At 63.1% G+C, this 86,629-nt stretch carries 91 protein-coding genes and 2 tRNA genes; 43 read left to right on the top strand and 50 right to left on the bottom strand.

Annotated elements, in window-relative coordinates:
- The first annotated feature begins 147 nt into the window (after positions 1–147).
- Both AN189_RS15945 and AN189_RS15950 read left to right on the top strand, forming a co-directional pair.
- Positions 148–1,020, top strand: coding sequence for a DMT family transporter (locus AN189_RS15945; RefSeq protein ID WP_056038414.1), 873 nt, complete (start codon positions 148–150; stop codon positions 1,018–1,020).
- Between the two features lie 49 nt (positions 1,021–1,069).
- On the top strand, positions 1,070–1,483 hold the full coding sequence (locus AN189_RS15950; protein ID WP_253279655.1) for a cupin domain-containing protein: 414 nt from the start codon (positions 1,070–1,072) through the stop codon (positions 1,481–1,483).
- Here AN189_RS15950 and AN189_RS15955 read toward each other — a convergent pair.
- The 11 genes from AN189_RS15955 to AN189_RS16005 form a co-directional block, all read right to left on the bottom strand.
- Positions 1,480–2,424 (bottom strand): phosphatidate cytidylyltransferase, encoded by a 945-nt coding sequence (locus AN189_RS15955; protein WP_056038183.1) that lies wholly within the window; start codon positions 2,422–2,424, stop codon positions 1,480–1,482. The genes AN189_RS15950 and AN189_RS15955 overlap by 4 nt on opposite strands.
- Entirely contained in the window at positions 2,421–3,074 is a 654-nt protein-coding gene (locus tag AN189_RS15960; protein ID WP_253279656.1) for a 1-acyl-sn-glycerol-3-phosphate acyltransferase, read from the bottom strand. The genes AN189_RS15955 and AN189_RS15960 overlap by 4 nt, the downstream gene beginning before the upstream one ends.
- 83 nt (positions 3,075–3,157) lie before the next feature.
- A complete protein-coding gene (locus AN189_RS15965; protein ID WP_056038186.1) occupies positions 3,158–3,436 on the bottom strand; it encodes a hypothetical protein in 279 nt (92 codons plus the stop codon).
- A 24-nt stretch (positions 3,437–3,460) separates the two neighbouring features.
- Positions 3,461–4,138 (bottom strand): PspA/IM30 family protein, encoded by a 678-nt coding sequence (locus tag AN189_RS15970; RefSeq protein WP_056038188.1) that lies wholly within the window; start codon positions 4,136–4,138, stop codon positions 3,461–3,463.
- 83 nt (positions 4,139–4,221) lie between these two features.
- A complete protein-coding gene (locus tag AN189_RS15975) occupies positions 4,222–4,818 on the bottom strand; it encodes a TetR/AcrR family transcriptional regulator (RefSeq protein ID WP_056038191.1) in 597 nt (198 codons plus the stop codon).
- Positions 4,819–4,884: 66 nt separating this feature from the next.
- Positions 4,885–6,111 (bottom strand): mandelate racemase/muconate lactonizing enzyme family protein, encoded by a 1,227-nt coding sequence (locus AN189_RS15980; RefSeq protein ID WP_056038421.1) that lies wholly within the window; start codon positions 6,109–6,111, stop codon positions 4,885–4,887.
- Between the two features lie 44 nt (positions 6,112–6,155).
- A complete protein-coding gene (locus AN189_RS15985) occupies positions 6,156–7,238 on the bottom strand; it encodes an alcohol dehydrogenase catalytic domain-containing protein (RefSeq protein ID WP_056038194.1) in 1,083 nt (360 codons plus the stop codon).
- Positions 7,239–7,258: 20 nt separating this feature from the next.
- Positions 7,259–8,461: a TCR/Tet family MFS transporter gene (locus AN189_RS15990; RefSeq protein ID WP_056038196.1), complete on the bottom strand. Its 1,203-nt coding sequence runs from the start codon at positions 8,459–8,461 to the stop codon at positions 7,259–7,261.
- A complete protein-coding gene (gene pcaD, locus AN189_RS15995; protein ID WP_056038199.1) occupies positions 8,462–9,253 on the bottom strand; it encodes a 3-oxoadipate enol-lactonase in 792 nt (263 codons plus the stop codon).
- Positions 9,250–10,212: a threonine/serine dehydratase gene (locus tag AN189_RS16000; protein WP_056038202.1), complete on the bottom strand. Its 963-nt coding sequence runs from the start codon at positions 10,210–10,212 to the stop codon at positions 9,250–9,252. The genes pcaD and AN189_RS16000 overlap by 4 nt, the downstream gene beginning before the upstream one ends.
- Positions 10,209–11,021: an alpha/beta fold hydrolase gene (locus tag AN189_RS16005; protein ID WP_056038205.1), complete on the bottom strand. Its 813-nt coding sequence runs from the start codon at positions 11,019–11,021 to the stop codon at positions 10,209–10,211. Before AN189_RS16005 ends, AN189_RS16000 begins: the two co-directional genes overlap by 4 nt.
- Before the next feature lie 126 nt (positions 11,022–11,147).
- Here AN189_RS16005 and AN189_RS16010 point away from each other — a divergent pair, with 126 nt between their 5' ends.
- Entirely contained in the window at positions 11,148–11,582 is a 435-nt protein-coding gene (locus tag AN189_RS16010) for a peptidylprolyl isomerase (RefSeq protein WP_056038207.1), read from the top strand.
- A 38-nt stretch (positions 11,583–11,620) separates the two neighbouring features.
- Here the strand turns inward: AN189_RS16010 and AN189_RS16015 are convergent, their stop codons facing one another.
- The 5 genes from AN189_RS16015 to fabA form a co-directional block, all read right to left on the bottom strand.
- Positions 11,621–12,406, bottom strand: a complete 786-nt coding sequence (locus tag AN189_RS16015; RefSeq protein WP_056038211.1) for an enoyl-ACP reductase — start codon at positions 12,404–12,406, stop codon at positions 11,621–11,623.
- Positions 12,407–12,410: 4 nt separating this feature from the next.
- Positions 12,411–13,640 carry a beta-ketoacyl-ACP synthase I gene (gene fabB / locus AN189_RS16020; protein ID WP_056038214.1) on the bottom strand — a complete coding sequence of 410 codons (1,230 nt, stop codon included), beginning with the start codon at positions 13,638–13,640 and terminating at the stop codon, positions 12,411–12,413.
- A 74-nt stretch (positions 13,641–13,714) separates the two neighbouring features.
- Complete coding sequence (gene ubiG, locus AN189_RS16025) at positions 13,715–14,416, bottom strand: bifunctional 2-polyprenyl-6-hydroxyphenol methylase/3-demethylubiquinol 3-O-methyltransferase UbiG (protein ID WP_056038217.1); 702 nt, start codon at positions 14,414–14,416, stop codon at positions 13,715–13,717.
- Positions 14,403–15,152, bottom strand: coding sequence for an isoprenylcysteine carboxylmethyltransferase family protein (locus AN189_RS16030; protein ID WP_056038220.1), 750 nt, complete (start codon positions 15,150–15,152; stop codon positions 14,403–14,405). The genes ubiG and AN189_RS16030 overlap by 14 nt, the downstream gene beginning before the upstream one ends.
- 42 nt (positions 15,153–15,194) lie before the next feature.
- A complete protein-coding gene (gene fabA / locus AN189_RS16035) occupies positions 15,195–15,704 on the bottom strand; it encodes a bifunctional 3-hydroxydecanoyl-ACP dehydratase/trans-2-decenoyl-ACP isomerase (RefSeq protein WP_056038223.1) in 510 nt (169 codons plus the stop codon).
- 142 nt (positions 15,705–15,846) lie between these two features.
- Between fabA and irrA the strand changes: the two genes are divergently transcribed.
- On the top strand, positions 15,847–16,281 hold the full coding sequence (irrA, locus tag AN189_RS16040; protein ID WP_056038227.1) for an iron response transcriptional regulator IrrA: 435 nt from the start codon (positions 15,847–15,849) through the stop codon (positions 16,279–16,281).
- A 33-nt stretch (positions 16,282–16,314) separates the two neighbouring features.
- Here the strand turns inward: irrA and AN189_RS16045 are convergent, their stop codons facing one another.
- The 3 genes from AN189_RS16045 to metG all read right to left on the bottom strand — a co-directional run bounded on the left by AN189_RS16045 (position 16,315) and on the right by metG (position 19,917).
- Positions 16,315–17,229: an FkbM family methyltransferase gene (locus AN189_RS16045; protein ID WP_090158978.1), complete on the bottom strand. Its 915-nt coding sequence runs from the start codon at positions 17,227–17,229 to the stop codon at positions 16,315–16,317.
- A 116-nt stretch (positions 17,230–17,345) separates the two neighbouring features.
- The gene (locus AN189_RS16050) at positions 17,346–18,137 is read right to left on the bottom strand and encodes a lytic transglycosylase domain-containing protein (protein WP_056038232.1); all 792 of its coding nucleotides are present in this window, start codon (positions 18,135–18,137) and stop codon (positions 17,346–17,348) included.
- A gap of 64 nt (positions 18,138–18,201) precedes the next feature.
- Positions 18,202–19,917, bottom strand: coding sequence for a methionine--tRNA ligase (gene metG, locus AN189_RS16055; protein WP_056038234.1), 1,716 nt, complete (start codon positions 19,915–19,917; stop codon positions 18,202–18,204).
- 144 nt (positions 19,918–20,061) lie between these two features.
- Between metG and AN189_RS16060 the strand changes: the two genes are divergently transcribed.
- The 4 genes from AN189_RS16060 to AN189_RS16075 all read left to right on the top strand — a co-directional run bounded on the left by AN189_RS16060 (position 20,062) and on the right by AN189_RS16075 (position 23,332).
- On the top strand, positions 20,062–21,105 hold the full coding sequence (locus AN189_RS16060; protein ID WP_056038236.1) for an aldo/keto reductase: 1,044 nt from the start codon (positions 20,062–20,064) through the stop codon (positions 21,103–21,105).
- Positions 21,106–21,283: 178 nt separating this feature from the next.
- Complete coding sequence (locus AN189_RS16065; RefSeq protein ID WP_056038238.1) at positions 21,284–21,829, top strand: lipocalin family protein; 546 nt, start codon at positions 21,284–21,286, stop codon at positions 21,827–21,829.
- Positions 21,826–22,134: a hypothetical protein gene (locus tag AN189_RS16070; RefSeq protein WP_172794930.1), complete on the top strand. Its 309-nt coding sequence runs from the start codon at positions 21,826–21,828 to the stop codon at positions 22,132–22,134. Before AN189_RS16065 ends, AN189_RS16070 begins: the two co-directional genes overlap by 4 nt.
- A gap of 1 nt (position 22,135) precedes the next feature.
- A complete protein-coding gene (locus tag AN189_RS16075; RefSeq protein ID WP_056038245.1) occupies positions 22,136–23,332 on the top strand; it encodes a thioesterase family protein in 1,197 nt (398 codons plus the stop codon).
- A 181-nt stretch (positions 23,333–23,513) separates the two neighbouring features.
- On the opposite strand, the gene thrS is transcribed toward AN189_RS16075, so the two are convergent.
- Entirely contained in the window at positions 23,514–25,460 is a 1,947-nt protein-coding gene (thrS, locus tag AN189_RS16080; protein ID WP_056038248.1) for a threonine--tRNA ligase, read from the bottom strand.
- A gap of 89 nt (positions 25,461–25,549) precedes the next feature.
- On the opposite strand from thrS, the gene AN189_RS16085 reads away from it, so the two are divergent.
- From AN189_RS16085 to AN189_RS16100, 4 genes are read left to right on the top strand one after another with little or no spacing between them, the layout of a single operon-like run.
- A complete protein-coding gene (locus AN189_RS16085) occupies positions 25,550–26,878 on the top strand; it encodes an MFS transporter (protein WP_253279657.1) in 1,329 nt (442 codons plus the stop codon).
- The gene (locus AN189_RS16090; RefSeq protein ID WP_056038251.1) at positions 26,868–27,617 is read left to right on the top strand and encodes an alpha/beta fold hydrolase; all 750 of its coding nucleotides are present in this window, start codon (positions 26,868–26,870) and stop codon (positions 27,615–27,617) included. Before AN189_RS16085 ends, AN189_RS16090 begins: the two co-directional genes overlap by 11 nt.
- 51 nt (positions 27,618–27,668) lie before the next feature.
- Entirely contained in the window at positions 27,669–29,015 is a 1,347-nt protein-coding gene (locus AN189_RS16095) for an MFS transporter (RefSeq protein ID WP_056038254.1), read from the top strand.
- A gap of 57 nt (positions 29,016–29,072) precedes the next feature.
- Entirely contained in the window at positions 29,073–29,783 is a 711-nt protein-coding gene (locus AN189_RS16100; RefSeq protein ID WP_056038257.1) for an alpha/beta fold hydrolase, read from the top strand.
- Between the two features lie 33 nt (positions 29,784–29,816).
- Here AN189_RS16100 and phaZ read toward each other — a convergent pair whose 3' ends face one another.
- Positions 29,817–31,103, bottom strand: a complete 1,287-nt coding sequence (phaZ, locus tag AN189_RS16105) for a polyhydroxyalkanoate depolymerase (protein WP_056038259.1) — start codon at positions 31,101–31,103, stop codon at positions 29,817–29,819.
- A gap of 62 nt (positions 31,104–31,165) precedes the next feature.
- On the opposite strand from phaZ, the gene AN189_RS16110 reads away from it, so the two are divergent.
- The 3 genes from AN189_RS16110 to phaR all read left to right on the top strand — a co-directional run bounded on the left by AN189_RS16110 (position 31,166) and on the right by phaR (position 34,270).
- Positions 31,166–32,989, top strand: coding sequence for an alpha/beta hydrolase (locus tag AN189_RS16110; RefSeq protein ID WP_056038262.1), 1,824 nt, complete (start codon positions 31,166–31,168; stop codon positions 32,987–32,989).
- A 140-nt stretch (positions 32,990–33,129) separates the two neighbouring features.
- Positions 33,130–33,579, top strand: coding sequence for a hypothetical protein (locus tag AN189_RS16115; RefSeq protein ID WP_056038265.1), 450 nt, complete (start codon positions 33,130–33,132; stop codon positions 33,577–33,579).
- Between the two features lie 136 nt (positions 33,580–33,715).
- Complete coding sequence (phaR, locus tag AN189_RS16120) at positions 33,716–34,270, top strand: polyhydroxyalkanoate synthesis repressor PhaR (protein WP_056038268.1); 555 nt, start codon at positions 33,716–33,718, stop codon at positions 34,268–34,270.
- A 3-nt stretch (positions 34,271–34,273) separates the two neighbouring features.
- Here the strand turns inward: phaR and AN189_RS16125 are convergent, their stop codons facing one another.
- The 11 genes from AN189_RS16125 to rlmJ all read right to left on the bottom strand — a co-directional run bounded on the left by AN189_RS16125 (position 34,274) and on the right by rlmJ (position 44,150).
- Positions 34,274–34,546, bottom strand: coding sequence for a DksA/TraR family C4-type zinc finger protein (locus AN189_RS16125; RefSeq protein WP_056038272.1), 273 nt, complete (start codon positions 34,544–34,546; stop codon positions 34,274–34,276).
- A gap of 44 nt (positions 34,547–34,590) precedes the next feature.
- Complete coding sequence (locus AN189_RS16130; protein WP_056038274.1) at positions 34,591–35,892, bottom strand: FAD-binding oxidoreductase; 1,302 nt, start codon at positions 35,890–35,892, stop codon at positions 34,591–34,593.
- Positions 35,893–35,977: 85 nt separating this feature from the next.
- Positions 35,978–37,330, bottom strand: coding sequence for a glutamine synthetase family protein (locus tag AN189_RS16135; protein ID WP_056038276.1), 1,353 nt, complete (start codon positions 37,328–37,330; stop codon positions 35,978–35,980).
- Entirely contained in the window at positions 37,327–38,007 is a 681-nt protein-coding gene (locus AN189_RS16140) for a type 1 glutamine amidotransferase (protein WP_056038279.1), read from the bottom strand. The genes AN189_RS16135 and AN189_RS16140 overlap by 4 nt, the downstream gene beginning before the upstream one ends.
- 50 nt (positions 38,008–38,057) lie before the next feature.
- A complete protein-coding gene (locus AN189_RS16145) occupies positions 38,058–39,389 on the bottom strand; it encodes a glutamine synthetase family protein (protein WP_056038282.1) in 1,332 nt (443 codons plus the stop codon).
- Between the two features lie 63 nt (positions 39,390–39,452).
- Positions 39,453–40,259: an ABC transporter permease gene (locus AN189_RS16150; RefSeq protein ID WP_056038285.1), complete on the bottom strand. Its 807-nt coding sequence runs from the start codon at positions 40,257–40,259 to the stop codon at positions 39,453–39,455.
- Positions 40,256–41,137 (bottom strand): ABC transporter permease, encoded by an 882-nt coding sequence (locus AN189_RS16155; protein ID WP_056038288.1) that lies wholly within the window; start codon positions 41,135–41,137, stop codon positions 40,256–40,258. The genes AN189_RS16150 and AN189_RS16155 overlap by 4 nt, the downstream gene beginning before the upstream one ends.
- 93 nt (positions 41,138–41,230) lie before the next feature.
- Positions 41,231–41,959 (bottom strand): transporter substrate-binding domain-containing protein, encoded by a 729-nt coding sequence (locus AN189_RS16160; RefSeq protein ID WP_056038290.1) that lies wholly within the window; start codon positions 41,957–41,959, stop codon positions 41,231–41,233.
- Positions 41,960–42,046: 87 nt separating this feature from the next.
- Positions 42,047–42,826, bottom strand: coding sequence for an ABC transporter ATP-binding protein (locus tag AN189_RS16165; RefSeq protein WP_056038428.1), 780 nt, complete (start codon positions 42,824–42,826; stop codon positions 42,047–42,049).
- Positions 42,827–42,896: 70 nt separating this feature from the next.
- Positions 42,897–43,331, bottom strand: a complete 435-nt coding sequence (locus AN189_RS16170) for a TerB family tellurite resistance protein (RefSeq protein WP_056038292.1) — start codon at positions 43,329–43,331, stop codon at positions 42,897–42,899.
- Positions 43,332–43,367: 36 nt separating this feature from the next.
- Positions 43,368–44,150 carry a 23S rRNA (adenine(2030)-N(6))-methyltransferase RlmJ gene (gene rlmJ / locus AN189_RS16175; protein ID WP_056038295.1) on the bottom strand — a complete coding sequence of 261 codons (783 nt, stop codon included), beginning with the start codon at positions 44,148–44,150 and terminating at the stop codon, positions 43,368–43,370.
- Between the two features lie 109 nt (positions 44,151–44,259).
- Between rlmJ and AN189_RS16180 the strand changes: the two genes are divergently transcribed.
- From AN189_RS16180 to AN189_RS16190, 3 genes are all read left to right on the top strand, one after another.
- Positions 44,260–45,024, top strand: coding sequence for a MipA/OmpV family protein (locus AN189_RS16180; RefSeq protein WP_056038298.1), 765 nt, complete (start codon positions 44,260–44,262; stop codon positions 45,022–45,024).
- 51 nt (positions 45,025–45,075) lie between these two features.
- The gene (locus tag AN189_RS16185) at positions 45,076–45,930 is read left to right on the top strand and encodes a polysaccharide pyruvyl transferase family protein (protein WP_056038301.1); all 855 of its coding nucleotides are present in this window, start codon (positions 45,076–45,078) and stop codon (positions 45,928–45,930) included.
- A 117-nt stretch (positions 45,931–46,047) separates the two neighbouring features.
- Positions 46,048–46,965 (top strand): calcium/sodium antiporter, encoded by a 918-nt coding sequence (locus AN189_RS16190; protein ID WP_056038304.1) that lies wholly within the window; start codon positions 46,048–46,050, stop codon positions 46,963–46,965.
- Positions 46,966–47,012: 47 nt separating this feature from the next.
- Here AN189_RS16190 and AN189_RS16195 read toward each other — a convergent pair whose 3' ends face one another.
- Both AN189_RS16195 and secG read right to left on the bottom strand, forming a co-directional pair.
- Complete coding sequence (locus AN189_RS16195) at positions 47,013–48,656, bottom strand: CTP synthase (protein WP_056038308.1); 1,644 nt, start codon at positions 48,654–48,656, stop codon at positions 47,013–47,015.
- Positions 48,657–48,816: 160 nt separating this feature from the next.
- On the bottom strand, positions 48,817–49,176 hold the full coding sequence (gene secG / locus AN189_RS16200; protein WP_056038310.1) for a preprotein translocase subunit SecG: 360 nt from the start codon (positions 49,174–49,176) through the stop codon (positions 48,817–48,819).
- 288 nt (positions 49,177–49,464) lie between these two features.
- Here secG and AN189_RS16205 point away from each other — a divergent pair, with 288 nt between their 5' ends.
- Both AN189_RS16205 and AN189_RS16210 read left to right on the top strand, forming a co-directional pair.
- A complete protein-coding gene (locus AN189_RS16205; RefSeq protein WP_056038312.1) occupies positions 49,465–50,760 on the top strand; it encodes an adenylosuccinate synthase in 1,296 nt (431 codons plus the stop codon).
- A complete protein-coding gene (locus AN189_RS16210; protein ID WP_056038315.1) occupies positions 50,757–50,987 on the top strand; it encodes a DUF2842 domain-containing protein in 231 nt (76 codons plus the stop codon). Before AN189_RS16205 ends, AN189_RS16210 begins: the two co-directional genes overlap by 4 nt.
- Before the next feature lie 118 nt (positions 50,988–51,105).
- Here AN189_RS16210 and AN189_RS16215 read toward each other — a convergent pair whose 3' ends face one another.
- A complete protein-coding gene (locus AN189_RS16215; RefSeq protein WP_172794931.1) occupies positions 51,106–53,304 on the bottom strand; it encodes a hypothetical protein in 2,199 nt (732 codons plus the stop codon).
- A 207-nt stretch (positions 53,305–53,511) separates the two neighbouring features.
- On the opposite strand from AN189_RS16215, the gene AN189_RS16220 reads away from it, so the two are divergent.
- Complete coding sequence (locus AN189_RS16220; RefSeq protein ID WP_056038320.1) at positions 53,512–54,189, top strand: thiamine diphosphokinase; 678 nt, start codon at positions 53,512–53,514, stop codon at positions 54,187–54,189.
- Here the strand turns inward: AN189_RS16220 and AN189_RS16225 are convergent.
- Both AN189_RS16225 and AN189_RS16230 read right to left on the bottom strand, forming a co-directional pair.
- On the bottom strand, positions 54,134–55,039 hold the full coding sequence (locus AN189_RS16225) for a DMT family transporter (protein ID WP_056038323.1): 906 nt from the start codon (positions 55,037–55,039) through the stop codon (positions 54,134–54,136). The two genes, AN189_RS16220 and AN189_RS16225, sit on opposite strands and share 56 nt — an antisense overlap.
- A gap of 36 nt (positions 55,040–55,075) precedes the next feature.
- A complete protein-coding gene (locus AN189_RS16230; RefSeq protein ID WP_056038326.1) occupies positions 55,076–55,750 on the bottom strand; it encodes a glutathione S-transferase family protein in 675 nt (224 codons plus the stop codon).
- A gap of 135 nt (positions 55,751–55,885) precedes the next feature.
- On the opposite strand from AN189_RS16230, the gene rpiA reads away from it, so the two are divergent.
- The 5 genes from rpiA (at position 55,886) to AN189_RS16255 (ending at position 62,128) form a co-directional block, all read left to right on the top strand.
- Positions 55,886–56,674 (top strand): ribose-5-phosphate isomerase RpiA, encoded by a 789-nt coding sequence (gene rpiA, locus AN189_RS16235; protein WP_056038329.1) that lies wholly within the window; start codon positions 55,886–55,888, stop codon positions 56,672–56,674.
- 106 nt (positions 56,675–56,780) lie between these two features.
- The gene (locus AN189_RS16240) at positions 56,781–58,253 is read left to right on the top strand and encodes an FAD-dependent oxidoreductase (protein ID WP_056038333.1); all 1,473 of its coding nucleotides are present in this window, start codon (positions 56,781–56,783) and stop codon (positions 58,251–58,253) included.
- Positions 58,254–58,327: 74 nt separating this feature from the next.
- A complete protein-coding gene (gene hflK / locus AN189_RS16245; protein WP_056038336.1) occupies positions 58,328–59,491 on the top strand; it encodes an FtsH protease activity modulator HflK in 1,164 nt (387 codons plus the stop codon).
- On the top strand, positions 59,491–60,396 hold the full coding sequence (gene hflC / locus AN189_RS16250; RefSeq protein ID WP_056038338.1) for a protease modulator HflC: 906 nt from the start codon (positions 59,491–59,493) through the stop codon (positions 60,394–60,396). The genes hflK and hflC overlap by 1 nt, the downstream gene beginning before the upstream one ends.
- 307 nt (positions 60,397–60,703) lie before the next feature.
- Positions 60,704–62,128, top strand: coding sequence for a Do family serine endopeptidase (locus AN189_RS16255; protein WP_253279659.1), 1,425 nt, complete (start codon positions 60,704–60,706; stop codon positions 62,126–62,128).
- Between the two features lie 54 nt (positions 62,129–62,182).
- Here the strand turns inward: AN189_RS16255 and AN189_RS16260 are convergent, their stop codons facing one another.
- The gene (locus tag AN189_RS16260; RefSeq protein ID WP_172794932.1) at positions 62,183–62,611 is read right to left on the bottom strand and encodes a peptidoglycan-binding protein; all 429 of its coding nucleotides are present in this window, start codon (positions 62,609–62,611) and stop codon (positions 62,183–62,185) included.
- Between the two features lie 188 nt (positions 62,612–62,799).
- Here AN189_RS16260 and AN189_RS16265 point away from each other — a divergent pair, with 188 nt between their 5' ends.
- Positions 62,800–63,123 (top strand): 2Fe-2S iron-sulfur cluster-binding protein, encoded by a 324-nt coding sequence (locus tag AN189_RS16265; protein WP_056038349.1) that lies wholly within the window; start codon positions 62,800–62,802, stop codon positions 63,121–63,123.
- On the top strand, positions 63,123–63,815 hold the full coding sequence (locus AN189_RS16270; RefSeq protein ID WP_056038351.1) for a VCBS repeat-containing protein: 693 nt from the start codon (positions 63,123–63,125) through the stop codon (positions 63,813–63,815). The genes AN189_RS16265 and AN189_RS16270 overlap by 1 nt, the downstream gene beginning before the upstream one ends.
- On the opposite strand, the gene AN189_RS16275 is transcribed toward AN189_RS16270, so the two are convergent.
- Positions 63,812–64,588, bottom strand: a complete 777-nt coding sequence (locus tag AN189_RS16275; protein ID WP_253279658.1) for an adenosylcobinamide-GDP ribazoletransferase — start codon at positions 64,586–64,588, stop codon at positions 63,812–63,814. The two genes, AN189_RS16270 and AN189_RS16275, sit on opposite strands and share 4 nt — an antisense overlap.
- Positions 64,589–64,658: 70 nt before the next feature.
- On the opposite strand from AN189_RS16275, the gene cobT reads away from it, so the two are divergent.
- Positions 64,659–65,681, top strand: a complete 1,023-nt coding sequence (gene cobT / locus AN189_RS16280) for a nicotinate-nucleotide--dimethylbenzimidazole phosphoribosyltransferase (RefSeq protein ID WP_056038355.1) — start codon at positions 64,659–64,661, stop codon at positions 65,679–65,681.
- An 81-nt stretch (positions 65,682–65,762) separates the two neighbouring features.
- On the opposite strand, the gene AN189_RS16285 is transcribed toward cobT, so the two are convergent.
- Complete coding sequence (locus tag AN189_RS16285) at positions 65,763–67,682, bottom strand: cation:proton antiporter (protein ID WP_056038358.1); 1,920 nt, start codon at positions 67,680–67,682, stop codon at positions 65,763–65,765.
- Between the two features lie 84 nt (positions 67,683–67,766).
- Positions 67,767–70,448: a hypothetical protein gene (locus AN189_RS16290; RefSeq protein WP_056038362.1), complete on the bottom strand. Its 2,682-nt coding sequence runs from the start codon at positions 70,446–70,448 to the stop codon at positions 67,767–67,769.
- 120 nt (positions 70,449–70,568) lie between these two features.
- Here AN189_RS16290 and AN189_RS16295 point away from each other — a divergent pair, with 120 nt between their 5' ends.
- A complete protein-coding gene (locus tag AN189_RS16295) occupies positions 70,569–71,228 on the top strand; it encodes an SIMPL domain-containing protein (RefSeq protein WP_056038364.1) in 660 nt (219 codons plus the stop codon).
- A 19-nt stretch (positions 71,229–71,247) separates the two neighbouring features.
- Here the strand turns inward: AN189_RS16295 and AN189_RS16300 are convergent, their stop codons facing one another.
- Positions 71,248–72,549, bottom strand: coding sequence for an O-acetylhomoserine aminocarboxypropyltransferase/cysteine synthase family protein (locus AN189_RS16300; RefSeq protein WP_056038368.1), 1,302 nt, complete (start codon positions 72,547–72,549; stop codon positions 71,248–71,250).
- Between the two features lie 83 nt (positions 72,550–72,632).
- Between AN189_RS16300 and AN189_RS16305 the strand changes: the two genes are divergently transcribed.
- Positions 72,633–73,046, top strand: coding sequence for a VOC family protein (locus AN189_RS16305; protein WP_056038372.1), 414 nt, complete (start codon positions 72,633–72,635; stop codon positions 73,044–73,046).
- Positions 73,047–73,126: 80 nt separating this feature from the next.
- Here AN189_RS16305 and AN189_RS16310 read toward each other — a convergent pair whose 3' ends face one another.
- From AN189_RS16310 to AN189_RS16325, 4 genes are all read right to left on the bottom strand, one after another.
- Positions 73,127–74,116 (bottom strand): hypothetical protein, encoded by a 990-nt coding sequence (locus tag AN189_RS16310; RefSeq protein ID WP_056038375.1) that lies wholly within the window; start codon positions 74,114–74,116, stop codon positions 73,127–73,129.
- A 36-nt stretch (positions 74,117–74,152) separates the two neighbouring features.
- Positions 74,153–74,746: a YjbF family lipoprotein gene (locus AN189_RS16315; protein WP_056038378.1), complete on the bottom strand. Its 594-nt coding sequence runs from the start codon at positions 74,744–74,746 to the stop codon at positions 74,153–74,155.
- The gene (locus tag AN189_RS16320; RefSeq protein ID WP_172794933.1) at positions 74,743–76,869 is read right to left on the bottom strand and encodes a YjbH domain-containing protein; all 2,127 of its coding nucleotides are present in this window, start codon (positions 76,867–76,869) and stop codon (positions 74,743–74,745) included. Before AN189_RS16320 ends, AN189_RS16315 begins: the two co-directional genes overlap by 4 nt.
- 241 nt (positions 76,870–77,110) lie before the next feature.
- Positions 77,111–77,185: transfer RNA gene (locus tag AN189_RS16325), tRNA-Thr, on the bottom strand.
- Positions 77,186–77,270: 85 nt separating this feature from the next.
- Between AN189_RS16325 and AN189_RS19400 the strand changes: the two genes are divergently transcribed.
- The 12 genes from AN189_RS19400 to AN189_RS16380 all read left to right on the top strand — a co-directional run bounded on the left by AN189_RS19400 (position 77,271) and on the right by AN189_RS16380 (position 84,704).
- Positions 77,271–77,429: a hypothetical protein gene (locus tag AN189_RS19400; RefSeq protein ID WP_172794934.1), complete on the top strand. Its 159-nt coding sequence runs from the start codon at positions 77,271–77,273 to the stop codon at positions 77,427–77,429.
- A gap of 75 nt (positions 77,430–77,504) precedes the next feature.
- Positions 77,505–78,773 carry a UDP-N-acetylglucosamine 1-carboxyvinyltransferase gene (gene murA, locus AN189_RS16330; protein ID WP_056038385.1) on the top strand — a complete coding sequence of 423 codons (1,269 nt, stop codon included), beginning with the start codon at positions 77,505–77,507 and terminating at the stop codon, positions 78,771–78,773.
- The gene (locus AN189_RS16335) at positions 78,770–79,243 is read left to right on the top strand and encodes a DUF2948 family protein (RefSeq protein ID WP_056038388.1); all 474 of its coding nucleotides are present in this window, start codon (positions 78,770–78,772) and stop codon (positions 79,241–79,243) included. Before murA ends, AN189_RS16335 begins: the two co-directional genes overlap by 4 nt.
- Positions 79,244–79,326: 83 nt before the next feature.
- The gene (hisD, locus tag AN189_RS16340; protein ID WP_056038431.1) at positions 79,327–80,631 is read left to right on the top strand and encodes a histidinol dehydrogenase; all 1,305 of its coding nucleotides are present in this window, start codon (positions 79,327–79,329) and stop codon (positions 80,629–80,631) included.
- The gene (locus AN189_RS16345) at positions 80,628–81,107 is read left to right on the top strand and encodes a UPF0262 family protein (protein WP_056038391.1); all 480 of its coding nucleotides are present in this window, start codon (positions 80,628–80,630) and stop codon (positions 81,105–81,107) included. Before hisD ends, AN189_RS16345 begins: the two co-directional genes overlap by 4 nt.
- Positions 81,108–81,129: 22 nt before the next feature.
- Positions 81,130–81,576, top strand: a complete 447-nt coding sequence (locus AN189_RS16350) for a low molecular weight phosphatase family protein (protein ID WP_264195000.1) — start codon at positions 81,130–81,132, stop codon at positions 81,574–81,576.
- 14 nt (positions 81,577–81,590) lie between these two features.
- Positions 81,591–82,361: a glycosyltransferase family 2 protein gene (locus AN189_RS16355; protein ID WP_056038437.1), complete on the top strand. Its 771-nt coding sequence runs from the start codon at positions 81,591–81,593 to the stop codon at positions 82,359–82,361.
- Between the two features lie 103 nt (positions 82,362–82,464).
- Positions 82,465–82,683, top strand: coding sequence for a translation initiation factor IF-1 (gene infA / locus AN189_RS16360; RefSeq protein WP_056038395.1), 219 nt, complete (start codon positions 82,465–82,467; stop codon positions 82,681–82,683).
- 86 nt (positions 82,684–82,769) lie between these two features.
- On the top strand, positions 82,770–83,363 hold the full coding sequence (locus tag AN189_RS16365) for a nucleoside triphosphate pyrophosphatase (RefSeq protein ID WP_056038398.1): 594 nt from the start codon (positions 82,770–82,772) through the stop codon (positions 83,361–83,363).
- Complete coding sequence (locus AN189_RS16370) at positions 83,360–84,379, top strand: ribonuclease E/G (RefSeq protein ID WP_056038401.1); 1,020 nt, start codon at positions 83,360–83,362, stop codon at positions 84,377–84,379. The genes AN189_RS16365 and AN189_RS16370 overlap by 4 nt, the downstream gene beginning before the upstream one ends.
- The gene (locus AN189_RS16375) at positions 84,379–84,552 is read left to right on the top strand and encodes a DNA gyrase inhibitor YacG (protein WP_056038402.1); all 174 of its coding nucleotides are present in this window, start codon (positions 84,379–84,381) and stop codon (positions 84,550–84,552) included. Before AN189_RS16370 ends, AN189_RS16375 begins: the two co-directional genes overlap by 1 nt.
- A 77-nt stretch (positions 84,553–84,629) precedes the next feature.
- Positions 84,630–84,704, top strand: a tRNA-Phe gene (locus tag AN189_RS16380).
- Between the two features lie 94 nt (positions 84,705–84,798).
- Here AN189_RS16380 and AN189_RS16385 read toward each other — a convergent pair.
- The 4 genes from AN189_RS16385 to AN189_RS16400 form a co-directional block, all read right to left on the bottom strand.
- A complete protein-coding gene (locus AN189_RS16385; RefSeq protein WP_056038405.1) occupies positions 84,799–85,509 on the bottom strand; it encodes a DUF4145 domain-containing protein in 711 nt (236 codons plus the stop codon).
- A 261-nt stretch (positions 85,510–85,770) separates the two neighbouring features.
- The gene (locus AN189_RS16390; RefSeq protein ID WP_056038408.1) at positions 85,771–86,211 is read right to left on the bottom strand and encodes a hypothetical protein; all 441 of its coding nucleotides are present in this window, start codon (positions 86,209–86,211) and stop codon (positions 85,771–85,773) included.
- Positions 86,208–86,417 carry a hypothetical protein gene (locus AN189_RS16395; RefSeq protein ID WP_157057529.1) on the bottom strand — a complete coding sequence of 70 codons (210 nt, stop codon included), beginning with the start codon at positions 86,415–86,417 and terminating at the stop codon, positions 86,208–86,210. The genes AN189_RS16390 and AN189_RS16395 overlap by 4 nt, the downstream gene beginning before the upstream one ends.
- Positions 86,414–86,629 (bottom strand): DUF1353 domain-containing protein (locus tag AN189_RS16400; RefSeq protein ID WP_157057530.1); only part of this gene is annotated, 216 nt, incomplete at its 5' end. The genes AN189_RS16400 and AN189_RS16395, both read right to left, overlap by 4 nt.

Here is an 86,629-nt window from a genome sequence, read left to right on the forward strand (position 1 = left end):
GGTCCTCCCGGGATCGCCAAGTTGCGCGGGGCTTGGCGAGGTGATCACTAGGTTTGCACTGCGAACCTGACCGACTTCTCCCACTGGCTGCAGAAGGCACGATGGATTGCATTGATGCTGCGTGAGGCATATCCGGCCGGAATGTTCATGTCTGGTCACATTGCGCGGGCTACCGCCATCGTCGTTCTGTCAGGTGCGATCTGGGGGTTTTACTGGTTGCCGGTCAGGATGTTGTCGGATGCCGGGCTGGGTGGGGCCTGGGGGACGCTGGCGATCACGGTTTCTGCGTTGCTGGTGCTGACACCGGCGGCCTGGCGGGCGCGATCTGACCTGCGCCGGGCCTCGCCGCTGGCGCTGGTCTCGATCGGCCTGGGTGGCGTGGCCTTTGCGCTGTATTCGATCGGTTTCAACTATGGTCGCGTGGCGATCATCATCTTGCTGTTCTTTCTGACCCCGGTCTGGAGCGTCCTGATCACGCGTTTCGTGCTGGGTTGGCATACACCGATGCTGCGCATTGTGGCCATCGGCCTGGGGCTTGGCGGGTTGTGCATAATGCTCAGCGCCGACGGGCAATGGCCTATGCCGCGCGGTATCGGTGAATGGATGGCGCTGGCTGCGGGGGTATTGTGGTCGCTGGCGACGACGGGAATGCGCACCACATCGCAGATTGCGCCCGCGCCAGCAGCCTTTGTCTTTGCGCTGGGGGCGGCCGTTGCCTCCGTCCTCATGGCACCATTTTTGTCCCCTTGGCCTGCGGTCCCGATTCCGGGTGTCACGATCATCCTGGCGCTGGGCACGGGGGCGTTGTGGTGGGGGTTGTCCACCGCCTGTCTGATGTGGGCCACGGTCCGTCTGGACCCGGCCCGCGTCGGTATCCTGTTGATGGCAGAGGTTCTGATCGGCGCGGGCTCGGCCGCCCTCTTGGCCGGTGAGTCGCTTGCCCCGCTGGAACTGGCGGGTGGTGCGCTCGTGCTCTTGGCCGGTCTGTGCGAGGTCTGGCCCGTCCGGCAGCGGGCGTGATGCCTGTTGGGCCGTGGCACATCTGCGGCTAGGGTATGACGGAACGCCCATGACCCGAGGATTTCCGATGCAGATCAATGCCGTTGCAACGCTGGATGTGGCACCCGCCAATCCGGATTATTTTACAGGCGGTGTCGCCATCCGTCGCATGTTCCAGGCCGAGGGGGACAGCCGTCTGTCAGGGCTTCAGGTGACATTTCAACCCAAGGCGCGGACCGCTTGGCACACCCATCCTGTCGGCCAGACCCTGATCGTGACCGAAGGTGCCGGGCGCGTGCAGGTTCGGGGTGGTGCGGTGATCACGGTGGTCGCCGGCGACATCGTGCGTTTCGCCGCCGGCGAGGAACATTGGCACGGAGCAGCCCCCGATGTCTCCATGACCCATCTCGCGCTCCAAGAAGAGGTCGATGGATCAGCCGCCGATTGGCTGGATCATGTGACCGACGCCGAATACGACGGTTAGGTCGCCCAGATATACCGGGTCAGGTGATAGAACACCGGTGCGGCAAACAGCACCGAATCCAGCTGGTTCAGAACACCGCCCTGACCGGGGATCAGATGCGACCAGTCCCGCACGCCGCGGTCGCGTTTGATCGCGGCAAAGACCAGATGCCCCATCATGCCGAACAGCGATGCGGCGGCTGCCATCCCCGCGGCACCCAGAACGCCAAAGGGCGTGATCCAGTGCAGAGCCGCACCGATTGCGGCAGCGCTCAGCAGGCCTGCGATCATGCCTTCGCGGGTTTTGGGCGACAGTTCGGGCGCGATGCGATGTTTGCCGATCCGCCGCCCGAACCAGTATTCCAGCAGGTCACCGAATTGCACGACAAGGATCAGGAACGCGATCAGCAGCACGTTGCTGTCGCCCATCTGCGGGATATCAAGAGACAGCAAGGCGGGCACGTGCGACAGGCAAAACACGCAGATCATCAGCGCCCATTGGGTTTCGGCCACACGGATCAGAAACCGTGCGGGTTGACCGCGCAGGGCGGATACCACCGGCAGCACCAGAAAGGCATAGACCGGGATGAACACGGTGAACATGCTGTGCCAGCCCATCCAGACGAACAGATATTGCAACGGCAGCACCGCAAAAAACGCCAGCGCCAGCGACAGGTGATCTGCCCGCGCCTTGGTCGTCAGGGTCAGAAACTCGCGCAGGGCTGCAAAGGACGCAAAGAACGACAGCAGCACCGCCCCGAATTGCCCGGCCATCAGGGCGATGGCGACCAGTGCGACGATGGTCCACCAGCTTTGCACGCGGGTCTGGTAGGTATCGAGCACCGGGTTGGCCTGACCCGCAGGTAGCCGTGCGCGCAGCACCTCGCCCAGGATCGACAGCGCGACCAGGATGCCGCAGACGCCCAATGACAACAGGGCCAAGTTCATGGTGGTCTGGGTCATGCCGGGTCCTCCGGGCGCAGGTCAGCCAGTGCCTGTCCCGCGCGTGCCAGAAATGCCTCGCGGGTTTCGTCCTCGGCCACGTGGACGGGCGCGCCGAATGTGACGGTGCAGATCAGGGGCAGGGGGATGACCTCGCCCTTGGGCATGATGGTGTTCAGATTGGCGACCCAGGTCGGCACCAGATCCACATCGGGCCGGGCCTTGGCAATGTTGTACAGCCCCGATTTGAACGGCAGCAGCGGGTCGTCGGTCATGTTGCGCTTGCCTTCGGGAAAGATGATCAGTGACGATCCCTCGTCGAGTGCGGCCAGGATCTTGTCCATCGGATTGTCGTTCACCTCGGGGCGGCGGTCGATCAGCACGCCGCGAAAGACGTCGCGCCCGCAAAAGGCGCGCAGGCGGTTTTTCAGCCAGTAATCCGCCGCCGCGACCGGGCGTGTCTGGCGGCGCAGGGCTGCGGGCAGCACGGCCCAGATCATCGGCAGATCGCCGTTGCTGGTGTGATTGGCGTAATAGACGCGCTGGACCGGTTCGGGGCCGACACCGCGCCAATCGGCACGTGCAGCGGTGACGAACAGCGCAAACAGGCGCAGCGCATGGCCTGCGATGTTCGCGGCAAAGGCGCGGGCAAATGACATGAGCGATTTCATCGGGGAACCTTGGCGGGTGACAGACAGCTTGAAAAGGGGTCACACCCTACCAGCACGGCAGAGTGTGACCCGGATGTGCGGGCCTAGATGTCCTTGTCGCTGACGTATTCGGACAGCAGGCGTTCATTGCGTGCCTCTTCCAGCCGCTGAATGCGATCCTCGGACAGGCGGTCGTCAAAGCGGTATTTGACGAAATTCACCAGCGCGAGTGTCAGCAGCAGAATGCCGATGCCCCAATATCCCTTGGTCGCCAGCGGGACATCGGGTGACAGCCACAGCGACAGGCCAAGCATCCCGTAGGCCACAATCACGGCGATGCCGTTGAAAAACATGATAAGCGCGTTGTCGGAACGATTGTTCATTTTGGATAGTCCTCTGATTGGTGATTAGTCTTGGTTGGATGTCAGGCGTGCCAGCACGGCGGCGGGTGTCACGCGGTCTGCCGGGCCAAACCCCGCATCCGCCATGCGGTCGGTCAGCCCGTCATGGGACAGTTCTGCGTTCAGCTCTTGCAGGATCTCGTGTTTCTCGAACGGGTCTGACTGTTCCAGAACCCGGGCGATCAGCGCCTCGGCGGCATCGGCCCCGGTGTCGCCGGTCTGCTGGTGCAGCCGCATCTGGATATCCTGTTCTTTCTTGATCGCTCGGGCCTGGGCTGCACCCTGACGCAGGTCGATCAATCGGCGGTGGCCTGTTTCGACACTGGTTCGCAGCCGCAGAACGCGCTGATCCAGCGTTGCACAGGTCTGGGCCCGGTGCGCCGCCTCGTTTTCCATCTGCGCGATGGCAGATGCGGCCTCTTGCGCCATGGCGTCCTGGCCTGCCGCCAGTGCCTGCCGCGCGCGCCGGGTCAGATCGCTGATGCGTCCATTGAGCTGTGTCAGTGCCGCATCGGCCATGCGTTGGCGCTGGATCAGACTGGCCAGGGTCGCCTTGGCAGCCTTCAGTCTGGCCTCGGCTGTGCGGATGTTCTGGTCGATCAATTCAATCGCAAACGTATCGCGCAACCGGGTTTCTGCGTGCGCGTTGCTTGCGGACAGCAGGGTCGTCAAAGTCCTGAACATGCGATCTCTCCATTATTGAACGTTGTTCATAGATAGAGTTAGGCGAAGTTTGAACGTCGTTCAAGAATAAAAATGAACATCGTTCAAATTTTTTCTGATGTCACATTGCGCAGCAGGACCGCGATCATCCGTTCGATATGGTCCATCGGCACGGCCGAGATGCGCCGTTCCAGTCCCAGCAAGACCATGCCGTGCACCGAGGAAAACAAGGCGCGTGTCATCAGATCGATCCTTGCGTCCGACCAATCGGGAAACAGGTCACGCAGGGGGGCCGCGATTTTTGCGAACAGGGCGCCGAGTTCTGCAAGATACCAGTCTGGCACCGGGCTGTCGGCCGTCATCGACAAATCGAACAACGCGCGCCAGCCCGGTTGATTCGCAGCGGCAAAATGCAGGTAGGCGGTCCCCATCGACACCAGCCGGTCCTGTGGCGTGCCGTCCAGCGCGGTGCGGTCCTGTACGAATTGCCCCAGCCGGCGAAAGGTCCGCGCGTTCACCGTCAGCACCAGCTGATCCAGATCGTCAAACACCGTATAGATGGCACCCACGGCGCAGCCGACATCCTGCGCCAGCGCGCGCGCCTTGAGCGCGTGCAGACCGTCGGTCGTGATGGTGCGTTCCGCGCTGGCAATCAGTCGGTCGCGCAGGTCCGCGCGGCGTTGTTCGGTTTTCGTGGCCATGTGGCATCCTTGGGTGAACGTGGTTCAGGGATACGCCACCGCGCTGCCGGAGGAAACCCGTCTGCCTTAATCGCCGGGGGCACCACCAGCAAACCGATTGACTGCGTGATAGCCGACGGGGGTCTGTTGCATTTCCAGATGCAATGCGGTGCCGGTGTAGGGGTGGGCCCGCGCCAGCTCCTCGTCCACCTCGATCCCCAGACCGGGGGCGGTGGGCACGGGGATATAGCCGTCTTCGACCCGCAGGCTGTGTTTGATCAGGTCGAAATGGAACGGCGTTTCGATTGTCTCGGCCATCAGGATATTCGGGATGGCAGCCGCAAGTTGAATGTTCGCGGCCCATTCGATCGGACCGGCATAAAGGTGCGGCGCGATCTGCGCGTTATAGGCCTCTGCCAGCACGGCGATCTTGCGTGCCTCCCAGATGCCGCCGCAGCGTCCCAAGGCGGGTTGCAGGATCGTGGCGGCCCCCGACCGCAGCACGGGCGCGAATTCGGACCGGGTCGTCAGGCGTTCGCCGGTGGCAATGGGGATGCTGACCTTGGCTGCGACCTTGGACATCTCGTGCGTGTTGTCGGGCGGGATCGGTTCCTCGAACCACAGCGGCTGATAGGGGGCGATGGCCTGACCCAGCCGGATCGCGCCCCCGGTGGAAAACTGCCCGTGTGTGCCGAACAGCAGGTCGGCGCGGTCGCCCACGGCCTCGCGGATAGCGCGGCAGAATGCCACCGACAGCGAGATATCGTGCATCGACGGCATATGCCCGCCCCGGATCGTATAGGGACCGGCGGGGTCAAATTTCACCGCCGTATAGCCTGCCGCGATCATGGCGGTGGCGGACTGGGCGGCCATATCCGGGCTGGACCAGAAATCGGGCAGGGCGTGCCCCGCCTGCGGATAGAGGTAGGTATAGGCGCGGATGCGGTCGTTCGTGCGCCCGCCGATCAACGCATGCACGGGGCGGTCGCGGTGCTTGCCCAGGATGTCCCAGCAGGCAATTTCCAGCCCCGACCATGCGCCCAGCACCGTCAGATCAGGCCTTTGGGTAAAGCCCGCGGAATAGACCCGCCTGTACATCAGGTCGATATTTTCGGGATTTTCCCCGGCCATATGCCGGGCGAAGACATCGGTGATGACGGCGCGCATGGCCTCTGGTCCGACGCTGCTGGCATAGCATTCGCCCCAGCCGGTGATGCCCGTATCCGTCGTGACCTTGACCAGGATCCAGTAGCGCCCCCCCCAGCCGGGGGCCGGGGGTGCTGTGACGAGAATGTCGAGGTCAGCGAGTTTCATCATGCGTCCCTTCTTGAGTATTTTTGGCAAGATGATGCAAAGCGTCAGTCAAAGACGATCACGTTGCGCTTGGCCGATCCGGTTTTGGTGTCGGCGATGGCCGCGTTGATCTGGTCCAGCGGCCAGGTCTGACTGACGAGTTCATCCAGCTTCAGTCGTCCTTGTTCGTAGAGATCAACCATCCAGGGGATGTCGCGCGCAATGACGACGTCGCCCATTTTAGAGCCGATCATGCCTTGGCCGGTGGCTGCAAACATCACGGGTTCATAGGTGGATGTTGCACCCGAATGGGGCATGCCGACCATGATGACCTTGCCGCCCATGCCGAGGTATTGCGCCGCCGTGTCGAATGCCGGGATCGCACCCACGGTGATGATGACCGCATCGGCCCCTTTGCCCATCGCCTTTTTGGCGGCGCGCCAGGGTTTTTCGTCGGTCGCCAGCACACCGTCCGTCGCGCCGAATTCCTTTGCAACGGCCAGCTTCTCCGGCGTCATGTCGACGGCGACGATGCGGCGTGCGCCAGCGATCCGCGCGCCCTGGATCGCGTTCAGGCCGACGCCGCCTGCGCCGATGACCACCACGTCCTGACCCGCCCGCAGATTGGCTGCATTGACCACGGCACCGACGCCTGTGATGACGCCGCAGGCCAGCAGGGATGCAGCAACGGGGTCGATATCCGGGGAAATCCTGACCACCTGGCTGGGGTCCACGACCACACGTTCGGCAAAGGCCCCGGCGTTCATCGCCTGCACGATCGGCGCACCATCCAGCGTGGTCAGTGGGGTCTGATAGGCTGGCGGTGTGCCGCAGAGCACCGGCATGCCCGACCCGCAGGTGGCACAGAATCCACAAGCGCGGATCAATGTCACGACGACGCTGTCACCCAGGGTCAGCCCGCGCACCCCGTCACCGACAGCCGTGATCTGACCCGCTGCTTCGTGACCGTAGATCGCGGGCAGGGTGCCACCCCAGGCGCCTTCGGCATAGTGAATGTCGGAATGACAGATCGCGCAGGCCTTGAGCGTGACCTCCACTTCGCCCGGTCCCGGCGGGCGGATGTGCACCGTTTCCACCGAAAGCGGTGTGTTGTGGGCGTGGCTGACAGCAGCTTTGATCGGGGTCATGGGCGGCTCCTTTGGAAGGCTCATTTGGTGCGGGCGCGCGGCGTGGCAAGGACGATGGCAACGCAGATCAGCGTGAGGCCGGCGGCGAGCAGAAAGGGTGCGCCGGGCAGGTAGATCGCGGCCCCCGGCACGGTGAAGGCATAGAACGTCTGGGTCATCGCCAGCGGTCCGATGATCGTGGCGACCGCATGGGTGCTGGTCAACACGCCCTGCAATTCGCCTTGTTGGTTATCGGCGGCCCTGCGCGACATGATCCCTTGCAATGCCGGGCCGGCGATGGACCCGATCGCCGTCAACGGCGTCAATGCCAATGCGATCCAGCCGTTGCTGACGAACCCCAGGGCCACAAAGGCCGCGATGTCGACGCCTAGGCCCAGCAGCACGGTGCCACGTTCCCCGAACCGCCGGATTGCTGGCCCGACAAGGAAACCCTGAACGACAGCAATGCCGATGCCGAACAGGCCCAGCGACAGGCCAACCATACCCGGCCCCCAGCCAAAGCGCTCGGTGCCGAAATAGGCCCAGACGGCCGGATAGACATAAAAGGCGACGCCATAGACAAAAATCACCACCAACAGCCGCCCGACGCCGGGCAATGCACCGATGTGCCGGAATGCCCCCACGGGATTGGCCCTGCGCCAGCTGAACGGGCGCCGGATCCGGTCGGTGACGGTTTCCGGCAGGACAAAATAGCCAAAGACGAAATTCAGCGCCGCCAGCGCCGCCGCGGCATAGAATGGAGCGCGCGTGCCGAATTCGGCAAGGAGTCCGCCGATCAGTGGCCCCAGCACGAACCCCACGCCAAAGGCTGCACCGATCAGACCGAAATTGGCGGCCTTTTCCTCTGGCTTGCTGATGTCGGCCATATAGGCCCCGGCGGTGGATTGCGTGGCCGCGGTGATGCCGCCGATGATGCGCCCGAGGACGAGCAGCGCCATTGTATGTGCCACCGCCATCAGAACATAGTCCAGCGCCATCACCGCCAGTGCGACCAGCAACACCGGCCTGCGGCCCCAACGGTCCGACAGCGCGCCCAAGAGCGGGCCGAACAGGAACTGCATGACTGCAAAGATCGACGCCAGCATCCCGCCCCACAAGGCTGCACGCGCAACACCGGCCCCTTCGATCGACTGGATCAGGTCGGGCATGACGGGCAGGATCAGCCCGATCCCCATCGCGTCGATCACGACGGTGACAAGGATGAAGATAACGGGCAGGCGCACCTAGATCGTGCCGGTGCGGGTCAGAAACCCGGTCAGCAGGTCGACGTATTCCTGCGGTTGTTCGACACAGGGCAGGTGGCCTGCTCGGCGGATGATGTGAAAATCCGACCCCGGGATCAGACCCACGGTTTCGCGCACCAGATCAGGCGGGGTTGATCCGTCATCAGACCCTGCGATCCCCATGGTCGGCAGGCGCAGGCCGGATGTCGGCGTGATGAAATCCGTCCCCGCAATGGCGCTGCAGACCCCGGCATAGCCTTCTGGGTCGGTGGCCAGCAGCATGTCCTTCCACGGCGCGACGGCCGGCGATTTGCGAAAGGCCGGGCCGAACCAGCGTTCCATGATGCCGTCAGCCAGCGCCGCCATGCCCTGCGACCGCACCGCCGCGATCCGGTCATTCCACAGCTTGGGCGTGCCCAGCTTGGCCCCCGTGTTCGACAGCACCATCGCACGCACGATGTCCATGCGTTTCACGGCAAGGCCCTGGGCGATCATGCCGCCCACGGACAACCCGACAAAGACGCAATCGCGCACGACGAGTGCGTCGCAAACCGCCTCTGCATCCGCGATCAGCGCGCCCATGCTGTAGGGGGCGGGCGGCACATCTGACGCGCCGTGCCCGCGTTTGTCCCAACGAATGTAGCGCGGTCCGGCGGGCAGCAGGTCCATGATCGGGTCCCACAGATGCAGGTTCGTGCCCAACGAGTTGGCGAAAACCACTGTGGGAGCATCAGCGCCCTGCGCCCCGTCGACCTGCACATTCAGGCGCACACCATTGTTTTCAATCATCATGTCAGCGTCTCCAATGCGCGTGTGAACATGGCCTGATCGACGTTTCCGCCCGTGGCAACGGCGATCACCGTGTCGGCCTTTGACCGGATCAGCGCCGCGGCGATGGCCGCCGCACCGCCCGGTTCAACCACGATCCGCAGCCGTTGAAAGGCTTGTGCCATCGCCTGCAGGCAATCGTCGTCGCTGACGACATAGCCCGGCCCGCACAATCGCTGCATGATGGGAAAGGTCAGATCCCCCGGCGCAGGTGTCACGATGGCATCACAGATTGATCCCGTCTGGCTGGCATTGCGCTGTATCGCACCTGCGGACAGGCTGCGCGCCACGTCGTCGAACCCTCGCGGTTCGCAAGGATGGACCCGCATTCCCGGTGCACGGGCCTCCAGTGCAAGGGCCACGCCCGCGGTCAGCCCGCCGCCGCCGCAACACACCAGGACCTCGGCGTCGGTGACACCCAGCTCTGCCGCCTGTGCCGCGATTTCCAGACCCACCGTGCCTTGTCCGGCGATGACCTGCGGGTCGTCATAGGGGCGGACCAGCGTCAGACCACGCTCCTGGGCCAGGGCCGCGCCGATGTCCTCACGGCTTTCGGTTTCGCGGTCATACAGGACCACCTCGCCCCCCAGGGCACGCGTGTTCGCGATTTTCACCGCGGGCGCATTGGATGGCATGACGATGACGGCAGGTGCGCCGTGCATCCGTGCCGCCAGTGCCACGCCCTGCGCGTGATTGCCCGACGAAAAGGCGATGACACCCGCCCTGCGCTGGGCATCGGTCAGGGCCGACAGCGCGGACCAGGCACCGCGAAACTTGAAACTGCCGGTGTGTTGCAGACACTCCGCCTTGATCAGGATGCGCCGCCCGGTCAGTTCGTCCAGAAACGGGGACGACAGCAGGGGGGTGCGCCGCGCGTGACCGTTCAGGCGGTCTGCCGCGGCATCAATCATGTCGATGTTCATGTCATGGCTCCCAGCCAGCGGTGCAGCGCCTCCAGCGATACGTCCTCGTCCAGGAACGGGATATGCGCCCGGTCCGGCACACTCGCCACGATGGCATCGGGCCTGCGGCGTTGCATTTCGGCAAATGTTTCGGTGGTCAAGAGGTCCGAATTCGCCCCCCGGATCATCACCAACGGCAGCCCTACCATCGCATCGAACAATAGCCACAGGTTCGGCGCGGGTTCGGACCCGTCGCCCAGCGTGCCGGCAAGAGCCGGATCATAGCGCAGCTCGAGGCCGTCATCGGTCTGCACATATTGCTGCCGCACCTCGGCCAGCCAGCGGTCCATCGGCACATTTGCAAACCCCGGCAGGGTGGCGCGCAGGGCAGCCGCCTCTGCATAGGTTTTTTGCGTGGGCCGCTGACCTACATAGGCGCGGATCACGCTCAGGCCGGTTTTGGCGATCTCGGGTCCGATGTCGTTCAAGGCGATCCCCAGGACGCGATCCTTGGCGGTTGCGGCAAGGAACATGGCGATCATGCCCCCGCGCGACGTGCCCAGAAACGCGGCCTTGGGCAGTGACAGGTGGTCCATCAGCGCAAGCACGTCCGATGCCTCGACCGGGACGGTATAGGTTTCGGGTGCGGCCCAGTCGGATTGCCCGCGTCCCCGGTAGTCCAGCCGGATCAGGCGGCAATCCAGATGGGGGGCGACATGATCGAAATCCGTCGTGTTGCGCGTCAGGCCGGGCAGGGCGATGACCGGGGTGCCTGTGCCGGCCTCTTCGAAATAGATCTGCGTGCCGTCGGCGGCTACGAAAAATGGCATGGCGAGGGTCCCGTTACTGCGTCCTGAGCGCGACATTGGCACGGTGTTTGGCCAAAGGGAAACCCGTTTGCATCCCATGGCCGCCTTCGTTACCCACGTCGGGACTTTAAATTTATGAGGTATGATATGACGCAAGTGAAATCAGGCGACACGGTCAAGATCCACTACACAGGCACCCTGTCGGACGGCACCGTGTTCGACAGCTCCGAAGGTCGCGAACCGCTGGAATTCGCCGTAGGCTCTGGCCAGATCATCCCTGGTCTGGATGTGGCAATGCCCGGCATGAGCGTCGGCGACGAGAAAAAGGTCGAAATCCCATCCGATCAGGCCTACGGCCCGGTCAACCCCGAGGCCCGTCAGGACGTGCCGCGCGCGGATATCCCCGCTGAAATCCCGCTGGAAGAAGGTCTGCAACTGCAGATGCAGACACCCACAGGGCAGGCTGTGCCCGTCACTGTCGTGGGTCTGACCGACGATACCGTCACGCTGGACGCCAACCACCCGCTGGCTGGCAAGGATTTGACGTTCGACGTGAAACTGGTCGACGTGGTCCCTGCCTGATCACGCAGCAGGGCCGGGGATGACCCGGCCCTGACCGCCTACAGGTTTTCGCCCTGTGGCATCCCGAGGACATGATAGCCGCCATCGACGCGAATGATTTCGCCCGTCGTGAATGCGCCCGCATCCGACGCCAGATAAACGGCAGTCCCGCCAACGGCCTCGAGCGTGGCATTCGACCGCAGCGGCGCGTTTTCACCCGTATGCTTGTAGGTCTTGCGCGCGCCGCCGATTGCGGCACCGGCCAGCGTTTTCATCGGACCGGGACTGATCGCATTGACGCGAATGCCGTCCGGTCCCAGATCATTGGCCAGATAGCGGACCGCCGATTCCAGCGCCGCCTTGGCCACGCCCATCACGTTGTAGTTCGGGGTCACGGCGTTGCTGCCCTGATAGGTTAGCGTCATCAGTGAACCGCCATCGGGCATCAGTTCAGACGCCCGTTTCGCCACGTCGATGAACGAATAGCACGAGATCGTCAGCGAATTCTTGAAATTCGCGCGGCTGGTGTTGATGAACCGGCCCGTCAGTTCCGATTTGTCGGAATAGGCGATGGCATGCACCACGAAATCGAGGCTGCCCCACTGATCCTTGATCATCTGGAACGCGGCATCCATGCTGTCTTCGTTCGTGACATCGACATCGACCATCAGGTTCGATCCGACACTGGCCGCCAGTGGTTCCAGACGTTTGCCGAATGCCTCGCCCTGATAGGTGAACGCCAGTTCCGCACCTGCGTCCGCCATTGCCTTGGCAATGCCCCAGGCGATCGACCGTTCATTGGCGACCCCCATGACAAGCCCGCGTTTGCCCTGCATCCCGATCATCGGCTTACCCCTTGAATTTCGACAGCAGCATCGACCCGTTGGTGCCGCCGAACCCGAATGAGTTCGTCATCACCGTGTCCAGCCCGGCATTGTCCACGCGGGTCGTCGCAATTTCAGACGCCTTCAGCGCCGGATCAAGGTTTTCGACGTTGATCGAGGGCGCGATGAAATCGTCCTGCAACATCAGCAGGCAATAGACAGCCTCTTGGGCGCCGGTCGCCCCCTGGCTGTGGCCCGTCATGGATTTGGTCGAACTGACCGGCGGCGTGCTGCCCTCGCCAAAAACGCGGCGCACCGCCTCGATCTCGCCCACGTCACCGACCGGCGTACTGGTGCCATGCGCGTTGATATAGCTGATCTTGCGTCCCTCTGGCAGGGTTTTCAGCGCACCGCGCATGGCGCGTTCGCCGCCCTCGCCGCTGGGGGCCACCATGTCCGCCCCGTCCGATGTCGCGGCAAAGCCCGTGACCTCGGCATAGATTTTCGCACCGCGCGCCTGCGCAGAATCCAGTGTTTCCAGCACGACCATGGCACCGCCACCGGCGATCACGAAACCGTCGCGGTCGGCATCAAAGGCACGCGACGCCTTTTCCGGGGTGTCATTGTATTTCGACGACATGGCCCCCATCGCATCGAACAGGCATGACAGCGTCCAGTCCAGCTCTTCGCCGCCGCCCGCAAACATGATGTCTTGCGTGCCAAGTGCGACCTGCTGTGCGGCCATCCCGATGCAATGCAGGGACGTCGAACAGGCCGAGGTGATGGAGAAATTCATGCCCTTGATCTGATAGGCCGTCGCAAGGTTGGCGCTGACCGTCGATGACATGGTCTTGGGCACGGCGAATGGCCCGATCCGTTTCGTGGCACCCGTGTTCAGCACGGTCTGATGCGCGGCCAGCATCGCACTGGTCGATGGCCCGCCCGATCCCGCGATCACGCCGGTCATCGGGTTCACCACCTGATCGTCCGACAGGCCCGCATCCGCAATCGCCTGACCCATCGCGATATGGGCATAGGCGGCACCCGGCCCCATGAAACGCAGCGTGCGCTTGTCCACGTGGTCGGCCACGTTCAGTTTCAGCGTGCCCGCGATCTGGCTGCGAAATCCGTGTTCGGCCATCTCGGGGCTGGCCTCGATACCGGATTTGCCTGCCTTGAGGCTTTGCATGACTTCCTGGGCGTTGTTTCCGATCGGGGACACGATGCCCAGACCTGTGATGACGACACGACGCATGAGTGCTCTCCTCCGGTTATTGCCCCCTGTTTAAGAGACAGGTGGGAGAAGGGGCAACCACAAAGGCGGGCCGATCATGCTTTGTCGGCAACACCCATGTAGATCATCGTTTTCAGCGGCAGCGTGCCGAACACCGGGTCCAGCCTGCGGTTGACGCCGCGCGGACCCAGTCCCGTCTCGGCCTTGCGCGTCAGACCTGCTGTTTTCATCGCCGCATGTAATTCCGCCGGTTTGATGAACATGGCGGGGTCATGCGTGCCTTTTGGTAACAACCGCAGCACGTCCTCTGCCATGATCACGACGGCCAGATGTGCAATCGGGTTACGGTTGATCGTATCATAGCAGAACACCCCGCCGGGTTTCAGCACGCGGGCCACCTCGCACAACACCTGTTGCAGGTCGCTGACATGTTCCAGCACGTCCACACAGGCCACCGCGTCAAAGCTTGCGTCGGGATAGGGCAGGGCCTCGCCCACACCGACGTCATAGGTGATCTGCCGCCCGCCGGCCGCTGCATGGTCGCGTGCGGCACCAATCGCCTGTTCGGCCGGATCGATCCCGGTCACGATGGCACCGCGGTCATCCAGCGCCTCGGCCAAAAACCCACCGGCACAGCCCAAATCGAGCACCGCCTTGCCCTGCCAGTCCACATAGCGGTCGAAATACGACAGCCGCCCCGGCACCATGTTTTTCAGCGTCCGCACCCAGCGGATTTCGTCGGACCACCACTGGGCGGCGTGGCTGTCATAGATCGTCTGGTCGTTACGCTTTGTCATCTCGGGACTTTCTGGGAAAGGGCAGCCAATAGGGGACGCGTTTCTGGAAATTGCGGAACCGGTCGCCATAGATGTTGGAGAACCGCTTTTCCTTGTGCAGGGGGCCGATCACGCAATAGCCGGTCCAGATCACGGCCAGCACCAGCTGGTCGGGCGTATAGGTGGGCATGGTCCACAGTGTCAGGGCAAAGCCTGCATAGATCGGCTGGCGGATGATCCGGTACAGACCGCGCGTCGGCATATCGGGAAATTTCGGGTCACGCCCACGCGCCATCGCAAACCAGCCCAGCATCCCCGATTGTAGCTGAAAACCGCTTTGCACGATCGCCAGCATCAGGAACCCCCATGATGCGGCGTACAGCGTGCACATCAGCCAGAACGCCACGCCCGTCGCCTGCCACAGAATGATCCCGCTGGGCGTCCAGAACGCAAAGAGAAGCGCAAGCTGGATCGCCGCGATCATTGCGAACAGCGTAGTCGACAGCCGCTTGTCCGGCCCGAGTAACGCCAGAATCTCGCGGCCCTTGCCGGTCAACAACAACGAATGGATGACCGGGAATTGCAGCAACAACACAAGGTTGGCAAAGCCTGCATAGGGCCAGGGCACCGCGCCCCAGCCGTGCGACAGTCCGAAAAACAGATGATACATCATCAGGCCGACGCCGATGGCAAAACTGCCATGGCAAACGGCACCGAACATCAGGGCAAGTGTCAGGCGGCGGGTGTCAGCGTTCATATGTCCTAAACGCAAGACACGCCCGCAGGGTCCTGCGACATCTTAGCTTTCGGACAGGGCGACCTTCATGTCCTTGACCATGTAGATGACCTCGCCGTCCGCTTCGACGATGCCGTCGGCCACACCCATGGTCAGGCGACGGGTCTGGATCGCCTTGGTGAAATCGATCTTGTAGGTCAGCATCTTGCGGTCAGGACGCACCATGCCGGTCAGTTTGACCTCGCCCACACCCAGCGCATAGCCGCGCCCCTGCCAGCCGCGCCAGCCCAGGTTGAAACCCGTCAGTTGCCACAGACCATCCAGACCCAGACAGCCGGGCATGATCGGATTGCCCGGAAAGTGGCAGTCGAAAAACCACAGGTCGGGTGTGATGTCGAATTCAGCGACCACGTGTCCCTTGCCGTGGGCACCGCCGTCCCCGGAGATGTCGGTGATGCGGTCCATCATCAGCATCGGCGGTGCCGGCAGCTGGGCATTGCCGGGGCCGAACAATTCGCCCCGCGCACATTTCAAAAGAGCGTCGCGGTCGAAGGATGAGGGAAAATCGGCCATGGGCGTCCTTTGCAATGTTTCTTTGTGTTACAGATACGTGAGCAGACCTATCACTCCGGCTTTGCACCGTGCAAGTCAACGGGGCCGCGGCAGGGTGGAAAAGTCATTGAATAGCGGCACCGCGTTCCCATATAACGTCCCTATGGCAGGTTTTCCCGATATCACCCCCGTCCACGCGGAACGTGCAACACAATGGCTGTCGCAGTCCAATGTGCGCCCCACACGTCAGCGTGTCACACTGGCTGCCCTGTTGATGGGCGACGGCCGTGATCGTCATGTCACCGCCGAAACATTGTTCGAGGCCGCAAGCGCCGCCGACGGCAAGGTATCGCTGGCGACCGTTTACAACACGCTGCGCGCGTTTTGCGATGCGGGCCTGTTGCGCGAAATCGTCGTTGACGGTGCCAAGAGCTATTTTGACACCGATCTGTGCGACCATCCGCATTTTTTCTGGGAAGATTCCGCCGAACTGACCGACGCCCCGCGCGAGTCGCTGGATATCCGCAATCTGCCTGCCGCGCCCGAAGGCACGCATGTGGTCGCCGTGGACGTGGTGTTGCGCCTGCGGCGCAGCTAGGCGGCGGACCAGACGATCCGCCACCCACTCTGGTCAGTCGCGGATATCGCTTTCGTGGATGTACCAGTCGTCGAATTTCGACAGTTCGGGCAGGCGCCGCACGTATCCCTTTGATGTCATCAGTTCGAGGATGTGGTCGCGCCGTTCCTCGTGGTTATGCTCGATCGCGAACAGACGCACGTGACGCGGTCCGAAATCGAATTTTTCCATGATGTCCATTTCCGACCCTTCGGTGTCGATGGAAATGAAATCGATGACGTCGGGCGCGTCATATTCGTCCAGCAGGTCGTTCAGCGTGATCGTTTCGACCTTGATCCGTTCCTCGACGCCGCCTTCTTCGAATTCCAGACCGTCGGACGCATCGGCAAGGCGTGAAAACATCGGCCGCGCCGCCATCAGGAATTCCATCGTGTCGCCCGTGCTGGAATGCACGCATTTGTGGCTGATATGACATTCGCGCGCACGCGCCAGATTTTCGTGAAAGATCGGGTTTGGTTCGGCGACGATGCCTTTCCAGTCGAAATTCCGTTCGAGGATCATCGAGTTGCTCATCGTCGTGCCATTGGTGGCACCGAAATCAACGAAATAACCTTCGCGCTTGCCGTCCAGTTCAAACAGGCACCACAGGTCCTGCATCACCTGACCTTGATAGATCGCCGTATAGGGCAGGGCGAAATCACGGAACCGCTGCAACGTCTTGCCGGGTTTGTCCGCATCGGTGCAGACATAATCCTCCAACCCGTCGTCAAAGGTCGCGGTCTCGGGGTCGAGTTTTTCCTTGCGGATGGTGTCGCGCCGGTTCTTGAACAGCTTCAGCAGGTGGTTCGCATCATGCCGCTGCGGCATCTCGAACGGGTTGCCTGACTTGTAGCGCGACTTGCTGGGCAGGGTGCCCGGCTTTTGAGCGGTTGCCTCTGCATCGGTTTTCGGAGCGTTGTCACTCGCCATTTTTGCCTCTTGTCGCTTGTTGTTCGGCCCGCGGTTGCGAGGCCCCTCGACGGACCCTCGCAACCGCGCTTGACCAAATCAAGGCAAAATTGTTTCCATATCGTGGACGGTCGAGGTCAACCCGCGATCCGTGCGGCCATGATGGCAATGGCCTTTTGATAGACGCCAGCCGCGTTCCATTGCTGGATTACGGCGTAGTTGCGCTCGCCTTCCTGATAGCCCTGACCGGGTTGCCAGCCTTTTTGGCGCAGGAAATTCGCGGTGGAATACAGCGCGTCGGTCTGGTTGGTCAGATCGACCACACCGTTGCCATCCCCGTCCACACCGTAGCGAATCACGTTGGCTGGCAGAAACTGCGTATGGCCCAATTCGCCGTGCATTGCGCCGATCGTATTTGCACTAATCGAACCTTGATCCACCAATTGCAGGGCGGCCAACGCGTGCGGTGTGAAAAAATCCGACCTGCGGCAGTCATAGGCCAAGGTCGTGATCGCGCTCAGCACATTGCTGTCACCCATGAAATTGCCGAATGCGGTTTCCATGCCGTGGATCGCGACGATCACGCCGGCCGGCACGCCATAGCGCGCCTCGAGGTTGGCATAGAACGTCGGGTTGTTCGCGATCTTGCGACGACCCTGCGCCACGATGGTGTCCGCACCACGGATGCGCATGAATTCGTCCAGGCTGTAGCGGAACGATTTCTGGTTGCGGTCCGCATTGATCGTGCGCTGCGCATAGCTGGTGTTGGCCAGCGCCGCGAGCCCGCGCTGGCCGATGCCAGCGGCGGTCGCTTCTTGGGCGAATTGCTGTTTCCAGCTGTTGAAACCGCTGGCGTCATTGCCGCAGGTGGCGGCGGCTGCCGCAGTCGAGGTCAGGGCAAAAGCCGCAATAAGGGCTATGGTGCGCATGTTGGTGGTCCAGTCTGTTCAGGTTATGGAAACACTAGCACAGCGCCGGTGTTATCCAATATCGTTACCCCTCACGTATCCCGGCAAAGCGTTCGGACCAGTCCGCGCGTTGATCATCGGTGATTTTGGTGAACAGATTCTCGGGCACCACAAAGGCATGGCCTGCGGGCAGGGCGGTCAGCGCCGCTGCCGCATCCTCGGGCCAGTCCAGATCGGTGACGTTCATCGCCTCGGCCATGATGCGGGCCATGTCGGGGATGAATGGTGCCGACAAGATGGCATATAGGCGGATCAGGTTCAGGCCGTGACGGACCTGACAGGCCGCCTGTTCGGGGTCTGTCTTGAACGTGGTCCAGGGGGCTGTCGATTGCAGGTATTCATTACCCGCGACCCAGATCGCGCGCAGCTCTGCCGCGGCCTTGCGCACCTCGATGGCGTCCATGTGCTGCGCGTAGGCTGCCAGCCGGCTGTCCAGCTCTGCCGTCAATGCGGCCTCGGCGTCGCCGGCTATGCCACCCTCGGGGACGGTTTCGCCGAATTTGGACCGGCAGAATTTGGTGATGCGGCTGACGAAATTGCCCAGCACATCGGCCAGATCCTTGTTCACATCCTGCTGGAATGCCTCCCAGGTGAATTCCGCGTCTGACGATTCAGGCGCATGGGACAACAGCCACCAGCGCCAGACATCGGCGGGCAGGATGTCCAGCGCCTGGTCCATGAACACACCGCGCCCGCGCGAGGTGCTGAACTGGCCGCCGTCATAGTTGAGGTAGTTGAACGATTTGATGTAGTCGACCAGCTTCCAGTTGTCGTCGGCCCCCATGATCGTGGCGGGGAACGACAGCGTATGGAACGGCACGTTGTCCTTGCCCATGAACTGGGTATAGCGCACGTCGTCCGCACCCTTGTCGGTGCGCCACCAGCGTTCCCAGTCGGACCCTTTGCCTGCGTCCACCCATTCCTGCGCGCAGGCGATGTATTCGATGGGCGCGTCGAACCAGACGTAGAACACCTTGCCTTCCATGCCGGGCCAGTCCTCGGTCCCGCGCTTGACCGGAATGCCCCAGTCCAGATCACGGGTGATGCCACGGTCCTGCAGGCCATCGCCGTCGTTCAACCACTTTTTCGCAATGGATGTCGTCAGCACGGGCCAGTCTGCCTTGCTGGCGATCCAGTCCGCCAGCTGGCCCTTCAGCTTGGATTGTTCGAGGTACAGATGCTTGGTCGTGCGCACCTCCAGGTCGGTCGCCCCCGAAATCGTGGATCGCGGATTGATCAGATCCGTGGGGTCCAGCTGTTTGGTGCAATTGTCGCATTGGTCGCCGCGCGCATCCGCGAACCCGCAATTGGGGCAGGTCCCCTCGATATAGCGGTCCGGCAGGAACCGCCCGTCGGTGACGGAATAGACCTGTTCCTCGGTGACTTCGCGGATCAGACCCTGATCGGCGAGGCGCCCGGCAAAGGCTTGGGTCAGTGCACGGTTCTGCGCACTGGACGACCGGCCGAAATGATCGAACGACAGGGCAAATCCATCCGCGATCCGCGCCTGCACATCATGCATTTCCGCGCAATAGTCAGCCACAGGCTTGCCGGCCTTGGCCGCCGCCAGCTCCGCCGGTGTGCCGTGTTCATCGGTGGCGCACAGAAACAGCACCTCGTGCCCACGCGCACGCAGGTAGCGGGCATAGAGGTCCGCAGGCAGCTGCGATCCGACAAGGTTCCCCAGATGCTTGATCCCGTTGATATAGGGAATGGCAGAGGTGATGAGGTGGCGGGCCATGGTGTATCCTGTCGTGGTGTGACCCGCTATCTAGCGGGCGGACGCGCGCAAGGCCAGTGGTCAGCGAAAGCTGCGTGTCCGGGTCTCTTGCGGTTCGGTCGCGGCTGGCTACTGTGCGCGCCAGATCAACACAGGATGACACAGATGAAAACGCTGACCCTAGGCCGCACGGATATTTCGGTGACTGACTGGTGCCTCGGCACGATGACATTCGGCAACCAGACCCCGATGGACGACGCGCACCGCCAGATGGACATGGCGCTGGATGCGGGACTGAATTTCATCGACTGTGCGGAAATGTATCCCGTGAACCCCGTGGCCAAGGAAACTGCAGGCCGGTCCGAGGAATACCTTGGTGAATGGTTTGCCCGCACGGGGCGCCGCGATGAGTGGGTGCTGGCAACCAAGGTGACAGGGCCAAACCCCGGTTTCAAACGCGATGGGGCAGGGTTTTCCGGGGCGAACATCGGACAGGCCATCGACGAATCCCTGACGCGCCTGAAAACCGATGTCATCGACCTGTACCAGCTGCACTGGCCGGTGCGCGGCACCTGGGCATTTCGCAGCAATTGGTCCTATGATCCGTCCGGCCAGAACCGGGCGCAGACGCTGGACCACATGCACGAGGTTCTCGGTGCGCTGGATACGGCGATCAAGGCAGGCAAGATCCGCGCCGTCGGCCTGTCGAATGAGACCGCATGGGGCACCACGAAATGGTGCGATGTGGCCGAGGAACATGGCCTGCCGCGCATGGCCACCATTCAGAACGAATATTCGCTGCTGTGTCGGCACATGGACACGGACCTGTCCGAAACCATGGTGAACGAGGACGTGACCCTGCTGTCATTCTCGCCACTGGCTGCCGGGTTCCTGACCGGCAAATATCAGGACGGGCAGGTGCCGGACGGCAGCCGCATGTCGCTGAACACCGACATGGGGGGCCGTCTGACCGACCGGGTTCTACCCACCACGCAGGCCTATCTGGATATTGCTGCCAAACACGGCATCGATCCGGTGCATCTGGCGATGGCCTGGCAATTCAGCCGTCCGTTCCCGGTGTCGGCGATCTTTGGCGCGACGACAGCGGACCAACTGGCGCAGATCCTGGCAGGGCGCGATGTGGTGTTGGGGCAAGAGGTGCTGGACGACATCGACGCAGCACACCGCGCGCACCCGATGCCATATTGAACGGACCGCGGGGCCGTGGCCCCGCGGACTGCATTCTTGCCGCGCCATATCGGGGCTGCGCGTGGTTTGATACTGCGGGTCGCCTCGCCGGCGGGGCGGATATTTTTGACCAGAAGAAGTCTGGACGCTTGCCCCGGTCGCCGGTGCTGCGGCAAGGTCGCGCAAAAGGGGAACCGTCATGAAACGCCTGTCGATCCTGCTGCTGCTGGCAGCTTGCGCAAAGCCCCTCCCTGACGAACAGGTCGGCGGATTGTTCGAGGTATATCGCGACCGCGACCAGCCGATTGCCTCTGCCGCGCTGTTCCAGCCCGACCGATACGTTGGGCGCTGGTACGAGGTTGCCCGCTATCCGGTTCCGTTCGAGGCGGGCTGTACGGGTGTTACGGCGGATTACGCGGCCTTGCCTGACGGAAGCCTGTCGGTCCTGAACACCTGTCGCAATGCCGATGGCACCGTCAGGTCCACGATCCAGGGCCGGGCCGATATCGTGGGGCCGGGCAGGCTAAAGGTCAGTTTCGACAACGTCCCGTTTGTACGGGCCGATTACTGGGTGTTATGGGTCGACGAGGGGTATCGCACGGCCGTGGTGGGTGCGCCCGACGGTCGGTCGGGCTGGATCCTGAACCGCACACCCGATATCCCCGCAGACCGTCTGACTGCCGCAAAAGAGGTCCTCGACTTCAACGGCTATGACCTGAACCGATTGATGGAGGTGCCGCAATGATACAGCGTTCGACAGTTTTGGGGGCGATTGTCCTCTTGGCCGGTTGCGAGGCCGGCACCATGACCAGCGCGCCCGGCGGGTCTGAACCGGCCTTTCGCGAGTTTTTGGTCATCGGGTCGTCCATGTCGTTTGAACAATGCCGCGCCGCTGGCGGGCTGATCATCCGCGATGCAAACAGCCCGATGACGGCCTGCGACCCATCGGTGAAACGCAATCCCGTTCCGCGCACCGTGATCGATGATCCGACAGCCGAGACCGACATGAACGCCGTGCGTGAAATGCAGGATCTGGCGACGGCGAACTAGCGTGCCGCGTGCTGCGACCATCGGATCCGGATCCGCTGCGTCTGGCTGGGCTGCGCGTATCCAGTTGATGGGATGGGACGTGGCGGTACTCGCCGAGGAGGGCCCGACCTCTGCGCAATGGGGCGATCTGCTTGCGCGCGCCGGCCGCGCGCTGTCCAGCCTGAGTGACGTTGAACAGCCCCGTCCGGGGCATCGCAGCCCGCAGCAGGACCTTGCCGCGACCGTGGCCGGGGCCGACTGGGTGACGGTGTGCCCGCCAAGTGACCTGCCGGCCGCCCGGGACCTGATTGCCCGGATCGCAGTCCGATGCCCACCAACCGCCATCATCGCAATCGCCAGCGCGGATCATGACATTGCGGCGTTGCAATCCGCGACAGCCGCGCCCGGCCAGGTCATCGGCGCGGTGGGTTGCGCGCCCATTTACCTCATGCCTTTGGTCGCCGTGACACAGAGCCCGGCCAATCCCGCATCGGTGGTTGCCGATGCAATCGAGACGCTCGGATCACTGGGTATGGCGCCGGTCGATCAAGTTGCGTCGCCCGACACGGCGCTGATTGAAACCCAGCGGGCGCTTTGCATGGTCGCGGACAATATGCCGGAGGGCGACGCCCGGGACAGGCTGTTGGTAACGCTCTTGCGCGGGTTAAAGACCTGCAACCACGGTGTCGGGGGCGTCCTGACCGCGCTGGACCTGGCACGGGACAGGGTGCCGCGCACCATCGCAAACGTGGATGATCTGGCCCGGCCCGTGACCACCTATGCCCGCGCTGTTCCGTTGGACTGGACCGACTACAACGGCCACATGACCGAGGCGCGTTACCTGCATGCCTTTGGCGAGGCCACGGACCGCATGATGATCCTCGTGGGATGCACCCCCGGTTACGTCGCGGCTGGTCACAGCTTTTTCACCGCCGAAACCCATATTCGTCACCTGGGCGAGGTGGTTGAGGGAACCTGTATCCGCATCGACACGCAGGTGCTCTCAGGGCAGGGGAAAAAGATGCACCTCTTTCACCGCATGTGGGCAGGGGACAGGTTGCTGGCAACGGGGGAACACATGTTGATCCACGTCAGCCTGACGACCCGGTCGGCTTGCGCACCGGGCGAGGCCGTCGCCATACCGCTGGCGCGCATCGCTGCGGCCCACGCGGGATTGCCGATGCCTGACGGTGCCGGCCGCGCTGTCGGGCGCAAGTGAGGTGCGCAAGCACCGGATCACGACCCGCAAGACACGGGCATTTCGCGCCCTATGATTAGCCTTGCCGCGCTGATCATCACGACCTGAACGTCATCATTCGCTGTTTTCAAAATATCCCGGGGGTCTGGGGGCAGCGCCCCCACCGAATTTTCGCGAAAATTCGGCCCCCCTTGGCCAGTGTTCAGCGCAGATCGGGCGGCGTTGCGTCGTCCTTCAGTGACGCAAGGATCGCGTGCAGATCCATGACCTGCGTCTGCTTTTCGCCCAGCCTGCGCACGGTGACGGTGCGTTCCTCGACTTCGCGTGCGCCCAGCGCGAGGATGACGGGCACCTTGCCGACGGAATGTTCGCGGACCTTGTAGTTGATCTTTTCGTTGCGCGTATCGGCCTCGGCGCGCACACCCGCCTTGCGCAGGGCAGCCACGATCTCGGTAGCATAGTCGTCGGCGTCCGACACGATGGTCGCCACGACCACCTGACGCGGGGCCAGCCAGAACGGCAGCTTGCCTGCGTGGCTCTCGATCAGGATACCGATGAAACGCTCGAACGATCCCAGCACGGCGCGGTGCAGCATCACGGGGCGATGTTTGTCACCGTCCTGCGCGATGTAGTTCGCATCCAGCCGTTCGGGCAGGTTGGGATCGACCTGCAAGGTGCCGCACTGCCATTCACGCCCGATGGCATCGGTCAGCGTGAATTCCAGCTTGGGGCCGTAGAACGCGCCTTCGCCCGGCAGCAGCTCGAAATCATAGCCCGCGGCCTGACAGGCATCGCCCAGCGCCTTTTCCACCGCGTCCCAGCTTTCGTCGCTCCCGATCCGCTTTTCGGGGCGGGTGGACAGCTTGATCGTCCAGTTCTCGAACCCCAGATCGGCATAGACCGAGGCCAGCAGTTTGATGAATTTCTCCGTCTCGGCCACGATCTGGTCGTTGGTGCAGAAAATATGCCCGTCGTCCTGCGTGAAACCGCGCACACGCATGATCCCGTGCAGCGCGCCCGATGGCTCGTAGCGGTTGCAAGAGCCGAATTCCGCCATGCGCAGCGGCAGGTCGCGATAGGATTTCAGACCCTGGTTGAACACCTGAACGTGGCAGGGGCAGTTCATCGGCTTCAGCGCGTTGACCGTCTTTTCGCGGGCGTGCTCCTCGTCCACTTCGACGATGAACATGTGGTCCTGATAATTGTCCCAGTGGCCGGATTTTTCCCACAGCACGCGGTTCACCACCTGCGGCGTGTTCACCTCGACATAATCGTCGGCGCGCTGCTTGCGGCGCATGTAATCCTGCAATTCGGTATAGATCGTCCAGCCGTTGGGGTGCCAGAACACCTGACCGGGGGCCTCTTCCTGCATGTGATAGAGGTCCATCTCGCGGCCCAGACGGCGGTGGTCACGCTTGGCGGCTTCCTCCAGCATCGTCAGATGCGCCTTGAGGTCCTCTTTGTTGGTAAAGGCCACGCCGTAGATGCGTTGCAGCATCGCGCGGTCGCTGTCGCCGCGCCAATAGGCCCCTGCAATGGACATCAGACGCCAAGAATCGCCCGGCACCTGGCCGGTATTCTGCAGGTGCGGACCACGGCACAGGTCCTGCCAGTCGCCGTGCCAATACATGCGCAGCGGCTCGTCGCCGGGGATGCTCTCGATCAGCTCGACCTTATAGGGCTCGCCCTTGTCGCGGTAATGCTGAATCGCGCGGTCGCGGTCCCAGACCTCTGTGCGGACCTCGTCACGGGCGTTGATGATCTGTTTCATCTTGGCCTCGATCGTCGCCAGATCCTCTGGTGTGAACGGCTCGGCCCGGTCGAAATCGTAATACCAGCCGTCCTTGATCACCGGCCCGATGGTGACCTGCGTGTCGGGCCAGATCTCCTGCACCGCACGCGCCATGATGTGCGCAAGGTCATGGCGCACCAGTTCCAGCGCGGGTGCGCGGTCTTTCATCGTGTTGATCGCGATATCCGCGTCCGCATCGATCGGCCATGCCAGATCGTAGTGTTGACCGTTCACGGTGGCGCTGATCGCCTTTTTGCGCAGGCTGGTCGAAATATCGGCCGCCACATCGCCTGCGGTCACGCCAGCGGGGTAGCTTCGTGTATTGCCATCGGGAAGTGTCAGGGTGATCTGGGCCATGTCAGGCTCCTCGTCTGTTTGGCGCCTACAGGTGCGCCCGGTTGCGGGATATGTCGTGGGATGAATGGCCTGCACGGGACAAGGTGTCAATGCGGGATGCCGTACTATGTCTGTCGCAAACCAAGACAGAGGACGCCATGCCCCAGGACCTGACCGACGACCTGTTCGAATACCTCGTGGATGATCCCGACACGCAAGGCGGGCTGTCGGACACGGCGGCAGAGGCCGAGCCGGGCAGTTTCCTGCGCCACGTGCTGTCGCTGTCGGGGTCCAAGATCGCGGACGGTCTGATCGACCCCAAACTGGTGCTGTCGTGGCTTTTGACATCGCTGGGCGCAGGGGCGTTCTGGACCGGCCTGCTGGTGCCTGTCCGTGAAAGCGGCGCACTGTTGCCACAGCTGTTCACGACGCCCGTGATCACCCGCCAGACCATCCGAAAATGGTTCTGGGCAGGGGGGGCCTTTGTTCAGGGGATCTGCGCGATCCTGATCGCCGTGGCCGCCCTGACGCTGGACGGCAATGCGGCGGGTGCCGTGATCGTGGGCCTGCTGGCGGTGCTGGCACTGGCCCGGTCGGTCTGTTCCGCCAGTTACAAGGACGTGCTGGGCAAGACGGTGGGCAAATCGCGGCGCGGCACAGCCACGGGGGCGGCCAGCACGGCGGCCAGCGTCGGTGTGATCGTGTTCGCCCTGATCCTGCTGACCGGGATCGGCGACCGCTATACTATCGTCATCGCTGCATTGTTGCTGGCGGGCGGTTTCTGGATCGGGGGTGCTGCCATTTTCGCCACCCTGCGCGAACAGCCCAGCACGGGCGATGCCGCGCGCAGCATCGGCTGGGACCAGTTCAGACTGCTGCGTGACGACCCGCAGCTGATGCGGTTCATCGTCGTGCGCAGCCTGCTGGTGGGCACGGCGCTGGCCCCGCCGTACTTCGTTCTGCTGAACCCGGACTCGGGCTTCGGCCAGCTGGGCGCGCTGGTGCTGGCCAGTGCTGTGGCCTCGCTCTTGTCATCCTACGTCTGGGGGCGGCTGTCCGACCGGTCCTCGCGGCGTGTCCTGCTCTATGCAGGGCTTGCCGGTGGGGGTGTGCTGTCCGTCGTCGCCCTGCTGGGCTGGCTGGGCGGCATCGGCGCACCGGGTGTCATCCCTGTGGCGCTGTTCGGCCTGATGATCGCCTACAACGGCGTGCGTCAGGGCCGGTCCACGCATCTGGTCGACATGGCCGACGCGGCAGATCGCGCGCCCTATACGGCCCTGTCGAACACGGTTGTCGGCGTCGTTCTGTTTGCCGCCGGTGCGGCGTTCGCTGGTATCGCTTCGGTGTCGGTGCCCCTTGTCATCGCCCTGTTCGCCGTGATGTGTTGGATAGCAAGTGCCCTGTCGCTGGGCCTGAACGAGGTACAAGATGACGCATGACACCCTGACCACGCCCGAGGGTCGCCAGATCGCCTATCACCTGACAGCGGGGCAGGGTCCGACGATCGTGTTTCTGGGAGGGTTCAAATCCGACATGGGCGGGACCAAGGCGATCTACCTCGAGGATTGGTGCAAATCGCAAAACCGCGCCTTTTTGCGGTTCGACTATTCCGGCCATGGCGACAGCTCTGGTGCCTTTACCGATGGCGCAATCGGTGACTGGTTTGCGGACGCGCAGGCCGCCGTGGGCCTGATCGAAGGGCCGCTGGTTCTGGTCGGTTCCTCCATGGGGGGCTGGATTTCACTGTTGCTGTCCCGCGCTATTCCCGACCGGATCGCGGGTCTGGTCACAATCGCCGCCGCCCCCGATTTTACCGAAGATTCCATGTGGGCCAACGCCACCCCCGCCCAGCGCGATGATCTGGCGACCAAGGGCCAGATCGCGCTGCCCAGCGACTACGGCGATCCCTACATCATCACCCGCCGCCTGATCGAGGATGGCCGCAACCACCTCGTGTTGCGCGACCCGCTGCCGCTGCCGTTCCCGACCCGGTTCCTGCAAGGCACCGCTGATGCCGACGTCGATCAAGCGGTGGCCCTGCGCCTGCTGGACCATGCGACCGGTCCCGACATGACCCTGACGTTGGTCAAAGGCGCCGATCACCGTTTTTCCGACCCGATCTGTCTGGACCTGATCACCACCGCGATCACCGACGTGCTGAACGCAACGTCCGGCTAGGCGAAACGTCTCTTTGGCCCTAGCGTGTCGCAGGGCTTGGGAGGGCGCAGCATGTTGAGCATGGGACAAAAGGCAGGCTGGGGTCTGGCCGATATGGGCGTGAACGTCTTTGTCGTGGTCAAACAGCTGCTGGTTTTCACCTATCTGACGACCTTTCTCGGTGTGCCACCGGGTGCGGCTGGTGTCGTGACCTTTGCGGTGCTGGGGTTCGACGTCATCACCGATCCCATCGTGGGCTACTGGTCCGACCGCAGCACCTCGCGCTGGGGGCGGCGGATGCCCTGGATTGCCCTGGGCGCGTTGATCCTCGCGGCGGGGATCGTCGCAATGTTCGCCGTGCCGCAGGGGATGGGCTGGCAGGCCAACGCCCTGTGGGTCACGGCGTTTTTCGCCATCGCGTCCATCGGGTTCACCTTTGTCACGATCCCCTATGGTGCCATGGCCGGTGAAATGACCCAAGACCCGACCGAACGGTCTACCATGATGGCATTTCGCATGACCTTCGCGTCTCTGGGCCTGTTGACCGCTGGCGCGCTGGTGCCCGCACTGGCCGGTGACACGCGCGAAGGCTATGCCCGCGCCGTCCTGCTGGTGGCCCCCGTGATCGTGCTGACCATCTGGGGCATGCTGTTCGCCACCCGTCGCGCGCCGACGATCCCGACCCCCGCAACCCAAGGCTTCGCCAGCGTGTTGCGGCTGGTGCTGGAAAACCGCCCCTTTGCCATTCTGACGCTGCTTTACGGTGTGTTCACGCTGGGGGTGGCGCTGATCGCGGCAGGGCTGCAACTGTCGGCGCTGTACCTTGTGACCGACGACGGCACGGGGGCGCTGTCGGGCCTTGCGGGCGCGCTGGGCATCTTTTCGACGCTGTTTGCCATGTTCATTCTGGGTTCCGTGATTTCACAGCCGATCTGGGTTCTGGCCTCGCGCCGCTTTGGCAAAACCACGGCGCTCGCGCTGGGGATGCTGGCCTATATCGCCGTGCTGCTGGGCATCCGCGCGGTTCTGCCTGCACCGACACTGGGACCGCTGGCCGGGCTGTTCCTGCTGGCGGGCATGACCAACGGGGCCTACCAACAGGTGCCCTGGGCCATGTATCCTGACCTGATGGACGTGACCCGCCGTACATCCGGCACCGCAATCGAAGGCGCGTTCAGCGCCGTCTGGCTGTTCGGACAAAAGGTCGCCAACGCGCTGGCCCCGTTGCTGCTGGGCCTGATCCTGTCATTCGCGGGCTGGCGCGCCTCTGACAGCGGGGTGGTCGATCAGACCCCGCAGGCGCTTGCCACGCTGGAAATCGCGCTGACACTGGTGCCTGCCGCGATCTTTGCGCTGGGAATTGTTGCACTTTGGACGCTTTACCGGCCGCGCGTGCGCGATATCGCCTCTCATCGGTGACCGCGCTTGCCAGCCTGTGCCCCGATCGACAGGGTAGGGGAAAAGAGCAGGCCGAACATGCCCGAACCGATTGTCTTTCTTCCGCCCATGCTGTGCGACGCGCGGGCGTTTGCGCATCAGATCATGGCGTTTTCGGCGACCAGCCCCGTGATCTGTTTGCCGACCGGGCTGGCTGACACGATGGCACAGATCGCGCGTGAAATCCTGACGCTGGCGCCGCCCAAATTTGCACTGGCAGGTTTGTCGATGGGCGGTTGCATCGCGCTCGAAGTGGTGCGGCAAGCGCCCGCGCGCGTTACGCGGCTGGCACTCATCAATACCACCGCGCAGTCGGAATTGCCGGAAGTCGCCGCCGCGCGTGAACCGCGAATCGTCGCGGCCCGCGCGGGCAGGTTTTGCGATGTGGTGCATGACGAACTGCCGCCCACCGCGATCGGGCAGGGACCGTCGCGGTCGGATACGCTGGACGCGATGGGCGACATGGCCCGCGACGTCGGGGCAGAGGCCTATGTCATGCAGGCCCGCGCCATGCAGCGCCGCCCGGATCAGACCCCAACCCTGCGCAAGATGCGGCAGCCGACACTGGTGCTGAGCGGTGGCGAGGATACGGTCTATCCCCTGCGCCGTCAGCAATTCATGGCTGAACTGATCCCCTACGCCCAGCATCGCGTGATCGCGGGCGCGGGCCACCTGCCGACGCTTGAGGCCCCGCTGGCTGTGACAGAGGCGCTGCGCGACTGGATGCAACAGCCGCTCGTGCTGCGCTGATCAGGTATTTGCCGTTTGGCGGTGCCGCGGCTGTCAGGCGACCTTGGCCGGATCTGCCTTGGGTTTTGTTGCAGGCTTTGACGGGGCCGAACCCGCATTGGCGTCGATGAACTCCAGCACCAAGGGGCGGATGTTCTTGCGCCACTTGCCACCTGCAAAGATGCCGTAATGCCCCGCACCCGGTTCGAGGTGCGCGAATTTCTTGTCGTCGGGCAGGCCGGTCAGCAGGTCCAGCGCGGCCAGACATTGGCCCGGCGCTGAGATGTCGTCCTTTTCACCTTCGACGATCTTGACCGCGACGGTCGTGATCTTGCCGATATCGACCTTGCGGCCTGCGACGGTGAAATCATTGCGCGCGATGTCGCGGTTCTTGAACACGCGTTCCACCGTCGAAAGGTAAAATTCGGCAGGCATATCCATGACGGCCAGGTATTCGTCGTAGAATTCGTTATGTTTGTCGTGGTCGGACGCCTCGCCCTTGGCGGTGGCGATGATCTGGTCACGAAAGGCCTTGCCGTGCAATTCGCTGTTCATGGAAATGAACGACGTCAGCTGCAACAGACCGGGATAGACCCGCCGGCCCACGCCCTTGTATTTGAACCCGACCCGCTGGATCATCAATTCCTCCAGCTGTCCCATGCTGACCGAATGGCCAAAGTCGGTCACATCCGTCGGATTGGCGTCCGGGTCGATCGGGCCGCCGATCAGGGTCATGGACCGGGGCTGTGCGCTGGGGTCCTCTTCGGCCAGGTAGGCGACAGCGGCCAGTGTCAGCGGCGCAGGCTGACAGACGGCGATCACGTGGATGTCCGACCCCAGCTCACGCATGAAATCGACAAGATACAGCGTCGAATCCTCGATATCGAATTTGCCGGCGCTGACCGGAATGTCGCGTGCGTTGTGCCAGTCGGTGACGAAAACATCGCAATCGGGCAGCAGGCTGACCACGGTCTTGCGCACCAGCGTGGCATAGTGGCCGGACATCGGTGCGACCAGCAGCACGCGCCGCGTGCGGTCGGGACGGTTGCCCACGCGAAACCGGATCAGGTCGCCAAAGGGGCGTTTCATCACCACTTCGGTGGTGACGACCATATCGGTACCGTCAGTGTTGGGCAGGGCGGGGATATTCCAGTCCGGCTTGACGACCATCCGTTCGAACGTGCGTTCCGTGACCTCACCCCAGGCGCGCAGCCAGTCCATCGCAGGATTGGCGGTCATGGCCATCAGCGGATAACTGGCAAAAGCCCGCGCGGTGGCACCCATCCACTGGTTGGTATTTCGCATGCTTTCCATCATGTCGTAGGTCATCATATACTTCATGGTGGATACTCCTTGAGTGCGCACGAAATGCTGCACTTGCAAACTAGGGCGGGAACACGGTCATGACAACCAAAGATGTTGGCGATGACGAAACGATGGATCGCAGCCTGGACAAGTTGCAACAGAATCTGTCGCATGTGGACGCGCTGACCCAGCGGTTGGTGGCCGCGATGCAAAAGGGGCGTGCGGTGCCGCCGGCCCTGCAGGGACCGACCCCCGAACTCTATGCCAAGGCGATGGGTGCCTACTGGTCCGAAATGATCAACGACCCGGCCAAGCTGATCGAACACCAGATGAGTTTCTGGAGCAAATCAGTTACCCATTTCGTCGAGGCGCAGAAAAAACTGTCCGAAGGCATGTTGCAGGCCCCCGAGGACGATAGCCCGGAGGACCGCCGGTTCAGCCACCCACTGTGGAAAACCAATCCCTATTTCAATTTCGTCAAACGCCAGTATCAGCACAACGCGCAGGCGATCCAGCAGGCGGTCGAGGATATCACCGACCTTGATCCTCAGGAAAAGAAACGTCTGCGCTTTTTTTCCGAACAGATCGTCAATCTGTTCTCGCCCACCAACTTTCTGGCCACCAACCCCGAGGCCCTGTCGCTTGCCGTCGAAACCGAAGGCGAGAGCCTGGTGCGCGGCCTGGAAAACCTCGTGCGCGACCTCGAGGCGAACGACGGCGATCTGGTCGTGACCCTGGCGGACAAGGACGCGTTTTCAGTGGGTGAAAACCTTGCCACCACGCCGGGCGAGGTGGTGTTCCGCAATCCGATGTTCGAACTGATCCAGTACACCCCCAGCACGGATCAGGTGTTCGAAACCCCCATCGTGATCTTTCCTCCCTGGATCAACAAATTCTATATCCTCGACCTCAAGGCGGAAAACAGTTTCATCAAATGGCTGGTCGATCAGGGTCACACGGTTTTTGTCGTGTCCTGGGTCAATCCCGACGCCACCTATGCGCAAACCGAAATGGCGGATTACGTGAACGACGGGTTCTTGCGGGCGATACAGGCCGTGCAGGAAATCTGTTCGGTGCCCCGGGTCAATGCGATCGGCTATTGTATCGCGGGTACGACGCTGTCGCTGACGCTCTCGATCCTGAAACAACGCGGGCGCGATGACGTGAACAGTGCCACGCTGTTTACCGCGCTCACCGATTTTTCCGACCGGGGCGAGGTGGGCGTGTTCCTCGAGGATGATTTCGTGGATGGCATCGAAAAAGAGGCCGCCGCCCGTGGAATCCTCGATTCATACTACATGTCGCGCACGTTTTCCTATCTGCGGTCCAACGACCTGATCTATGGTCCCGCGATCAAGAGCTACATGATGGGCCAGGCGCCACCCGCCTTTGACCTGCTGTACTGGAACGGTGATTCCACCAACCTGCCGGGTGCGATGGCGACCGAATACCTGCGCGGCCTGTGCCAGGGCGACCGGTTCGCGACCGATGGTTTCGATGTGGCCGGCCATAGGGCGCATATTTCCGACGTGGACGTGCCGCTCTGTGCTGTGGCCTGCGAAACCGACCATATCGCCGCTTGGAAAAGCAGCTATCGCGGCGTGCAGAAAATGGGATCAACCGACAAGACGTTCATCCTGTCCGGGTCTGGTCACATCGCGGGGATCGTGAACCCACCGCACAAGAACAAATACGGCCATTGGTGCAACCCCGACCTGTCGCTGTCCCCAGAGGATTGGTTGGACAGTGCCGAAAAACGCGACGGCAGCTGGTGGAATCTCTGGCTTGACTGGCTCAACCCGAAATCCGGTGACATGGTGCCCGCCCGCACCCCCGGTTCGGAAAAATACGCGCCGATCTGCCCGGCACCGGGCACTTATGTGACCGCCAAGGTTGACGTAAGGGCAGGAAATCCATCCTGAACAAGGGGTTATGCATGTGCGGCATTTTATCATGCTGCAACGCAGAAAAACCTTGAAATGCCGCAGTGCAGCATGTATGTCTTGTGGCAGAGAAAGATGCCACGGAAACCTCCCTGGCTCCACACCGAAAGGACGTACCAATGGCTAACACTCAAGATTTCACCGCCGTGTTCAAAGACATGATGAGCGCATTTCCCGTCGACACCAAGGCAATGGAAGACGCCTACAAGTCGCAGACCACGCTGGCCGAGAAACTGTCGACCGTGTCGCTGTCTGCCGCACAGGAATCCGCGCAGCTGTCCGCCAAATGGGCTGAAAGCACGCTGAAGAAAATGCAGGACCTGTCCAAAGCCAAGGCAGAGCCCGCCGACTACGCCAAGTCGATGACCGACTTTGCATCCGCCAACGCTGAATCCGCAGCCGAGCACATGGCAGCCTTTGCAGAGATTGCGAAAAAGGTGCAGACCCAGACGCTGGAACTGATGATGGCCGCAGGCAAGGACATGTCCGAAGACATGACCGCCGTTGCGAAAAAGGCATCCGAAGAGATGACCAAAGCCACGAAAAAAGCGACCGCCGCTGCAAAATAAGCAGTGACCATCGCGACCAATTGGACGCGTCCCTCCTGGGGCGCGTCTTTTTGTTTCGGCCATGCCGCAGGTGCTTTCTTTTTTCGCAGATGCGGCATAGCATCGTCGAACTGCCCTAAACCCAAGAGGTTCGACCGTGGCCACCACCGACAAACCGCTTTTGATCAAACGCTACGCCAGCCGCCGTTTGTACAACACTGAAACCAGCGATTACGTCACGCTCGAGGATATTGCCGCGTTCATTCGGGATGGACGCGAGGTTCAGATCGTTGACCTGAAAACCGGTGATGACCTGACCCGTCAATACCTCCTTCAGATCATTGCCGAACACGAAAGCCATGGTGAACCCGTTCTGGGTGTCGATCTGCTGACCGATCTCGTGCGTGGCTACACCACGCAGGCCGCATCAGTCGTGCCCGATTTCCTAGCCGCCAGCTTTGAGATGTTGCGCAGTGGACAGAGCAAGGCCATGGAAAACATGACCAGCATGAACCCGATGGCAAACATGCCCGGTTTCGACGCCATGCGTGCCCAGCAAGAGGCGTTTTTCAAGGCGATGTCCGGTGGCCTGACCGGGGCAGGGCAGGCCAAGAAGCCCGCCGAAAAACCCAGCACATCCAATGACGACCTTGACACGATCAAGGCGCAACTGGCCGAGATGCAGGAAAAACTGTCAAAACTGGGCAAGTGACGCCTATTTCAACTGGCTGTCCTTTGATCCGCGTCGGTTGAACCCGCCGCTGTGCATCCGGTTGCGACCGTCGCGGTCCTGCTGACAGGACACGCAGAGGGTGACACCCGGAATGGCCGCGCGTCGCCGTTCGGGAATCGGATCTTCGCATTCCGCGCAATGGGTCAGGCTTTCGCCGCGCGTGCCTTGTCGCGCCTTCAGGCGCGCCAGTTCGTCCTGAATAGACGCCTCGATCTGTTCACCGACCGCGCCGTCCCGTGTCCATCCACCGGCCATGTCGTCACCTCCTTTGGGTAGGGGCTTAACATAGGGTCGATGGGCTAGATTCCCAACCGGTCGCGCAGGGAATACCAGGTCATCGCCAATGCCAGCAGCGGCGCACGCAAGGCCGCACCGCCCGGAAACGACGGCACGGGCAGTTGCGCCATTACGTCGAAACGGTCGGTCTGGCCGATGATCGCCTCAGCCATCACGCGCCCGGCAAACCCTGACAGCGCGACACCGTGACCGGAAAATCCCGCACCCGACAACACGTTCGGTGCGACCCGTTGCAGCGCGGGCAGGCGTGTCATCGTGATGCCCAGCGTGCCACCCCAGACATAGTCCAGCGGCACATCGCCCAGCTGCGGGAACAGCGACAGCATCCGCGCGCGCAACGCGGTCTGGATATCGCGCGGGAACCCGATGGAATAGCTTTCGCGCCCACCGAACAGCAGGCGACGGTCCTCTGACAGGCGGAAATAATTCACGACGAATTTCTCGTCTGCGACAGCGATATCGCGGGTCAGGATCTGGTCGGCCAGATCGCCCAGCGGTGCCGTCGCCCCGATAAAGGAATTGATCGGCATAACCTTGGCTGCAACGGCAGGGGCGATCCCCGGCAGATAGCCATTGCCCGCCAGCACGACATGATCCGCAATGACGTGACCGCGTCCGGTCTGCACCTTGGCCGGTGTGCCATGGGCGATATGATGCACCTCCGACCCCTCGTGGATCACGACACCGGCCGCCTCGGCCGCACGTGCAAGCCCCAGCACATAGCGCAGCGGATGCACGTGGCCCGCCCCCATGTCCAGCGCGCCGCCGGCATAGGGTTTGGCCCGGACGATGGCCTGGAACGCGTCCCGGTCCAGCGGTTCGGTCCGGTAGCCATAGGTCTTGTCCAGATATTCCGCCTCGGCGTGGACCTTGGCCCGCGCCCCATCGGAATAGACGCCGTAGGCCACGCCGGGGGTATAGCGTGCATCGGGGGCATGGGTCGCCACCGCATCGCGCAGATCGGATTTGGCCTGTTCCGACGCATCCCACAGCGCGCGGGCAGGGCCGTCACCCAGCTTGGCGGCCAGATCCTTTTGACCCCAGTTGTAACCGCTGCTGACCTGTCCACCGTTGCGCCCTGATGCGCCGAAACCGGCGCGATGCGCCTCCAGCACCACGACTCGGCGGCCCGCCTGTGCCAGCCGCAGGGCCGCGGTCAGACCAGTGTAACCCGCACCCACCACGACAACATCGGCCCGCACCTCGCCGCGCAGTTCGGCACGTTGCGGCGGAATGTCGGCGCTGGCGGCATACCAGCTGTCGGGAAACACACCGGGCCGGTCATTGCGATACAGCGGGTTCACGGCAGCAGCCCAAAGGTCGATGCCAGTGCCATCCCCAGCGCAAAGACGCAGAACGCCATGCCCAGCAACATCAGCAGGTTCTGTTTCATACGTTCAGCAGCAGGTGTTCGCGTTCCCACGGGCTGATGACCTGCAGGAATTCCGAATATTCGGCGTGTTTCACGATGGAATAGACCCGGGCGAATTCCTCGCCCAGCACGGCCTGCACCTGCGGTGCATTGTCGAACAATTCCAGTGCCGCATACAGGCCCTGCGGGATTTCATCCTCGGACTTGTAGGCATCCCCGGCAAACCGTTTGTCCGGCCAGATTTCGTGCTTCATCCCCAGATAGCCGCAGGCCAAAGAGGCCGCGATACACAGGTAGGGGTTGCAATCCATCCCCGCGAGCCGGTTTTCAACCCGCCGCGCCTCTGGCGGTGAAATCGGCACCCGGATACCCGTTGTGCGGTTGTCACGGCCCCATTCCAGATTGATCGGTGCGGCGTGGTCCCGCACGTAGCGACGGTAGGAATTCACATAAGGTGCCATCACCGCGATCACCGACGGCAGGTGTTCCTGCAACCCGCCGATAAAGTGGAAAAATTCATCCGTCTCGCCGCCCTTGGGCCCGGTAAAGATGTTGCGCCCCTTGGCGTCCAGCACCGAATGGTGGACGTGCATGGCGCTGCCCGGCTCGCCCTCGATCGGTTTAGCCATAAAGGTGGCAAAGCAATCGTGTTTCAGCGCGGCCTCGCGCAGCAGCCGTTTGAAGAAAAACACCTCGTCCGCCAGCTTGACCGGGTCGCCGTGGCGCAGGTTGATTTCCAGCTGCCCTGATCCGCCCTCTTGGGTGATGCCGTCGATCTCGATGCCCTGCACCTCGGCGTATTCGTAGATGTCGTCGATCACGGGGCCGTAGTCGTCCACGGCGGTCATCGAATAGGCCTGCCGCCCGGCGGCGGGGCGGCCCGTGCGGCCCATCATCGGCTCGATCGCCTTGGCCGGGTCGATGTTGCGCCCCACCAGGTAGAATTCCATCTCGGGCGCGACCACCGGTGTCCAGCCTTCTGCGGCATAGAGGTCGCAGACCCGTTTCAGCACGTTGCGCGGGGCACAGGGCACGGGACGTCCCTTTTGGTCATAGGCGTCGTGGATGACCTGCAACGTCCCGTCCTTGGTCCAGGGGGCGGCTGTCGCCGTGCCCATGTCGGGGCGCAGGATCATGTCGGGTTCAAGGAAACCGTCAGGGCCTGCCGCCTCGCCCCATTCGCCGGTGATCGTCTGGAAAAAGATGCTGTTGGGCAGGTGAAAATGCTGTTGCCGTTCCCATTTCGTGGCGGGCACCGCCTTGCCGCGGGCGATGCCGGGCAGGTCCGCGATGACGCATTCCACCTCGTCCAGCCGGTTGCTTTCAAGGTAGAGGCGCGCGGCCTCCGGGATCTGGTCCATCCAGCTCATGCGGTGGCCCCTTTCAGGAAATCGGCCATCTGGTTGGCGATGGCGTGGTTGTCGATGGGCTGACTGGCCGCCGCACGGGCCGCGGCCAATTGCGGCTCCGGCACCACGCCCTCGCCGCGCGCATCGGCCAGCCGCATGGTGAAATCGGTTTCGAATTCGGGATGCGCCTGCACGGTCATGATGCGGTTGTCATAGACCAGCGCCGCGTTTTCGCAAAATGCATTGCTGGCCAGCACCTGCGCGCCCTCGGGCCGCCGTGTCACCTGGTCCTGATGCCAGGCATTCAGCGCGACGGTGCGCCCCTGCCAGTCGTAGGTCTGGCGACCAACCGCCCAACCACCCGCGAATTTTTCGACGCGGCCCCCCAGCGCCTGCGCGATGATCTGGTGCCCGAAACAGATACCGACCATCGGCACGCCTGCGGCATAGACATCGCGGATGAAAACCTCGAGCGGGGGGATAAAGGGGTGATCCTCGTAGGCACCGTGTTTCGATCCGGTCAGCAGCCAGCCGTCGCAGTCGCGCACCGTCTGGGGAAACTGCATATCCACCACGTCATAGGTGACAAAATCGAACCCCTGATCGCCCAGCAGGCGCTGGAACAGGTCAGTATAGTCGCCCGTTTCTGGGCGCATCGCATCGGGGGCGTGACCGGTTTGGAGAATACCGATTTTCATAGAAAACACCTATTGGGGATGGGTGAAGGATATCACCCCATAAGGCCGCGTCAAACCGTATCCAGATACAGTTCCAACTGTTCCTCGGCGGTCAATTCCTCGAAATACCGGGCCTCTTGGCGTTTGGTCATGACCAGGTTGTCGACCAGCACATCCGAGAATATCCGCCGCGCGATGGGGGAATTGTCGAACCGGTCGATGGCCGCAACCCAGGTGTCGGGGATTTGCGGCAGGTCCAGGTCATAGGCGTTGCCGGAAATGGGGGGACCTGGGTCCATGTCGTCCTCGATCCCGATCAAGGCAGATCCCAGCACGGCGGCCAGAAACAGATAGGGGTTCACGTCACCGCCCGCCACGCGATGTTCCACCCGCCGCGCCTTGAGACTGCCGCCGGGGACACGAATGGATGCTGTGCGGTTGTCATAGGCCCAGCAGACGCCGGTGGGCGCATGGCTGTCCGGCACCAGCCGGTCATAGCTGTTGCCATGCGGGGCAAAGATCAGCGCCAGATCGGGGATGCCGTAGAGACAGCCCGCGATGGCATTGTGCAGCATCCGCGTGCCTTCGAACGTGTCGTTGGCCATCAGGTTGTTGCCGTCACGGTCGATCACGCTGAAATGGGTATGCAGGCCGTTTCCTGCATATTCTTCGTAGGGGCGGGCCATGAAACTGGCGGCCATGCCGTGATTGCGGGCCAGACCGCGCACCAGCATCTTGAACAGCCAGGCATTGTCCGCAGCCATCAGTGCATCGGGCACATGTTCGATATTGACCTCGAACTGGCCCATGCCGACCTCGGAAATCGCGGCTTCGGCGGGAATGTCCATCGCGTCGCAGGCGTCGTAGAGATCGTTGAAGAAGCTGTCAAAGGCGTCCAGCGCCCGCAAGGACAGGATTTCTGCACCCGGTCGCCGCTTGCCCGAGCGTGGCGATTTGGGCTGGCGGATACCGTCGCCACTGTCATCCACCAGGTAGAATTCCATTTCCGTCGCAACCACCGGCGTCAGCCCCCGCGCGGTATAGCGGTCCAGCACCGCCCGCAGCGCATGACGTGGATCGCCCGGAAACGGCGTGCCGTCCTCATAGCTCATCCACAGGGGCAACAGCGCGGACGGCGTTTTCAGCCAGGGCATCGGCACGTAGCCGCGTTCGGTCGGCAGCAAAACGCCGTCAGGATCCCCTGTTTCGAACACCAGCGGCGAATCCTCGACATCCTCGCCCCAGATGTCGAGGTTCAGCACCGACAGCGGGAACCGCGTGCCTTCGACTTCCAGCTTCTTGGCGAAACGGATCGGCACGCGTTTGCCGCGCGCCTGACCATTCAGATCGGCCGCCCCGCAACGCACGTTGCGGACTTCGGGGTGGTTGTCGAGCCAGCTCATGGCGGGTGCTCCAATATGTGTTCACATAGCTTTACGCCGCGTCCCGCACCCCGGCAATCGCTGTTATCGCACCAGTTGCGGCCGGTATTTCACACGGCGGCGCGCATCCGACGGCAGGTGTCTGTTCAGACGACGGTTGATGGCGTTGAACAGCGTGATGACGATCAGCGTCAGCACGATGAAATAGCCCGCCAGGATCGGATAGGGCACAAAGGGGTTGAAGGTCTTGTCCGCGAAATAGCTGGCGTAATACAGCGCATCCCCGCGTTGCTGGATCGCGGGAAATCCACTGACGAAAACCAGCGTGGTGGCGTGGAACAGAAAAATCGCCTCGTTGGTGTAGGCAGGCCAGGCCAGCCGCAGCATCGTGGGCCAGATCACGCGCCGAAACCGGGACCAGCCCGACAGGCCGTAGGCATCGGCGGCCTCTGTGTCGCCCTTGGGGATGGATTGCAGAGCACCGTAGAAAATTTCGGCGGAATAGGCGGAGGTGTTGAAAAACAGCACCACCAGTGCCCCCGCCCAGGCCGAGGTCAAGCCCGACAGCACCGGGTATCCCGATGCCAGCGACTGGAACAGGAAATAGGCGAAAAAGAACTGGATGAACAACGGCGAGCCGCGAAAGACAAAGACGAACCATTCCGCCGGTTTGCGCAGCACCGCGCGGGTCGAGGCCTTGCCCAATGCGAGCACCGTGGCCAGCGCGAACCCGGCCAACAGGGCCAGCACGCCGAAATAGACGTTCCAGATCATGCCGGACCCGATCAGTGTGAATTGCTGGCACAGGGTGAAATCGCTGCGTGGCAACAGCCGTTCGCCATAGCCCAGCGACCGGAATGCATAATCCGCGATGGTCTGTGCGCAGCTCATGCCGCTTTTCTCTGTGCTTCGCCGCCGGCGGTGGCCTGTCCCAGCGTCAGGCGGGCCATCAGACGTGACAGCACGACCTCTGACACCTTGGTAAAGGCCAGGTAGAACAAGAGCAGAAAGCCAAAGTAATACACGCGCCAGTCACCATGCGGATAATCGGTAAAGCGGGGCGATTTCGTGCCCCCCAATTCGCGGGCCCAATAGACGATATCCTCGACCCCCAGCAAAAACAGCAGCGGGGTTGCCTTGATCAGCACCATCCACAGGTTCGACAGGCCCGGCAGGGCATAGACCCACATCTGCGGCACCAGCACGCGGCGGGTGACCTGCCTGCGGGTCATGCCGTAGGCCTCGGCCGTTTCCAGCTGCGCGCGCGGCACGGCACGCATGGCACCGAACAGCACGTTGGCGGCAAAGGCCCCGAAGACCAGCGCAAATGTCAGCACCGCAAGGCCCGCGCCGTAGATTTCATGCATCCATTGCGGTGCATTCCCCAGCGGCATCTTGGCCGCCGTGCAGACCACGAAATCATTGCCCTGGCGCACGGGCTGATCCCAGTCGGGACACAGCGTGACATGGCGCAGGTATTCGATGCCCTGATCCAGCGCGATCACGAAAAACAGGAAAAACACGATATCTGGCACGCTACGGACGATTGCCATGTAGATCTGGCCGAACCAGCGCAGGGGGGCGAGGGTGCTGCGCGCGGCACTGGCCCCGGCATAGCCGAACAGCAGGGCCGTCGGCGCGGTGATCGCCAGCAGCAGAAGGACCGTGCCGAACGACCAGTAAAAGTTCATGTGCTTGCCCGTGGTCAGATAGCACGACAACCACGCAAGGCCGTCAAGGCTGGCTGGGTCGGTGCAATAGGCGAACATGGCGGTCCTGTCGGGCGGCGGGATATGAGTATTTAGGGCAAGATGATGCGAAAGGGTCGCGCCCCGACACCGGGGCCGGGGCGCGATGATGGTTTAGAACGTCGCCGAACCGGGCAGCCATTCGACGATCAGTGCATTCAGCGTGCCGTCGTCCTTCATGGACTGGATGGCGGTGTCGAATTTCGCCTTCAGCTCGCCGTCGCTTTCGCGGATGCCAAGGCCGATGCCGCCACCGATCAGGATATCCTCGCCCACGAACATGACGTCACCTTCGGCGACGACGGGTTCCAGGAACGCCTTGTCGGCGATCACGGCGTCGGCCTCGCCGTTGCGCATGGCGGCGACGGTTTCCTCGGGGGTTGCGAATTCAAGCAGGGTGGCACCCGGCATTTCAGTCGCGACATAGGACGCCTGGATCGTGCCGGACTGGGCTGCGATCACGCCGGAGGACAGATCACCCTCGGCCATTGCGACGAATGCGGAAGGGTCGGGCTGCGTGTAGGGGTCGGAGAAGTCGATGACCTCGTCACGTTCGTCGGTGATCGACATGCCCGCGATGATGACGTCGTAGTTGCCGGACACCAGGTTGGGGATGATGCTGTCCCAATCGTTTGTGACCCATTCGCAGGTCAGTTCGGCGCGGGCACACAGCTCGTCGCCCAGCGCACGCTCGAACCCGTCGACTTCGCCGGCGTCGTTGAGAAAATTGTACGGAGGGTAGGCGCCTTCGGTACCCAGACGCACGGTTTCGGCGTGGGCTGCGGCAAAGGCCATGGTGCCGGACAGGGCAAATGCGCCGGCGGCAAGGATCAGTGACTTCATTGATAACTCCTGTTGGTGGCGACTCTGTCGGTCGCGTGACGCGGTTACGGTATGCATATTGCCCCCAAAGACAAGAGGCGCGCTGCGTCAGGCGGGCATTGTCGCAGAGAGAAAACCGCGCAGGCGGTCCGTCTGCGGATTGGTGAACAGGTCAGCGGGGGCACCCTGTTCCTCGATCCGGCCCTGGTGCAGGAACACGACGTGGTCGCTGACGTCATGGGCCATGCGCATGTCATGGGTCACGATGATCATGGTGCGGCCTTCTTCGGCGAGGGCCTTGATCACCTTGACGACTTCTTGTTCCAGCTCAGGGTCCAGCGCACTGGTGGGTTCGTCGAACAGGAGCGCGCGTGGTTCCATGCACAGCGCGCGGGCGATGGCGGCGCGTTGCTGCTGCCCGCCCGAGAGCTGGGCCGGATAGGCGTCGGCCTTGTCGCCGATACCCACCTTGTCCAGATAGCCGCGTGCGGCGGCTTCGACCTGGGCGCGGTCGCGTTTCAGGACGGTGACCGGTGCCTCCATCACGTTTTGCAGGATGGTCATATGCGCCCACAGATTGAACTGCTGGAATACCATCGACAGATTCGTGCGGATGCGGATCATCTGCTGGTGATCGGCCGGGCGGCGTGCCAGTCCGCTGCCTTTCCATTTCACCGGTTCGCCGCTGAACAGGATGTCGCCCTGCTGGCTGTCCTCGAGCAGGTTGGCGCAGCGCAGCAAGGTCGACTTACCGGACCCGGATGATCCGATCAGCGAGACGACGTGACCGGCAGGGGCTGCGATGTCCACACCCTTGAGAACCTCGAGCGAGCCGTAGGATTTGTGCAGGTTGCGAATCTGGATGACGGGTGGGGGCGCTGTATTCATGGCGACCATATAGGGCGCATCCGGGCCATGATTGCAAGAAGCGGTGCTGCGTTTCGCGCGCAGCGTGCCGTCAGCGCTGTTGTTCGAGGCGGCGTCTGGCGGCGTTGCTGTCCTGATCGGCCACACCCAGCATCGGGGCGACCATGCGCATCAGGCTGTTTTCATCTTCGTCACGTTTGCCGTCGGCCAGCACGACCTGCCACATCGCCTCGATCACGCCAAGGCGGTCCTCGTAGGCGACGGCGTCCTTGATCGCGCGGGTAAAGCGCACCGTGTCGGGGGCCTGCTGTTCAAGGGTTTCGCATTCGGCCAGCAGGCCGGCGGCATCGTCCAGACCATAGCGTGCCTGAAGCACCTGTTTGATCTGGTCGCGTTCCACGGCGGAGTAGTCGTCATCGGCGCGGGCGATGCGCACCAGCAATGCGCCCAGGGCCAGACGCGCGTCGGCGTCGGCTGCGGGGGCAGGGTTGGTGGCGGTGAGGCGGGCAAGAAGATCAGCAAACATGAGAGGGATATAGGGCCTGTCGTGGAAATGGAAAAGTCACGGTTGCGCGCACAGCGTGGCAAACCTGTCCGACAGCCAGTTCGCCTGATCCACAAAGCCGTATGGCGGGTTTACCACGAACAACCCCGAGCCGGTCATCCCGTGGCCGGGGCGCGCGGGCGGAAAGGCGACCGTATGCGAGATCGCATCGGGGAACTGGCGGTGCAGCTGGCGGACCATCGGGCGGTGCGGCGCGCCTTCGAGCACGGGATACCACAGGACCAGCACGCCGACGGCCCATTTGCGGTGCAGCTTGGCCATGAAATCTGGCACGGTTTCGTAGTCCGATTTGATTTCCCAAGACGGGTCGCACAACAACAGGCCACGGCGCGGATCAGGGGGGCAGCGCGACAGGGCGCTGGCGTATCCGTCGGTCTGCGACACCGTGACACCGGGCAAGGCGGCGCGCAGGGCCTCTACCTCGGCGGGGTGCAATTCGGACAGGGCGATGCTGTCCTCGAACCGCAACAGATCCATCGCGATCTGCGGGCTGCCGGGATAGGCCTGCGCCCCGTGGCGGTCGCGCGTGGCCCGCAATGCGCGCATGTAGGGATGATCGGCGGGAAACCACCGATCTGCGAGGGCGATGCCGCGCGCGGCCTCTCCGGTTTTCAACGCCTCGGGGCCGGACAGGTCATAAAGCGCGCGACCCGCGTGGGTTTCCATATAACTGAGGGGTTTCGGCTTGGCGGTCATGTAGTCCAGCATCCACGCGAGCATCGCGTGTTTGTGCACATCGGCCATATTTCCGGCGTGGTAGCTATGTTGATAGGACAGCATCGGCTTCTCCGCTTTGTCAGGTGGTTATGCGGGGGGGCGTACACTTGCAAGGGCGGGGCCATACGCTAGGGTGTCCGCAACGATCATCCCCGCTAAGAAAGTCATTCCCATGTCCCATTCCATTCGATTTCTCGCCACCGCCGCCCTGGTCGGTCTGGCCAGCGGTGCCGCCGCGCAAAACACCGTGACACTTGGCGTCGGCCCGCAAAGCGCGCCTGCCTATTTCGGCAGCGACGAAACAGAGGTCGGTGCGACGGGCAGTTTTTCGGTGCAGGAACTGAACTTTGGCCCGCTGCGGTCGGGCGGCAGCGAGGGCGGCACGGCGAACGGATTCGGCTATGGCGGGTCATTTCGTTATATCGGTGAACGGACCGCTGCAGACTATGACGAGTTGGCTGGCCTCAACGATCTGGATCAGGTCATCGAACTGGGTGGGTCCGTGAGCTATGCCATCGAGATGGCCGAGGTGTTCGCCCAGGTCCGTTTCGGCGTCGTGGGCCATTCGTCGCTGGTGGCGGATCTGGGTGGTAACCTGATCGCACGCCCCAACGACCAGCTGACGCTGAAGGTCGGACCGCGCCTGTTTTTCGGTGATGACGATTATGCCAACCGCTATTTCGGCGTGACCGCACAAGAGGCTGTGGCAAATGCGGCGGCGGGTGGCACCCTGACGGCCTATGATGCGCAGGGCGGTCTGTTGTCGCGTGGGATCGAGGCATCGGCGGCCTATGCGTTCAATCCCGATTGGGGTGTGACGGCGACGGTCCGCTATGACGAATATACCGGCGATGCCGAAAACAGCCCCATCGTGGTGCAGGGCAGCGACACGGCAACGACGGCGAGTCTGGTGGTCACGCGACGCATCAGTTTCTGATTGCTGTCGCGCCGCCGCCCTGGCTCATGACCGGTCAGGGCGGCGCAGGCATTGCTGGCGCAACCGCACGGCTGGGGGGCGGCACTGCGCCGGATCAGGACATTCCATATCGCAGGCGGCGGTTTCATCAACGGGCTGTTTCCCACGGTGTTCGGGTATCTGGCGACAATTGCGACCCTGGCCGAGGAACTGGGCGTGCCGCTTGTCGGGACCGGTCTAGGCCTGTTGCCGATTTCCAAGGTCACGCCCGCGATGGCAGCGTTGCTTGCGCGTTTTGATCTGCTGGAATGTCGTGACCGGCAGAGCCACGACCTGCTTGTGCGGCACGGGATCGCGGGAAACAGCATGCTGGGCGTGGATGACACGTTTCTGCACCCGGTTCGTCAGGCACCGCAGGACGATCGCCCACCGGCCATCTTTCTGAACCTGCAATACCACCAGATGGGTGATCGGGACATGCCGGCCTTTGTTGACCGGATCACGGATCTGTTGCGTCAGCCGGGGATGCCGCGCGATGTGCGATACCTGTCGTTCTACGCCGCATCTGACAGCACCTTTTGCGATGAAATCAGCGCCCGGTGCGCGGTGCGTTCCCACGACAAGAGCACGCTACTGGCCGAAGGGTTACCTGTCAGGCTGGGCGATTTTGTTCTGTCCAGCCGGTTTCATTGTCATCTGCTGTCTGCGCGTCTGGGCGCGCGCGGTGTCTATGTGGTGGGCCGACGGGGCTATTACGACGTCAAACACCAATCGGTCAGCGACCTTGGTTCAGGCTGGGCCGATTTCGATACGCTGGGCCAGGATGCGTGGGATCTGGACAGCTGGGCCAAGCCTGCGATTCCGTCAGTCACATTGATGGAACAAAAGGCGCAGGTGGCTAAAAGGGTGTTGTCGGACGCACCATAGGCCGGATTGGCGGGACTGGCCCTTGCCCCAAATATTATTTCAGGGCGGGGGGTGTGCCGGTTCATTTGCATGCCCATTTGCGCTGTGGGCAGGCTGTCTGCCCGAGGGGAATTTCAATTGGACTACATCTTGATTGCCGCCGGTCTGATCGGACTGTTTCTGGGCGGCGATGCTTTGGTGCGCGGCAGTGTCGGCATCGCGCGGCGCATGGCGATATCGCCCTTGTTGATCGGTTTGACGGTTGTGGGGTTCGGGACATCGACCCCGGAATTGCTGGTGTCGGTGCAGGCGGCACTGGGCGGCGTGCCCGATATCGCGCTGGGCAATGTCATCGGGTCAAACATCGCCAACATCCTGCTGATCGGTGGTCTGACCGCGCTGGTCTGGCCGATCCGCGTGTCGGGTGCCACGTTGCGTCGGGACCTGTCGGTCATGGTGTTGGCGGCAGCCGTTCTGTTGCCGATTTTTCTGACGGGTGCCGTCGGGCGCGTGTCTGGGGTCGCGCTGCTGCTGGCCTTGGTGGGCTATCTGGTCTGGGCCTACCTGCGGCCCGGAGACGCCGTTGCCGAGGATCATGACGAAGGCCCGTCGCCCGCGGTGCTGGTATCGCTGGTCTGGGTGCTGGTCGGTCTGGTCGCGCTGATGTTCGGGGCGCGGTTTCTGGTCGATGGGGCCACGGCAATCGCACGGGGATTTGGCGTGTCAGAGGCGTTCATCGGCCTGACGATCGTGGCGGTGGGCACATCGCTGCCGGAACTTGCGACCTCGGTCACGGCGGCGCTGCGCCGTCAGTCCGAAATTGCGATCGGCAACATCATAGGATCCAACGTTTTCAACGTGCTGGGTATCCTGGGGGTGACGGCGATCATCACACCGATCCCGGTGGCCACGCGATTCGCAAGCTTTGACCTGCCGATGATGCTTGTCGCGTCGGTGGTGCTGGCGATGCTGTTGCTGACGCGGCCCGTGATCGGGCGGGGCGTCGGCTGCTGCCTGCTGATTGCCTATGCAGGGTATGTCTGGCTGGCCCAGTAAATCACATCATGGCCCCGCGATTGCTGCGGGGCCATGGCGCGGCCTGTTCAGACCAGACGAGAGTTTTCGACGGCGGCGCGCACGAAATCCTTGAACAGCGGATGCGGTGCAAAGGGTTTCGATTTCAGTTCGGGATGGAATTGCACCCCGATGAACCAGGGGTGATCGGTCCATTCCACGATCTCGGGCAGTTTGCCGTCCGGCGACATGCCCGAAAAGCAAAGCCCCTTTTCCTCGAGCTGAGCGCGATACTTGATATCCACCTCATAGCGATGGCGGTGGCGTTCCTCGATCGCGGTGGTGCCGTAGATCTGGGCGACATGGCTGCCTTCGGACAGGGTGGCGTCATAGGCACCCAGACGCATGGTGCCGCCCTTGTCGTCGTCGGCCTTGCGGGCGACGGTGTGGTTGCCCTGCACCCATTCCTTGAGGTGGTAGACCACCGGCTCGAACCGGCGGCTGCCGGATTCGTGGTCGAATTCCTCTGATCCGGCGGTGGTCAGGCCGGCAACATTGCGCGCGGCCTCGATTACGGCCATCTGCATGCCCAGACAGATCCCGAGGTAGGGCACGCCCTTTTCGCGGGCGAACTGGGCGGCCTTGATCTTGCCTTCTGTGCCGCGTTCACCGAACCCGCCGGGCACGAGAATAGCGTTGAACTGTTCCAGATGCGGGGCTGCGTCCTCTCGGTCAAAGAGTTCGGCATCGACCCATTCGACGTTGACCTTGACCCGGTTGGCCATGCCGCCGTGGGTCAGCGCCTCCTTGATGGATTTGTAGGCGTCTTCGAGCTGGACGTATTTGCCGACGATGGCGATTGTGACCTCGCCTTCGGGGTTGTGGATGCGGTCCTGCACATCGTGCCAGACATCCAGTTTCGGCTGCGGGGCAGGGCTGATGCCAAAGGCGTCCAGCACCGCCTGATCCAGACCCTGCGCGTGATAGGACAGGGGTGCCTCGTAGATCGAATTCAGATCGTAGGCGGCAACCACGCATTCCTTGCGGACGTTGCAGAACAGCGCGATTTTCTCGCGCTCGCGTTCGGGGATCGGGTGTTCCGACCGGCAGACCAGCACATCGGGGGCGATGCCGATGGATTGCAATTCCTTGACGCTGTGCTGAGTGGGTTTCGTTTTCAGCTCACCACTTGCGGCCAGATAGGGCAGCAGGGTCAGGTGCATGAAAATGCATTCGCCGCGTGGTTTGTCGTGGGAAAACTGGCGGATCGCCTCGAAAAACGGCAGGCCTTCGATGTCGCCGACGGTGCCGCCGATCTCGCACAGCATGAAATCGACCTCGTCGTCGCCGATTTTCAGGAAATCCTTGATCTCGTTCGTGACGTGGGGGACGACCTGAATCGTCTTGCCCAGATAATCACCGCGCCGTTCCTTTTCCAACACGGTGGAATAGACCCGGCCCGAGGATACGGAATCGGTCATGCGCGCAGGCACGCCCGTGAATCGTTCGTAGTGGCCCAGGTCCAGATCGGTTTCCGCGCCGTCGTCGGTGACGAACACCTCGCCGTGTTCAAAGGGCGACATCGTGCCGGGGTCGACGTTCAGGTAGGGGTCCAGCTTGCGCAGGCGCACCGTGTAGCCCCGCGCCTGCAGCAACGCGCCCAGTGCGGCAGAGGCCAGCCCCTTGCCCAAGGATGAGACCACACCGCCGGTGATGAAAATATAGCGTGCCAAGTGAGGGCCCCCGTGTGTCGCGTTTCAGGTCGGACGGCGTGCAAAATACGCCCTGCCACGGGATTAAAGGATAGCCCGAAACGGCCAATGCCTGCAACCCGTGACGCAATATGATGGTGACGCGCCGCGTGGCGCGCCAAGATGCTGTGATGTCAGTCGTTTAGTTGCCCGAAGGCACCAGCGCGTCGTCACCCAGCGTCGGCGGCAGCAGGCTGTCGCCATCGGCAGGCAATGTCGGCGTGGCAGGCGCAGGGTTCGGTGCGTCGATCAGACGGTCCACAACAGAGGACCCGGCGGCGTTTTCAGCAGCGATGATCGTCAGCGCGATGGATGTCGCGATAAAGGCCAGCGCCAGACCCCATGTCACCTTGCCCATGGCGGTCGCGGGCGGGCGGCTGCCGGTTGCACCACCACCGCCACCGCCGATTCCCAGACCCCCGCCTTCGGACCGTTGCAACAGAACAGTGCCGATCAGCGTCAGCGCAAGGATCAGGTGGATGACGAGAACGACGTTTTCCATGGTGGACGGGCCTGCGGGTTGATTTGGTTCGGGGGTAACTAGGACGTTGTGACCCTTGCCGCAAGGGGCATTGACCCGGGCGGGTGCCAAACCTGCCGTCGCAGGCAGGGCGCGTCATGGCAGGTTTGCCACGGACAGGGCAATCGCGGGACCTGACTGGCGGAGTTGGCCGTGCCGCAATGCGGCTGGTTTCGCACTCTGGCAAGGCAGGCGACGTTTTTCGGTTTCAGACCGGTGCCGTCATGGATATAGCGGACGGCGGAATTTCCGGGTTTAAGGACGTAAGTCATGGCAAATGTGGTCGTTGTAGGTGCCCAGTGGGGTGACGAAGGCAAAGGCAAGATCGTCGACTGGCTGAGCGAGCGTGCCGATGTCATCGCACGCTTTCAGGGCGGTCATAACGCGGGCCATACGCTGGTCATCGACGGTGCGGTCTACAAACTGCACGCGCTGCCGAGCGGCGTGGTGCGCGGCGGCAAGCTGTCCGTGATCGGCAACGGCGTGGTGCTGGACCCCTGGCACCTTCTGAAAGAGATCGAGGGTCTGCGCGGTCAAGGCGTTGAAATCACCCCCGAAACGCTGATGATCGCGGAAAATACGCCGTTGATCCTGCCGTTCCACGGCGAATTGGACCGTGCGCGTGAAGGTCAGGCCAACGTCGCGAAGATTGGCACGACAGGACGTGGCATCGGCCCGGCCTATGAGGACAAGGTCGGGCGTCGCGTGATCCGCGTGGCAGACCTGGCCGATGATGCAACACTGGAACTGCGCGTGGACCGCGCGCTGGTCCATCACGATGCGCTGCGCCGTGGTCTGGGTCTGGACCCCATCGACCGTGACGCGCTGCTGGCGCAACTGCGCGAGATTGCGCCGGGGATTCTGGAATACGCAGCCCCCGTCTGGAAGGTGCTGAACGACAAGCGCAAAGAGGGCAAGCGCATTCTGTTCGAGGGGGCGCAGGGCGCGCTGCTGGATATTGATTTCGGCACCTACCCTTATGTCACCTCGTCCAACGTGATCGCAGGGCAGGCGGCGACGGGCACCGGTGTGGGGCCGGGCGCGATCGATTTCGTGCTGGGGATCGTCAAGGCCTATACGACCCGCGTGGGTGAGGGACCGTTCCCGACCGAGTTGCACGATGAAGACGGTCAGCGTCTGGGCGAGCGCGGCCATGAATTCGGTACGACCACGGGCCGCAAACGGCGGTGCGGCTGGTTTGACGCAGCGCTTGTCCGGCAGACCTGTGCTACGTCTGGCGTGTCGGGGATTTCCCTGACGAAACTGGACGTGCTGGACGGGTTCGAGACATTGAAGATTTGCACAGGCTACACATTGGACGGCAAGACGCTGGATTATCTGCCCACGGCAGCAGACCAGCAGGCGCGCTGCGTTCCGGTCTATGAGGAAATGCCCGGCTGGTCGGAATCGACCGAAGGGGCGCGGTCATGGAACGATCTGCCCGCGCAGGCGATCAAATATGTCCGCCGGATCGAGGAACTGATCGATTGCCCGGTCGCACTTGTGTCCACCTCGCCCGAGCGTGAGGACACGATCCTTGTCACTGACCCGTTTGCGGCCCGATGAACGATTGGTTCGCCTCTCTCAGCTACAAGACGCGCAAGCGTCTGGCGCTGCTGATCCTGGTGCTGGGGTTGCCCGCCTATATCATCGTGGCCGTCAGCGTGGTGTCATCGCTCGACCGTCCGTCGATCCTGACGGAACTGGCGATTTACGTGGGGCTGGGGGTGCTGTGGGCATTCCCGTTCCGCGCGATTTTCCGCGGGATCGGACAAGCTGACCCGGACGAGTGATCGCCTCGGTCCGGTTTGCGGGTGTCGCTCTCTTGGGCGCAAGTGCCGCGCGTTGGTATCGGAATGAAAAAGGCGAAGGGTTGCCCCTTCGCCTTTTGTCGTTTCAGTGTGGCCGGTTTCAGCCGTTGGCGGCCTGCTGTTCTGGCCGGAACCGGGTGCGGTCCGAAATCTGGAACCGACCGGCGCGGGCCTTTTCGATGCGACCCTGACGCAGCAGCGTGCCAAACGAACGCAGCCCGTCTTCGCGAGTGAATTCCTCTTTGGCGGTTGCCTGCACCTTTTGCATGATCTGCGGGCGCGAGAAGTCTTCGGCACCTTCGACGATCGCGACATAGGCCGCGGCAGCCTCGAGCAGGTCCTGCAACGAATTGGCACCCACGCTTTGGGCGTATTCGGCAAAGTCACCGGTATCCGACGATTTCGCCGCAGGTGCGGCCACGCGGCGCGGTTGCACCGGTTTTTCGGCGGCATCGGCGGGGGTGTCGACGCGCTGGCTGGCAACCAGTTTCAGGGGTGCGGTCCGCGGACGTTCGGTCCGTACCGGGGCATCGGCCACCGGACGGCGCGGTTTGACGGCCTTTTGCAGGTCTTCGCGGAAATCGGTTTCCTCGGTGTTCTGCGTCTTGCGCGGCTCACCCAGCTGGCGCGCGGCCTCGGTCGCGGCCACGGCGGCCTTGAGATGTGCGATGGCGTCGCGGCGGCGGCTGTTTTCGGGGTTTGCCAGTTCTTCTTCGGCCTGTGCGTTGATGCGGGACATCTCGGCCTCTGACGTGGAGGGCAGCGCGTCGCGCGTCGCCTGCGGTGCTGCCTGCGCTGTCACCTCGGGCTGGCTGGCGTCTGGCGTGTCATCATCCATGGCCGCCTCGGTTTCTGCCGCTTCTGCGGTGTCGTCGGCGTCAAAGCTGTCGCCGTCGTCATCGAGGGTCACGCGGTTCAATTCAGCCTCGGCGGCTGCTTCTGCGGCCGCAAGATCACGCTGCAGATCGGCCTCATCCTCTGGCGAAAGTGATGATTCCACGGGTGTATCGACGCGCGCCGCACCCTGATCCGCTGCGATTTCGCGCGGTTCGGGATTCATGTCGCGGCGCATTTCGGCAAGGCGCGCGCGCGCGTCCTGCACCGGTGTCGACACCGGGCCGGTCTTGGTGGGTTCTGCGGCGTCAGCCTGCGATGCCTCTGCGGCGCTTGCGGCCTCGGGGCGGGGACGGCGGGTGACACGCAGGATCCGGCCACGGCGCGGGGCCGTGGGTGCCTCGGCGGCCTCGGTGGCTGCCTCGGGTTGAGAGGCATCGTCCGACTTGGCCGGGGCCGCATCAGGCGCGGTCTGAGCGGTCTGGGGCTGCTCTGTGGTGCTGGCCTCGCGGGTTTGCGCGATCAGCGACTGAATCATCGCCGCAGCCTCGTCTGCCTCTTGTTCGGCGTGATTGGCTGCAGGTGCCGCAGGCGCAACCGGTTTCGTGTCGACCTTGGGTTCGGGCGTGGCTGACTGCGCTGCCGCTGCCGCTTCTGCCTTGAGGGCCAATGCGGGTGCCTTGGCCTCTGCCGGTTGTGCGGCCTTGGGTGCGGGCGTGGCCGTTTCCTGTTGCGGCGCGTCCTGTGCGATTTGTGCGGCAACCCGCGCGGTCGCGGTTTCCACATCGGCTGCCTGATCCTCGACGGCAGGTGTTTCTGGCGAACGCAAGCCTGCGCGTTCGAGGTTGCGCAGCACCTCTTTGATCTGCGCATCCGTTTCGTCGTCGATGTCGTCATCCGCCGCGGCATAGGCTTCGGGGATGGTGACAGGCTCTGCTGCGGTGTCCGTCTGCTCCGATTTTACGGCGTCATCGGGCACGACGCTGGCTGCGTCCGGCTTGGCTGCAGCGGGCGCATCGTCATTTGCACGCGATGCGTCATCGGTTGCGGACGGCGCGGGTTCGGGCGCGGGCGCACTGGCGGTTTCGCGTTCTTCGAGGTCCTCGACATAGGCGGTGTCGGCACGGCTGCCCACGACCGAGCGAATCCGCTTGAGCTTGTCAGCGACGCTTTCGGAATCGGGGTGACGTTCCGCCTTGGGCTGGGCCTGTGCGACAGGTGCCTCTGCGGGGGGCTGCTGGGCCGGTGGCATGGCGGGCCGCGTGTCGGTTGCGGCGAGGGCCTGTGGTGCCGGGTCCGATGCGCGCAAGACGATGCCAGCCTCGGATGTGCGGGCCTCGACCCTGCGGGAAATCTCGCGTTCGGCGATCCGGGTCAGCATTTCCGTATCCGGCGTCGGCGGTTCTGCCCCGAAATAACGGTCACCCGCAGCAAGGTCCCGGAAATATTCGGCGATTGCCTTCATCGTGGAAAAGGAATCGTCGAATCCTTCCAGGGTGCATGAGAAGGTGCCGTAGGAGACGGTGAGAATCTTGCTTGATTCAACCATGGTGTCCCTCGCTTTCTTTCAAAATCAATTACCCTCGTTTACCACGAATTGGTTCGCAAACCGGAACAGGCTGGCGGTGCTGTCTGGTTGATTTTGGGGCGCTTTTGAGGAATGTCGCGAAATATGAAACAATCCCCACTGCAAAAACCGATTGTTGCCAGTTCCGAACCGATCACCTTGATAGGTGGGGCGGACATTGCCGACGAAACCCTTAACATGTGCCTAAGGGTTGCGCCAAGTGTCGTTGCGGCCGATGGAGGCGCTGATCGCCTTGTTGTGACGGGGATCCCACCCCTGGCGGTGATCGGTGACATGGACAGCCTGTCGGCGCAGGCGCGTGCGACGCACAGGGACGTCATCCATGCGGTGTCGGAACAGGATACGACCGATTTCGAAAAATGCCTCACGCGGATCACGGCACCCGTGGTTCTGGCGGCGGGATTTCTGGGCGCGCGGCTGGATCACACGCTGGCAACCCTCGCAACACTGGCGCGGCTGCAGGCGCATCACGTCGTTCTGGTGTCCGACAGCGAGGTCTGCGTGCTGGCGCGGCAAGGGCGCAGTCGCATTGCGGTGACACCCCAGACACGTGTCGCGGTCATGCCCCTCGGGGCTGCCACCGTCAGTTCGACCGGCCTGGTCTGGGACATGGACGCGCTTGGCCTCGCACCTGACGCGGTGGTCAGCAGTTCGAACCGGGCGCAGGCAGAGCATGTGACACTGGATGTGGCCGGGCCTGTCCTGATCACGCTGGAGCGGTCGGAATTGTCCGGCGCGCAAGATTACGCTCTCGGACGATGATATAGAGGCCGGAGGCGACCGTTACGACGATGCCGCAGGCCGCAAGGCCGTTTGGCAGGTCGCCGAACATGGCCCAGCCGATGACCGTTCCAAATGGAATTTCGAGGTATTGCATCGGGGCAAGGGTGGATGCGGGGGCGCAGCGCAGGCTCCAGGTCATCAGCAGATGTGCGGCGGTGCCCACGAGGCCCATCAATACCACGAGCCACAGCGCGCCGGTGCCGGGCAGCGCGAAACTGGCCTGCGGGCCGGGCAGCACAAGCAGACCGACCGACACCAGTATCGTGGCCTGCAATCCGCCGATCGCCTGAAGTCTTACCGGATCGATGCGCCCTGACAGCGACCGCGTGACCAGCATGAACAGCGCGAATGTGACGGCCACCCCCAGCGGCAAGAGCGCAGGCAGGCCCACATCGACGAAATTCGGCTGAATCACCAGCAGCGTTCCGGCAAAACCGACGGCGCAGGCGATCATGCGCTGCGGGCCGACCTGTTCGTCCATGAACACGCGCCCCAGCAACAGCAGGATGAACGGCATGACAAAGGCGATGGCCAGCGCATCAGCCAACGGCAGATAGCGCAGTGATGCGAACATCATCGTCATGCCGGCGATGTGCAGGGCGCTGCGCAGCCAGACCAGATGACCTGTGCCGTGTGGCGGACGCAGATCATGCCCGCGTGCCAGAACCAACGGCACAAGCACCGCGGCCTGAATCGCGAACCGGGCCAGCACCAGCGTGCCCAGCACGACGGCACCGCCCAAGAGTTTTGCCATGCCATCGCCCAATGGGGCGAGGACGCAGAATCCGAGCATCAACAGGATGCCGGTAAAGGGGCGGTCATTTGGCATGTCGCAGCTTAGGCGCGGGAACAGACCTGCGCAATATCAGGTGGCGGACCCTTCGGGCGGGGTGGCCAGACGCGGTGCGGAAAACGGTGTGTCCCCCAGACCTTCGGCCTGGGCCGCGCGGCGCGCAGGGGCGCTGACCTCGCATTGCCGCGCGAGGCTGTGCAGGCGCGGGTAGTCGGTCAGTGTGAACCAGCCTGCGTTGTCGCCATATAGAGCCGTCCAGCGCAACATGGGTGCGAGGTAGCAGTGATGGACCGGATGCAGCGCCGTGGCATGGCTGTCCAGCAGGCGCAGGTGACTGGACAGCCGCCTCTGCATGGCAGCCCTGAAATCGTCTGGCGCATCGGGCATGTATTGCGCGGGATAAAATGTCATCCGCAGGGTTGGATGAAATGTGTTGGCCAGCCACAGCAGCCATGACAGGGCGGACGCCTCGCCGGTTGTGGCGGGGGCAGGCATCAGCTGACCGGGATACCGGTTTGCGAGCCAGATCAGGATGGCGGCTGTTTCGAACACCGGACCGTCGTCGGTTTCCAGCACCGGGATCAGGCCAGCAGGGTTCAGCGCGCGATAGGCGGCACTGTCCTGCGCACGGCTGGCGCGGTCCACCAGAACGGTCTGATAGGGGATGTCCAGCAGTTCGCAGGCCAACCGGATGCACAAGGAGGCATTGTCAGGCGCATAGTGCAGTCGCAGAGGTTGGTGTGTCATGTCGCATGTCTGCGCTGCCTTGTTGCGTGCGTCCAGCCTGTTTGCGGGTCAATTCGCCGCGTCGCCGTGTGATCTGGCTGTCCAAAGGCCGTCCGCCCGGCCTATAAGTCGGCGAGTCGTCACAGGAGCTGCCCCATGTCCGCCAATATGTCCCCCATCGACAAAGCGAAATTCGTCGCCGCGAAACGCGCCTGCGATTACGTGCAGGACGGCATGAAGCTGGGGCTGGGCACCGGATCGACCGCCGCATGGCTGGTGCGCTGTCTGGGCGAGATGGTGCGTGACAACGGGCTGAAGATCAAAGGTGTGCCGACCTCCAGCCGGACGGCGGAACTGGCCCGTCAGGTCGGGATCGAGGTGATTTCGCTGGACGAGGCGAAATGGCTGGATCTGACCATCGACGGGGCGGACGAATACGACCACGACCTGAACCTGATCAAGGGCGGCGGCGGTGCGCTGTTGCAGGAAAAGATCGTGGCCACGGCATCCGACCAGATGATCGTCATCACCGACGGGTCCAAGCGGGTTGAATCGCTGGGGAACTTTCCTTTGCCGGTCGAGGTGATCCCCTTTGGCTGGCAGACAAGCAAGGCGCTGATCGAAGAGGTGCTGGTGGGCATGGATGTGCTGGGCACCACCGCCAGCCTGCGGATGAACGCGGATGCGCCCTATGTCACCGACGAGGGGAACCATATCCTGGACCTGCATCTGAACCGGATCGGCAACGCGCGCCAGCTCAGCCTTGTGCTGAACCAGATCCCGGGGGTCGTCGAAAATGGCCTGTTCATCGACATCTGCGATATCGTCGTGACGGGCTATGGCGATGGCCGGGTCGAGGTGCAGGACATCAACAAGGGTGAACACGACGAAACCCGCTATGATTTTCTGGATGACGACAACCTGTTCGCCGATCTGGGCGACTGAGGCACCCGGTCTGTCGCGGCACTTGGGGCGGATGGCCCGATGTGGCGTTGTCCTCAGGCGGGCTTCGCCCTAGGTTGCGGACGAATTGAAGAGAGGGTGCGCGACCATGGCTGATTACGATTTTGACCTGTTTGTCATTGGTGGCGGGTCAGGCGGGGTGCGGGCGGCGCGGATGGCGGCGCAGACCGGCGCGCGTGTGGCCCTGGCCGAGGAATCGCGTCTGGGCGGCACATGCGTGATCCGTGGCTGTGTTCCGAAAAAGCTGATGGTCTTTGCGTCCAAAGGGGCGGCGCAGGTGGCGGATGCGCAGAAATTCGGCTGGGACGCGACCATCGGCGATTTCGACTGGGGCCGTTTCCACCCCAAGCTGACGGCTGAACTGGACCGGCTCGAAGGGGTCTATCGCAAGCTACTGGATGGCTCGGGCGTCAAGATCTATGACAGTCGCGCGACGGTGGACGGCCCGCATACGGTAAAACTTGCTAACAACCAAACCGTGTCGGCCAAACACATCCTGATTGCGGTTGGCGGCCATCCGGTCCGCCCGCCGCTGGAAAACGCGGAGCTGGGGTTGGTCAGTAACGATGTGTTCCTGTTGGAAAAACTGCCCAAATCCGTTCTGATCGTGGGTGGCGGATATATCGCCTGCGAATTTGCCTGCATCCTGCGCAATTTCGGGGTCGAGGTCACGATCTACGCGCGTGGTGCGCAAATCCTGAAAGGGTTCGACGACGAGGCGCGGGGTCTTTTGTCGGAATCCATGAAGCAATGCGGCATCGACATTCACATGGGCACCAGCGTGCAGGAAATGTGCCCGGCCGATCAGGCCCCCAAAGGGCCGCGTCCGACCGGGTCGGATGCCACAATGGGCGAACCCGCAGGAGAGCGTCGTTCGCTGGCCTCCAACGACAAGAGCATCACCGACCCGCGCGCCGCAGGCCCGATCTGGACCAAGGCGACGACAGGGGTGGAACAGGTGTTCGACCATGTGATCTTTGCGACGGGACGCGCACCTTCGACAGATGGGCTGGGGCTGGATGATGTCGGGGTCAAGCTGGAACGCAACGGGGCGATTGCCGTCGATGAATACAGCCAGACCAATATCCCCTCGATCTATGCCATCGGTGATGTGACCGACCGCGTGGCGCTGACACCCGTGGCGATCCGCGAGGGCATGGCGTTTGTGGATACGGTGTTCAAGGGCACGCCCACACCAGTCGATCACGACCTGATCGCCTCTGCCGTGTTTACCCAGCCCGAACTGGGCACCGTGGGCCTGACCGAGGATGACGCCGCCCGCAACGGTCCGATCGAGGTCTATTCGACCAGTTTCCGCCCGATGAACCAGGCGTTCATCGACGGGACGTCCCGCGTGCTGATGAAACTGATCGTCTGCGCTGAAACGCGCAAGGTTCTGGGCTGTCACATCGTCGCACCGGATGCGGGCGAATTGATCCAGATGGTCGGCATCGCGGTCAAGATGGGAGCCACAAAAGAGGACTTTGACCGCACTTGCGCCGTGCATCCGACCATTTCCGAGGAACTGGTGACCATGCGCGAACCGGTGCGGACAACTTGAACCGGTCGGGCTGAACGCCCACCTTAGTCACAAGGGCCCGATGCGGGCATCAATCAGAGGAAGACCTACACACGATGGCAGGCAATACCGGAGGCCCCTGGGGGGGTGGCGGCGATAACGGAAACCGTGGCAACGGGGCAAACGGCGGTGGCAACCAGCCACCCCGCCCGCCACGCAGGCCGGGTGAGGGGCCGCAAATCCCCGAAATCGATCAACTGGTCAACAAGGGCCGTGAACAGCTGCGCGTCCTGATGGGCGGCAAAGGTGGCGGCACGGGGTCTGGTGGGTCCGGTGGCGGCGGTGGGCCGGCGCTGACACGCGGCACCATCGGTCTGGGCGTCCTTGGTGCGGTGATCCTGTGGGGCATGGCATCTTTCTACACCGTACGCCCCGAAGAACAGGCGGTCGAGCTGATGCTGGGTGACTATATGTCGACCAACGGCCCGGGTCTGAACTTTGCACCCTGGCCGATCGTGACGCGTGAAGTGTTGCAGGTCACCTCTGAGCGGAGCATCGACATCGGCACCAGCCAGTCCGGCATGGATGCCGGCCTGATGCTGACCGGCGACGAGAACATCGTCGATATCGATTTCCAGGTGGTCTGGAACATCATCGACCCGCAGGAATACCTGTTCAACCTGGCCGATCCGCCGCAGACAATCGAGGCCGTGGCGGAATCCGTGATGCGCGAGATCATCGCACAGAGCAATCTGGCACCGATCCTGAACCGGGACCGTGGCGCGATTGCAGACCGTCTGCGTAGCGAAATCCAAAGCACGCTGGACAGCTATAATTCCGGTGTGAACATCGTCCGGGTCAACTTTGACAAGGCCGATCCGCCAGAGCCGGTGATTGCGTCTTTCCGTGCGGTGCAGGACGCCGAACAGGAACGCGACAGGCTGACGAACGTGGCCGACGCCTATGCCAACCGCGTGGTTGCAGAGGCGCGCGGTGAGGCGGCGCAGACACTGGAACAGGCCGAGGCATACCGCGCCCGTGTGGTGAACGAGGCATCCGGTGAGGCGTCCCGCTTTACCGCTGTTCTGGACGAATTCAGCAAGGCACCCGAGGTGACGCGCAAGCGTATCTATCTGGAAACGATGGAAAATGTATTGGGTGGAATGGATATCATCCTGCTGGACGAACAAGGCGGTGGCGGCAACGGCGTCGTGCCGTATCTGCCACTGAACGAGCTGGGCAACCGCGCCCCGCGCACCACCACCGGAGGGACGAACTGATGCGCAAGTCTGTATTCCTACTGCCCGCGCTGGTGGTCATCCTGATCGTCGCGCTGAGCTCTGTGTTCATCGTGGACGAACGCCAAAAGGCGTTGGTTCTGCAATTCGGTCAGATCGTGAAGGTTCAGGAAGAACCGGGTCTGGGGTTCAAACTGCCCTTTATCCAAGAGGTTGTGAACTACGACGACCGTATCCTGAGCCGCGATCTGGACCCGCTGGAGGTCACGCCGTCTGATGATCGTCGTCTCGTCGTCGATGCCTTTGCGCGTTACCGGATCTCGGATGTGGAACGGTTCCGTCAGGCCGTCGGTGCCGGCGGTCTGGAGGTCGCGTCGCGCCGTCTGGACGGTATCTTGCGGGATACCACGCGGAACGTGCTGGGTACGGTGTCGTCCAACGACATCCTGTCTACGGACCGTGCGGCGCTGATGCTGCGGATCCGCAACAACGCGATTGCAGAGGCGCGCAGCCTCGGGCTCGAGGTGATCGACGTGCGGCTCAAGCGGACCGACCTGCCGCCCGCCAACCTTAACGCCACCTACGAGCGGATGAAGGCAGAGCGTGAACGCGAAGCTGCCGACGAAATCGCCCGTGGTAACGAGGCCGCACAGCGGATCCGCGCCGGTGCCGACCGGACCGTGGTGGAATTGACGTCCGACGCCAACCGTCAGGCCGAGATCACCCGCGGTGAGGCCGACGCCGAACGCAACGCGATCTTTGCAGAGGCCTTTGGCGCTGATCCGGAGTTCTTTGAATTCTACCGGTCGATGACAGCCTACGAACGCTTTGCCGCGTCCGGTCGGTCGTCGATGGTGCTGAGCCCGGATTCAGAGTTTTTCAACTATCTGCAATCCGATCAGGGTCGTGCCGCAAACGACGCGGCCGCGGCAATTGCCGGTCAGTAAGCGTCATCAGTCAACGTCGTCAGGGGGCCGGTCATGTGACCGGCCCTTTTCATTTTAATGGGTCGGTTTTCAATTATTGCGTTTCACGCCCGCGTGACAAAACATCACGTGCATTGCGTCCGTGTCGCTGCGGTCTATGTTCATGGGCACAGAGTTGATCACAGCGTCGCGCGCGGCGCTCACGACGAGGGAGCACGACTTGACTTCACAGGCCATTGCACGGACCCGCCCCATGACCGCCATGACACCCCGCACGGGGATGATCAGCGGCCTTGCCCTGATTGCGGCGCTGTTTGCCGCGCAGTCGATGCCCGGATTTGCCCAGACAACCGAGGCGGTCGAGGCGCAGTTGATGACGCCGATGGATCGGCCAGCGACCTTTGCCGACCTGGCCGAACAGGTCAGCCCGTCGGTGGTGAACATCACCACCTCGACAATGGTGGCCGAACGCACCGGCCCCCGTGGGCTGGTCCCGGAAGGATCGCCTTTCGAGGATTTCTTTAACGACATGCAAGACGGTCCGGGCGCACCGCGCCGGTCGTCCGCATTGGGGTCCGGTTTCGTGATCAGTGCCGATGGTTATATCGTCACCAACAACCATGTGATCGAGGATGCCGACGAGATCGAGATCGAGTTTTTCCCGGGCGACGGTCAACCGACCGAGTTTCTGCCCGCGGAACTGGTCGGGACCGATCCCAACACCGATATCGCCGTGCTGAAGGTCGAATTCGACAGCCCGCTGCCTTATGTCGAATTCGGTGACAGCAACGCCGTGGGTGCCCGCGTCGGTGACTGGGTCATGGCGATGGGCAACCCGCTGGGGCAGGGATTTTCGGTCAGCGCCGGCATCGTGTCCGCCCGCAACCGGTCGTTGCAGGGCACATATGACGATTACATCCAGACCGACGCGGCCATCAACCGGGGCAACTCTGGCGGGCCATTGTTCAACATGGCTGGCGAGGTAATCGGCGTGAATACGGCGATCCTGTCGCCCAACGGCGGGTCCATCGGTATCGGTTTTGCGATGTCGGCGGCCGTGGTGACCGATGTGGTCGACCAGCTGCGCGAATTCGGCGAGACGCGGCGCGGTTGGCTGGGCGTGCGAATTCAGGACGTGACGCCCGATATGGTGGCAGCCATCGACGGTCTGGACCGGGCACGCGGGGCGATGGTGACAGACGTGCCACCGGGGCCTGCGGCTGATGCGGGGCTGGAATCCGGTGATGTAATCCTGACCTTTGACGGCAACGACGTGCCTGACACGCGTGAGCTGGTGCGGATGGTCGGCAATTCGCCAGTCGGCAAGGAGGCCGTGATGCTGGTCCTGCGCAATGGCGAAGAGATCGAACGCACGGTTACCCTTGGTCGTCGAGAGACCGAGGAATCGATCGCATTTCCTGACATGACGCCCGATGCAGAGGCCGAAGAGGATGCCGAAGTCGAACTGATGGGTCTGACACTGGCACCCGTCGATGACGCGCTGACCGAAGAATACGGTCTGGACGTCGAGGCAGGTCTGGTCATCACGGCCATCGCGCCGGATTCGGATGCCGCGAGCAAAGGGCTGATCGCCGGTGACGTGATCACCGAGGCCGGGCAAGAGGACATCGCCAGCGTCGACGACCTGCAAACGCAGATTGATGCAGCGACCGAGGCTGGTCGCACATCGTTGCTGCTGCTCGTGCGGCGCGGTGGTGATCCGCGGTTCGTCGCACTGTCGCTGGACGACTGAGCCTGCGCCAAGCCAAACCGAAACGCCCCGCAGTTCTGTGGGGCGTTTTGCGTTTCAGGGACGTGCTTGGGCGAATATCCCCAGATCGCGGGCGGTGGCCACAGATAGGACCGGACTGTCGAGGTCGCGGTTTCGTTGGACCTGCTGGACGGCGGCACGGGTCGCTGGATCATAGATGCCGCTGATCGGCCCGTCATAGGCGCGGCGGATCAGCAGGGCGCGTTGTAAACTCTGGACAAAGGCCTCGTTCGTCAGGACGGGCGGGCAGACGGCCTCGAACCTAGTGCCTTCGCCAATGGTGCGCGCGGTGGGTTCCGATACGGTGCGAAAAACAGGCGGATCGATGATGGTGCCTGCGGCATCCCGGCGGGCGGGTGCAACCTGTTCCACGCGGTCCACGACGTCCACGCGGGTGCGCGGTGCGGTACGCGCAAAACAGCGCCCGGCGGTATCGGTTTCAATCCCGCCGCTGGCGATTAGCACTGTGGCGGGTGCGTCTGTCGGCGGGACAGGCGCACAGGCCGAAAGAACGAGCAAAATGGGCAGGAGGCGGATCATGCCACTACATAACCGCAAGAATGTCGCGGCGATAGCCCCGTGATGGGACTGGCATGCGCCTCGGTGACGGCCTAAGGTGCGCGCCGACACTGCATCCATTCTGAGGAAAACCAATGGCCAAGATCACTTATGTCGAACACGGTGGCAAGGAACACGTCGTCGAGGTTGCCAATGGCATGACCGTCATGGAAGGCGCACGCGACAACGGGATTCCGGGGATCGAGGCCGACTGCGGCGGTGCCTGCGCCTGTTCGACCTGCCACGTCTATGTGGCCGAGGATTGGGTGGAAAAGCTGCCCGCCAAGGACGGCATGGAAGAAGACATGCTCGATTTTGCCTATGAACCCGATCCCGTCCGGTCGCGGCTGACCTGCCAGATCAAGGTCTCTGACGCGCTGGACGGTCTGCGCGTGCAGATGCCGGAAAAGCAGATCTGATGAAATGGGCGGCGGTGGCCTGCATGCTGGCCGGACCAGCGACGGCACAGCAGATCACCGCTGCCCAGTTTGATGCCCCCACGACGCGCTATGATCACGGCGTGCTGGGCGATGCCGTGGAATGGGGCGATTTGCGGATCGTCACCACCGACGGGGCTTACCTTTTCACCTTGCCGGAACATCAGGTCTACGAGGACCTTGTCCCGCGTCTGTGGGATGTGACGGGCGACGGTCTGCCAGAGGTCGTTGTCGTGCAGGCCGACATCGCGCGCGGGGCGCGTCTGCTGGTGTTCGGGCTTGTGGATGGCGTGCCGCAGGCGATCACGGCGACCCCTTATATCGGTCAGACCCGCCGCTGGCTGGCACCCGTGGGTGCGGCTGATTTCGACGGCGACGGACGGATCGAGGTGGCCCTGGTGGACCGGCCCCATCTGGCACGGACCTTGCAGTTCTGGCGACCGGCGGAGGGCGTGATGGAACTGGTTGCTGCTCTGCCGGGGGTCACGAACCACCGGATCGGGGATGCAGAGATCCCCGGTGGTGTCGCCTGTGATGGACGCACGGCGGTGCTGCTGTCGGGGGACTGGGACCGTGTGATCGGTGTGCGGTTTGACGGCGGCGTGCCTGTTGCACGTGATCTGGGCCCAAACGGGCCGGGGGCCGTCGCCGCGGCGCTGGCCTGCCCGCGCTAGGTCAGCTGGACCGCCAACACCAGCAGACCCGAAATGTCGCACATTTGCTGGCCAGCCCCGAGGATGTCGCCGGTTTGCCCGCCGATCCGCGCATGTGCGATGCGGCCCCATCCATAGGCCGTGGCGGCCACGACCAGACCCAATGCAGGCAATGCACCCGGCCACAGCAACAGCGTGATCACCCCGGCCAGCACAGCTGCGGCGACTGCCGTAACATGCACAGGTCGCCCCACGTGCCGACTAAGCCCCGTGGCGCGGGCCGGGGGCAGCCAGGCCATCAGGGCGGCCATCGGTGCGCGGCTGACCGCCCCCATGATCAATGCAGCAGACCAGAGTGCGTCGTTCGCGATAATCAATGACCACAGTTGCCACCGCAAGAGAAGGGTCAGGATCAGGCCGATGACGCCATAGGCACCGATCCGGCTGTCCTTCATGATCTCGAGCCGCCGATCGCGTGTCCAGCCGCCCCACAGACCGTCCAGGCTGTCGGCCAGACCATCCTCGTGCAGCGCGCCGGTCAGCGTGATCTGGGTTGCGATCAGCAGGACTGCCGCAAGCGCTGGCGGCAGACCCAGCCAAAGCGCAAGACTGGCCGAGAGCGCCGCCAGCCCACCAACCACAAGGCCCGCCACCGGCCAGGCCCATGCCGCACGCGCCCCCCGCAGTGTCGCGCGATCCGTATCGACGGGCACTGGCAGGCGGGTCATCAACCCCACAGCGGCGGCAATGTCGGACGGGGCAAAGCGCGGCTGGGGGCCGGTCTTGTTTTGCATGATGCGGCCTCTTTTCATTCCGTGTCGCATGGTTAGACAGGGGCAGGGGAATACGCAACGAGGACGGAACATGACCGCAGCATTCACGAGCCTTGACAGCTTTCGCGCCGCGCTGGCGGCCGCCGGCGGCGCGGATACGGCCGCCCGCGACGGGGCTGCGGCGCGCAACGGCACATTGACCAAGCCGCCGGGCGCATTGGGCCGCCTGGAGGATCTGGCGATCTGGGTCGCAGGCTGGCAAGGCAACGTGCGGCCTGTGATCGCGGCCCCGCAGATCATCGTGTTCGCCGGCAATCACGGCATCTGCGCCCAGGGCGTGTCAGCCTTTCCGCCAGAGGTGACGGCCCAGATGGTCGGCAATTTCAGCGCGGGCGGTGCGGCGATCAACCAACTGGCCCGGACATTTGGCGCAACCATGTCGGTGGTCCCGCTGGACCTGGAAACGCCGACGCAGGATTTCACCACCGGCCCCGCCATGTCAGAGGCCGAAGTCGTATCGGCCCTGCGCGCGGGATGGGACGCGGTCGCCCCCGACACGGACCTGTTGGTGGTGGGGGAAATGGGGATCGGCAACACGACCGTGGCGGCGGCGCTGGGGGCTGCCCTGCTGGGTGGCGATCCTGCGGACTGGGTCGGACGCGGCAGTGGCGTTGACGATGCGGGTGTGGTCCGCAAGGCGCAGGTCGTGGCGGCTGGCCTCGCCCGTCACGCAGAGGCGCTGGCCGATCCGTTGCAGGTGCTGCGCTGCCTTGGCGGGCGCGAACTTGCGGGCATGACCGGGGCAATCGCGCGGGCGCGCGTTGCTGGTATCCCGGTGGTGTTGGATGGTTTCATCTGCACGGCGGCCGCGCTTGTTCTTGATCGCGCGGTGCCCGGTGCGCTGGATCATGCCGTTGCAGGCCATGTTTCGGCCGAAGGGGCGCATGGCCGCATGCTGGACGCGCTGGGCAAGACCCCGCTGCTGGATCTGGGGCTGCGACTGGGCGAGGCATCCGGTGCCGCCGTGGCGATCGGCATCGTGCAGGCGGCTGTTGCCTGTCACAGCGGCATGGCGACCTTTGAGGAGGCCGCCGTCGCAGGCAAATCGGCCTGATCCACCGATTTTTCTGCGAAAAATCGTTGTCCCGCCAGATGATACCGGGTGCTGTCCGATTTTTCGCGAAAAATCGGGGCCCTAGCGGTTGCCACGCGAGGTGTCACCGGGGCGGCGTGGCGGTAGCGCCTCGTCCGAGGCATCGCGGTTCTGCACCCGACTGGCGAGTGCCGTTTCCAGATCACTGTCCAGTTTGCGCGCACGGGCCACGTAATCGGCGTTGTCCGCAATGGCGACGCCCGGTTTCCACAGCTCTGCCAGTTCACGAACCATGCCGCGGTCGGAATGATAGAACATGGTTTCCGCCTCGGCGGCTTCGAATTCCGTCAGTCCCAGATTTTCGAGCGCATAGCGCCCGGCGCGCAGCGAGCTGTCGAACATTTCACGCACGATGTCATTGGCACCCGCCGCATAAAGTTCATAGCTGTGCACGCGGTCATAGGCCCGGGCGATGATGTGGATATCGGGGCGGACCTTGCGCACATAGGCAACCAGCTGGCAGGCAGTGGCCCGATTATCAAGACAGACCATCATGACGCGCGCCTCGTCGATCCCGGCCGCGGCCAGCAAGTCAGGGCGCGTCGGATCGCCAAAGAACCCGCGATAGCCGAACTTGCGCATGGTCTGGACGGCGGCAAGATCATTGTCGATCACGACCGTCGAGAACCCTGCCGACTGGATGAGGCGGTTCGCCATCTGGCCAAAGCGTCCGATGCCCGCGATGATGACGGTCCCGGTTTCGTCAACCTCGTCGTGTTCGTGGTCCTCTTCTTCTTCCATGCGGCGGGTCAGGTAGTGGTAGCCGATGAACATCAGCGGCGTGACCAGCATCGACAGCGCCGTCACCAACAGCAACAGTTCCGATACCGGCCCCGTCAACACGCCCTGACTGCGCGAGAACGAGATCAGCACGAACCCGAATTCACCGGCCTGGGCCAGCCCCAGCGTGAACAGCCAGCGGTCCTTGCCCTTCATCTTGAACAGGAGCGACAGCGCATAGAGGACCGCACCCTTGATCACGATGATGCCCAGCACATAGGTCGCCACGCGGGTCGGTTGCGCAAAAAGCAGTTCAAAGTTGATACCGGCCCCGACGGTGATGAAAAACAGCCCCAGCAGCAGGCCCTTGAACGGTGCAAGGTCGCTTTCGAGTTCGTGGCGGAATTCCGAGTTGGCCAGCACCACACCGGCCAGGAACGTCCCCAGCGCGGGGGACAGGCCGACGGTTTCCATCAGGACGGCAATCGCCACGACCATCAGCAATGCAAGCGCGGTATACATCTCGCGCAGCTTGGCCTGATGGATATAGCGGAAAACCGGGCGGGTCAGGTAGATCCCGGTCAGGATGACAGCGGCTACGGCACCGATGGTCACCAGCGTCACGCCCCAGCCGGGCAATCCCTCGACCAGTGACAGGCCGTGATGGGCCTCGTCGGTGGTTCCGGCGCGCTGCATGGACCCGTCGGGGGCCAGCGCCACGCGCGCGGCAGGCGATGCCAGCAGCGGCAGCAGGGCCAGCATCGGGATCACGGCGATATCCTGCGTCAGCAATACCGAAAAGATCGATCGCCCGCCGCCCGTCTGCATCAGCCCCTTTTCGGACAGGGTTTGCAGCACGATGGCGGTGGAGGACAGCGCAAAGATCATGCCGATCGCGATGCCGGTCACCACGTCGTAATCCAGCGCGATGGCGGCCCCCGCAATCAGCAACGTGGTCACCCCGACCTGAAGTCCGCCCAGACCGATCAGCCGATCCCGCATGTCCCACAGGGCGCGCGGTTCAAGTTCCAGTCCAATCAGGAACAGCATCATCACCACGCCGAATTCGGCAAAATGCTGGATGTCCTGTGCCTCGGTCCCGACCAGTCCGGTCAACGGGCCGATGATGATCCCGGCAGCCAGATATCCCAGAACGGACCCCAGTCCCAGTCGCGCGGCGAAAGGCACCGCAAGCACGGCGGCACCCAGATAAATCGTGGCCTGTAGCAGAAACGTATCCATGCGGCTGTCTTAAACGTCACTGCGCACAAGGCAATGGGTCAGGCGGGATGCATGGCAAACAACTGCGGCATTGCGCGGCCCTGCCTACCCCGTGGGCAGTTGCAATGCGTAGGTGCGGCCACGTTTGACGAAATTCAGCGCGGAATCGCCGATGGCCGTGACCCGGCCGCCATCGAGGGCGCTGCCGACCTCCACCTTGACATAGCGACCGTTGCCCAGACGGACCAGGGCACGGCGCGCGTTGGGGCGTCCATAGACACCGACCAGGTTCATGTCGCGCAGGCGGATCGCGTTTTCCTGGGTCGCGGCACGGGCGACGCCGCCCGGCACGGGCCCCGTCGGGGCTACGACAGCGGGGGCTGACACCTGCGGTGTGGTTGCCGGGCGCTGCACGACCGCATCGGTCTGGCGCTGCACGGGCGCTGCCGTGGCACGGGCGACAACCTGGGCAAAGTTGCGCGGGCGTGTCGCCGGACGCGGGGCAATGCCCACGGCCCGCGCCGTGCGGTTGTTGTATGCCGACTGCGGTGCGGCAGAGGCGATGGCCGCTGCAATCGCGTTGATATCGGGCGTGGGGTCGGATGCGGGGGCTGCGGGGGCCAGCCCCTCGGGGCGCAGCGCGGGGCGCGCGTCCGCGACACGCGGATCGATCGGGGCGGCAACGACCGGCGACCGGCTGGCAAAACTCGCGGGCCGCAAGGTGGGACGCAGGTCCGGTGCGCCCGTGATGACGGTGGGCGTTGCGGCGTCGGTTTCCGTCACCCCGGACGAGGCGGGGTCTGAGGTGTCGGCGTCGTCTGCCTGTGCGGGGGCGATATCGCCCGGCCGCAATACGGGCCGCAGGTCAGGGACCGCTGCGACCTGTGCGTCCTGCGGCAGGGCGGGGGCCAGGTCCGCCGGGCGCGCGCGCGGCTGGACGGGTGGCGTCCCCGCAATCAGCCGCACCGTTTCCGGCGCATCCGGATCGTTTGTCACGGAGGTGTCGGTCGCGGTCTGCGTGGGCGTGCCCGGGCGGAGCTGCGGACGGATGTCAGGCGCACCCGAAAAGACAATGGCCCCGCTGGGCACGATTGTGCCTGTCGGTGTCGCAAGGATGCGCCCGCGCACATCGCGGGCAAAGAACGCATCGGCTGCCGGGGGATCTATCTGTGCCGCGATCACCGCGTCGGGGGCGGTCTGTGTGGGATCGGGCAATGTGGGGGCCGTGTTCCACGACAAGCCGGCCAGCGCCACCGGGACCGGGCGCTGCGATTCTTCGATCGTGGTGCGTGGCGTGACGGGCAGGCGCGGCGCGCGTTGATAGACGCCTGTCGCGGCATAGATCCTGTCTGCCTCTGCCGGGGTCAACACGCCGGTGGTCGGTGCCCGCACAACCGGCAGTGCGGGTGTCGCCAGCAATTCGGGTGCAGGGGCATCGGTCAGGGCCGACGGTGCGGGGATTGCCGCGGGTGTGGCTGGCCGGAGCGCTGGCGTAACGGCTGCAATGTCTGTCTCGTCAGGCTTTTCTTGTGCGGTTGCAGGGGCCGCCGCGACCTCTTCTTCCTCGCCCCAAAGCCATGCGATTCCTTCGTCGGGCAGGGTCGAGGCCCAGAACCCCATGATCAAAAGCACGACCAGCAGCACCGCCGTGAGGATGAGGCCCAGAAAACGCGGCTTGCCGCTGCGCGCAGGCGCAAGACCCGCCAATGCATCGGGGGTTTCCCGCGCGGGTTTGGCGGCCGGTTGCGGTGCCTGGGGCGCGCGGGGGGCGGCAACCATGGCGGGGACGGCGTCAGGTGCCGATGGGGCCTGTGCCCGCAAGGCGGTTGGCGATGCAGCCTTGCCCTTGCCAGCGATGGGGGGCGGCGGCTCCTTGCGCCTTGTGAACAATGGTTCTTCGGGGGCGCCTGCGACGGGGGTGGCGCGGGTTGCGGTCAGGGCCTGTTTCGGGCCCTTTTTTTCGGCTTGTTCCGACGGCGGTGCGCTGATGGGCAGGCCGGGTTCAGCGGTGCGCGCGGGATCGGGTGTAGTGGCGGGTGTGGTGTCGCGGGGGGCTGCCCCCCCCGGCATCGCAGCGGCTGCCAGTGCACCGGACACGGGTCTGCTGCGCGCGGTAAACAGCGGCAGATCGTCAGATGCGGTGTCCGTTGCGGGCGCGTCGGTCGTGTCGGCCGCGTCTGGCGTGTCTGCAACGGGATTCTGCGGTGGGTCAGGCAACACCGCGTCGGTCGCCGCCTCTTGTGCTGCGGGCTGTGGTGACAGGTCCGCGATGCCGGTTTCCTCGACCGGTTGGCTGGATCGTTCGGCCAAGGTCCCGCTGGCCGATTGGGTCGGGCCGAAAAAGACCTCTGACACAAAGGTGCCAGGCGGGGGGACGGCCACAAAGCAGACCGGGTTGAAATCATGTTCCAGCGCAAAGGCTTCGGCTTCGGCCAGTGTTTCGCGGGCGACGGCCGCGATATGGGTCATGCCGCCGGACCGGTCGAAATCGATCGACAATTCGTCGACCGAATAGGGCGTCGCACCGTCAAGGGCCTGCCGGACATCCGCGACACTGGTCTGCGCGCCCTCGAGCGACATGAATCTGATCTGATCCTCTGGGATCACCAGTTTTGTGGTCAGGCCCTCGGGTTCGAGGGTCAGGCCGTCGGCCCGCAGCTTGGCCAAGGCACCCGACAGGTCATCGGTGTCAAGCGGGACATTGCCAACGCGGTTCCAGCCTTCTGGCACGCGGTGCAGCAGGCGGATACCATCGGATGAAAGAAGCAAAGCAAAACGAGGCGTCATAAGATGGTCCTAGCAGCCTGTCATTCATCGGAAAACGACAAATGTCATTCGCGCTCATGGTATAGCAAGTTATCGCCGGGTCCAAGATGGCTGGTGTTCTGTGCCGCTCTGTCCGCGGGCATGCTGGCGGGACCGGCATTCGCGCAGGCGGCGCGCATCACCATGCAAGGCACCGGCGAGGTCAGTGCCACACCCGATCTGGCGCGGGTCAATCTGGGGGTGTCGCATCAGGCCCCCACGGCAGCGGCGGCGCTGGCGCAGATGTCGACGGATATGACGGCGGTCCTGGCCAGCCTGTCCGATGCGGGGATCACCGGCGCGGATGTGCAGACCAGCGGATTGCGGCTGGACGTGATCCAGGATTACGACCGGGACAACAATATCTCGCGCGTGACCGGCTATCGCGCCAGCACGGATGTCAGCGTGACGGTCACGGCGCTTGACCGGCTGGGCGAGGTTCTGGACGCGGTGGTCCAGAGTGGGGCAAACCAGATGAATGGTCTGACCTTTGACGTATCGGACCGTCAGCAGTTGCTGGATGATGCCCGCCGCGCGGCGGTGGCAGATGCCATGCGCAAGGCCGCGTTATATGCAGACGCGGCCGGGATCGCGTTGGGGCGGCTGGTCAGCCTGAGCGAGGGTGGTGTCAGCGCGGGACCGGCCCCCATGATGCGCATGGCCATGGAGGATGCCATGTCCGTCCCCATCGCCGAGGGCGAGGTGACGATCAGTGCAAGCGTCACGATGTCATGGGATGAGGGCATGCAGGACGACCGCTAGGGCCGTCCTGCATCCGTGGTCAGGCCGTGGCCTTGGTCAGGGCCTGATCCAGATCAGCAATCAGGTCGTCCGCGTCCTCGATCCCGATGCTGACACGCACGATTTCGGGGGCGGCACCGGCCGCACGCTGCTGGTTTTCCTGCAACTGCCGGTGCGTGGTGCTGGCAGGATGGATGATCAGGCTGCGCGTATCACCAAGGTTGGCCACGTGGCTGAAGATCTCGAGGCTGTCGATCAGCTTGATGCAGGCCTCGTATCCGCCCTTGACCGCGAATGTGAACAGGCCACCCGCGCCCTTGGGGCAGACCTGCGCGACCCGGTCGAAATACTTTGAACTCTTGAGGCCCGCATAGGTGACGTATTCCACGCGGGGGTCGTCCTCGAGCCATTTTGCGATCTTTTCGGCGTTCTGGACGTGGCGGTCCATGCGTAGCGACAGCGTCTCGATCCCCATCAGCGTGTAATGCGCCGCCTGCGGGTTCATCGTCATGCCCAGATCGCGTAGACCGATGGCGATCCCGTGGAACGTGAACGCCATCGGGCCGAAGGTTTCGGCGAATTTCAGGCCATGATAGGCGGGTTCGGGTTCGGACAGGGACGGGAATTTGCCCGATGCGGCCCAGTCGAATTTGCCCGAATCCACGACGCAACCGCCCGTGACGGTGCCGTTGCCGGTCAGGTATTTCGTGGTCGAATGGACGACCAGCGTGGCACCGTGTTCGATCGGGCGGCACAGGTAGGGGGTCGCCGTCGTGTTGTCGATGATCAGGGGAATGCCCGCGTCATCGGCGATGTCGGCCACGGCGCGCACATCCATGATATAGCCGCCGGGGTTGGCGATCGCCTCGCCGAAAATGGCCTGGGTGTTGTCGTCGATGGCCGCCTTGACCGCGTCCAGATCGTCGAAATCGACGAATGTCGCGGACCAGCCGAACCGTTTGATCGTCTGGGTGAACTGCGTGACCGTGCCGCCGTAAAGGCGCGTGGAGGCTACGATGTTCTTGCCCGGTGCCATCAGCGGAAACAGCGCCATCAGTTGCGCTGCGTGACCTGACGCGCAGCACACGCCGCCGATGCCGCCCTCGAGCGTTGCAATCCGTTCCTGAAGTGCTGCAACCGTGGGATTGGTCAGGCGCGAGTAGATGTAGCCGACCTCTTGCAGGTTAAAGAGCGCCGCTGCGTGGTCCGCGTCGCGGAACACGTAGGCGGTCGTCTGATAGATCGGCACCTGACGCGCGCCGGTGGCGGGATCAGGGCGCGCACCTGCATGGATTTGCAACGTGTCAAAGCCGTAGCTGGGGCCGTTGGGGTCTGTGGACATGGGGTTTCCTCCGGGCTTATGGTTGGCGGCACGCTAGCGCCACGCCAGCATCAATTCAACGTCCCATGCCAAAAGGTCCCGCCATGCCCGTTCCGTTTCATTTCGCCTATCACGTCACGGATCTGGATGCTGCGCGGGCGTTCTACGGTGGGGTGCTGGGTGCTGCAGAAGGGCGTTCGACCGAGACATGGGTCGATTTTGATTTCTACGGTCACCAGCTGAGCCTGCATCTGGGCGCGCCGTTTGCGAATGCGCCAACGGGAAAGGTGGGCGATCACATGGTGCCCATGCCGCATTTCGGTGTCGTGCTGCCGCTGGATGAATGGACGGCGCTGGCCGGACGGCTGGAAGAGGAACAGACCGATTTCATCCTTGCGCCATCCGTGCGGTTCAAGGGTGAGCCGGGCGAACAATGGACGATGTTTTTCCGCGATCCGTCGGGAAACCCCATCGAAATCAAGGGCTACGCCGCTAGCAGTGGAATATTCGCGACCTGAAGTGCGCTGATTTTTCTGCGAAAAATCAGGGGGCCCACGGGTTGCTGCCGGGCGCGGTCCGATTTTTCGCGAAAAATCGGCTACCGGATCCAGTAACCTGCGGATTTGATCCGGTTACGCAGCTGTTGTTCGCGGCGCGGCAGATCGTTTCGGTCGAACATCTCGCGGACCTTCTGGCCGCGGGACTGATAGATCATCCGCTTGAAGGCTTCATGCTTCTTGAGGTGTTTCTTGATCTTGTTGGGGGCGCTGACCTCCTCAACGACGGCAATCGCCTTGTCACTCTCGCGGGCATACATCAGCGGCATCAGCCGCCAATGGCAGGTGATGTCGCCGTCCAGACCGTCCAATTCCGGTCCTGGCCTGCCACCGCCAAGGCTGTGGATCACCAGCGGCAGCGCCACCTGATCAAGCCATGGGTCCAGCGGCTGGATGACCAGTTCTGGTGGCCGGTCATCGCGGATGGCGAGCGACATGTCCAGAAACCGTGCCAGAAACGCCTGCGGATCAGATCCCAGAAACCAGCCCGCGTTGAAATACAGGTAGCGCTGCCAGTATTCATCCGGCTGCTCGGTATCGAGGCTGCTTTCGAAATCCAGCCCGAACTTGTCGTAGAGCGATTTCCAGATCGCGGTGTAGCCCGGCCAGTAAAGCTCTTCCTGCGGCCAGGTCCCTTCTCGCCGCATCGAGGCTGTTGGCCGGGTGAAATCGATCTGCATCCCGCCGATATCGTCGAGGATCAGCGTGTCGCTGTCAAAAAAGATGAACGGCTCACCGGGGGGGAGGGTCGCCAGTCCTTCGATCTTGTTGCCATAAGGATAGGCCGCGCCAAAGTGGACGCTGTGGAACGGGGCGATTTCGGCCCCCAGTTCGGTCAGCGCCTCTGCGATGTCGGGATCGATGCGCGGATCATCCGGCCAGAGGGGGCCGGGCTGCGGTTCGGCCACGATGACGCGTCCGGCAAAGGACGGGGCGCGCGCGCGCAAGGAGGCCACGAACAAAAGCGCCTCGTATTGCAGGCGACCGCGTTGTCCGACGATCATGATGTTGAATGGCTGCCGGGTGGTCATGTCGTCACCCCGTGTTCCGCGCGTGCCGGTTCATGGTCAGTTCCGGATCGTTTCGGTGATGATCGGTCCGACGGCTGCGCCAATGAATTGCTGCGATTGGACGACCCGGCCGCCCGCCGTCCAGTAGATATTGGGCGTCTGCTGGTCGTTACCTGTGCAGGTTTCGGTCCACATCTGCGCCGCGTAGGTCGTGCCATAGAGCGTCAGCGCCTGGTCCGCGGGGCCGGACATGGTGCAACGCTGCGCGCGCAGCACGGTCTGGTTTTCGGCGTTCTGATAGCTGAACCTGCGGTCATAGGCGCGCGGACCACCCACCAGGGCTGCGACCGTGCCGTCGATGTCGCTGTGCATCAGATCGGTGCCCATGCCGCGTGTTGCCGTCACCACGCCGTTGATCATCGACAGAGTGATCGCATCCGGTGTGGCCCAGGTCGTCACCGGACCGTTCGCCGCGACCGGGACCGCCGTGGCGGCATAGGGGGCATGCGGCAGCTCGATCAGGACCATCGGTGTTGTCACCGACGCGATGAACGCGGGCGTCACCTTCGCGCGCAGGTCGATATAGGGGGCCGGCGCGCAGGCGGTCAGACCGCAGGCGGCAAGGGCAATGATTTGGATCAGCTTGGTCATCGCCAGAATTGTCCCCAGGTCCGTTGCAGGTCGTCGGTGCGGCTGTCCTCGATCAGCGGATACAGGCGGTCCTGCACCGACAGCCGTGCGCCACCGTCACGCAGGATGGGCTGGATCAGCACGGGCCGGGACCGGCGCATGTCCTGTCCCGTCAGGAAATCGAACGGGATGGTGACGCGGATCCCCTTGTCGAACGAACCTTCGCCGAAATCATCAAAAGAGACGTCGGTCAGGGTGGCATATGCCTCGACGTTCCAGCCGTTGTCGAACCGGCGCCCCACGGTCAGCGTGCCACCGTCGTCACCGGCCAGATAGCGCCCAAGGTCGAGTTGTGTGAAATACCCGTCGTCGAAATCATAATAGGCCGACAGATGGCCCGTTGTGACCGTATAGTCGCGCAGACCCAGACGCTGGTCAAAGTCACGCTGGCGCACCCGGTTCAGTTCGGCACCCAGCGCGTAACGTCGCCCGGCAGGGGCCCACAGCAGCTCCGTCGAGACGCCGGCAAAGCCGTATTCCAGATAGCCTGCCGTGGCGCGGCCATAAAGATCCGTGCCGGGGCGAAACAGGTAGGACGCGGTCAGACGGTTCAGCGTCGTCTGTTCGCGGTCATAGATGTTCTTTTCGCTGCGCACGCGCGGTAGCACCGAATTCGATGGCCGCGTCGCATCATCAAGGTTGCCCAGCAGTTTGCTGCGGATGTCACCAGACAGCCGCAGGCCGGGCGTGAGGTCCAGATCGGCCGTCAGGCTCAGCCCGCCTGCAAGCCTGACGGGCGAGTCCGGATCGAACAGCGAGGTGCTGATGAACGGTGCAATCCCGAAGTCGAGGCGCGGAAACGGATCGGCCGTCGGCGGCACGGCGGCGGGGCTCGTGTCGATTCCGGCGCGCGCATAGCTTGCGAATGCCGCATCGGCGTCGAATTCCAGATCGGTCAGGTCAGACCGGCGCAGCGTTGCGCTGACCACGGGCAGGTTGCGCCGCATGACCACGATCTCGTAGCGGGTGATGCTGTCGGGCAGGGTGTAGGTCAGGGTGCGTGCCGTGCGGCCGATAGCCTGACTGTCGGTGCGGTAGGTGTCGTTGACGATGGCCACGCGGGCCAGATCACCGCGCAGCGTCAGACCGTAGAGCGTGATATCCTGTTCGGACAGGGCCGCGGCGGTTGCCGTCTGCGGGCCGCGGGCCTGTGGGTCGGTCGCTGCATCCCAACTGGCGGCCGCGCCTGTGCCTTGTGCGCGCACAGGCAGGGGGGCCGTGTTGTTGATATTGCCGTCGCGCCGGACCTTTGGGTTGATGTTGTAGCTAAGGTTGATCGCGGCCTCTGACCCATAGAGGTAGGCACCGGTCAGGCGCAGACCGGGATGCAGGTCATAGCTGACGGCGACATTGACCGGAGATTTGACGTCAAAGGCCGTGCCGTCCTCGAACGGATAGGCGTCGGATGAATATTCCACGGTCGCCAGCGTTCGGTCGTTGATCCGGTATTGCAGGCCGCCGAACAGGGCCGCGTCGCCCCGGAACCACTCGATGCTGTCGACCTCGCCGCCAGTGCTGGACGCGGTGCGGGCACCGCGCGCATCAAAGCTGTCGGAGAGTATCCCCAGCGGATTGTCGAACCCGCCCTGGGTGCCGAACCGGCCCCATCCCAGTCCCAGCGTGGCACGCAGGTCGGGAGTCAGACTCTTGGAGGCGACGATGTATTCGCTCTCGAAAAATCCGGTCCCGAGGAAATCGTTCAGACCGACGGCAACGGCGGGACGAAAGCGGCCCTCATCCATGATCCGGTAGTGCAACGAAAAGCTGCGGTCGAAGACGAAATCGAACACCGCGCGGTCGGACGCGCTGCCGCCCGGGCGAATATCATAAAGCTGGTTGTAGCGAAAACTGGTGGACAGACGCGGCGTCAGCTGAAACGTCAGCGCGCTGCGCGTGGTGTTGGTGAACCGGGTGTAGGACAGTCCGATGTCGGCATCGGCCGGCGAATGTGCAGAGGGCATGTCGATCAGGCCCGGCGTGCCGCGCAGGTTGGTGCCATACGACAGCTGCTGCGCCTGTGCGGCGGATGCAAGCATGGCCGCCATGGCCACGCCGCACATCGCACGTGCCCAGACGGTTGCCACATCAGCCCTGCCGTTTTGCTGTTTCAATTGGCTCACCCCGTTCACGACCAGCGGTATCCGGCATCATACACCATCTGCCAGTCTGCACCCACCTCTTGCTAACCATCGAAACGGCCGGATTGAACGGCTCTTTGCACAAAAGTGGTTTTTCGTTCCCGTGTGACGTTATCCCGGCACAGTCTGCAAAAAGATGCGCGTAATCCTCGAACGATTGGCCAGACGCCTCACTGAGATTGGGGGATGGTGCTGTGAGAGAGGATTGAACTCTCGACCTCACCCTTACCAAGGGTGTGCTCTGCCACTGAGCTACCACAGCATCCGTGGGCGGGGAATTAGCGAATAGCTTTGCGGGGTGCAAGCCCCGTCTGGACGCTTTTTCGCGGGAAGGCTAGAACAACTGCATGACAGAGAAATCACAGGCACCACAGGCGCGCGCCGCGCGCCCCGAAAAGGCATCCACGCGCGAGGAGCGGCTCAAGGCCGCGCTCAAGGCAAACATGGCCAAGCGCAAGGCGCAGGCACGGGCGCGGGCGGCGCAGGACATGGGCGACGACGACTGACCTGGCCGCGCTGGACCTGCGGCGACTGTCGCTGTAACACCGCGCGGCAGACATAGACCAAGTTAGGGCAATCACATGGATTCCATCGTCGTCACGGGCGGCAAGCCGCTGAACGGTCAGATTCCGATTGCGGGGGCCAAGAATGCGGCGCTGACACTGATGCCCGCGACCCTGCTGTCCGAAGAGCCGCTGACGCTGACCAATGTGCCGCGCCTGTCGGACATCAAGACGATGACCGCCCTGCTTGAGTCGCTGGGCGTCGAGGTGACGTCGATGCAGGGCGGCAAGGTCCAGGTCCTGTCGAGCCACGACATGACCTCGACCACGGCCGATTATGAAATCGTGCGCAAGATGCGGGCGTCCAACCTCGTGCTTGGTCCGCTGCTGGCGCGGCACCACAAGGCGGTGGTGTCTCTGCCCGGTGGCTGTGCAATCGGGGCGCGGCCGATGGACATTCATATCGACGCACTCGAACTGATGGGTGCCACGATCGAACTGCGCGACGGTTATTTGCATGCGACCGCCAGCGGCGGGTTGAAGGGCGCGCGCGTCCCGCTGCGGTTCGCCAGCGTCGGGGCCACCGAAAACGTGCTGATGGCCGCGACCCTGGCCAAGGGCACGACCGTGATCGAGAACGCCGCGCGCGAGCCGGAAATCGTGGACCTTGCGCGGTGTCTGCGGGCGATGGGCGCGCAGATCGCGGGTGAGGGCACGTCAACCATCGAAATCCAGGGTGTCGACAAGCTGGGCGCTGCAACGCACCCCGTGGTGACGGACCGGATCGAACTGGGGACCTACATGCTGGCCCCGGTATTCTGCGGCGGCGAGGTGGAATGCCTGGGCGGCCGCATGGAACTGGTGACGGCATTTGCGGAAAAGCTGGATCTGGCGGGTGTCGACGTGGCCGAAACCGAAGCAGGGCTGAAGGTAAAGCTGCGCGGCGACCGTCCCCGGGCGGTTGATGTGATCACGGAACCTTTCCCCGGTTTTCCGACCGATTTGCAGGCGCAGATGATGGCGATGCTGTGCCTCGCGGATGGCACCAGCGTGCTGGAAGAAAAGATTTTCGAGAACCGGTTCATGCACGCGCCAGAGCTGATCCGGATGGGGGCCGACATCGAGGTGCAGGGCGGTCAGGCGACCGTGCGCGGGGTCGACCGTCTGAAGGGCGCACCCGTCATGGCCACCGATTTGCGCGCCAGCGTGTCGCTGATCCTGGCCGGACTGGCCGCCGAGGGCGAGACAACCGTGAACCGGGTTTACCACCTGGATCGCGGCTATGAGCATGTCGAGGAAAAGCTGAGCGCCGTGGGCGCACAGATCGCAAGGGTGCCGGGCGTATGACGGATGCGAGATTCGAGGATGGCGCGGAAAAGCCGCTGCGCCTGATGGCATGGGATGCGGCCGATTTGCAGGTCGTGGCCTCGCTTGCGCAGGATTCGGTTTTTCCGGCCTCCGAAATGCGCTGGACCCCGGCCGAACGCCGTTTTGCCGTGTTGCTCAACCGGTTCCGCTGGGAGGACAAGGGCAGTCTGGCCCCCGGTCACCGGCCGGAGCGGGTGCAGTCGGTCTTGTTGATCGAGGACGTGACAGGCGTCAAGAGCCAGGGTGTGCCCAAGGGTGATGCCGACACGATCCTGTCGCTGCTGGATATCACATTCGAACCCGGCCCCGACGGCACGGGCGCGGTCGTGCTGACGCTGGCGGGGGACGGTGTGATTTCCTGCGGCGTCGAGGCGCTGGGCGTGGTGTTGAAAGATGTGACACGGCCCTATGTCGCGGTTTCAGGCAAGGTCCCGCATCATCCGGATTGACTGCGTCTGATTTGACTGGCGGCTGTGCCGCGCATGATTGTTGATTTGCCCAACGGCACCACGGGTGCCTGATGAGGGACCCGATGCCCGATTTTCTGAACTATGATGACGCCGATTTCGAAGCCCGCTTTGTGGCGCTGCTGACCGCCAAACGCGAGGATTCGCCCGATGTGGACGATGCTGTCGCCGCCATCATTGCCCAGGTTCGGGCGCAGGGTGACGCGGCGCTGATTGCGCTGACCGAAAAATACGACCGTCTGACGCTGACGCCGGATACCTTGCGGATTTCAACCGCCGAGGTCGATGCCGCCTGTGCGCAGGTCAGCGATGACGACCGGGCAGCACTGGAACTGGCCGCTGACCGCATCAGGGCCTATCACGCACGCCAACTGCCCGAGGATGCCCAGTGGCAGGACGAGGCCGGTGCGACGCTGGGCTGGCGCTGGACGCCTGTGTCTGCCGCGGGTCTCTATGTGCCGGGGGGGCTGGCCAGCTATCCGTCGTCCGTTTTGATGAATGCGGTTCCGGCCAAGGTGGCGGGCGTGGGGCGTCTGGCGATGGTCGTGCCCAGCCCCGACGGTGTGCTGAACCCGCTGGTGTTGATGGCGGCACGCATCGCGGGCGTCGATGAAATCTACCGGATCGGCGGCGCGCAGGCGATTGCGGCACTGGCCTATGGCACGCAAACCATCGCACCGGTGGACAAGATCACGGGACCGGGCAACGCATTCGTTGCCGCGGCCAAACGCCGTGTGTTCGGCAAGGTCGGCATCGACATGATCGCGGGCCCGTCCGAAATTCTGGTGATTGCCGATGCGGATAACGACCCCGACTGGATCGCGCTGGACCTGTTGTCGCAGGCCGAACATGACGAAAGCGCCCAATCCATCCTGATCACTACCGACGCGGCCTTTGGCCGGGCGGTGGCGGATGCGGTGACGGCGCGACTGCAAACGCTGGAACGGCGCAAGATCGCAGGGGCAAGCTGGCGTGATTTTGGCGCGATCATCACGGTGCCCGATCTGGACGTGGCAGTTGCCCTGTCGGACCGGATCGCGCCGGAACACCTGGAGTTGTGCGTGAATGACGCCGAGGCGCTGGCGGCGCGGATCACGCACGCGGGTGCAATCTTTGTCGGTGGCTGGACGCCAGAGGCGATCGGCGACTACATTGGGGGTCCGAACCACGTGCTGCCCACCGCCCGGTCAGCGCGGTTTTCAAGTGGATTGTCCGTGATGGATTTTGTCAAACGCACCACCATCGCCCGCATGACGCCGCAGGCACTGGCGGCTGTCGGTCCTTCTGCGGTGCGATTGGCCACCTCCGAAAGCCTGGAGGCGCACGGCCTGAGCGTGCAGGCCCGGCTGGATCGGTTGAACCAGTCATGAGCCGGATCGTCACCATCAACCTCGATGACAGCGGGCTGCCGGCACCCTCTGCCGAAATCGAGCAGGAACGCCGGGTCGCGATTTTCGATCTGCTGGAGGACAACACCTTTGTGCTGCCCGCCAAGGATGGCCGCAAGGTCCCGCCGGGCCCATACGATCTGGCGCTGTCGATCCGTGATCGTCGGCTGGTGTTTGATGTCAAGGACGCCAATCTGGGCGAGGCGGGGGCGTTTCACCTGTCGCTGGGACCGTTCCGTCAGGTCGTCAAAGACTATTTCCAGATCTGCGAGAGCTATTTCGATGCGGTGAAAACCGCAGCCCCCAGCCAGATTGAAACCATCGACATGGCGCGGCGCGGCATCCACAACGAGGGTGCACGCGTGTTGCAGGAACGTCTGGACGGCAAGGCCGAGGTCGACATCGACACGGCGCGTCGATTGTTCACGCTGATCTGCGTGTTGCATTTTGGCGGCTGACGGCAAACCTCCGGCGGCAAGCCTGCCGCAATCGGTCCTGTTTTGCTGCGACCACAACGCCGTGCGTTCGCCCATGGCCGAGGGCATCATGAAAAAGATGTATGGCACACGCGCCTACATCCAGTCTGTCGGTGTCAACAACGACATGGAAATCGACGGTTTCGCGATCACCGTCTGCGCCGAAATCGGGGTCGAACTGGAACGCCACCGGTCGCGCAGCTTCGACGAGATGGAAGACTGGGGCGATGATCTGTCGTCGTTCGATCTGGTGCTGGCCTTGTCGCCCGCCAGTCAGCGGCGCGCGCTGGATCTGACGCAGTTCTATCACTTGGACGTCGAATACTGGCCTTTGCTGGACCCGACCGGCATGGGCGACAACCGCGAGGAAAAGCTCGCGCTTTATCGTCAGACGCGCGACCAGATCGTGCGCCACCTGCAAGAGCGGTTCGGCCCGCCCTGCGCGGAATGACCGATCCCGCCTGCATGAAAATCTCGATCATCACTGCGGTCTATAACGCGGCGGCCACCGTGGGGCAGGCTGTTGCCAGCGTTGATGCGCAGACGGGTGTTGATGTGGAACACATCATTGTCGACGGTCTGTCGCAGGACGACACGCTGGCGGTCATAGCAGGCGCGGGGCAGGGCGGTCGCATCGTGATCTCCGAGGCGGATCGCGGTATCTATGACGCGATCAACAAGGGGATCGCCCGCGCGACCGGGGATGTGATCGGGGTCGTCCATGCGGACGATTATCTGGCCGATGACCATGTCCTGTCCGATATTGCAGCCATTTTTGCCGATCCCGCGGTCGAGGCCGTCTATGGTGATCTGGATTATGTTCAGAAAACCGATACGCGCCGGATCGTGCGGCATTGGCAGGCCGGTGCGTATCGACCAGCACGACTGCGGCGCGGTTGGATGCCACCGCATCCGACCTTGTTTCTGCGGGCGGCGGTCTTTGACCGGATCGGTGGCTATGATCCTGCACTGCGGATCGCGGCGGATTATGACCTGATCCTGCGCTATTTCAGCACGACCACGGCACATCCGGTCTATCTGCCACGCGTGCTGGTCAAGATGCGGGTGGGCGGCGAAAGCAACCGGTCGCTGGACCGAATCCTTTTGAAAATGCGCGAGGATCGTCTGGCCTTGCGGCGCAACGGGATCGGGGGCTGGGGCACGATCGCGGTCAAGAACCTGTCCAAGCTGCGCCAGTTCCTGCCGTTTCTGTGGGGACAGGGCCGCGCGTCCTGACGTCCCATGCCTCTGACCCGTATTTCCCCTTGAAAACCCGTTCAATCAGGCGCATCTAGGCGCGGTCCCCGGATACCGGGGCAAAGCAATCACAGGAGACCACATGGCCAAGGATGAACTTCTCGAATTTCCGGGCGTCGTGAAGGAACTGCTGCCGAATGCGACATTCCGGGTCGAGTTGGAAAACGGCCATGAGATCATCGCACATACGGCTGGCAAGATGCGCAAGAACCGCATCCGTGTCCTCGCGGGCGACAAGGTGCAGGTCGAAATGACCCCCTACGATCTGACCAAGGGTCGGATCAATTATCGTTTCAAATAGGTCGAAACCAACGGTTTCGGCCCGTGCGGGTCTGCGGATCGCAGGGCGATCTGCATCCGTCACCCGGCACATGAACGGGTGAAATTATGTCAAACCCCTCAAAACCCCGCCTGATCCTCGGCTCTGGCTCGCCCCGGCGGCTGGAGCTTTTGGCGCAGATCGGCGTGGTGCCTGACGCGGTGCTGCCGCCGGATGTGGACGAATCCGTGCATGCGGGCGAGCTGCCGCGCGACTACGTCAAGCGGATCGCCCGCGCCAAGGTGGATGCCGTGCCGGGTGACGATGCCATCGTGCTCTGTGCCGATACGACGGTCGCCGCGGGGCGGCGGATCATGGGCAAGCCTGCCGATATCGACGAGGCACGGGCATTTCTGACCTTGTTGTCGGGGCGTCGCCACAACGTCATCACAGCGATGGCGGTCAAACGCGGTGATCGTGTCTGGACGCGGGATGTGCAGACGGCTGTGCGCATGAAACGTCTGTCTGTGACCGAGATGGACGCCTATCTGGCGACCGATGATTGGCGCGGCAAGGCTGGTGGTTATGCCATTCAGGGACCCGCCGGCGCATTTATCCCTTGGTTGAACGGCAGTTTCACCGGCGTTGTCGGCCTGCCTCTGGCCGAAGCCGCCACGTTGCTGATGGCCGCAGGCTATCCTGTTTATGGAGATCCCCGATGAAGGGCCGCACGATCGTTCTGGATCATTTCAACGGCGCAGAAGCCGCCGCATTGATGGTGGACGGACAGCTGGACGACCTGCTGGTCGACGCCGTCGACGCCCCGCGACCGGGTGCCATTTTCCGCGCGATCTGCGACCGCCCGCTCAAGGGGCAGGGGGGCATGATGCTGCGCTTGCCCGATGGCGAGACAGCCTTTCTGCGGCAGGGACGCGGCCTGAAGCCGGGCCAGCCTATGCTGGTGCAGGTGACCGGCTATGCCACCGACGGCAAGGCGGTGCCCGTGACCGATCGTGTGCTGTTCAAGAGCCGCTACGCGATTGTCACGCCGGGAAAACCGGGGGTCAACATCTCGCGCCAGATCGCTGATGATGATGAACGCGACAGGCTGAAACTGGTTGCGTTGGAAAATTACGACAGCGACATGGGATTGATCCTGCGGTCGTCCTGCGAAGGTGCCGAAGCCTCTGATATCATCGAGGATATCGCGGCGATGCATGATCTGGCCCTGGCCGTGATGGATGACGCAGAGAGCGCAGGCCCCGAGGCACTGACCGAAGGTGACGGGCCACATGCGCTGGCCTGGCGCGAATGGACCCGCCCGGCCGAGGTCGTCACCCGTGACGGCAGCTTTGCCGAGCTGGGTGTGCTGGATCAGATCGACAGCCTTGGCCAGCCACGCGTCGCGCTGGACGGCGGGTCGATGTATGTCGAGGCGACACGCGCCTTGGTCGCCGTGGATGTGAATACCGGCGGCGATACCTCGCCCGCTGCCGCGCTCAAGGCGAACCTGTCGGCGGCACGTCTGCTGCCGCGCGCCTTGCGCCTGCGTGGTTTCGGCGGGCAGATCGCCGTCGATTTTGCCCCCATGTCCAAGGCGCATCGCAGGCAGGTCGAACAGGCGCTGCGCGCGGCATTTCGTGCGGACGCCGTCGAGACATCGCTGGTGGGATGGACCACGATGGGCCTGTTCGAGTTGCAGCGCAAACGTGAACGTCTGCCGTTCGAGGTGTCGTGATGGCCTGCCCGATCTGTGACCGCGAAACCGACCCCAAGCTGCGTCCGTTCTGTTCAAAACGCTGCGCGGACATCGATCTGGCCCGCTGGTTCAGCGGTTCTTATGCGATCCCCGCCGCCCCCGAAGAGCAGGGTGACGACGATGTTTGGGACGGTTCTGAAAAACCTCACTAATTCGCGTCAAAAGGCTCTGGACACCCCGCCATTCCTTGCCTAGAACGCCGCTACCCGACGGAAATATCCGTCCCGGTGCCCGGGTAGCTCAGGGGTAGAGCAGTGGATTGAAAATCCTCGTGTCGGTGGTTCGATTCCGCCCCTGGGCACCATTTCATATCAACTAAACTGTCGCAGTGCGTGTTGTGTTCGTGTGGCGCGCCGCCAGCTTTGAGACAGATTTACACCAGCTTTGAGACATCAAATTCAGTTTTTAACGGCTGCGGCTTTATCAGCGCGGCGCTTTTCGATGCGTGCGGGCAGCGAGAACGCCATGTTGAAGAACATCTTTAGGAACGCAATGTACTCGGCCGCTTCGGTTACGCTGCCTTCACCATCATGAACAGCGGCATTGCGATCGAGGCGAATGTCGTGTGCCCAGTCCTTGATCGCAGACGTGATGACGCCCTCGGCATGCAGCGCCTCGATCCGTTTATAAAGCGACAGCTTTGTATCTGTCTGGTCGAGTTCACGCAGGGCGAGTTCGAGCACGGTGCCGCACGTGGTCAGGGCGATTGCTGACCCAAAGCCTTGGCGCTGCATCGTCTGGGCGTCTGCAAAATGGGACCGCAGCTTTTCGGGCCAAGACGGGTCCTGCTCGGATGCGACCGGGGTGGGGTAGTACGCCGTAACGGTTATCGTACTTTCGCCGCCTAGTAGCGCACCTTCGCCCGCCTTGATGATCGACTTAATGGCCTCGTGAGCACTACGTCGGGCCTCGTAAAAAATGATGGTCGGTTTGAAACATTTGCCACATTGCGTGTGCGCACTGGCGGTCACCTTGTCTGAGCTGCTCACCGTTAAGCCCATTGGACCGCGACAAATATCGTTCGGGTCCTTTGGTGCGTGTAGCTTGGCGACTTCCTCGGGGGTGCGTCCGCGATAATCAAATACGCTGTGGAACGCGAAATCGACCATCTGATTGCAATGGCCGCAGGTCAGTGAGCAGGTGAACATAGGTTTTCTTTCTCTTTGCGCCCGGAATTTGAAAAGCCCTGTCGAACGTAGGCGATGCGCATACATTCCGATAGGGCCATCATCACGGTATCATTTCCGAACTCGCTGCACAGTGCCCCAAGTGCCGTGGTCAGCGCCGGTTGATCCGCACAGTGGGCTTTGAAGACTTCATGCACAGCATCTTCGCACGTCCTTCGTTGGGATATGGTCGGTGTAGACATCCTACTGCTCCCTTGGTTCTGTGTTGATATCAGCTTGGGCGCGCGTCCCCTGCACCTCTGTAATCGTTCGCATCTGCCGCATAGGGACTTTGCCGAACAGCAGGACCCTCCGGGTGGTGGTCAGGTAGTAAGGCGGACCAGCTTCCAGGCATTTGTCGGCCCAAGCGCCCAGGTCGTAGGTCACCGTGTTTCCGCTCACCACCTGGTAGTGCGCGATCCGCCATGCGCCGGACGAGCACTCGAATTCCTCTCCGTCGATCAGGGTGATTTCTGCGTTCCATTCCGCCGTGACAGAGCCATAAGGAACCTCGCGAACGTACTGCACTGTCCGACCGGTCACGGTCATCGAGATATCCCGTAGGAACAGGCTGGACGGGATGAACAGCCAGCCCAAGAATACCAGAACGATCAGCGTGGATAGCACATCAAGGAAGCGGTTCATTTCAAGCCCCCCAAGCCCTTCCAGGCTGCTGTCATGGTGATGATGGCGCCCGCCACCCACAGGATCACACGGCCGGTCAGTTTGCCTGCTCGCACGGCCTCGAGGAGATCATCGATCTGGGATGCGCGAGAGGGTTTTCCTGGTGCGCGCGGCTTGATAAAGAAATCATGCAGATCGTCTAGTTTTTCGCGTTCTTCGTCGTTCATGACCATTTCCATAAAATGACAGCCAGCAGCATGGCGAGGCGTTTGAATGGACCGACGCCGTCGGCGCGCAGGGCTTCGTGAAACACGGCACCCGCAGTGACGCGGTCCCAGCCACGGGCCAGCAGTTCGTCGTGCAAGGCAGCAGCCTTGAGATAGCGGGAGTCGTGCGGGTCGATCAGCCACTGCAGACCGCGTGGGACCGACACGTCGAA

The organism is Loktanella sp. 3ANDIMAR09 (assembly GCF_001420005.1).
In the GTDB taxonomy this organism is placed as follows: Bacteria; Pseudomonadota; Alphaproteobacteria; order Rhodobacterales; family Rhodobacteraceae; genus Loktanella.

Bases quoted from the DNA above. Each gene is read 5' to 3' on its own strand.
- AN189_RS16220 (WP_056038320.1), top strand. From the start codon at position 53,512: ATGAAACAATCCCCACTGCAAAAACCGATTGTTGCCAGTTCCGAACCG.
- AN189_RS16155 (WP_056038288.1), bottom strand. From the start codon at position 41,137: ATGTTCGCCTATTGCACCGACCCAGCCAGCCTTGACGGCCTTGCGTGG.
- AN189_RS15945 (WP_056038414.1), top strand. From the start codon at position 148: ATGTCTGGTCACATTGCGCGGGCTACCGCCATCGTCGTTCTGTCAGGT.
- AN189_RS16180 (WP_056038298.1), top strand. From the start codon at position 44,260: ATGTCCCATTCCATTCGATTTCTCGCCACCGCCGCCCTGGTCGGTCTG.
- secG (WP_056038310.1), bottom strand. From the start codon at position 49,176: ATGGAAAACGTCGTTCTCGTCATCCACCTGATCCTTGCGCTGACGCTG.
- AN189_RS16045 (WP_090158978.1), bottom strand. From the start codon at position 17,229: ATGGCGAGTGACAACGCTCCGAAAACCGATGCAGAGGCAACCGCTCAA.
- AN189_RS16255 (WP_253279659.1), top strand. From the start codon at position 60,704: ATGCCCGGATTTGCCCAGACAACCGAGGCGGTCGAGGCGCAGTTGATG.
- AN189_RS16150 (WP_056038285.1), bottom strand. From the start codon at position 40,259: ATGAGCTGCGCACAGACCATCGCGGATTATGCATTCCGGTCGCTGGGC.
- AN189_RS16005 (WP_056038205.1), bottom strand. From the start codon at position 11,021: ATGCCATTTTTCGTAGCCGCCGACGGCACGCAGATCTATTTCGAAGAG.
- AN189_RS15980 (WP_056038421.1), bottom strand. From the start codon at position 6,111: ATGAAACTCGCTGACCTCGACATTCTCGTCACAGCACCCCCGGCCCCC.
- AN189_RS16100 (WP_056038257.1), top strand. From the start codon at position 29,073: ATGCCCGAACCGATTGTCTTTCTTCCGCCCATGCTGTGCGACGCGCGG.
- AN189_RS16285 (WP_056038358.1), bottom strand. From the start codon at position 67,682: ATGGATACGTTTCTGCTACAGGCCACGATTTATCTGGGTGCCGCCGTG.
- AN189_RS15955 (WP_056038183.1), bottom strand. From the start codon at position 2,424: ATGACCCAGACCACCATGAACTTGGCCCTGTTGTCATTGGGCGTCTGC.
- AN189_RS16085 (WP_253279657.1), top strand. From the start codon at position 25,550: ATGCGGGATGCCGTACTATGTCTGTCGCAAACCAAGACAGAGGACGCC.
- AN189_RS16230 (WP_056038326.1), bottom strand. From the start codon at position 55,750: ATGACACACCAACCTCTGCGACTGCACTATGCGCCTGACAATGCCTCC.
- AN189_RS15985 (WP_056038194.1), bottom strand. From the start codon at position 7,238: ATGACCCCGATCAAAGCTGCTGTCAGCCACGCCCACAACACACCGCTT.
- AN189_RS16215 (WP_172794931.1), bottom strand. From the start codon at position 53,304: ATGAAGGCAATCGCCGAATATTTCCGGGACCTTGCTGCGGGTGACCGT.
- AN189_RS16050 (WP_056038232.1), bottom strand. From the start codon at position 18,137: ATGCGCACCATAGCCCTTATTGCGGCTTTTGCCCTGACCTCGACTGCG.
- cobT (WP_056038355.1), top strand. From the start codon at position 64,659: ATGACCGCAGCATTCACGAGCCTTGACAGCTTTCGCGCCGCGCTGGCG.
- phaZ (WP_056038259.1), bottom strand. From the start codon at position 31,103: ATGAAGTATATGATGACCTACGACATGATGGAAAGCATGCGAAATACC.
- AN189_RS16125 (WP_056038272.1), bottom strand. From the start codon at position 34,546: ATGGCCGGTGGATGGACACGGGACGGCGCGGTCGGTGAACAGATCGAG.
- hflC (WP_056038338.1), top strand. From the start codon at position 59,491: ATGCGCAAGTCTGTATTCCTACTGCCCGCGCTGGTGGTCATCCTGATC.
- AN189_RS16305 (WP_056038372.1), top strand. From the start codon at position 72,633: ATGCCCGTTCCGTTTCATTTCGCCTATCACGTCACGGATCTGGATGCT.
- AN189_RS16390 (WP_056038408.1), bottom strand. From the start codon at position 86,211: ATGAACCGCTTCCTTGATGTGCTATCCACGCTGATCGTTCTGGTATTC.
- AN189_RS15975 (WP_056038191.1), bottom strand. From the start codon at position 4,818: ATGGCCACGAAAACCGAACAACGCCGCGCGGACCTGCGCGACCGACTG.
- AN189_RS16095 (WP_056038254.1), top strand. From the start codon at position 27,669: ATGTTGAGCATGGGACAAAAGGCAGGCTGGGGTCTGGCCGATATGGGC.
- AN189_RS16345 (WP_056038391.1), top strand. From the start codon at position 80,628: ATGAGCCGGATCGTCACCATCAACCTCGATGACAGCGGGCTGCCGGCA.
- metG (WP_056038234.1), bottom strand. From the start codon at position 19,917: ATGGCCCGCCACCTCATCACCTCTGCCATTCCCTATATCAACGGGATC.
- AN189_RS16335 (WP_056038388.1), top strand. From the start codon at position 78,770: ATGACGGATGCGAGATTCGAGGATGGCGCGGAAAAGCCGCTGCGCCTG.
- AN189_RS16090 (WP_056038251.1), top strand. From the start codon at position 26,868: ATGACGCATGACACCCTGACCACGCCCGAGGGTCGCCAGATCGCCTAT.
- rlmJ (WP_056038295.1), bottom strand. From the start codon at position 44,150: ATGCTGTCCTATCAACATAGCTACCACGCCGGAAATATGGCCGATGTG.
- AN189_RS16225 (WP_056038323.1), bottom strand. From the start codon at position 55,039: ATGCCAAATGACCGCCCCTTTACCGGCATCCTGTTGATGCTCGGATTC.
- AN189_RS15965 (WP_056038186.1), bottom strand. From the start codon at position 3,436: ATGAACAATCGTTCCGACAACGCGCTTATCATGTTTTTCAACGGCATC.
- AN189_RS16065 (WP_056038238.1), top strand. From the start codon at position 21,284: ATGAAACGCCTGTCGATCCTGCTGCTGCTGGCAGCTTGCGCAAAGCCC.
- AN189_RS19400 (WP_172794934.1), top strand. From the start codon at position 77,271: ATGACAGAGAAATCACAGGCACCACAGGCGCGCGCCGCGCGCCCCGAA.
- AN189_RS16110 (WP_056038262.1), top strand. From the start codon at position 31,166: ATGACAACCAAAGATGTTGGCGATGACGAAACGATGGATCGCAGCCTG.
- AN189_RS16070 (WP_172794930.1), top strand. From the start codon at position 21,826: ATGATACAGCGTTCGACAGTTTTGGGGGCGATTGTCCTCTTGGCCGGT.
- AN189_RS16365 (WP_056038398.1), top strand. From the start codon at position 82,770: ATGTCAAACCCCTCAAAACCCCGCCTGATCCTCGGCTCTGGCTCGCCC.
- AN189_RS16115 (WP_056038265.1), top strand. From the start codon at position 33,130: ATGGCTAACACTCAAGATTTCACCGCCGTGTTCAAAGACATGATGAGC.
- hflK (WP_056038336.1), top strand. From the start codon at position 58,328: ATGGCAGGCAATACCGGAGGCCCCTGGGGGGGTGGCGGCGATAACGGA.
- AN189_RS15960 (WP_253279656.1), bottom strand. From the start codon at position 3,074: ATGAAATCGCTCATGTCATTTGCCCGCGCCTTTGCCGCGAACATCGCA.
- AN189_RS16160 (WP_056038290.1), bottom strand. From the start codon at position 41,959: ATGAAGTCACTGATCCTTGCCGCCGGCGCATTTGCCCTGTCCGGCACC.
- AN189_RS16395 (WP_157057529.1), bottom strand. From the start codon at position 86,417: ATGAACGACGAAGAACGCGAAAAACTAGACGATCTGCATGATTTCTTT.
- AN189_RS16170 (WP_056038292.1), bottom strand. From the start codon at position 43,331: ATGTTTGCTGATCTTCTTGCCCGCCTCACCGCCACCAACCCTGCCCCC.
- fabB (WP_056038214.1), bottom strand. From the start codon at position 13,640: ATGCGTCGTGTCGTCATCACAGGTCTGGGCATCGTGTCCCCGATCGGA.
- AN189_RS16310 (WP_056038375.1), bottom strand. From the start codon at position 74,116: ATGACCACCCGGCAGCCATTCAACATCATGATCGTCGGACAACGCGGT.
- AN189_RS16270 (WP_056038351.1), top strand. From the start codon at position 63,123: ATGAAATGGGCGGCGGTGGCCTGCATGCTGGCCGGACCAGCGACGGCA.
- AN189_RS16240 (WP_056038333.1), top strand. From the start codon at position 56,781: ATGGCTGATTACGATTTTGACCTGTTTGTCATTGGTGGCGGGTCAGGC.
- AN189_RS16030 (WP_056038220.1), bottom strand. From the start codon at position 15,152: ATGAACGCTGACACCCGCCGCCTGACACTTGCCCTGATGTTCGGTGCC.
- AN189_RS16275 (WP_253279658.1), bottom strand. From the start codon at position 64,588: ATGCAAAACAAGACCGGCCCCCAGCCGCGCTTTGCCCCGTCCGACATT.
- rpiA (WP_056038329.1), top strand. From the start codon at position 55,886: ATGTCCGCCAATATGTCCCCCATCGACAAAGCGAAATTCGTCGCCGCG.
- AN189_RS16000 (WP_056038202.1), bottom strand. From the start codon at position 10,212: ATGAACATCGACATGATTGATGCCGCGGCAGACCGCCTGAACGGTCAC.
- AN189_RS16385 (WP_056038405.1), bottom strand. From the start codon at position 85,509: ATGGTCGATTTCGCGTTCCACAGCGTATTTGATTATCGCGGACGCACC.
- AN189_RS16210 (WP_056038315.1), top strand. From the start codon at position 50,757: ATGAACGATTGGTTCGCCTCTCTCAGCTACAAGACGCGCAAGCGTCTG.
- AN189_RS16315 (WP_056038378.1), bottom strand. From the start codon at position 74,746: ATGACCAAGCTGATCCAAATCATTGCCCTTGCCGCCTGCGGTCTGACC.
- AN189_RS16165 (WP_056038428.1), bottom strand. From the start codon at position 42,826: ATGAATACAGCGCCCCCACCCGTCATCCAGATTCGCAACCTGCACAAA.
- AN189_RS16300 (WP_056038368.1), bottom strand. From the start codon at position 72,549: ATGTCCACAGACCCCAACGGCCCCAGCTACGGCTTTGACACGTTGCAA.
- AN189_RS16015 (WP_056038211.1), bottom strand. From the start codon at position 12,406: ATGATCGGGATGCAGGGCAAACGCGGGCTTGTCATGGGGGTCGCCAAT.
- AN189_RS16375 (WP_056038402.1), top strand. From the start codon at position 84,379: ATGGCCTGCCCGATCTGTGACCGCGAAACCGACCCCAAGCTGCGTCCG.
- pcaD (WP_056038199.1), bottom strand. From the start codon at position 9,253: ATGATGATTGAAAACAATGGTGTGCGCCTGAATGTGCAGGTCGACGGG.
- AN189_RS15970 (WP_056038188.1), bottom strand. From the start codon at position 4,138: ATGTTCAGGACTTTGACGACCCTGCTGTCCGCAAGCAACGCGCACGCA.
- AN189_RS16355 (WP_056038437.1), top strand. From the start codon at position 81,591: ATGAAAATCTCGATCATCACTGCGGTCTATAACGCGGCGGCCACCGTG.
- AN189_RS16145 (WP_056038282.1), bottom strand. From the start codon at position 39,389: ATGAGCTGGCTCGACAACCACCCCGAAGTCCGCAACGTGCGTTGCGGG.
- AN189_RS16060 (WP_056038236.1), top strand. From the start codon at position 20,062: ATGAAAACGCTGACCCTAGGCCGCACGGATATTTCGGTGACTGACTGG.
- infA (WP_056038395.1), top strand. From the start codon at position 82,465: ATGGCCAAGGATGAACTTCTCGAATTTCCGGGCGTCGTGAAGGAACTG.
- murA (WP_056038385.1), top strand. From the start codon at position 77,505: ATGGATTCCATCGTCGTCACGGGCGGCAAGCCGCTGAACGGTCAGATT.
- thrS (WP_056038248.1), bottom strand. From the start codon at position 25,460: ATGGCCCAGATCACCCTGACACTTCCCGATGGCAATACACGAAGCTAC.
- AN189_RS16010 (WP_056038207.1), top strand. From the start codon at position 11,148: ATGACGCAAGTGAAATCAGGCGACACGGTCAAGATCCACTACACAGGC.
- AN189_RS16205 (WP_056038312.1), top strand. From the start codon at position 49,465: ATGGCAAATGTGGTCGTTGTAGGTGCCCAGTGGGGTGACGAAGGCAAA.
- hisD (WP_056038431.1), top strand. From the start codon at position 79,327: ATGCCCGATTTTCTGAACTATGATGACGCCGATTTCGAAGCCCGCTTT.
- AN189_RS16290 (WP_056038362.1), bottom strand. From the start codon at position 70,448: ATGACGCCTCGTTTTGCTTTGCTTCTTTCATCCGATGGTATCCGCCTG.
- AN189_RS15950 (WP_253279655.1), top strand. From the start codon at position 1,070: ATGACCCGAGGATTTCCGATGCAGATCAATGCCGTTGCAACGCTGGAT.
- fabA (WP_056038223.1), bottom strand. From the start codon at position 15,704: ATGGCCGATTTTCCCTCATCCTTCGACCGCGACGCTCTTTTGAAATGT.
- AN189_RS16140 (WP_056038279.1), bottom strand. From the start codon at position 38,007: ATGAAAATCGGTATTCTCCAAACCGGTCACGCCCCCGATGCGATGCGC.
- AN189_RS16135 (WP_056038276.1), bottom strand. From the start codon at position 37,330: ATGAGCTGGATGGACCAGATCCCGGAGGCCGCGCGCCTCTACCTTGAA.
- AN189_RS16370 (WP_056038401.1), top strand. From the start codon at position 83,360: ATGAAGGGCCGCACGATCGTTCTGGATCATTTCAACGGCGCAGAAGCC.
- ubiG (WP_056038217.1), bottom strand. From the start codon at position 14,416: ATGACAAAGCGTAACGACCAGACGATCTATGACAGCCACGCCGCCCAG.
- AN189_RS16295 (WP_056038364.1), top strand. From the start codon at position 70,569: ATGCTGGCGGGACCGGCATTCGCGCAGGCGGCGCGCATCACCATGCAA.
- irrA (WP_056038227.1), top strand. From the start codon at position 15,847: ATGGCAGGTTTTCCCGATATCACCCCCGTCCACGCGGAACGTGCAACA.
- AN189_RS16265 (WP_056038349.1), top strand. From the start codon at position 62,800: ATGGCCAAGATCACTTATGTCGAACACGGTGGCAAGGAACACGTCGTC.